Raw genomic sequence first — 111,627 nt, forward strand, 5'->3', positions numbered from 1 at the left:
GCACTCCCCCTGGCTCTTCGAGCAGGGGGGACCCCCACGCCGCGTTGTCGGAGCCACCCGGGTACGCCCGGTACGAGGGTGGTCCTCCGCCTTGCGACGCACCGCACCGGACGCCGCGAGCCCACGGCAGCCTTTCCGGTCACGGCACTAGCCGTAGACGGCGCCGGTGTACTTCTCGCCCGGGCCCTGGCCCGGCTCGTCCGGCACGAGGGACGCCTCGCGGAAGGCCAGCTGCAGTGACTTCAGGCCGTCGCGCAGCGGGGCCGCGTGGAAGGAGCTGATCTCGGTCGCGCTCGCGTCGAGCAGGCCGGCCAGTGCGTGCACCAGCTTGCGGGCCTCGTCGAGATCCTTGTGCTCGTCGCCCTCCTCGGTCAGCCCCAGCTTCACGGCGGCGGCGCTCATCAGGTTGACGGCGACCGTCACGATCACCTCGACCGCAGGGACCTCGGCGATGTCGCGGGCCATGGCGGTGAAGTCGGGCGTCTCAGGGGAGGTGTCACTCATGCCCCACACGATAGGCCCCGGCACGGGCCCGCCCGGTCGCGGGAGCCCCGCATACCGCGGTTAGCACCTGTCCCGCGGAGCTGCTAACCTTGAGTTACGACCGGTCGGACACGTGTGTGACCGACCCACAAGTGGAGGCTCCGATCTCCCACCTGACCGTCCTCCGGGACGGCGGGTCACCGGTCAGGCGGCCGCCATCGTTCCGTACGGACGATGGAGCCGCCCGAACAGCGCCCCGCGGGTCACTGCGGCGGTGCTCCGGCGTCTCGGAGTCCCGCCTGTGCACCGTCCGGGGCATTTTTTCTGCGCCGCGACGGTTGGTCCCAGTGTCATCCAGACATACGCGGCTGTCCCCCAGACAGTCGTGTGGTGCTACCGAGGAGGATCCATCAGCGCCGAGCCCCGCATCAACGACCGGATTCGCGTTCCCGAGGTGCGACTTGTCGGTCCCAGCGGCGAGCAGGTCGGGATTGTCCCGCTTGCCAAGGCCCTGGAGCTTGCGCAGGAGTACGACCTCGACCTGGTCGAGGTCGCGGCGAACGCCCGTCCGCCCGTGTGCAAGCTCATGGACTACGGGAAGTTCAAGTACGAGTCGGCCATGAAGGCCCGTGAGGCGCGCAAGAACCAGGCGCACACGGTCATCAAGGAGATGAAGCTCCGGCCGAAGATCGACCCGCACGACTACGACACCAAGAAGGGTCACGTCGTCCGGTTCCTCAAGCAGGGCGACAAGGTCAAGATCACGATCATGTTCCGTGGTCGCGAGCAGTCCCGGCCGGAGCTCGGCTACCGGCTGCTGCAGCGCCTCGCGGAGGACGTCCAGGACCTCGGTTTCGTCGAGTCGAATCCGAAGCAGGACGGCCGCAACATGATCATGGTTCTCGGTCCGCACAAGAAGAAGACCGAGGCGATGGCCGAGGCCCGTGAGGCCCAGGCGGCCCGCAAGGCGGATGCGAAGGCCAACCCCGGCCGCTCGCAGAACGCCGCCGATGTCCCGGTCGAGGAGTCGGCCGAGGCACCCGCCGAGGCCTGATCCCGGGGCGCGGGTCCAGGAGTCCCTGGACACGGGTCCAGGGATGCAATCGATAGAAGAGCGACGCTTCGTTGTGCCCGGTTTCGCGACCGGGCACCGAAGCGCCACCGACGAGGAGAGAACGGCGCCATGCCGAAGAACAAGTCGCACAGCGGTGCCAGCAAGCGCTTCAAGGTCACCGGCTCCGGCAAGGTGCTCCGTGAGCGCGCCGGCAAGCGCCACCTGCTCGAGCACAAGTCGTCCCGTCTGACGCGTCGCCTCACCGGCAACGCCGAGATGGCCCCGGGCGACGCCAAGAAGATCAAGAAGCTTCTCGGCCAGTGAGCCCGGGCGCGCCCCATGCGCGCGCCTGATCTCGAACCGGGACCCAGTCGTTCTCGGGCCGTGTGAGTCCAACCGCGGCCCCGCTACAAGGAGTTAAAAGTGGCACGCGTCAAGCGGGCAGTCAACGCCCACAAGAAGCGCCGGGCGATCCTCGAGCAGGCCTCCGGCTACCGCGGTCAGCGTTCGCGCCTGTACCGCAAGGCCAAGGAGCAGGTCACCCACTCGCTGGTCTACAACTACAACGACCGCAAGAAGCGCAAGGGCGACTTCCGGCAGCTGTGGATCCAGCGCATCAACGCCGCTGCCCGCGCCAACGGCATCACCTACAACCGCTTCATCCAGGGTCTGAAGGCCGCGAACATCGAGGTCGACCGCAAGATCCTGGCCGAGCTGGCCGTCAACGACGCCAACGCGTTCGCCGCGCTCGTCGAGGTCGCGCAGAAGGCTCTGCCGTCGGACGTCAACGCGCCCAAGGCCGCTGCCTGAGCATCGCGCAGCACCCGGACGTGAACCGGACCCGCAGGCTTCGGGCCTGCGGGTCCGCGTGTGTCCGGGCCCTGCCCGGCGGACCGGCCGCCGCGTACCGCCGCGGAACCGGCCCCCACGCGCCGCCGCCCCGGACGGCCCGCCCGGCCGCCGCCCCGCGTCCGGCGCGACGGCCCGTTCCGGCCCGGCCGGCCGATGCGCGTCCCGCGAGCCCGACCCGGCGGGCCGGGGGCAGGGCATGGCGGGCCGAACCCCGCCGGTGCGCGGCCGAACCGTCCGGCGCCGCGCCCGGCGGACCCCATGGCCGTACCGGCCGAGCCCGTGTCCGGCCGTCCACGGCGGTACCGGGCGAGCCCGCGCCCGGCGGCTCTCCGGGCTCGTCCCGGCGGCCGGGCCGATGAGCTGGTGGGAGGCTGGGCGGGGCCGCAACCGGCCACCTCGTGGCCGGGTGCGGCCGGGGCCACGCCCGGTCGGTCCTCGGCCGTACCGGACGAACCCGTACCGCCCGCCCCTCCCCGCCGTCCACTCCGACCCGAAGGTGCACCGCATGACCGCCGCCCCCGAACCGATCTCCCCGCGTTCGTCGCGCGTGTCCGCCGCGCGGCGGCTGGCGAAGCGGAACTTCCGGGGGAAGGAACGGCTGTTCCTGGCCGAGGGGCCGCAGGCCGTGCGGGAGGCGGCCGGGCACCGCGCCCACGGCGCCGCGACGCTCGCCGAGCTGTTCGCGACCGCGGAGGCCGCCGAGCGGTACGCCGACATCGTCGCCGCCGCCCGGGACGCGGGGGCCCGCGTCCACCTCGCCTCCGAGGAGGTGATCGCCGACATCTCCACCACCGTCACCCCGCAGGGCCTCGTCGGCGTCTGCCGCTTCCTGGACACCCCCTTCGAGGACGTCCTGCGCGCGCGGCCGCGCCTGGTCGCCGTCCTCGCGCACGTCCGCGACCCCGGCAACGCCGGCACGGTGCTGCGCTGCGCCGACGCCGCGGGCGCCGACGCCGTCGTCCTCACCGACGCCTCCGTCGACCTCTACAACCCCAAGGCCGTGCGCGCCTCCGTCGGCTCGCTGTTCCACCTGCCGGTCGCCGTCGGCGTCCCCGTGGAGCAGGCGGTCCGGGGGCTGCGGGACGCCGGGGTGCGGGTCCTGGCCGCCGACGGGGCGGGGGAGCAGGACCTCGACGACGAGCTGGACCGGGGCACCATGGGCACCCCCACCGCCTGGGTCTTCGGCAACGAGGCATGGGGTCTGCCGGAGGAGACGCGGGCCCTCGCGGACGCCGTCGTACGGGTCCCGATCCACGGAAAGGCGGAGAGCCTGAACCTCGCGACGGCCGCCGCCGTATGTCTCTACGCGTCGGCCCGCGCCCAGCGCGGCTCCGGAGGGTGCCGTTCCGTCACTTCCGGCTAGTAGGGTGACGGGCTCGGGGATCCTCCCGGGCGCCCGCCCGGCCCGAGCGGGGAGGCCCGTGCGCAGGGAGGCCCCCCGACGCCGGAGGAGAGGTGGGGTGCGGGGATGAGTGTCGGCACCAGCAGACCGCTGAAGACGCGGGACGCGCGGCGGCCGCCCGCGCCCCGGCACGGCGACCTCGCCGAGCTCGGCCTCTGCCCGGACGACCTGCCCGACGGCCTGGTGATCGCCGACGAGCACGGCCGCGTGGTCTGCTTCAACGCCGCGGCCGCCCGTATCACCGCCCTGCCCGCCGAGCGGGCGCTCGGCAGCGCGCTGGAGCACGCCCTGCCGCTGGAGGACCTGGAGGGCCGCCGCTGGTGGCAGCTGACCGACCCGTACCGCGGGCTGGCCATCCGGGTCGGCCAGCCCGAGCGCAACCTGCTGCTGCCCGGCGGCCGCGAGGTGCTGGTCTCGGCGCGCTACGTGCGCGACGAGCCCACCGGGCCGGTCCGCCGCGTGATCGTCTGCCTGCGTGACACCGAGGCGCGCCGCCGCACCGAGCGCAGCCACGCCGAGCTGATCGCCACGGTCGCCCACGAGCTGCGCTCCCCGCTGACCTCGGTGAAGGGCTTCACGGCCACGCTCCTCGCCAAGTGGGAGCGGTTCACCGACGACCAGAAGAAGCTGATGCTGGAGACCGTCGACGCCGACGCCAACCGCGTCACCCGGCTGATCGCCGAGCTCCTCGACATCTCCCGCATCGACTCCGGGCGCCTGGAGGTACGCCGCCAGCCCGTCGACATCGGGGCCGCGGTCGGCCGCCACATCCAGGCGTACGTCGCCTCCGGGCAGTCCGCCGACCGGTTCCTGCTGCGCATCGGGCACCCGCTGCCCGAGCTGTGGGCCGACCCCGACAAGATCGACCAGGTGCTCAGCAACCTGCTGGAAAATGCGGTGCGGCACGGCGAGGGAACCGTCACCATCGACATCGAGCCCTCGGCCTCCCCGCGCGAGCGGGAGGAGGCCGCCACGTCGGTCACGGTGAGCGACGAGGGACCCGGCATCCCGGAGGAGTCCATGAACCGCGTCTTCACCCGCTTCTGGCGGGGCAGCAAGCGCGGCGGCACCGGCCTCGGGCTCTACATCGTCAAGGGCATCGTCGAGGCCCACGGCGGCACCATCACGGTCGGGCGCGCCCCCGGCGGCGGCGCCCAGTTCCGATTTACGTTGCCCGTGGGCACCCCGGCCCATCTGCTGTAGCGCAGGCCGGTCCGCCCACGGGCGCCTCACGCCGCCGCGCCGGTCCCCGCGGACCGGTCGTCCGGGCGACGCCCGCACCCCCGTTAGACTCGGCCTTTGGCACCTTTGCGTCCTGAGCCGGACGACGCGCCCATGCGTCGCGACGGGGACCTCCAGCCAGCCAACCGGAAGCACGGGAAGAGATGTCGGCACCGAATAAGTCGTACGACCCTGTTGAGGTCGAGGCCTTGAAACCGGAAGAGATCGAGCGCATGCGGGACGAGGCGCTCGCCGCCTTCGCGGCCGCGGACTCTCTCGAAGCGCTCCAGGAGGCCAAGGTCGCCCACACCGGCGGCACCTCGCCGCTGGCCCTGGCCAACCGGGAGATCGGCGCGCTGCCCCCGCACGCCAAGGCCGACGCCGGCAAGCGCGTGGGCCAGGCCCGCGGCGCCGTGAACAAGGGCCTCGCCGCCCGCCAGGCCGAGCTGGAGGCCGAGCGCGACGCGCGCGTCCTGGTCGAGGAGGCCGTGGACGTCACGCTGCCCTACGACCGCGTCCCCGCCGGCGCCCGGCACCCGCTGACCACCATGATGGAGCGGGTCGCGGACGTCTTCGTCTCCATGGGCTACGAGATCGCCGAGGGCCCCGAGGCCGAGGCGGAGTGGTTCAACTTCGACGCCCTGAACTTCACCCCGGACCACCCGGCCCGGCAGATGCAGGACACCTTCTTCGTCCAGGGCCCGAAGGGCGCCCGGGGCGAGGAGTCCGGCGTCGTGCTGCGCACGCACACCTCCCCGGTGCAGGCCCGCGCCCTGCTCGACCGCGAGCCGCCCGTCTACGTGGTGTGCCCCGGCCGGGTGTACCGCACCGACGAGCTCGACGCCACGCACACCCCGGTCTTCCACCAGATCGAGCTGCTGGCCGTCGACGAGGGCCTGACCATGGCCGACCTGAAGGGCACGCTCGACCACATGGTCCGCGCGCTCTTCGGCGAGGACATGAAGACCCGGCTGCGCCCGAACTACTTCCCCTTCACCGAGCCGTCCGCCGAGATGGACATGCTCTGCTACGTCTGCAGGGGCGAGTCCGTCGGCGACCCCGACCGCCCCTGCCGCACGTGCTCCAGCGAGGGCTGGATCGAGCTCGGCGGCTGCGGCATGGTCAACCCGCGGGTGCTGACCGCCTGCGGCGTCGACCCCGAGAAGTACAGCGGATTCGCCTTCGGGTTCGGCATCGAGCGGATGCTGATGTTCCGCCACAACGTCGAAGACATGCGAGACATGGTCGAGGGTGACGTCCGGTTCACCCGGCCGTTCGGGATGGAGATCTGATGCGGGTCCCGCTTTCTTGGCTGCGGGAGTACGTCGACCTGCCGGCGACTCAGACCGGGCGCGACGTCCAGGCCAAGCTCATTTCGGCCGGTCTGGAGGTCGAGACCGTCGAACAGCTCGGCGCCGACCTCAAGGGCCCGCTGGTCGTCGGCCAGGTGCTGACCATCGAGGAGCTGGAGGGCTTCAAGAAGCCGATCCGCTTCTGCACCGTCGACGTCGGCACCGCCAACGGCACCGGTGAGCCCCAGGAGATCGTCTGCGGCGCCCGCAACTTCGCGGTCGGCGACAAGGTCGTCGTGGTCCTCCCGGGCGCCGTGCTGCCCGGCGGCTTCGCGATCTCCGCGCGCAAGACCTACGGCAAGGTCTCGCACGGCATGATCTGCTCCAGCGACGAGCTGGGCATGGGCGACGACGGCACCAAGGGCATCATCGTGCTGCCGCCGGAGTACGAGCCCGGCACCGACGCGATCGAGCTCCTCGAGCTCGTCGACGAGGTCCTCGACATCGCCGTCACCCCGGACCGGGGCTACTGCCTGTCGCTGCGCGGCGTGGCCCGCGAGACCGCCATCGCCTACGGCCTGCCGCTGCGCGACCCGGCGCTGCTGGACGTGCCGGCGCCGAACCCGTACGGCTACCCGGTGCAGGTCTCCGAGCCGCTGGCCTGCGACCGCTTCACGGCCCGCGTGGTCACCGGGCTGCGGCCCGAGGCGCGCTCCCCGATCTGGCTGCAGCGCCGCCTGCAGAAGGCCGGCATGCGCGCCGTCTCGCTCGCCGTCGACGTCACCAACTACGTGATGCTGGAGCTCGGCCAGCCCCTGCACGCGTACGACCGCTCCCGGCTCCAGGGCGCGATCGGAGTGCGCCGGGCCGGGCAGGGCGAGAAGCTCACCACCCTCGACGGGGTCGAGCGCGTGCTCGACGCCGAGGACCTGGTGATCACCGACGAGCGCGGGCCCATCGGCCTCGCGGGCGTCATGGGCGGTGCCGACACCGAGATCGCGGACCACGGTGAGGAGACCGCGACCACCGACGTGGTGATCGAGGCCGCGCACTTCGACGCGGTCTCCGTGGCCCGCACGGCCCGCCGCCACAAGCTGTCCTCCGAGGCGTCCCGCCGCTTCGAGCGCGGCGTCGACCCGCTGGCCGCCTCCGCCGCGGCCCAGCGCACCGTCGACCTGCTCGTGCTCCTCGCGGGCGGCACCGCCGACGCCGGCGTCACCGAGGTCATCGCGCCCTCCGCGCCGCGCACGATCACCGTCCCGGCGGACCACCCGGACAGGGTCGCGGGCGTCGCGTACGGCCGCGAGACCGTCGTGCGCCGGCTCCAGGAGATCGGCTGCGACGTCTACGGGCAGGACGAGCTGATCGTCACCGTCCCGTCCTGGCGGCCCGACCTGACCGACCCGAACGACCTGGCCGAGGAGGTCATCCGGCTGGAGGGCTACGAGAACCTGCCCTCCACGCTGCCCAAGCCGCCCGCCGGCCGCGGGCTGACCGCCCGCCAGCGGCTGCACCGCCGCGTCGGCCGCGCGCTGGCCGGCGCCGGGTACGTCGAGACGCCGACCTACCCGTTCCTGGGCGAGCAGGTCCTCGACCAGCTCGGCCTGGCCGCCGACGACCCGGCCCGCCGGGTCGTGAAGCTGGTCAACCCGCTCTCCGACGAGGAGCCGGGCCTCCGTACGACGCTGCTGCCGGGCCTGCTCGGCGCGCTGCGCCGCAACGACGGCCGGGGCAGCCACGACCTGGCGCTGTTCGAGACCGGGCTCGTCTTCCGGGCCCGGGGCGAGGCACGCGTCGCCGGCCGGCTGCCCGTGGACCGCCGGCCCACCGACGAGGAGCTCGCGTCGCTGACCGCGGCGCTGCCCGAGCAGCCCCGGCACGCCGCCGTCGTCCTGACGGGCGCCCGCGAGCAGGCCGGCTGGTGGGGCAAGGGCCACCCGGAGACCTGGGCCGACGCCGTCGAGGCGGCGCGCGTCGTCGCCCGCGAGGCGGGGACGCCGCTGACGGTGCGCAAGGGCCAGTACGGTCCGTGGCACCCCGGCCGGTGCGCCGAACTCGTCGTGACGGCCGGCGGCACCGAGCGCGTCGTCGGCCACGCGGGCGAGCTGCACCCCGGCGTGCTCAAGACGCTGGGCCTGCCCGCGCGCACCTCCGCCATGGAGCTCGACCTGGACGCGCTGGAGGAGGCGAGCGCCGGACTGCCCAGGGCGCCGCGCATCTCCACCTTCCCGGTCGCCACCCAGGACGTCGCGCTGGTCGTCGACGCGTCCGTCCCGCACGCCGGGGTGGAGGCCGCGCTGCGCGAGGGCGCGGGTGAACTGCTGGAGTCGATCCGGCTGTTCGACGTCTACGAGAACGCGGAGCAGCTCGGTGAGGGCCAAAAGTCGCTGGCGTACGCGCTGCGCTTCCGCGCCCCCGACCGCACGCTGACCGTCGAGGAGGCCACCGCGGCCCGCGACGCGGCCGTCGCCGTGGCGGCCGAGCGCACCGGGGCGGTGCTGCGCGGAGCCTGACGCGACCGGGGCCGCGTGCCCCGCGAGGTCCCGACCGAGGGGCGCATCCGGACCGCCGGGTGCGCCCCTCGTGGCCGTCCGGACGGCCACGAGGGGCGGTCCTCGAAAGGCCCTGCCCGGGCGGCCACGGCGCGGGGAGGGCTCGTACGGACGTACGGCGGCACGGTGATCGCCCGCTCACTCCTTCGGGTGGCACGTCGGGACGATCCCGCCCGGCCGGGGCACCCGGTCGAAAGAATCGGTCCCGGTCCTCGTGGGGCCGATCTGTGCTACCGGGCCTATTGGGGGGCCAACGGCATGAATCGCAGCAGAGTCGGGGTTCCCCGCAGGACAGGGCACACGCTCCGGAGGTCCGCACGGCCCGCGCCGAGAGGCGCCCTCCCCGCCGCGGCCCGCCGCGGAGCCCCGCGCGCCGCACCGCGCCGCACGGGCCGCACGGACGGCCCCCGCGCCGCGCTCGCCGGAGCCCTCGGCCGCGCGGGCCCGCGGGCCGTACGCCGTACGCCGGGCACGGGGATGCCCGCCGTCTGGGGCGCCGTCGCCGTCACCTACGAGCTGGCCTGCCCGCTCGCCCGGCAGGACGGCCTCGGCGCCCGCCTCGTCACCAGCGCCGTCCTCCTCGTGGTCGGCACGGGCCTGGTCCTGCACGTGAGGCGGGGGCTGCTGCGCGAGCTGCGGCAGGTCCGCCGGGTGGCGGGCGCCGCGCAGGACGTGCTCCTGCGGCCGCTGCCCCCGCGCCTCGACGGCCTGCGCGTCGCCGCGGCCCGGCTCGCCGCCGACCGCGGCGCCACCGTCGGCGGCGACCTGTACGAGGCGCTCGGCACCGAGCACGGCGTACGGGTCGTCATGGGCGACGTCCGCGGCCACGGCATCGCCGCCCTCGGCACCGTCGCCGCCGTGCTCGGCAGCTTCCGCGAGGCGGTGCACGACGAGGCCGCGCTCGACGGCGTCCTGCGCAGACTGGAGCGGGCGCACGCCCGGCACCTGCGGGAACGGGCCCGGGCCGAACACCCCGCGCACGGCGTGGAGCCCGAGCACCCGGTCGCCGAGGAGTTCGTCACCCTGCTGCTCCTTGAGATCGGCCACGACGGGCGGATGCGCGCGCTCAACTGCGGTCACCCGTGGCCGTACGTGCTGCGCGAGGACGCCACCGCGCCGGACGGCGGGCGGGGCCGGGTGGCGCCGCTCGCCGGCGACGGCCCGCTGCCGCCCCTCGGGCTCTTCCCGCTCCCGGCCGAGCTGCCCGTCCTCGGCTGCGGGCGGCTGCTGCCGGGCGAGACCCTCGTCCTGCACACCGACGGGGTCGAGGACGCCCGCGACGCCCGCGGCCGGTTCTTCCCGCTGCCCGCCGTGCTCGCCGAGGCCCTGGGCGCCGGGTGCGGGGGCCGGACCGGACCCGTCCTGCCGCACGCCGTCCTGAGCACCGTCCTCGCCCGCCTCCTGCGGCACGCCGGCGGCCCGCCCGGCGACGACGCGGCCGTCCTCGTCCTGCGCAACGACCGCAGACAGGCCCCCCGCCGGCAGGGCGCACCGGTCGGGCGCCGGGCGCATCGCGTCACGTGAACCCCGAGGCCGCGGAGCTCGCACGTGCCCTTCGGCGACGCGCCCGGCTCTCCTCCCGCGCGAAGGCCGGCCCGGCGCGCGCCGCCCGCCCCGCCGCGGATGTGTCGGGCAGGCGGCGGAACGGACGGCGCGGAGGAGGGCCGCCGCACTGTACGAGGGGGAGCCGGCGGCCCGGCCGGCCTCTTGCGAGGCAGTTCAGTCAACCGGCGGGGCCCCTCCCGCACCAGTGCGCGCACTGGACGGATCCGGGCGTTCCGTTCACACCCCGTGTGAACCGGGACGCACTAGTCTGGCCGTACCGAGCCATCGGAGGGGCCTTCCATGCAGCCCAACACTCTGCTCGACGCGATCCTGGACGAGGCCGGCATCTCGCACGCCGGTCTCGCCGCGCACGTCAACCAGGCGGGGCGGACACGCGGTCTCGCGCTGCGGTACGAACACACCGCGGTGGCCCGGTGGCTCAAGGGACAGCGCCCGCGCGGACAGGTGCCCGACCTGATCTGCGAGGTGCTCGCGGCCCGGCTGCACCGGCCGGTGACGCTCGACGACATCGGGCTCGGCGTGCCGGGGCGGCCGTCGCCCGCGCACGCCGGGTCGCTCTCCGGCTTCGTCGAGCGGGCCACCGCGCTGTGGCGCTCCGACGAGCAGCAGCGCGCGTACCTCCTCGGCGCACCGGCGGTCACCGGCACCCCCGCCGTGATGCCCGTGTGGGAGTGGGAGAACCCGCCCGAGGACGTGGACGTCTCGCGCGGCGGGCGGCAGCGGGTGAGCATGGCCGACATCGAGATGCTGCGGGCGGCCCGCGCGCACTACGAGCAGATGTACCGCAAGGCCGGCGGCGTCGCGGTCCGCACCCGCGTCGTCGGCTTCCTCAACGCCGAGGCGGCGCCCCTGCTGCGGGGCGGCTACACCGACGAGACCGGCCGCCAGCTGCACCGTGCCACGGGCGGGCTGGTGGCGATCGCCGGCATCTGCGCCTACGACTCCGACGCGCACGGCCTGGCCCAGCGCTACTTCCACCAGGCGCTGCGGCTGGCCAAGGCCAGCGGCGACCGGGCCCTGGGCGCGTACGTCATCGCGCTGCTGGTCAACCAGGCGCTGTTCATGCGGGAGTACCGCCAGGCCGTCGCCTTCGCGGAGGCGGCGCTGCGCACCGCCGGGCGGCACATCACGCCGGCGCTCGCCTCCGACCTGTACGCGATGCAGGCCAAGGCGTACGCGCACCTCGGCGACGGCAGCAGCGCGCTGGACTGCATCCGGCGGGCCGAGTCGGCCGCCGAGCGGATCCTGCGCGGGCACGAGCCGGACGAGACGGGCTACGTCCAGCCCGGCCTGGTGAACGTGCAGGTGGCCGAGGCGCTGCTGAGCCTCGGGGACCTGGCGGCGGCGCGCGAGCACGCCGAGGCCGCCGTGGACACCCCCGCCCACGACCGGGGCCGGGTGCACCGGCTCGCCGTGCTCAGCCAGATCGAGCTGCGCCAGGGCAACGCGGACCGGGCCGCGGTCGCCGCGGCGGAGATGGCGGAACGCGCGCGCGGCATGGAGTCGCAGCGGCTGCGCGACAGATTGCGCGCGGCGCGGGAGCACCTGGCGCGCAACGGCGGCGCGGGCACGGCCGAGGCGGCCGAACTCATCGACGGCGCGCTGCGGGTCCCTCTGTAGGGCCCGCGCGCACCGCCGCGGACCGGGCCCCGTGAGGGGCGGCCGGACCGCCCCTCACCGCTGCGGCAGGACCGTCGGACACCGCCGCCGGCCGGCACCGCACGGCCGCGACGGCGGACTCCGCGCCCACCGCCGTGCTGCGAGCGGCCCCTCGTGCGCCTGCTGTGAGCACGCCCTCCTGCTGCGATATTGCCATCTACTTAGCGGAAGGTGGCAGAACCGTGCAGTGGACGAAACAGAACGAACAAGTTGTGTACGCCAATCGCTGGTTCAGCGTCAATCTCGCCGATGTCGAGCTGCCGGACGGCCGGCACCTCGACCACTTCCTGATACGGCTGCGGCCCGTCGCCGTCGCCACGGTGGTCAACGAGGCCAACGAGGTGCTGCTGCTGTGGCGGCACCGCTTCATCACCGACAGCTGGGGCTGGGAGCTCGCCGCGGGCGTGGTCGAGGACGGCGAGGACGTCGCGGCCGCGGCCGCCCGCGAACTGGAGGAGGAGACCGGCTGGCGGCCGGGGCCCCTGCACCACCTGATGAGCGTCGAACCGTCCAACGGACTCACCGACGCCCGGCACCACATCTACTGGGCCGACGAAGGTGAGTACGTCGGGCACCCCGTGGACGACTTCGAGTCGGACCGCCGGGAGTGGGTCCCCCTCAAGCTCGTCCCCGACATGGTCGCCCGGGGCGAGGTCCCGGCCGCCAACATGGCGGCCGCCCTGCTCCTCCTGCACCATCTCAGGCTCGGGCAGGACACGTTGACCTGACGTGCCGCTCTCCCGCGCCCGGTGGGTGCCCGCTCAGCGGCCGAAGGCCTGCCAGACCGCCAGGGCCAGTGCCCCTACGGCGGTGAGCGCGGCCAGGGTGGGCAGGGGCCACCGGGTGTGTTCCAGCGCGACGATCCGGGCGCTCAGCTCCTCCAGATCCTTCATGGTCTGCTCGTCGCGCTGGGTGAGCAGGGCCAGGCCTCCCTCGATACGGGCGACACCCACTTCGAGGCTCCGGCGCAACTCGGCGAGTTCTCCGTGGACGATGGGCGGCTCGGGCTCGGCGGACACGAATCCGCTCCTTTCCGTGGTCGTGACAACGGTTGCGTGACACGGAAAGTCAACTCGCCTGGTGGACGCGTGGGGAGCGTGTGCGCGCGGCATATGCGAGTTGAGCGCGCACACGGTGTGTGAATGGCGTGGGCCCGGCACTCCGAGGGAGTGCCGGGCCCGTGTCGTCCTCACGCTCCGTAGCGGCCGCGGGAAGCGGAACGTGACCGGAGGGAGGCGTGCGCGCACCGGGAGCGGGGCGTGCGTTCGGCGGGACCGGGACGCACGGGGCTCAGGCGTACGTGTAGAAGCCCGAGCCCGTCTTCCGGCCGAGCCGGCCCGCGTCGACCATGCGCTGCAGCAGCGGGGGAGCGGCGTACAGCGGCTCCTTGTACTCCTCGTACATCGAGTGGGCGACCGAGGCGACGGTGTCGAGGCCGATCAGGTCGGACAGCTTCAGCGGGCCCATCGGGTGCGCGCAGCCCAGCTCCATGCCGTTGTCGATGTCCTCGCGGCTGGCGATGCCGGACTCGAACATCCGGATCGCCGAGAGGAGGTAGGGGATGAGCAGGGCGTTGACGACGAAGCCGGAGCGGTCCTGGGCACGGATCGCGTGCTTGCCCAGCACCTTCTCGACCAGCAGCTGGGCCCGGCTGATCGTGCCCTCCGAGGTGGTCAGGGCCGGGATCAGCTCGACCAGCCGCTGCACGGGGGCCGGGTTGAAGAAGTGGACGCCGATGACATGGTCGGGGCGCGAGGTGGCGACCGCGAGCTTCACGAGCGGGATCGAGGAGGTGTTGGAGGCCAGGATCGCGTCCGGACGGGTCACCACCTGATCGAGCACCTGGAAGATCTCGGTCTTGACCTGCTCGTTCTCGACGACGGCCTCGATGACCAGATCGCGGTCGGCGAACTCGCCCAGGTCCGTGGTGAAGCTCAGCCGCGCCTGCGTCGCGTCCAGCTCCTCCGCGGAGATCTTGCCGCGCTCCGCGGCCTTGGAGAGCGAGGTGAACAGCCGGGCGCGGCCGATCTCCAGGGCCTCGCCGGTGGTCTCGGCGACCTTCACCTCCAGGCCGGCGCGGGCGCACACCTCGGCGATGCCCGCCCCCATCTGGCCGCAGCCCACCACTCCGACGCGTGCGATGTCTCCGGGGATGTGCGTCGTCACTTCGTCCCTTTCGCTGGTCCACGAACGTGGCAGGTCCCGTCGTCGGTGCCTGCTCCGTTCGAGCACGTTACCCGCCGTCCTCCGTGGAGCGGCCCGCCGGGTCGGGCATGCTGGCCGGTACGACGGTCCGTGACGGGGCGGATCCGGTGAGTCGGGGGTGGACCATGGGGCGGCTCTCACGTCGGGCGTTCGCGCTGGCCGCGGTCTCGGGACTCGTCATGGCGCGGGACGCCGCCGCGGTGCCGTCCCCGGGCGGGCGGGCGCCCGCCGCGCCGCAGCTGCGCGGGATGTGGCTGGCGACCGTCGCCAACCGCGACTGGCCCTCGAAGCCGGGGCTGCCCGCGGCCGAGCAGCGCGCCGAACTCCTCGCCCACCTGGACACGGCCGTGCGCCGCCGGCTCAACGCGGTGATCCTCCAGGTGCGGCCCACCGCGGACGCCCTGTGGCCCTCGCCGTACGAGCCGTGGGCGCAGTGCCTGACCGGGGTCCAGGGGCAGGACCCCGGCTGGGACCCGCTGGGCACGGCGGTCAGCGAGGCCCACGCGCGCGGTCTCGAACTGCACGCCTGGTTCAACCCGTACCGGGTCGCCGCCCACGCCGACCCCGGGCGGCTCGTCCCGGAGCACCCCGTGCGCCTGCACCCCGACTGGGCGGTGGCCTACGGCGGGAAGCTCTACTACAACCCCGGGCTGCCCGAGGTCAGGGCCTTCGTCCAGGACGCGATGCTGGACGCGGTGACCCGGTACGAGGTGGACGCCGTGCACTGGGACGACTACTTCTACCCGTACCCGGTGGCGGGCCAGGAGTTCGGCGACGACGCGGCCTTCGCGGAGCACGGGGGCGGCTTCGAGGACCGGGCGGCCTGGCGGCGCAACAACATCGACCTGCTGGTGCGCGAGACGGCGGACCGCGTCAGGGCGGCCCGGGCCGGCGTGCGGTTCGGCATCAGCCCCTTCGGGGTGTGGCGCAACGCCGCGACCGATCCGCTCGGCTCGGACACCCGGGCGGGCGTCCAGACGTACGACGACCTGTACGCGGACACCCGGACGTGGGTGCGCGAGCACTGGATCGACTACATCTGCCCGCAGCTGTACTGGAACATCGGCTTCGAGGCGGCCGACTACGCGAAGCTGCTGCCCTGGTGGGCGGAGACGGCCCGGGGCAGCGGCACGCGGCTGTACGTGGGGGAGGCGCTCTACAAGGCAGGAGACCCGGCGCAGCCGGAAGCCTGGCAGGACCCGGCCGAACTCTCCCGCCACCTCGCGCTGGCGCAGCAGTACCCGCAGGTGGAAGGGCACGCCTTCTTCTCGGCGAAGGAGGTGGCCGAGGACCGGATCGGCGCGATGGCGCGTGTGGTCGCCGACCACTACGGGCAGGCGGCGCGACGGCCGCGCTGAGGCGGCGGCCGCCGCGCCGGGGCCGCGTGCTCCGCGTCCGCCGCCCCTTCACCGGCCGGCCGCCGCGCCGTGCCGTCACCGGCCGCCGTGCCGGGCCGGGTCAGCGGGCGGTGTGCCGGTGGCGGATCTCCGCGTCCGGGCCGGGCGACATGACGGCCTCGTGCCCGTCCTCGAAGCGGACGCGGAACGGAGGGGCACCGTCGGCGCCCAGCACTTCGACGACTTCCGCGACCCGGTCGTGCTGTCCGACGGTCCGGCCGTGCACCACCAGCTGGTCGCCCACCCTTGCGCGCATCGGGATGCCTCCTCGTCTCGTGCGAAGGGAGCGTTCCGTGGCCGCAAGTCTACGGCGGGCTGCGCCCGTCGGACCCGGTGCGTACCGGCCCGTCAGCCGCGCGCCCGCTGGGTGACGGCGATGCAGACGAGCACGGCCGCGGCGGTCAGCGGCGCGGCCGGGGTGAGGTGCTCGCCCAGCAGCAGCACCGACCACACCAGGGTCAGCAGGGGCTGGGCCAGCTGCAGCTGGCTGGCCTTCGGGATGCCGATGGCGGCCATGCCCCGGTACCAGACGACGAGCCCCAGGAACTGCGAGCCCACCGCGACCCACAGCAGGCCGGTCACGCTGTGCGCGCTCAGCGCGACCGGCTCGTACGACAGGGCCACGAGCGCGCCCGGCAGGGTGAGCGGCAGGCAGAGCACCAGCGCCCAGCCGATGACCTGCCAGCCGGGCATGACCCGGGCCAGCCGGCCGCCCTCGGTGTAACCGGCGGCGCAGACCAGCAGCGCGGCGAAGAGGTAGCCGTCCGCGCCGGACAGGGCGCCGCCGCTCTGCTGCACGGTGAAAGCGATCACCGCGGCCGCGCCGGCCAGGGCCGCGGCCCAGAAGGTCCGCGACGGGCGGGCGCCGACGCGGAGCGCGGAGAACAGGGCGGTGGTCAGCGGCAGGAGGCCCACGACGACGGCGGCGTGCGCGGTGGTCGAGGTCTCCAGGGCGAGCGTCGTGAACAGGGGGAAGCCGAGCACGACGCCCGCGGCGACGACCACGAGGCCCGCCCGGTGCCGCCGCTCCGGCAGTGGTACGCGCAGCATCAGCAGGCAGCCGCCCGCGACGACGGCCGCGAGCACGCTGCGCACGGCCACCAGCGACCAGGGGCCGAAGCCCTCCAGGCCCCAGGCGGTGGCGGGGAAGGTGAGCGAGAACGCGACGACGCCGAGGGCGGCCTGGAGGAGACCGCCCCGGTGGAGCGCGCGGTCCCTCCCGGGGGAAGCGGGGGCGGTACCGGATACGGCGGGTGCGGTGGAGCCGGAGCCGGAGCCGGAGCCGGAGACCTGTCCCTGTCCCGTCGGTCCGGCTTCGGACGCCGGACTCGGCACTGCTATCGAGGTCTCGGCGGTAGCGCTATCCTGTGCTGTCATGCAAGAGCGTAGCAGCGTGGCCGAACTGGTGGAAAGGCTGCGGGACGAGCTGAACCGCTACTCTCCCGGTGAGAAGCTGCCGTCGAGCCGGGCGCTCGTCGAGCGGTTCCGCGTGAGCCCCGTGACCGTGTCACGGGCGCTGGCGCAGCTCTCCGCCGAGGGCCTGGTGACCACCAGGCCGGGCGCCGGGGCGTTCCGGGCGCGGGCCCGCGCCACCGCCCCGGCCGCCGGGGACACCTCGTGGCAGGAGGTCGCCCTCAGCGCCGACGCCTCCGCCGAACTGGTGCCGCGCACGGTCGACGCCTCCGGCGTGGTGGTCTCGCTGGCCTCCCCGCCGCCCGGCGTCGTGGAGTTCAACGGCGGCTACCTGCACCCCTCGCTCCAGCCCGAGCGGGCCATGGCCGCCGCCCTGTCCCGCGCGGGCCGCCGGCCCGGGGCCTGGGCGCGCCCGCCGGTCGACGGGGTGCCGGAGCTGCGCGAGTGGTTCGCGCGCGGCATCGGCGGCCCCGTCACGGCCGCCGAGGTGCTCATCACCTCGGGCGGGCAGTCGGCCCTGACCACCGCGTTGCGCGCGCTCGCGCCGCCGGGAGCCCCGGTCCTCGTGGAGTCGCCCACGTACCCGGGCATGCTGGCCATCGCCCGCGCCGCGGGGCTGCGGCCCGTGCCGGTGCCGGTGGACCGCGACGGCGTACGGCCCGAGCTGCTCGCCGACGCGTTCGCGGCGACCGGCGCCCGCGTCCTCGTCTGCCAGCCGCTCTTCCAGAACCCGACCGGCGCCGTGCTCTCCGCCGCGCGCCGGGGCGAGGTGCTGCGCATCGCGCGCGACGCCGGCGCCTTCGTGATCGAGGACGACTTCGTGCGCCGTCTCGTGCACGAGGACGCGGGACCGCTGCCGCGCCCGCTGGCCGCCGACGACCCCGACGGCGTGGTCGTGCACGTCTGCTCGCTCACCAAGGCGACCTCGCCGAGCTTCCGGGTGAGCGCGCTCGCCGCCCGCGGGCCGGTCCTGGAGCGGCTGCGGGCCATCCAGATCGTCGACACCTTCTTCGTGCCGCGCCCGCTCCAGGAGGCGGCCCTCGAACTCGTCGGCTCGCCCGCCTGGCCCCGCCATCTGCGGTCGGTCGCGGCCGAGCTGCGGGCCCGCCGCGACACGATGACGGCGGCGCTCCGCCGCCACCTGCCCGAACTCGCCCTGCCGCACGTCCCGTCCGGCGGCTACCACCTGTGGCTGCGGCTGCCCGACGGCACGGACGAGGGGGCGCTGCTGGCCGCCGCCCTGCGCGCGGGCGTGGCCGTCGCCCCGGGCCGCCCGTACTTCAGCGCCGAGCCGCCGGCCCCCCACGTGCGGCTGAGCTTCGTGGGCGTCGCCGGTACGGCGGAGATCGAGGAGGGCGTACGGAGGCTGCGCACGGCGTGCGACGAGGTGCTGCGGCCGTACTGACCGGCGCCGCGTCGGCCGGGCCGACCGGGACCATGACGGCCGGGCCGGGGCCATGGCGGCCGGGCCGTTCGGTGCCGCGGCGGGCGCTCCGGCCGGTGCCGCGGTGGTCGGACCGGCCGGTGCCGTGGAGGTGAGGTCCGTCGGCGCCGTGGCGGTCCGGGCCGCCCGGTGTCGCGGCGGGCGGACCGCCCGGTGTCGCGGCGGCCTGGTCGACCGGTGCCGCAGTGGGCGCACCCGCCGACGCCGTGGTGACCGGCCCTGCCGGTGCCGTGGCGGATGTACCGTCGGTTACCCCTCTTGACCGGCCCGGCCGGGCGGTCGAACATCGCGGCATGCATGTTCGGGTCACGTTCATCGCCGCGGCTCGCTGCTCCTCGCTGCTCGCCGAGCGCTTCGACGACGACAGGCCCCTCGACCAGGCCGGCTGGGACGAGGTGCAGCTCGTGGCGCCCGCGCTGATCCCGTACGCGGCCGCCGAGCTGCGCTACTGCTCGCCGGCGCCGCGCAGCCGGGCCACCGGCGACGCCCTCGGCCTCGGCCCGCTGGTGCAGCTCGCGCTGCGCGACTGCGACATGGGCCGGTGGCGCGGGCTCACGCTCGGCGAGGCGATGGCCCGCGAGCCCGCGGCGGTCGACGCCTGGCTCGCCGATCCGCGCACCGCGCCGCACGGCGGTGAGTCGCTGCTGACCTTCGTCGGCCGGGTCGGCGAGTGGCTGGACACCCGCCCGGCCGACGACGGCGGCCGCATCGTCGCCGTGGCCGAGCCGTCGGTCGTGCGCGCCGCCCTCGTCTACGTGCTGCGGGCCCCGCTGGCGACGTACTGGAACATCGACGTGCGCCCGCTGTCGACGACCGCGGTCACGGGGTGGGCCGGGCGCTGGAACCTGCGCTTCGACGGGGCGTTCCCGCAGCCCCTGCGGCCTTAGGCCGGATCGCCCCGATCCTCGGCGACCCGCGCGTAGTCGGTGGTGAGCAGGAGGTCCTTGGCCGGGCCGCCCACCCGCCACACGGTCCGCCAGCGGTCCGCGTCGAGCGCGGTGAACTCGCCCCGGTAGAGGTCGGCCGCGCACGGGTGGTCCGCGACGTGCCGCCCGGTCGTCAGGTCCAGGTCGTGGAAGGGGCGCCCGTCGGCGAAGCGCACGTCGGCGCGGCCCGCCGTACCGCCCGGCAGGAACCGCAGCGTGCGCTCGGCCGGCCGCGGCACGCCCCGCCACACGAAGGTGCCGCTCTCGTGGTGCAGCAGCCCGCCGCCGTCCAGCGGGGTGAAGGCGGTGGTGCCGGTGAAGCGCCCCTCGTCGCCCGTGGCCAGGTCCCGCACCGTGCGCTCGACCCGCCACCTCCCGGCCAGGTACGCGAGGACGTCGGGCACGGGCCGCAACTCGGTGGCCATGGCGTCGCTCCTTCCCGTTCCCGCTGCTCGGCCGGTGCCGCTGCCGCGCGGACGCCGGGGACGTGAGCCTACCCGGCGCCCGTCCGGCACCGGCGATCGGGCGGAGGCGGCGTGTGGGGGGAGCGGAGGACGGCGGCCCACCCTCCGGCGGGCGGCGGGCCGTCGTCCTCCCCGCTCCCCGCGTCAGTCCAGCAGCTGGGCCAGGCGGCGCCAGCCCTCGCGCGGGAGGTCCTCCCGGGGGTCGTCGCCGACCAGCTGGAGGGCCAGGTGGTCGGCGCCCGCGTCGTGGAAGAGGTCGACGGCGGCGCGGACGCGGTTCTCGTCGCCCCAGGCGAACACCGCGTCGACGAGGCGTTCGCTGCCGCCCTCCAGGAGGTCGTCCTCGGTGAAGCCGAGCCGCAGGAAGTTCCGGGCGTAGTTCGGCAGCTCCAGGTAGGGGGCGAGGTAGGCGCGGGCCGTGGCGCGGGCGCGGTCCGGGTCGGTGTCCAGGACCACCTTCAGCTCCGGCGCCAGCAGCGGGCCGTCCCCCAGGATCTCGCGGGCCTGCGCCGTGTGCTCGGGGGTGACCAGGTACGGGTGCGAACCGGCGGCCCGGTCGCGGGAGAGCCGCAGCATCTTCGGGCCGAGCGCGGCCAGCACGCGCCGCCCGGCGGAGACGCCCGCGGCGTCCAGCGCGTCCAGGTAGGCGACCATGGCGGCGTAGGGGCGGCGGTACTGGTCCGCGAGCTTGGCGTGGCTCACCCCGAGCCCGAGCAGGAAGCGGCCGGGGTGCGCGGCCTCCACGGTGGCGAGGCGGCGGGCGGTGTCCTCGGCGTCGTGCTCCCAGATGCTCTGGATGCCGGTGGCCACGACGAGCCGCGTCGTCGCGTCGAGGAGCGGCGCCGCGTGCGCCGGGTTGCTGTTGCCGCCCAGCCAGACGGCCCCGAAGCCGAGCTCCTCCAGTTCGGCGGCGGCCTCCGCGATCTCGCCGTGCCGCGCCGGGTCCTCCGAGCGCAGGGCGATGCTCCAGACGCCGTGCCGTCCGACGGCCTCCTTCAGGGCGTTCGGTGCTCCGCGGTCCGCGGTCGTGGTGTCGTCCATCGCTTCCGGTCCCTCCGTCCTCGGTGCCGCCGCAGCGGCCGGCTACGGCAGGTGCAACGAGAACGGCCCGGGGATAAGTCCCGCCCGGTCGGGTGAACGGCGGCGCGTCGACCTTTTCCGGCCGGGCACCCCGGACGGAGATCGGGGACAGATTGCATAAACGTGCAAAGAAACGTATAGTCATGCCATCCAGGAGGAGGGTTCATGACGGTACGCGCGGCTGTGGCGGGAGCGAGCGGATACGCGGGCGGGGAACTGCTGCGCCTGCTCCTCGTCCACCCCGAGGTCGAGATCGGCGCCTTGACCGGCAACTCCAACGCGGGCCAGCGCCTCGGCGCGCTGCAGCCGCACCTGCTGCCGCTGGCCGACCGCGTGCTCCGGGAGACCACCGCCGAGGTCCTCGCAGGCCACGACGTCGTCTTCCTCGCGCTGCCGCACGGCCAGTCCGCCGCCGTCGCCGAGCAGCTCGGCCCGGACGTCCTCGTCGTCGACATGGGCGCCGACTTCCGGCTGAAGGACGCGGTCGACTGGGAGCGGTTCTACGGCTCGGCGCACGCCGGGACCTGGCCCTACGGCCTCCCCGAACTTCCGGGTGGCCGCGCCGCGCTGGAGGGGTCCAAGCGCATCGCGGTGCCCGGTTGCTACCCCACGGCCGTCTCGCTCGCGCTGTTCCCGGCGTACGCCGCGCAGCTCGCCGAGCCCGAGGCCGTGATCGTCGCCGCGTCCGGCACCTCGGGCGCGGGCAAGGCGCCCAAGCCGCACCTGCTGGGCAGCGAGGTCATGGGCTCCATGTCCCCGTACGGGGTCGGCGGCGTCCACCGGCACACGCCCGAGATGATCCAGAACCTCAGCGCGGCCGCCGGCGAGCGGGTCTCCGTGTCCTTCACGCCGACCCTCGCGCCGATGCCGCGCGGCATCCTCGCCACGTGCAGCGCCAGGGCGAGGCCCGGCGTCACCGCCGAGTCGGTGCGCGAGGCGTACGCCAAGGCCTTCGCCGACGAGCCGTTCGTGCACCTGCTGCCGGAGGGCCAGTGGCCCGCCACGGCGTCCGTGTACGGCTCCAACGCCGTCCACGTGCAGGTCGCGTACGACGCGGACGCGCGGCGGATCGTCGTGATCAGCGCCATCGACAACCTGGCCAAGGGCACCGCGGGCGGTGCCGTCCAGAGCATGAACATCGCCCTCGGACTCGACGAGACCACCGGGCTTTCCACGATCGGAGTCGCACCGTGAGCGTCACGGCAGCCAAGGGGTTCACGGCGGCGGGCATCGCCGCCGGGATCAAGGAGAACGGCAACCCGGACCTGGCCCTCGTGGTCAACACCGGGCCGCGCCGCGCCGCCGCGGGCGTCTTCACCTCCAACCGCGTCAAGGCCGCGCCGGTCCTGTGGTCCGAGCAGGTCCTGAACTCCGGCGAGCTGGCCGCCGTCGTCCTGAACTCCGGCGGCGCCAACGCCTGCACCGGACCCAAGGGCTTCCAGGACACCCACGCCACCGCCGAGAAGGCCGCCGAGGTCCTGGGCGTCGGCGCGGGCGAGGTCGCCGTGGCCTCCACCGGCCTGATCGGCGTGCTGCTGCCGATGGACAAGCTGCTGCCCGGCGTGGAGCGGGCCGCCGCCGCCCTGTCCGAGCACGGCGGCGAGAAGGCCGCCATCGCCATCAAGACCACCGACACCGTGCACAAGACCGCGGTCCGCGAGGGGTCCGGCTGGACCGTCGGCGGCATGGCGAAGGGCGCCGGCATGCTCGCGCCGGGCCTGGCGACCATGCTCGTCGTGCTCACCACCGACGCCGACGTGGACAGCGCCACGCTCGACAAGGCGCTGCGGGCCGCCACCCGCACCACCTTCGACCGCGTCGACTCCGACGGCTGCATGTCCACCAACGACACCGTGCTGCTGCTCGCCTCGGGCGCCTCCGGCACGGCCCCGGAGTACGACGAGTTCGCCGAGGCCGTCCGCGCGGTCTGCGACGACCTGGGACAGCAGCTGATCCGCGACGCCGAGGGCGCCAGCAAGGACATCAAGATCGAGGTGGTGGGCGCGGCGAGCGAGGACGACGCCGTCGAGGTGGGCCGCTCCATCGCCCGCAACAACCTCCTCAAGTGCGCCATCCACGGCGAGGACCCCAACTGGGGCCGGGTGCTGTCCGCGATCGGCACCACCTCCGCCGCCTTCGAGCCCGACCGGCTGAACGTCGCCATCAACGGCGTCTGGGTCTGCCGGAACGGCTCCGTCGGCGAGGACCGAGAGCTGGTCGACATGCGCTACCGCGAGGTCCACATCGTCGCCGACCTCTCCGCCGGGTCCGAGACCGCCACCGTCTGGACCAACGACCTCACCGCCGACTACGTCCACGAGAACAGCGCCTACTCCTCATGAGCAACGGAACGACGCGGAAGCACACCGCCCTGCCCAAGGCCCAGACCCTCATCGAGGCGCTGCCCTGGCTGACCCGGCACCACGGCAGGACGGTCGTCATCAAGTTCGGCGGCAACGCCATGGTGAACGAGGAGCTGAAGGCCGCCTTCGCCCAGGACGTCGTCTTCCTGCGGCACGCCGGCCTGAAGCCCGTCGTCGTGCACGGCGGCGGCCCGCAGATCAGCGCGGCCCTCGACCGGCACGGCATCGTCAGCGAGTTCAGGGCGGGCCTGCGCGTCACCACCGAGGACGCGATGGACGTCGTACGGATGGTGCTGGCCGGACAGGTCCAGCGCGAGCTGGTCGGGCTGCTCAACCAGCACGGCCCGCTCGCCGTCGGTCTCACCGGCGAGGACGCGCACACCATCACCGCCACCAGACACCGGCCGCTGATCGACGGCGAACGCGTCGACATCGGACGCGTCGGCGAGATCACGCAGATCGACACGGGCGCGATCGAGGCCCTGCTCGCGGACGGCCGCATCCCGGTCGTCTCCTCCATCGCCCGCAGTGAGGACGACGGACATGTCTACAACGTCAATGCTGATACGGCGGCTGCGGCACTCGCTGCGGCGCTGGGGGCCGAGACCCTCATGGTCCTCACCGACGTCGAGGGCCTCTACGAGGACTGGCCGAACAGCGACGAGGTGATCAGCCGCCTCACCGCCAGCGAGCTGGAGAGGCTGCTGCCCGATCTGGCCAGCGGCATGGTGCCGAAGATGGAGGGCTGCCTGCACGCCGTGCGCAACGGCGTCACCACCGCCCGCGTCATCGACGGGCGCGTGCAGCACTCCATCCTGCTGGAGATCTTCACCGACGAAGGCATCGGCACGATGGTCGTGCCGGACGGGCCCGGCGCGCAGGACGAGCCGGCCGAGCGGGACGACGACGAGGGGAAAGCGGCATGACCGCCCAGCAGGACGCGACGGCCAACCAGGAGCTCACCCGGCGGTGGCGGGGCGCGCTCATGGACAACTACGGCACCCCGCGGCTGCCCCTCGTCCGCGGCGCGGGCACCAGGCTGTGGGACGCCGACGGCAAGGAGTACCTGGACTTCGTCGGCGGCATCGCGGTCAACGCGCTCGGCCACGCCCACCCGGCGGTCGTCGAGGCCGTGAGCCGGCAGATCGCCTCCCTCGGGCACGTCTCCAACCTCTTCGTGGCCGAGCCGCCGGTCGCCCTCGCCGAGCGCCTGCTGGAGCTGTTCGGCCGCGACGGCCGGGTCTACTTCTGCAACTCCGGCGCCGAGGCCAACGAGGGCGCCTTCAAGATCGGCCGGCTGACCGGGCGGCCGCACATGGTCGCCACCGACGGCGGCTTCCACGGCCGGACCATGGGCGCCCTCGCGCTCACCGGCCAGCCCGGCAAACGCGAGCCGTTCCTGCCGCTGCCCGGCGACGTCACCCACGTCCCCTACGGCGACGCGCAGGCACTGGCCGCCGCGGTCACCGAGGAGACCGCGCTGGTGGTCATCGAGCCGATCCAGGGCGAGAACGGCGTCGTCGTGCCGCCCCCCGGCTACCTCAAGGCCGCCCGCGCGATCACGGCCGCCACCGGCGCGCTCCTCGTCCTGGACGAGGTCCAGACGGGCGTCGGCCGGACGGGCCACTGGTTCGAGTACCAGGCGCACGAGGGCGTCCTGCCCGACGTCGTCACCCTCGCCAAGGGGCTGGGCGGCGGACTGCCCCTGGGCGCGACCGTCGCCTTCGGCCGCGCGGCCGAGCTGCTCAAACCCGGCCACCACGGCACCACCTTCGGCGGCAACCCCGTCGCCTGCGCCGCCGGGCTCGCCGTCCTGGACACGATCGCCTCCGAGGGGTTGCTCGACAACGTCAAGCGGGCGAGCGAGCGGCTGCGCGGCGGAATCGAGTCCCTCGGGCACCGGCTCGTCGACCACGTCCGGGGTGCGGGACTGCTGCTGGGTATCGTGCTCACCGAGCCGCTCGCGCCGAAGGTGCAGCAGGCGGCTCAGGACGCCGGCCTCCTGGTGAACGCGCCCGCCCCCGATGTCGTACGGCTGATGCCGCCGCTGAACCTGCGCGACGACGAGGCGGACGCCTTCCTGGAGGCGCTCCCCGGCGTCCTCGACCAGGCCCTCGCGGCCGACGGGGACGGACGATCCGGAGAATGAGAAGACGATGAGCCAGGCGCAGGACCACGAGCACGCAGGGCCCGCCGTGCCGCAGACCCGCACCGCACGCCACCGCCGGATCGTGGACATCCTCAACCGGCAGCCGGTGCGCTCGCAGAGCCAGCTGGCCAAGCTCCTCGCCGACGACGGGCTGAGCGTCACCCAGGCGACGCTCTCCCGCGACCTCGACGAGCTCAACGCGGTCAAGATCCGCAACAACGACGGCGACCTCATCTACGCGGTGCCGAGCGAGGGCGGCTTCCGCACCCCGCGCGCGCCGCTGGGCGAGTCGGCGAAGGAGGAGCGGATGCGCCGCCTCTCCGCCGAGCTGCTGATCTCGGCGGAGGCGTCGGCCAACCTCGTGGTCCTGCGCACCCCGCCGGGCGCCGCGCAGTTCCTGGCCTCGGCCATCGACCAGGCCGAGCTGCACGACGTCCTCGGCACCATCGCCGGCGACGACACGCTGATGCTGATCAGCCGTGACCCGACCGGCGGCCAGGCGCTCGCGGACCACCTGCTGCGGCTGGCGCAGAACGACGCCCACTGAGCGGAACGACACCCACCGAGCGGAACGACCCCCGCTGAACCGCCGGCGGCCGGCCCCGGCCGGACGGCCGGAGGCTCAGCCGAGCAGGGCGGCGAGCCCGCCGGTGCACCGGACCTCGTCGCCCGCCGTGATGAGCAGCGCCTCGGTGTCCGGCAGCGACTCCAGCCAGTCGAGCGCCTGCCGAGAACCCATCGCGAAGGCCGCGGTGGCCCAGGCGTCCACCCAGGTCAGACGGGGGCCGATCACGGTGACCGCGAGCAGGTCGGTGACCGCGGAGCGGCCGGTGCGCGGGTCCACGATGTGCGCGCCGCGCTCGGCGGTGCCCGAGGTGGCCACGGCCAGCTCCCCGGCGCCCGCGGCCGACACCACGGCCGCCAGGTGGCCGGGGCGCAGCGGGTCCGACACCCCGACCCGCCACGGCCGGTGGCCGTCCGGCGCCCCGCGCAGCTGCACGTCGCCGCCGCCGTTCACGCTCACGCCGCCCGCTCCGGCGCCGCTCAGCAGCCGGGCCGCCCGCTCGACCGCCCAGCCCTTGACCAGCCCGGTCGGGTCCACGCTCCCCGCGTACGTGGAGCTGAACCAGCCCTCGCTCGTCCGCTCCGCCTCGGCGCACAGCTCCAGGACCTCGGCGACCTCCGGGTCGCAGGCGCCGACGGGCAGCTCGCCGCGGGCCAGCCGGGTGATCTGGCTGTCCTCGCGGTAGGTGCTGAACACCGCGTCCGTGCGGTGCAGTCCCGCCACGGCCTGCGCCAGGGCGGCCGCGACGGCGTCCGGTTCCCCGCCGCGCACGTCGAAGGAGAAGACGGTGCCCATGACCTCCTCCGCGTGCCGCACCCGGGCCGGGGAGACCTCCGCGGGGCCGGACACCTCAGCCACCGGCCCGGTCCAGCGCGGACTGCAGCGACTCCTCGTAGCCGCGGCTGGTGTAGGTCGCGCCGGAGACCACGTCGATGTCGGCGCTGTCCGCCTCCACCGCCTCCCGGTTGAGCTTCGGCACCGCGTCGGCGCTCACCTGGGAGCTGCGGCCGCCGCTCGGCGACTGCACGGCCGCCGCCGAGGTGATCCGCCCGTCGCGCAGGGTGATGCGGACCTGTACGGGCCCGTACTGCGTCTTGAACACGTCGCCGGTGAGGGTGCGGGACCCGGTGCCGCCGGAACTCCGGGCGCCGCCCGATCCTTGAGCGCCGCCCGGTTCCTGGGTGCCCTCTGCCTCTTGGGAGGCGCCCGCTCCCTGGGATGCGGCGGAGCCCCCGCCGCCCGCCCCGACCTTGTCCAGTGCGGACTGCAGCGACTCCTTGTAGCCGCGGCTGGTGTACGTCGCCCCGGACACCGCGTCGATCTCCGCGCTCTGGGCCGCGACCGCCTCCCGGTTGAGCTTCGGCACGGCGTCCGCGGTGATCCGGTCGCTGCGCCCGCCGGCGGGCGCCCGCACGGCCTCGGCCCCGGTGACCTTCCCGCCGCTGACGGTGAGGCGGACCTGCACCGGCCCGTACCGGGTCTTCACCGCGGTGCCCGTGACCGTGCCGCCGTCCTGCACGGCCCCGGCACCGCCCTGCGGCGCCTGCTGTCCCGACGCCGACCGCTGGGGGGCCGCGCCGCCCGCCGACGCGGCCGCCGGGTCCGACGCCGGCTTCAGCGACAGCAGCAGCACGATCCCGGACACCGTGGCGGCGCCGGCGAGCACGACGCGCCGGATGGGGTGGCTCTTCTTCATCGCTCCTGCTTCCCGTCTTCCGTGGCTCACATCTCGAACGACTCGTGGTGGATCCGGCGGGCGGGCACCCCCGCGCCGCGCAGCGCCTCGTACACCGACCGCGCGAAGCCGGGCGGCCCGCACAGGAAGACGTCGTGGCGGTCGATGTCCGGGAGCTTGGCGCGCAGGGTCCGGGCGGAGATGTCCGGGCGCTCGCCGCCGGGGCTGTTGACCGCGTACATCAGCCGGGCGCCCCGCTCGTCGGCGATCGCGGACAGCTCGTCCCACAGCGCCAGGTCCTGGGTGCTGTTGGCCCGGTAGAGGAGGGTGATGTCGCCGGACGCGCCGGGCAGCGTCTCGAACAGCGCCCGCATCGGGGTGATCCCGACGCCGCCCGCGATCAGCAGCACCTTGCCGCGGCTGCGCCGGGCCGCCGTCAGCGCCCCGTACGGGCCCTCCGCCCACACCCGGGTGCCGGGCTCCAGTTCGCGCAGCCGGGCGCTGTGGTCGCCGATCGCCTTCACGGTGATCCGCAGCAGGTCCGGGCGGGGCGCCGCCGACAGCGAGTACGGGTGCGAGCTGAACCGCATGCCCGGCGCCAGGAACCGCCAGCGGAAGAACTGCCCGGCCTCCGCGCCCATCCGGTGCAGCCGCTCCCCGCCGATCAGCACCGACACGATGCCGGGCGCCTCCTCGATCACCTGCTCCACCCGCATCCGGTGGCGCAGGTTGAGCCGGACCGGGGTGAGGATCCGGTACCAGAGCACCAGCGCGGTGACCGACCCGTACAGCGCGTACCAGGCGGTCTTCGCGGCGGGCCGGACGGCGAAGTCGTTGCCGGTGGTGATCTGGTGCCAGAACGTCAGGAACACCGCCGCGTACGTGAGCAGGTGCACGTGGTACCAGAGGTCGTACGACATCCGGCGCCGGACGCCGCCGGCCGAGAGCAGCCCGATGAGCACCAGCAGGCCGGTGCCGATCGCCGCCTTGCCCATGTCCGGCAGCTGGTTCACGGAGTCGACCGTCTGCCGCACGACGTCCCCGAGCCCCAGGCCGGCCTGGAGGGCGTAGCCCCACATCGTGAGGAAGACGTGCGCGAGGACCAGGCAGAGGGTGTAGCGGCCGCTCGTCGCGTGCCAGCGGGCGACCCGGTCGGAGCCGACCCGGCGCTCCAGCGCGGGCACCCGCGCCATCTGCAGCACCACGAGCGCCATCAGGTACCCGGCGAGCAGGCCGGTGATCCGGCCCGCGTTGAGGACCCTGCCCGCGTCGCCCTCGATGGAGGGGGTGTTGCTCCACCACAGCCAGACCACGCCCGCGGCGCCCGCCCAGACGGCGAGCAGCAGCGGGACGGCGGGATTGCGGCGCGGACGGATGCGGCGCATCGTCTGGCGCCGCGCGGCGCGGCCACCGGCGATCGTGCTCACGGTTCCTCCGGGGTACGGGCGGGGGGGGGAGTGGCTCCTCGGCCCACTGGTACGTCCCGGAGCGGCGGCGCGTTCAACGCCCCCCGGTGGAAGAGGGTCAGTAGCGGGTGAGCGCGGTCCTTCCGCGGGCCGTCCCGATCGCGATGTGCGGGGCGCGGCCGGGTTCCGCCCAGGCCAGGATCCGCCGCATCGCCTCCCTCGGCACGGAGACGCAGCCGGCCGTCGCGCCGTGCCCGTTCACGTGCAGGAAGATGCCCGCCCCGCGGCCGCGCACCGGCGCGCGGTAGTTGAAGCCGACGACGAGGGCGTGCGCGTACTGCGGCCGGTAGGCGATCAGGTGCTCGGACTCGGCGGCGCGGCAGTCGGCGGGGCGGGGCTCGGTCCAGCGGTTGTAGGAGCGCGAGGCGTTGTCCTGGCACCACCAGGAGTCCTCGCGCACCCGGCGGTACGGGACCTGCGTGCCCTCGGGCGCGGCCTCGGTGCCGAAGCCGAAGGGCAGGCGGTACAGGCCGGTGGGCGTGGTGTGCGTGCCCTGGCGGCGGGTGCGGCCCTCGGCCAGGCCGTTCGCGCCGAAGCGCGCGGGCGCGGAGCCGGCCCGTGTCCAGCGCCCGTGGCGGCGGTCCCACCAGGTGACGGTGCCGGTGGTGGAGGAGGTGCGGGCCGCCAGCGCGGTGATGAGCTGGGTGCCGCCGCCCGTGTGCGCCATGCGCTCCGGCAGCGGCCGCCGGCCCCCGTCCGCCGGGGCGGGCGGGCCGCCGGAGGCCAGGGCCAGCAGGGACAAGGACGCGAGGGCGGCGGCGAGGCGCATGGTCAGACGCTACGGGGCGGCAGCGGGAGCGGCAGCCCGGGAAGGCCGTCCAGGCTCACCGCCACGTGCTCCTTCTTCTCGAAGTACCGCCCGAGCGAGGCGTCGTCCTCCCGCGCGAACCGCTTGCCGTGCAGATCGCGGTCCGCCTCGTACGCCATGTACGGCACCGCGTAGCCGCAGGTGTCGCGGACGAGGTCGGCCGTGACCACGATGACGGCGCGCAGGCCGTGGGCGGCCGGGTCGATGTCGGGGAAGCGGGCCAGCAGCTCCTCGAAGCGGGGGTCGTCCCGGAAGACCGGCTCGCCCCGGCCGTGCACCCGCACGATGTTCGGCGGGCCCTGGAAGGCGCACCACATGAGGGTGATCCGGCCGTTCTCGCGCAGGTGGGCGATGGTCTCCGCGTTGCTGCCCGCGAAGTCGAGGTACGCCACGGTGCGCTCGTCGAGCACCGCGAACGAGCCCTTGAGGCCCTTGGGGGAGAGGTTGACCGTGCCGTCGCCGGACAGCGGCGCGGTCGCGGTGAAGAAGAGGGGCTGTTCCTCGATGAACGAACGCAGCCTGCCGTCTATGGACGCATACGTCTTTCCCATGTCCGACGATTATCGGCGGATTCCTTTCGCCCGTCTGAGGATTCGCGGATACGGGCGCGCGGCTCCGCGGCCGCCCCGGCCGGCGTCCGGGGCGACCGCGGAGGTCAGGGGAGGGCGAGGGGCGGCGCCGTCACTCGTCGAGCGAGCAGGGGGCGAGGGACTCCAGGCCCTGGGGGCGGTCCGCCGTGCGGCCGACGGCCGTGGCGATGCGGTTGATCGTCGCCACCCGCTTGTCCTCCAGGGGGCCGAGGACGGCGTTCTGGACGAAGTCGGGCCCGCCCTGGCCGGCGGTGTCGATCAGCCGCTGGTTCGCCTCGCCGATCTGGGTGTCGAGGAGGGCGAGGTCGCGGTCGACCTCGGCCCGCGCGGAGGCGGGGACCTCGGGGAGGCTCGATGCGACGGCGGGGCAGCTCACCGTGCCCGGCGACGCCTGCGTACGCGCGTCCGAGCCGTCCGACGACGACTCGCCGGCCAGCGCCGAACCGGCGACGACCGCGCCCGACAACGCCAGCGCGGCCGCGCCGCCGATCACCAATCGCCGCTTGTGGTACTTCGGTAGAGCCCTGGACATGCGGAAAGCCTCGCTCTGCTCGGGGGAAGAGGGTGGGGGAGGGGCGGTCCGGTGGCCGGCCGGACGGCGCGCTCCTCGGTCGGTGACTGCTGGGACGCATGCGTTCGGGGAGAGGTACGGGAAAGCGCGTTCCCCTGTTCAAGCGCCGGGCGAACGGATCGGGACGGGAGCGGACTTGCGCGCTGCCGGGGACCCGGGGGATCGGATTGACGATTCATGCAATGCACTGCATACTCATGCAGGACGGCGGGCGCAGTGCGAGGTGAGACCCGTGGCCGAGCGCGGCGCCGTCCTGGCGGCCGCCGGACCGGCGACGCAGTAGCGTGACACGACCGTCTCCGCCCGACCGTCCGCACACGACGGGAGGGAGCCCCGGCAAGACCCGGGGAGGCCGTACACCCACCACCCCGAGGAGCTTCAGCAGTGAGCAGCAACAGCGGTGACGTCCGGCTCTGGGGCGGCCGTTTCGCCGACGGGCCCGCCGAGGCCCTGGCGAAGCTGTCCGCGTCCGTCCACTTCGACTGGCGGCTCGCGCCCTACGACATCGCCGGATCGCGTGCCCACGCGCGCGTGCTGCACAAGGCGGGCCTGCTGACGGCCGACGAGCTGGAGCGCATGCTGGCGGGGCTCGACCGGCTCCAGGCCGACGTCGCCGACGGCTCCTTCACCGGCACCATCGCCGACGAGGACGTGCACACCGCCCTGGAGCGCGGCCTGCTGGAGCGGCTCGGCCCCGACCTCGGCGGCAAGCTGCGCGCGGGCCGCTCCCGCAACGACCAGGTGGCCACGCTCTTCCGGATGTACCTGCGCGACCACGCCCGGATCGTCGGCGGGCTGATCGCCGACCTCCAGGACGCGCTGATCGGCCTCGCCGAGGCCCACCCGGACGTGGCCATGCCGGGCCGCACCCACCTCCAGCACGCCCAGCCGGTGCTCTTCGCCCACCACGTCCTCGCCCACGTGCAGGCGCTGTCCCGGGACGCCGAGCGGCTGCGCCAGTGGGACGAGCGCACGGCCGTCTCCCCGTACGGCTCGGGCGCCCTGGCCGGCTCCTCGCTCGGCCTCGACCCGGAGGCCGTCGCCGCGGACCTCGGCTTCGAGCACGGCAGCGCGGCCAACTCCATCGACGGCACCGCCTCGCGGGACTTCGTGGCCGAGTTCGCCTTCATCACCGCGATGATCGGCGTGAACGTCTCCCGGATCGCCGAGGAGGTCATCATCTGGAACACGAAGGAGTTCTCCTTCGTCACCCTGCACGACGCCTTCTCCACCGGCTCGTCGATCATGCCGCAGAAGAAGAACCCGGACATCGCGGAGCTGGCGCGCGGCAAGTCCGGCCGCCTCATCGGCAACCTGACCGGCCTGATGGCGACCCTCAAGGCCCTCCCGCTCGCGTACAACCGCGACCTGCAGGAGGACAAGGAGCCGGTCTTCGACTCCATCGACCAGCTGGAGGTCCTGCTCCCGGCCTTCACCGGCATGATGGCGACCCTCACCGTCCACCGCGAGCGGATGGAGGAGCTGGCCCCGGCCGGCTTCTCGCTCGCCACCGACATCGCCGAGTGGCTGGTCAAGCAGGGCGTGCCGTTCCGCGTCGCGCACGAGGTCGCCGGCGAGTGCGTCAAGGTCTGCGAGGCCGAGGGCATCGAGCTGGACCAGCTCACCGACGAGCAGTTCGAGAAGATCTCCCCCCATCTGACGCCCGAGGTCCGCTCGGTGCTCAATGTGCGGGGCGCGCTGGCCTCGCGCGGCGGCCGCGGCGGCACGGCGCCGAGCGCGGTCGCCGTCCAGCTCGCCGAGGTCAAGGCGGACGTCGCGGCCCAGCACACCTGGGCGGACGCGAAGAAGTAGCCGGTCGCGTACGGGCGGGGCGTCGCGGGTCGGGTCGGGCGGCAGCCGCAAGGAGCCGACCGGACGGAGCCGCGACGCCCTTCGACCGCCTTTCGGCCGCGACGATCCCCGCCTGCCGGCTCGGACTCGGCCTGGCCTCCGTGGGGCGCCCCGGCCGCATCACGCTCGGCCGCGAGGCGGACCTGCCCGCCGACCGCAGCGCGGCGGCGCTGCGCGAGCGCGCCCACCAACTCCTCGACGCCGCCTGCGCCCAGGGCGTGCGCCACGTCGGCGCGGCCCGCTCCCACGGCCGCGCCGAGGAGTTCCCGGCGGACTGGCTGCGCGCCCGGCCGGACGCCCGCGACGTGGTCGTGGGCAGCAAGTGGGGCTACACGTACACGGCGGGCCGGCGCACCGAGGCCGAGGCGCACGACGCCGGGCTCACCGTCGTCGTCGAGGAGGGCGTGGCCAACGGCCGCCTCACCGGGACGCACGCGCCGGACCGGCTCCGCGCCGTCGCCGAGGGGACGGGCGCGGACCCGGACACCGTCGCGCTCGCCTTCGTGCTGCGCAGGCCGTGGGCCGGCGTGGTGCTCTCCGGCGCCGCCACCACCGGGCAGCCGGCGTCCCACCTGCGCGCGGCCGCCGTCGGCCTCGGCGCCGACGGGGCGGAGCGGCTCGCGCGGCTCGCGGATGACCCGCGGACGTACCGGGAGCGGCGCGGCCGGCTGCCCTGGCGCTCCGGGAGCGGCGCGGCCGGCTGCCCTGGCGCTGAGGACGGCGCGGGACGACGGAGCGGCCCGGGTGCCCCTCGGGGCGCCCGGGCCGCTCCTTTCGCGGGTGCGCGGCCGGCGGCGCACCGCCCGGCCGAAAGGCCCCTTACGCGGCCTTCGCCTTCGTGGCGTACATGTCGACGTACTCCTGGCCCGAGAGGCGCATGACCTCGGCCATCACCGAGTCGGTGACGGCGCGCAGGACGTAGCGGTCGCGGTCCATGCCGTCGTAGCGGGAGAACTCCATCGGCTCGCCGAAGCGGACCGTGACCTTGCCGGGGCGCGGCATGCCGGCGCCGCCGGGCTGCAGCTTGTCGGTGCCGATCATCGCGAACGGCACGACGGGGGCGCCGGTCATCAGGGTGAGGCGGGCGATGCCGGTGCGGCCGCGGTAGAGGCGGCCGTCGGGGGAGCGGGTGCCCTCCGGGTAGATGCCGAAGATCCTGCCCTCGTCGAGCACGCGGCGGCCGGTCATCAGCGCGGCGACCCCGCCCCGGCCGCCGTCGCGGTCCACCGGGATCATGCCGACGCCGGTGAAGAACCACGCCATGAGGCGGCCCTTGAGGCTCTTGCCGGTGACGTACTCGTCCTTGCCGATGAAGAACACCTGCCGGTCGCAGACCAGCGGGAGGATCATCGAGTCGATGAACGTCAGGTGGTTGCCGGCGAGGATGACCGGACCGCTGCCCGGGATGCGCTCCGCGCCCTCCACCTGTGGGCGGAACATCAGGCGCATGATCGGTCCGAGCACTGCCTTGATGAGCGCGAAGCGGGACAACGGGCCCTCCCATGTCAAGGGATCCGGTATGAGTCTGTGCAGGTGAGGACGATACTCGCGCCCTTGGGGGTAACGCACATCGGGTTCACGCAACGGATACCCGGCGTTGATGCGTGTTCACCTGCGGGTGCGCCCCGGCGGGCGCCCGACACACGGCGGCAACGATGTGACGGACATCGCGCCCCCGGGGGAGGCCGGGCGCCCCGGCCGCCGGCCCCGGTCCCGCGCACCCCACCGGACACACGGCGTCACCCGCGTGTTCCGTGCGAGGTCTCCCGCACGTCACGCACGCGCCCCTACGATCGTCCCGCTTTGACAGGTGCAAGGCAGTACCGGGCAGTACAGGAGGAGCGCGCATGGCGTCGGAGGAGTCGTACGGGCAGGAGCGGGGCACGGGACGGCGGGCGCTGCTCTCGGCCGCGGTGCTCGGCGCGGGCGGGGCGGCCCTCGGGCTGTCGTCCGGCACGGCCGCGGCGGCCGGCCGGTCCGGCAGGGGCAGCGGCGGCGGTGTCCGCGGCCTGCCGAAGCCGACGGTCATCGGCCACCGCGGGTCCAGCGGCTACCGTCCGGAGCACACCCTCGGCTCCTACCAGCTGGCGCTCGACACGGGCGCGCACATCGTCGAGGCCGGCGACCTGGTGCCCACCAAGGACGGCCACCTGGTCTGCCGCCACGAGCCGGAGATCGGCGGGACGACGGACGTCGCCGACCACCCCGAGTTCGCCGACCGGAAGACCACCAAGTCGCTCGACGGGGTCGCCACCACCGGCTGGTTCACCGAGGACTTCACGCTCGCCGAGCTGAAGACGCTGCGCGCCAAGGAGCGCATCCCGGGCACCCGCCCGCACAACACCCTCTACGACGGTCGCTGGGAGATCCCCACCTTCGAGGAGGTGCTGCGCTGGCAGGACGAGCAGACCCGCGAGCGCGGCGAGCAGGTCTGGATCTACCCGGAGCTGAAGCACCCCACCTACTTCCGCAAGCTGGGCCTGCCCACCGAGGAGCGGCTGGCCAAGCTGCTGCGCAAGCACGGCAAGGACGGGAAGAACTCGCCGGTCATCGTCCAGTCCTTCGAGCCGACCAGCATCCAGCGGATGAACAAGCTGGTCGACAACCCGCTGGCCGTGCTGCTGTCCTCCGCGAACAGCCGGCCCTGGGACTTCGTCGAGGCGGGCGACCCGCGCACCGTCGCCGACCTGGTCAAGCGCGAGGGCCTGCGCTGGATCGCCTCCTTCGCCGACGGCATCGGCCCGACCCTGGACCTGATCGTCCCGAGGGACTCCGCCGGAAGGCTGACCGAGCCCACCACGCTGGTCGCCGACGCCCACCGGGTGGGTCTGATCCTGCACCCGTACACGATGCGCAACGAGAACACCTTCCTGCCCGCGGACTTCCGCAAGGGCAGCGACCCGGCCGCCTACGGCGACGCCTTCGGCGCCTTCCGGGCCTACTTCGAGACCGGCATCGACGGCATCTTCACCGACAACCCCGACACCGGACTGCTCGCCCGCGAGGACTTCCTCGCCCGCTGAGCACGGCCGGCGGGCCCCGGGCCCGAGCGGACGACAGGCCGCCCCGGCACCCCGCGCCGGGGCGGCCCCGCCGTGCCGCGCACGCCCCGGTGCGCCGCGCGCTTCCGGTCACGGGACGCCCGATGCCGCGAGGGCCGGGCGGAGTTGCCCATGTCACAGGGGTGCTTGGGGTGGTAACGCGCCCGATGCCCGGGATGTCTGCGCCGTTTGCCCGCGATGGAGGTTGGTCCCGCGAGGCGTTGGGGAAGGGAGTGAGGGACAACCGGCGGAGCATGTGAGCGGGAGGCATGCACACATGGGCATGAGCGTGACCATCTCTGAGGCGACCGACCAGGACGCCGAGCAGATCCTCAAACTGCAGTACCTCTGCTACCAGGGCGAGGCCGAGCTGTACGGCGACTACGGCATCGAGCCCCTCACCCAGACGCTCGCGTCCCTCAAGGAGGAGCTGGCGGGCGGCACCGTCCTGGTCGCCCGGCTGGGGGAGGAGGTCGTGGCCTCGGTGCGCGGCCGCGTCGACGCCTCCGGCACGGCGCACATCGGCAAGCTCATCGTCCACCCCCGCATGCAGCGCCACGGCCTCGGCGGCCGGCTGCTCCTCGCCGTCGAGGCGAAGCTCGGCGCGGAGGGCGGCGCCCGCACCTTCGAGCTGTTCAGCGGCCACCGCAGCGAGCACAACCTGCGGCTGTACCGCAAGCACGGCTACGAGCAGGTCTCCAGCGAGCGCGTCGACGACCGGCTCACCCTGGTGACGCTGGCGAAGGCGGTCGAGGCGAGCGCGTTCGTGGCCAGCGCCTGAGGAGCGGCCGTACGGCCCCTCGTACGCGGTCGTACGGCCCGCCCCGGTGTCAGCCCCGCGCCGCCGTGCGCGCCCGGCGCAGCCAGAACAGCGCGGTCACCGGCAGCAGCACGGGGATGAAGAGGTAGCCCATGCCGTAGTCCGACCAGACCGTGGCGTCGGGGAAGGCGGACGGCTCCGCCAGCGTCCACGTCCCGACGACCAGCACGCCCGCGAGCTCGGCGGCGCAGCACACCAGCGCCGCCCTGCGGGCCGTCTCGCCGCCGCGCACCAGCGAGTACGTGATGAAGCCGTAGACGACGCCGGCGACCGCCGACAGGGAGTAGGCCAGCGGGGCCTTGTCGAACTCCGTCGCGATCTGCACGACGGAGCGCGACACGGCCCCGACGACCATCACGCCGTACAGCCAGACCAGCAGCATGCCGGGGCCGTGGATCAGCCGGCCGGGCCTGCGCCCCCCGTCGAGCTCCGGCCCGCCGCCGTCCGGCCGCCCCTGCGCGGACACCGTTCCGCTCTCCTCCGCGGCCACCGTCTCAGCCTCCCCAGATGTCGTAGAGCCGCACCTGCAGCACGGCGAGCACCACGCCGCCGGCCGCGACCGTGACCGAGCCCCAGCGGGTCCGCTCGGCCAGCGACATGAACGCCGTGACCGGGACGCAGGCGAAGGCGCCGACCAGATACGCCACGAAGATCGTCACGCCCTGCTCGGGACGCTCGCCGCGCGCCAGCTGCACGATGCCCACCACGAGCTGCACCAGCGCGAGCAGCGACACCACCGCCATGCCGATGAAGTGCCAGTCCTTGGTCGGCTGGTCCCGGTGGGCGGCCCAGCCGCACCAGGCGGCGAGCGCGAGCGCGGCGACGGCGGTCGCGACCGTCAGGACGTCAAGCATGCAAGCGACCTTATTACGGAGCGGGTGCTCTCCCGCGCCCGGCCCCGCGCCCCCGCCGCGCCGCCGGTGCCGCGCGGCCTCGTAGGGTCGGGACCATGATGATCACCGCCGACGCCCTGCTGTTCGACAACGACGGAACGCTCGTCTCGTCCCTGGAGTCCGTGCGCCGCTGCTGGACGGCGTGGGCGCACGAGTACGGGATCACCGCCGAGGAGTTCGCGCGGGTCGAGCTGCACGGCCGGACGGCCGCCGCGATCGTCGCCGACCTGGTGCCCGCCGAGCGCGTGCCGAAGGCCGTGGCGCGCATCGAGGAGCTGGAGGTCGAGGACGCCGGGCGCGCCGGGGGCGGCGTACGGCCGCTGCCCGGCACCGCCGAGCTGCTGCGCTCGCTGCCCGCCGACCGCTGGGCCGTCGTCACCTCGGCCACCCGCCGGCTGGCCGGGGCCCGGCTCGCCGTCGCGGGCGTGCGGCCCGGGACGCTGATAGCCGCCGACGACGTCACGCGCGGCAAGCCCGACCCCGAGCCCTTCCTCCTGGCCGCCCGCGCGCTGGGCGTGGACCCGGCCCGCTGCGTCGTCTTCGAGGACGCGCCCGCGGGCCTGCGGGCCGGCCGCGCCGCCGGCATGGCCACGGTGGCGTTGACCACAACCCACACCGCCGCCGAGCTGGCGGCCGACGTGGTCGTGCGGGACCTGTCCGCCGTGTCCGCACAGGTCACGCAGGACGGGGTGCGGATCACCGTCGAGGGGTGAGCCGTCCGTGCGGGTGTCCGGAATACGGACACCTATGAGGGCTTCCGGGGGTGCGTCTGCTTTACTTGCAGCCATGACCACGACGAGCAGCCGCATCCCTGCGACCGAGGCGACCATGACGCCCGGTGCTCGTTGTACGTGTCGAATGTGCGGCTTCTAGAGGGCCCCCGCACCACCCGAGCCTCGCGCCCCGAAGCGAGCCCGCCCGCGTCCGCCCGTACGGCGTCCGTACCGGACCGGGCACCCCACCGCCGCACCGGCGTGGGGGAATCCGCCGCACACGTTCTCCCCGGTTCCACCGCCACCGCGAGAACCGTGCCGCGTCCCGACCGCATGCACCCGTGCCGGGCGGACACCCACGCCCCGCACTCGACAGTGACGGAAACCCCAGTGATCACGACATCGGGCCTGACCAAGGTCTACCGTTCGCGCGGCCGTGAGATCACCGCCCTCGACGGCGTCGACCTGCACGTCCGCGAAGGCGAGGTGTACGGCGTCATCGGCCAGTCCGGCGCCGGCAAGTCCTCGCTCATCCGCTGCGTCAACCTGCTGGAGCGGCCCACCTCCGGCACCGTGACCGTCGACGGGCAGGACCTGACGGCCCTCGCCGGGCGCGGTCCGCGCGCCGGCCGGGAGCTGCGCGCCGCCCGCAGCCGCATCGGCATGGTCTTCCAGCACTTCAACCTGCTGTCCTCGCGCACCGTCCAGGACAACGTCGAGCTGCCCCTCGAAATCCTCGGCATGTCGGGGAAGGAACGTTCCCGCAAGGCGCTCGAACTGCTCGACCTCGTCGGCCTCTCCGACAAGGCGAAGGCCTACCCCGCCCAGCTCTCCGGCGGCCAGAAGCAGCGGGTCGGCATCGCCCGCGCGCTGGCCGGCGACCCCAAGGTGCTGCTGTCCGACGAGGCGACCAGCGCCCTCGACCCGCAGACCACCCGCTCGATCCTGCAGCTGCTGCGCGACCTCAACCGCCGGCTCGGCCTGACCGTGCTCCTCATCACGCACGAGATGGACGTCGTCAAGACCGTCTGCGACTCCGCCGCCCTGATGGAGCGCGGGCGGATCGCCGAGTCCGGCACCGTCGCCGAGCTGCTGGCCACGCCCGGCTCGCGGCTGGCGTCCGCGCTGTTCCCGGTGAGCGGCGAGGCCTCCGGCGAGGACCGCACCGTCGTCGACGTCACCTTCCACGGCGACGCCGCGACCCGGCCCGTCGTCTCGGAGCTGGCGCGCACGTACAACATCGACATCTCGATCCTCGGCGCCGCGATGGACACCGTCGGCGGCCGGCAGGTCGGCCGGATGCGCATCGAGCTGCCCGGCCGCTACGAGGACAACGTGGTGCCGATCGGCTTCCTGCGCGAGCAGGGCCTGCAGATCGACGTTCCGGGGCAGGAGCCCGCGCTGGTGAAGGAAGGTGCCGAGTGACCTGGTCGGAGATGCAGCCCCTGCTGTCGCAGGCGAGCTGGGACACGCTCTACATGGTGGGCTGGTCCACGCTGATCGCGATCGTCGGCGGCCTGCCGCTCGGCGTGCTGCTGGTCCTGACCGACCGCGGCGGACTGCTGCAGAACGTCGTGGCCAACAAGGTCATCGGACAGGTCGTGAACATCGCCCGCTCGATGCCGTTCATCATCCTGATGGTCGCGCTGATGGGCTTCACCCGCTCCGTCACGGGCACCACCATCGGCCGCGAGGCCGCCATCGTGCCGCTGGCCGTGGGCGCCATCCCGTTCTTCGCGCGCCTGGTCGAGACGGCCGTGCGCGAGGTGGACGGCGGGCTCGTCGAGGCCGTGCAGGCGATGGGCGGCAACACCTGGACGGTCGTCCGCAAGGTCCTCGTGCCCGAGTCCCTGCCGTCCCTGATCTCCAGCACCACCACGACGATCGTCGCCCTCATCGGCTACTCGGCGATGGCCGGCACGGTCGGCGCCGGCGGCCTCGGCGACATCGCCATCCGCTACGGCTACCAGCGCTTCGAGACCGAGCTGATGTGGGTGACGGTGGCCGTCCTGGCCGTGGTCATCTCCGTGATCCAGTTCGCCGGCGACTACGCCGCCCGTGCGCTGCACCGGCGCGGCGGCCGCTCCGGCGCCGCTCCGCGCCTCAGGCTGCTGAAGGACGGCAGGACGGGAGCCCCGGCCGCCGGGACGGCGGACGGCGCCTCCGGCACGGCCGCGGCCGAGGTGCGCAAGGCCGCCTGAGCCGCGGCCGCACCCCGCTCCGCCCGTCGTCCGACGGGCGGCCGCCGACGGCGGTGGACCCGCCGTCCGGCCGGTCCGTGCTGCCCGCGACCGCGCACCGGCCCCCACTCGTCCCCGCCCACCCGAGACGGGGTCGTACCACTCATGAGGAAAGGCACTTTTCGTGCGTAAGACCGCCAAGATCACCACCGCTGCCCTCGCCGCCGGCGCCCTCACCCTGGGGCTCACCGCCTGCGGCTCCGAGGAGGACTCCGGCTCCGGCTCCGGCGCGAGCGGCCCGCTCGTCGTCGCGGCCAGCCCCGTCCCGCACGCCGAGATCCTGAACTACGTCAAGGACAACCTGGCCAAGGACGCGGGCCTGGACCTGGAGGTCAAGGAGTTCACCGACTACGTCACGCCGAACACGGCGACCGAGGACGGGTCCGTGGACGCCAACTACTTCCAGAACCAGCCCTACCTCGACGACTTCAACAAGAAGAACGGCACCCACATCGTGCCGGTCGTCACGGTGCACCTGGAGCCGCTCGGCCTGTACTCCAGCAAGGTGGACAAGGCGGACGACCTCAAGAGCGGCGCCACCGTCGCCGTCCCGAACGACACCGTCAACGAGGGCCGCGCGCTCAAGCTGCTCGACGCCAACGGGATCATCACGCTCAAGGACGGCGCGGGCAACGACGCGACCCCGAACGACATCGCCGAGAACCCCAGGAAGCTGAAGTTCAAGGAGCTGGAGGCGGCGCAGACCCCGCGCTCCCTCGACGACGTCGACGCCGCGGTGATCAACGGCAACTACGCCATCGAGTCCGACCTCAAGCCCTCCGAGGACGCCCTGGTCCTGGAGTCGGCCAAGGACAACCCGTACGGCAACTTCCTCGCGGTCAAGGACGGCGGCGAGGACGACCCGCGGGTGAAGAAGCTCGCCGAGCTCCTCACCTCCGACGAGGTCAGGAAGTTCATCGAGGACAAGTACGCCGGCTCCGTCCTCCCGTCCTTCTGACCGGCGCGGAAGCACCCCGGAGGAAACGAACATGCGCAAGACCGTCCTGCCCGCGGCGGCCGGCCTCCTGGCCCTCGGCCTCGCCCTGACCGCCTGCGGCTCGGACACGGACTCCGCCGGCGGTGACGGCGCCGACGACACCCTCGTCGTCGGCGCCACCCCCGTCCCGGCCGGCGAGGTCCTGACGTACATCAAGGACGACCTGGCCGCGGACGCGGGCCTGAAGCTGGAGATCAAGGAGTTCACGGACTACGTCCTGCCGAACACCGCGCTCCAGGAGGGCTCGCTCGACGCGAACCTGTACCAGCACGAGCCCTACCTGAAGGACTTCAACGAGTCCAAGGGCACCGACCTGGTCGCGGTCGAGCCCGTCTACCTGCCGCCCCTGGGCGTCTACTCCAAGAAGGTCGAGGACATCGCGGAGCTCGCCGACGGAGCCACCGTCGCCGTGCCCAACGACACCACCAACGAGGGCCGCGCCCTCGACCTCCTGGCCGCCGAGGGCGTCATCACGCTCAAGGACGGCGCCGGCGCGGACGCGTCCCCCGAGGACGTCGCCGAGAACCCCAGGAACCTGAAGTTCAAGGAGCTGGAGCCGGCCCAGCTGCCGCGCTCGCTGGACGACGTCGACGCCGCCGTCATCAACAACAACTACGCCCTGGACGCGGACCTCAGCCCCGCACAGGACGCCATCGCGCTGGAGTCCGCGAAGGACAACCCGTACTCCAACGTCCTCGCGGTCAAGCGCGGCGACGAGGACGATCCGCGGGTAGGGAAGCTCGCGAAGCTCCTCGCCTCCGACGAGGTCAGGAAGTTCATCGAGGACAAGTACGAGGGCTCGGTCCTGCCGGCCGTCACCGGCTGACACGCCGCCGCCCGCCGCACCCCGGTGCCCGCCTCCGCACCACGGGGTCCCCTCCGCGCCCGCCGGGCGGCCGGGGAGACCCCGTGGTGCGGCCGGGGGCCTCCATGCTGCATGCTGGGCAGTTCAGCAGGCCCTGGTCCCCCGAAGGTTACGGAGCGGCGCATGACTACAGCCTCCCCGGGTTTCCCCGACGTCTCCCTCAGTACGGAGCGGTTGGTGCTGCGCCCGTTCGAGGAGGCGGACGTCCCCGCCCTGGCCGAGATGATGAACGACGAACTCGTCGTCACCTGGACCGCGGTGCCCCAGCCGTACACGGAGGAGGAGGCCCGCGCCTGGGTCGCCGACCACGCGCCCACGGAGCGCACGGCGGGCCGCGGCCTGGACTTCGCCGTCGCCGAGTTCCTCACCCAGCGCCTGGTCGGGGTGGTCCGGCTGGCGGGCACCGACTGGAGAGTGCGCTCCACGGAGCTGTCGTACATCGTCGCCCCCTGGGCCCGCGGCGAGGGGTACGCCTCCGAGGCCGCGCTCGCCACCGCCCGGTGGCTGTTCGACGACCAGAAGTTCGAGCGCATCGAGATCAGGACCGCGGCCGACAACACCGCCTCCCAGCAGGTCGCCCAGAAGATCGGCTGCATCAGCGAGGGCGTCCTGCGCAACGCCTGCATAGCGCGGGCCCGCACCGAGGACGGCGGCTGGACCGAGGTCCGCACCGACTTCATCGTGTGGAGCCTGCTGCCCGAGGACCTGGAGGGCGTCGGCGACCCCCTCGCCGGCGACGGCGGATACTCGTCGTTCCCCGACTGGAACTGAGCGCCCCGGCGCGCCGGGCCGACCCGCGCACGCGCCGCCGCGGCCCACCGGATACGCTCACGGGGCTCCGCCCGCCCGAACCACCTGCGAAGACCCCAGGAGACTGACAACGATGGCCGACCGGGTCACGGTGATCGGCTGGGACGGCTCGCCGCTGACCGCCGCGGCGCGCTCCGCACTCGGCGCCGCCACACTGGTCGCAGGAGCCGCCCACCACCTGGCGCTCCCGGAAGTACCGCCCGCCGCCGAACGCGTCCGCCTCGGCAGCGTCGCCCTCGCCGCCCGGCGCATCGCCGCCCACCGCGGCACCGCCGTCGTCCTCGCCGACGGGGACCCCGGCTTCTTCGGCGTCGTACGGACCCTGCGCGCGCCCGAGTTCGGTCTGGAGGTGGAGGTCGTCCCGGCCGTCTCCTCCGTCGCCGCCGCCTTCGCCCGCGCCGGGATGCCCTGGGACGACGCCCAGGTGGTCGTCGCCCACCCGCGCACCCTGCGCCGCGCGGTGAACGTGTGCCGGGCGCACGGCAAGGTCGCCGTCCTCACCTCGCCCGGCGCCGGGCCCGCCGAACTCGGCCTGCTCCTCGAAGGCGTGCACCGCACCTTCGTCATCTGCGAGGAGCTCGGCACCGAGCGCGAGCAGGTCAGCGTCGTCACCTCCGACAAGGCCGCCGACCACACCTGGCGCGACCCCAACGTCGTCATCGTCATCGGCGGCCCCGTCACCTCCTCAGAGGACGGCGGCTGGCTCGCCGGACGCGCCCCCGGCGCCGGACCGCGCGGCTGGGCCCTGCCCGCCGAGGCGTACGGCGGCGGCCTGGGCGAGGGCGAGACGGAGCTGCTGCGCGCCGCCCAACTGGCCCGCCTCGGACCGCGCGTGGGCGACCTCGTGTGGGACATCGGCTGCGGCAGCGGCGCGTTCGCCGTGGAGGCCGCGCGCTGCGGCGCCGCCGTCATCGCCGTCGACCGCGACCCCGAGGCATGCGCCCGCGCCACGGCCACCGCCCGGCGCTTCGGCGTCCAGCTCCAGGTCGTGTCCGGCACCGCCCCGCACGTCCTGGAGAACCTGCCCGAACCCGATGTCGTACGGGTCGGGGGCGGCTCCGCCGAGGTGGTCTCCGCCGTCGCCGACCGCCGGCCGCAGCGCATCGTCACGCACGCCGCGACCCGCGACGCGGCCGAACGCGTCGGCCGCGACCTGACCGAGCACGGCTACCGGGTCGAGTGCGCCCTGCTGCAGTCCGTCGAACTCGACACGCGGGCCTGGACGGAGACGGAGCGGAGCGTCGCGTTCCTGCTCAGCGGGGTGCTTCCCGACCGCGCCCCGTGATCCTGCGGCCCCGCCGCGCGCGGTAGGCTGGCCGATCGTTGTACTGCAAATGGGTGATCGACGGTGCGTCGGTCGATGTCCGGACAACGCGCTCGTTTTCGGGGCGCGGGCGGTACGGCACAACCGGAGGGCGCGCAACGTGGCGCAGTCCACAGCGGGCCGTGGCGGATCAGGCTGCCGCGGCGGCGGACCGGCCGCGACAATGCCACTTAATGGCTTTGTCGACCGGCCGTTCGTGCCGCGCGGCACGAACGCTCGTTGTCCTCCACGGGCGGCCCGCGTGCCGCTCCGGGCGAGCAGGGCGTAGGAGCACTAACCGATGGGCGAGGGGTACGCATGACCGACACCGGCCAGGTCCCGGGCGAGGGGCTGCCGGAGAGCGCAGGCACGGTGGAGCAGCCGGGCGTCCCCGCGCCGGATGCGTACGCCTACCTCTCCGAGCCCGCTCCCGAGGACGACGACCAGTTGCTGATGCCCAGCGCCCAGGGCGCCTGGGGCGAGCCGCAGCCGGCCCCGGCCGTCCACGAGCCGGGTCCGCACGAGACGGCCGGCCGGGACAGCGGCTCGGTCGACCTCGGCGAGGTCCGCCGGCACACGGCGAGCAGCATGCCCCAGCCGCCCGTGGGACGGCGCCCGCTGCACCTGGGCCCGCCGACGCCGGACGGCTCGGCCAGCCCGGTGCGCTCCCTCGCCGACCGCGGCCCGGCGCTCGCCCCGGCCGCACCGGCGCCCGGGCACCCGGACGCGCCGCGCGAGGAGGCCGCCCCGCAGGGCGCCGCTCCCTGGGGCGCCCAGCCCCAGGTCCAGGTCCAGGCGCAGCCCCAGACGCACACGCCCGCCCACGGCGTGCCGGCCGAGGTGCCGGCGGCCCAGGGCGGCGCGGCCCACGAGGCCGCGGCCGCGGAGCAGGCCGTCCCCGTCGCCGCGCAGGCGGTCGCCGAGGCGCAGGACGCCGGGGCGCAGCAGCCCGGTGCCGGCTTCCCGGCGGCCGAGGGCGCCGAGGGCGTTCTGGCGGGCCAGGCCCCGGTCGCGCAGGCGCCGGTGCCCGGGGTCCCGGCCGCCGAGGGGCCGGAAGCGGTCCAGGGGCCGGAGTTCGTCCCGGGTCCGCAGCCGCTGGAACCGCTGGAGACGGCGGGCGCGGCCGAGGCGGCCGGGGTTCCGGCGCCCGGCCCGGCGCCGGAGGGCGCTCAGCCGCCGCAGGATCCGCAGGACGCCGTTCAGCAGGAAGCCGCGGCTCAGCCGCAGGGGGCCGGGCCGGCCGGGGCCCCGGAGCAGGCCGCCGCTGCCGTGCCGCTCCAGGACCCCGCCCAGGCAGGCGGGGCCGGTGAGAGCGCGGAGCCGCCCGTGGATCCCGAACCGCTTCCGCAGGCCGTCGAGGTGACCGAGGCCGTCCAGGCGGCCGGGGAGGCCCAGGCGGCCGGGGCGGGGGAGACGGGCGAAGGCGTGCCCGCCGACCCGGACCCCGCGCAGCAGGCCGACGGTGCCGAGGCACCGGAGCCCGCGCCCGCCGCGGCCGGGCCGCAGCACGTGGACCCCGCCGCAGGACTCGTGGACGCGGCGGCGCACGAGGCGGGCGTACCGCAGCAGGACGCCGTCCCCGTCCCCGCCGAGGCCACGCAGGCCGTCGAGGCGCCGGACGCCGTCGCGGCACCGGACACCGAGCCGGCCGCGCGGTACGAGCAGCCGCAGGCCCAGCCCGGGTACGTCGAGGCCGGACCGGTGGACCCCGCGGCCGAGGCGGCTCCCGTCGCCGGTCCGGCGCCCGCCGTGCCGGTGGAGGCGCCGGAGACGGCCCAGGCGGACGTCGCCGCCGAGGCGGCCGCTATGACCGAGGCGGCCGCCGCCGAGCCCGCCGAGCCCGTCACTCCCGCCGTCCCCGCCGAGGCCGACGCGTTCGCGCAGGCCGACGTATCCGCGGAGACGGGTGCCCCTGCGGAGGCGGGTGCCCCTGCGGAGGCCGGTGCCCCCGCGGAAGCAGGTGTTCCCACGGAAGCAGGTGTCCTCGTCGACGCCGTCGCGTCCGCGGAGCCCGTGGCTCCCGCCGAGCCCGTGGCCCCCGCGGCTCCCGCCGGGACCGGCGCTCCGGTGGAGGCCGGTACGCCGCTCGCCCCCGCCGCGGACCAGCCCGCCGGGCAGTTCGTACCGGTCGAGGGCACGGTCCCGACCGCCCCGCACCTCGCGCCGGCCCCGGCGGCCGGGACCGTGCCCGAGGCGGCCGCGCCGGAGGCGGAGGCCGAGGCCGTCGCGGCACCGCAGCCGGTGGCCGTCGCGCCCGAACCGGCGCCCGTGCCCGCCGACGCCCCGGCCGTGCCCGCCCCGCGCGAGGGCGAGGCCGCCGAGCCCGCCCCCGCGGAGGCCGAGGTGCCCGCCGAGGCCCCGGAGCCGATGGCCGCGCAGCGCCCGGAGGACCTGGAGCAGCGCAGCGCCGAGCAGGAGGAGGCGGCGGAGGCCGAGGCCGAGGAGGCGCGGGCCCCCGCGGGTCCGGCGGCGCCCGGCTACGCGGACGCCGAGCGCGAGGCGGTCCTGCGCGTGATGCGCGAGCGCCGCGACATCCGCAACGGCTTCCGCAGCGACCCGATCCCGCACGACGTACTGCTCCGCGTCCTGGAGGCGGCGCACACCGCGCCCAGCGTCGGCCACTCCCAGCCCTGGGACTTCGTCGTCATCCGCTCGGCCGACACCCGCCGCGCGATGCACGAACTGGCGCAGCGCCAGCGCGACGCGTACGCCCGGTCGCTGCCCAAGGGCCGCGCCAAGCAGTTCAAGGAACTGAAGATCGAGGCCATCCTCGACACCCCGGTGAACATCGTCGTCACCGCCGACCCGACCCGCGGCGGCCGCCACACCCTGGGCCGCCACACCCAGCCGCAGATGGCGCCCTACTCCTCCGCGCTCGCCGTGGAGAACCTCTGGCTCGCGGCCCGCGCCGAGGGCCTCGGCGTCGGCTGGGTCAGCTTCTTCGACGAGCGGGAGATGGTCCGCGCGCTCGGCCTGCCCGAGCACCTGGAGGTCGTGGCGTACCTGTGCGTCGGGTACGTCGACGAGTTCCCGGACGAGCCCGAGCTGATGCAGGCGGGCTGGTCCAAGCGCCGCCCGCTGTCCTGGGTGGTCCACGAGGAGACGTACGGCCGGCGAGCGCTGCCCGGCGGCGAGCCGCACGACCTGCTCGCCGAGACCGTCACCGCCATCCGCCCGCTGGACGCCAAGGCGCTCGGCGAGGCCTGGGAACGGCAGAAGCGTATGACCAAGCCGTCGGGCGCGCTGGGCATGCTGGAGATCATCTCCGCCCAGCTCTCCGGGCTGTCCCGGCAGTGCCCGCCGCCGATCCCGGAGCCCGCGGCCGTCGCGATCTTCGCGGGCGACCACGGCGTGCACGCCCAGGGCGTCACGCCCTGGCCGCAGGAGGTCACGGCCCAGATGGTGGCCAACTTCCTGGGCGGCGGAGCGGTCTGCAACGCGTTCGCCAACCAGGTCGGCGCCGAGGTCTGCATCATCGACGTGGGCGTCGCCTCCGACCTGCCCGCCACCCCCGGTCTCCTGCCGCGCAAGGTCCGTCCGGGCACGGCCGACATGACCACCGGCCCCGCGCTCACCCGCGAGGAGGTCAAGGCGGCCATCGAGGTCGGCATCGAGACGGCCCGCGACCTGGTGGCGGCCGGCAACAAGGCCCTGCTCACGGGCGAGATGGGCATCGCCAACACGACGGCGTCGGCCGCGCTGATCTCCGTCTTCACGGGCGCCGACCCCGGCGAGGTGACGGGCCGCGGCACCGGCATCAACGACGAGACGCTGGCCCGCAAGACCGAGGTCGTGCGCCGCGCCCTCGAACTGCACCAGCCGGACCCGGCCGACCCGATCGGCGTCCTGGCCGCGGTCGGCGGCCTGGAGCACGCCGCGATGGTGGGCCTCCTGCTGGGCGGCGCGTCGCTGCGCACGCCGGTGATCCTGGACGGTGTCAGCGCCGGCGCCGCCGCCCTGGTGGCCCGCGCGATCGCCCCCGAGGTGCTGGCCGCCTGCATCGCGGGCCACCGCAGCGCGGAGCCGGGCCACGTGGCCGCGCTCAACAAGCTGGGCCTGCGCCCGCTGGTCGACCTCGACCTCCGCCTCGGCGAGGGCACGGGCGCGCTGCTGGCCCTGCCGATCGTGCAGAGCGCCGCCCGCGCCATGCACGAGGTGGCGACGTTCGACTCGGCGGGCGTGACCGAGAAGTAGCAGGGCGGTCCGACCGGTCGACCGGACCGACGGGTCGGACCGGGCCGACCGGTCGACCGGACCGGCACGGGCCGCGGGGCCTCGCCGCCCCGCACCCCGACGACCGGACGGGAGGGGGGAGCCGGGAGCGGAGGACGGCACAGGATCCCGGCTCCGGCAGGACACCGCCCGGTTCGGAGCGGGAACCCCTGGGGTAGGTGCCGGTCGGCGTCGAGGCCGGTGCCGACACCGGCGCGGGAGGCCGGAGCCGTTCCGGGACGGAGCCGTTCCGGTCCGGGGAGGGCCTCCCGTTCGGGGACGGAGCGGCTCCGGTCCGGGGTACGTCCTCCGTTCCGGGGGGCCCGCCCGTTCCGGGACGGGACCCCGCCCCGGCGGCCCACCGCCTCCGCCCTTTAGGATCCGCACGTCAGGACCGCTCCACCGCCGCAGCGGCCCGGTCTCGCACCACCCCGTACGAGGGAGCCGCACCTCCATGGCCGAACACCCCGCCTACCCCGTAGGCCTCCGCCTCACCGGTCGCCGCGTCGTCGTCCTGGGCGGCGGCCAGGTCGCCCAGCGCCGCCTGCCGGCCCTCATAGCGGCGGGCGCCGACGTCCTCCTCGTCTCGCCGCAGGCCACTCCGTCGGTCGAGGCCATGGCGGACGCGGGCGAGATCGCCTGGGAGCGGCGCCCGTACGCGGAGGGCGACCTCGCGCGGGCCTGGTACGCCCTGATCGCCACCAGCGATCCCGAGGCCAACGCCCGCGCCTCGGCCGAGGCGGAGGCCCACCGCGTGTGGTGCGTGCGCTCCGACGACGCCGACGCCGCCACCGCCTGGACCCCCGCGACCGGCCACAGCGAGGGCGTCACCGTCGCCGTGCTCACCACCGAGGCGGGCGAGCGCGACCCGCGCCGCACCGCCGCGATCCGCGACGCCGTGGTCGAGGGCCTGCGCGACGGCACCCTCGTCGCGCCGCACCACCGCACCCGCACCGCGGGCGTCGCGCTGGTCGGCGGCGGTCCGGGCGACCCCGACCTGATCACGGTCCGCGGCCGTCGGCTCCTCGCCGAGGCCGACGTGGTCATCGCCGACCGGCTCGGCCCGCGCGACCTGCTCGCCGAGCTCCCGCCGCACGTCGAGGTGATCGACGCGGCGAAGATCCCGTACGGCCGCTTCATGGCCCAGGAGGCCATCAACAACGCCCTGATCGAGCACGCCAAGCAGGGCAAGGCCGTGGTCCGCCTGAAGGGCGGCGACCCCTTCGTGTTCGGCCGCGGCATGGAGGAGGCGCAGGCCCTCGCCGAGGCCGGCATCGCCTGCACGGTCGTCCCCGGCATCTCCAGCTCGATCTCCGTGCCGGGCGCCGCGGGCATCCCGGTCACCCACCGCGGCGTGGCCCATGAGTTCACCGTGGTCAGCGGCCATGTCGCGCCCGACGACGCCCGCTCCCTGGTCGACTGGCCCGCGCTGGCCAAGCTGCGCGGCACCCTGGTCGTCCTGATGGGCGTCGACAAGATCGGCAGGATCGCGGAGACCCTCGTCGCGCACGGCAGGTCGCCCGACACCCCGGTCGCCCTGGTCCAGGAGGGCACCACCGCCGCCCAGCGCCGCGTGGACGCCACCCTCGCCACGGTCGCCGAGACCGTCGTGGCCCAGGACGTGAGGCCGCCGGCGGTCGTCGTGATCGGCGAGGTCGTCACCGTGGGCCCGGACGCCACCACCCCCGACCGGCCGTGACCGGCGCACCCAGTCAGAACGAGGCAGCAGAACCCGTGGCCGAACTCATCACCGTCGACGACCCCGGCGACCCGCGCCTGCACGACTACACGGACCTGACCGACGTGGAGCTGCGCCGTCGGCGCGAACCCGCGGAGGGCCTGTTCATCGCCGAGGGCGAGAAGGTCGTCCGGCGTGCCGTCGGCGCGGGCTACGAGATGCGCTCCATGCTGCTCACGCCCAAGTGGGCCGAGGTCATGCGCGACGTCGTCGAGGGCCTTCCGGTGCCGGTGTACGTGGTGGACCCCGCCCTCGCGGAGCGGGTCACCGGCTACCACGTGCACCGCGGCGCGCTCGCCTCCATGCGGCGCAAGCCGCTGCCCGCCGCCTCCGATCTGCTGGGCACGGCCCGCCGGGTCGCCGTGATGGAGGCGGTGAACGACCACACCAACATCGGCGCGATCTTCCGTTCGGCGGCGGCCCTCGGCATGGACGCGGTCCTGCTCTCGCCGGACTGCGCCGACCCGCTCTACCGCCGCAGTGTCAAGGTCTCCATGGGCGCGGTCTTCTCCGTCCCGTACGCGCGTCTCGACCCCTGGCCGAAGAGCCTGGAGACGGTGCGGGAGGCGGGCTTCTCGCTGCTCGCGCTCACGCCGCACGAGACGGCCCGGCCGCTGGACGAGGTCGCCCCGCACCGGATGGAGCGGGCGGCCCTGATGCTCGGTGCGGAGGGCGACGGCCTGTCGAAGCGGGCCCTGGCGGCGGCGGACGCGTGGGTGCGCATCCCCATGGCCCACGGCGTCGACTCCCTCAACGTGGGCGCGGCGGCCGCCGTCGCCTTCTACGCGGTGACGACGGGCCGCCCGGAGAGCTGAGACGCCGAGACGGCACGGGAAGCCGGCGGCGCCGGACCCGTGACGGCTTCGGACCGGTGAGTCGGCGGCTCCGGGCCCGTGACGGCCTCGGACCGGCGAATCGGCGGCACCGGACGGGGCGGCGGCCAGACGTGGCCCGCCTGGCCGCCGCGTACGCCTGACCAGCGCGTACGCCTGATCACCGATTGCGCCTGACCAGGGCGTACGCCGCGCTCCCCGGATGATCGGCGCCTGTGCCGATGGTCCCGCCCGACCTGCGCGTACGCCGTACGGCCGGGCTCACCGGACCCGGCCGGGCTCAGCCCCGTCCGCCGTCCCGGTCCGCCGGTCCGCCGTCGCCGGCCGCGGCCTGCACCCCGGCCCGGTCCTCGTCCCAGCCCTTGTTCCCGTTCCCGGGGATCGTGTGTCCGGTCTGCGCGCGCTCGTGCCGCTGCTCCCGTACGCCGCTGCCACCGCCGTCGCCGCCGAGTCCGCGTGCCGGGCCCTGGCAGCCCTGCGCGGCGGCGATGCCGAGCGCCACCAGCAGCGTCACCACGACGAACACGATCAGGCGCTGGCGCAGCAGCCGGGGATTGGCGGGCCGTCGCCCGGCACCGGTGCTTCGGGCGGCGCCGGTCTTCCGGGGCGCGGGGCGTCCCGCGCCGCTGCGCGGGGCCGGGCGGCCGCCGCTGCCGGGGCGCTTGACGCCGCGCTGCGGTGCCGGACGGGAACCCGAACCCGGCCGCGACGGCGTGCCGTTGCGCGGTGCCGGGGTGCCCTCGCGGGGCGGGGGAGTGGTGCCCGGGGCGCGCCGCCGTTCGCGCTGGTCGGTACGGCTGTCGCTCTGCGGCGCGCCGGGGGCCCGTCGCTGCACGCGCTGGCCGGTGCGGCTGTCGGGGGAGCGGCCGACGGAGCGGCCGGTGGGCCGGTCCGCCTCGCCGGCGCGGGGCGACGGCGGGCGGACGGCGCCCACGCCCTGCGCCTCGCGGGCCGCGATCTCCTTCAGGCGCAGCGACAGCTGCAGCGTGCTCGGCCGTTCCTCGGGGTCCTTGGCCAGACAGGCGCTGACGAGCGGCGCCAGGGCGTCCGGCACCCCGTCCAGGTGCGGCTCCTCGTGCACGACGCGGTAGAGCATCACCTCGGAACTGCCGTGCCCGAAGGGGGAGTCGGAGGTCGCGGCGTACGCGAGGGTGGCACCGAGGGCGAACACGTCGGTCGCCGGGGTGACGGCGGCGCCCCGCACCTGCTCGGGCGCCAGGAACCCGGGCGAGCCCACGGCCGTGCCGACGTGCGTGAGCGTGGAGGCCCCGGTCGCCCAGGCGATGCCGAAGTCGATGATGCGCGGTCCCTTGGGGGACAGCAGGATGTTCGACGGCTTGAGGTCCCGGTGCACGACGCCCGCCTCGTGCACGGCGACCAGGCCCTCGGAGAGGGCGGCCCCGACGGCGGCGACCTCCGCCGCGGACAGCGGTCCCTCCTCCGCGACCTTGTCGTGCAGGGAGGGGCCGGGGACGTACTGGGTGGCGAACCACGGCCGGTCGGCCTCCAGGTCGGCGGCGACGAGCCGGGCGGTGCAGCCGCCTCTGATCCGCCGCGCCGCGGACACCTCGCGCGCGAACCGGGAGCGGAACTCCTGGTCCTCGGCCAGGTCGGGCCGGATCACCTTCAGCGCGACCCGCTGGCCGCGGCGGTCGGAGCCCAGATAGACGACCCCCATGCCGCCCGCGCCGAGCCGCCGGTGCAGCCTGAACGAGCCGACGACACGCGGGTCCTCGCGCCTCAGGCGCATCATCGCCATGTCCATCCCCGCTGCCCGGTCCGTCTGACGAGCCACAGCTTACGTTTCCGCGCCCGGGTGCGCGCAGAGGCCGCGCCCTCACGATCCGATCGATTGTCGGTGCCGGGTGCGAAACTTGAGTGGTGGTCAGGCACCGCGGGGGACCGTACGGCCGTGAGCTGCGCGGATCCCCAACCGTCGCGCACCGAAGGGGGATTGGGTCCGTGAAGGGTGACCGGGTGGAGATAGTCGTGGACGCCGGCGACACGACACGTACGTACGAGGTGGTGGCGAGCCGGGCGGGCCGCCGGGTGGAGACCGCGGTCCGCAGGGGCGTCGTCGAAGTGAGCGAAGTCACCCGTAGTGGATCAGTGGTGCGGACGGCCCGTTTCATGGCCAACCGGGTGCTGGCGCTGGTGGAGCAGCCCGTTCCGCGGGAGGACGACTCGGAGCGCAGGGGACCCGGAGGGCGTCCCCTCGGGGAAGACCCCGAGACGTAGGACCCCGTCTCCACCCAGGGGAGTACGCGGCAGGTCACCGGTCATCCTCCGGGAGGCCCGCCGATCGGTACGAGGGCATGACGCCCCGCGCCCGCCGCGCGCATAGATTCGATGTCGAGCGGCGGGTGCGGCACTCGTCCCCCGAGGTGGACACCCGCCGCCGCAGGTACCGAGGCATACGGGAACACAGAACGGTCAGGAGAGGGACCATGGCGGACACGGCACCGCGGACGATGCTCCGCACCCAGGGGCGCAAGGCGTACGCAGCAGCGTTCGGCGCGCCCCGGCCCGGCCGGCGTCACCCGCTGGTGGCGACGGCGATGGTCCTTCCTCTGGCGGCCCTGCTCGTGGTCGTCTTCGGAGGCTGGGACGCAGTGGTCACACAGGCGTCGTCCGTGGGCGTGATGCTGGGGCGCTGAGCGGCGACCCCAGGCCCGGAAGAGCGGTCCGGGCGGGGACATCCGGCCAGGAAACCCCGTGGGGACGGGGGTGCGGCGGACGGCACAGATGCCCGCGCAGCTGGGGAGCTGCGCGGGCATTGTCCTGTCTGCGTACGCTCACGGGGAGCACGGGCGGCAGCAGCACCGGGCGACGGACGAACCGGGGAGACCGAGTGACCACAGAGGCCCCGTCCACGGCCACCCCGCCGGCGGCGGACATCCTCTCCGCCCTGACCGCCCGGGCACGCGCGGCGGCCCACCCCGGGACGGAGCCGACCGAGCGGTCCCGGCCGACGGCCCGGCCCGGAGGACCCCCGGCCGACCGGACGTGTCCTGCGGCTCGCTCCGGAGGATCTCCGGTCGATCGGACGCGTCCGGCGGCCCGCTCCGCCGACTCCCCGGCCGATCAGGCGCGTCCGGCGGCCCGCCCTTGGACGGAACCGGTCGCCCCGGAACCGGCCGCCCCGGGCTCGGTCGCCCTGGGACCGGCCGCCCCGGGGCCGGTTCACCCCGGGGCGGACGTCTGTCCCTGCGGGGACGACTCCCGCGTGCTCGCGGAGCGTCCCGACGGCACCGTCGTCCGGCACGCCGGGGCCGTCGCCAAGGCGCACGCCCACGGCACCGACCGCGCGGGGCTCGCGGCGCGCCTCGCCGTCGCCGCGCACCCGGCGCTGGCCGGCGTCCTCCTGCCCCCGCTGGACCCGGCCGCCGCCGACCTGCACGGCCGTCCGGTCACGCTCTGGCCGTACGGCACGCCCGTGGACCCGGAGGACCCGGGGGCCGCGCCCTGGGAGGAGGCCGCGGAGCTGCTGGCCCGGCTGCACCGGACCCCGCCGGACGCGCTGCCGCCCGGCCTGCCCCGGATGCGCGGCCCCGCCAAGGCGGCCCGCGCGGTCGCCCGCCTGCGCGCCGCCGGCCCCCACCCGGCGTCCGCGCCGGTCCTGCGGGCCTGGGCCGCCCTGCCCGCGTGGGCGAGGGACGAGGCCCCGGCGACGCACGCGGCCGCGCTCTGCCACGGCGACCTCCACCTCGGCCAGCTCGTACGCCACCCCGCCCCGGCCGGGCGCTGGCTGCTGATCGACGTCGACGACCTGGGCCTCGGGGACCCGGCCTGGGACCTGGCGCGCCCGGCCACCTGGTTCGCCTGCGGCCTGCTCCCGTCCGACGCGTGGCACCGCTTCCTCGGCGCGTACCGCGCGGCCGGGGGTCCCGCCGTCCCGGCGGGCGCCGGCGCCGACCCCTGGCCCGCGCTGGACGTCCCCGCCCGCGCCCTCGCCGTGCAGACGGCGTCTCTGGCCGTGGCCAAGGCGGTGGCGGCGGGCCGTCCCCTGGACGAGGTGGAGCAGGCCGTGGTCGACGCCTGTGCCCGGATGGGGGCCGCCCCACCGGAACCTCCCGGCGCAGTCGTTCGCTGAGAGTGCAACCAAAGCGTGGCGGGGCAGAGTCTGTCCTGGAGAGAGTTCCGACCGGCGAGGAGTTGAACCGAGCATGCAGTGTCCGAAGTGCCATGCGCCGATGCACACCTACAACCGCAACGGCGTCCAGATCGAGCAGTGCAGCGGGTGCCGCGGGATCTTCCTCGACTACGGCGAGCTGGAGGCGCTGTCCCGCCTGGAGGCGCAGTGGTCGCAGCCCGGCCCGCCCCCGCCGGCCCCCCAGGCATACCCGGCCGCTCCGCCCGGACCCGCGTGGGGCGCCCCGCACGGCGGCCACGGCGGTCACTACGGCGGCCACCACGGCCACCGCCAGAAGAGCTTCGGACGGATGCTGTTCTCGTCCTGATCGCACGGCCCGGTCCGCAGGACCCCGCATCCGGCGGGGCCCGCGGGACCGACCGCCCTCACCACGACGCGCGCAGGACGACGCGACGCGCGGGGAACGACGGATCCCCCGGCCGTACGAGACGGCCGGGGGATCCGGTCTGTGCGCGATACTGGGATTGAACCAGTGACCTCTTCCGTGTCAGGGAAGCGCTCTCCCGCTGAGCTAATCGCGCGGGCGGTACCTGCTGACGGTATCAGCGGTGCCGTGGTGCGAGTGACGCAGATGGTGCGTACTGCGTGCGCGATACTGGGATTGAACCAGTGACCTCTTCCGTGTCAGGGAAGCGCTCTCCCGCTGAGCTAATCGCGCGGGGATCCTCGTGGACCGTGTCCGTGTGGATCAGTGGACGATACTGGGATTGAACCAGTGACCTCTTCCGTGTCAGGGAAGCGCTCTCCCGCTGAGCTAATCGTCCTTGGAGGTGGAGACGGGATTTGAACCCGTGTAGACGGCTTTGCAGGCCGTTGCCTCGCCTCTCGGCCACTCCACCAGGAGTGCGGAGGATCGGGACCCTCCGGTTCCTTCGAGCGGACGACGAGGCTCGAACTCGCGACCTCAACCTTGGCAAGGTTGCGCTCTACCAACTGAGCTACGTCCGCCTGTCGGTTCGGTCCGCTTCCGCGTCCCGGCGACGTGTTGAACTCTAGCGGATTCCGGAGCCAGCACAAAAACGCGTTTGTGCAGCGTGCTGCGCTGCGCTCACGCCCGGCCACGGCGGGGCCGCCCCCGGGCCGCCCGCCATACACTCGCTGCCGTGCACGATCTGCCTGCTCTCGCCCGCTTCGGCGACCTCGTGGCCACCGACCTCGTCGACGTGACCGACGACCCGGAGGCCCTGGAGTCGACGGGTTTCTGGGCCGTCTGCGCGGGCTTCGAGGGGCGGCTGGTGTGCGCCCGGTTCGCGACGGTGCGCCGGCGGCCGGTCCCCCTCCCGGTGCCGGGACGCTGGCGGGGCCCCGCGCCCGGCGACTGGACGTCGTCGCTCGACCGCGCCGCGTACACCGCGGGCGTGCGCCGCATCCGCGAGCACATCGCCGCCGGCGAGGTCTACCAGGCGAACCTCTGCCGCGTCCTGTCCGCGCCCGTCGGCCCGGACGCCGACGTGGACGCGCTGACCGCGCTGCTGGCGCGCGGCAACCCCGCTCCGTACGCCGGGACGGTCCGGCTGCCCCGCCACGACGTCGAGATAGCCACGGCCTCGCCCGAGCTGTTCCTGCGCCGCACCGGCCGGACCGTGGAGTCGGGGCCGATCAAGGGCACCGGGCGCACCGAGGCGGACCTCCTCGACAAGGACCACGCCGAGAACGTGATGATCGTCGACCTGGTCCGCAACGACATCGGCCGGGTCTGCGCCACGGGGTCGGTCACGGTCCCCGACCTGTGCGTGGTGGAGAAGCACCCCGGCCTCGTCCACCTCGTCTCCACCGTCCGCGGCGAGCTGCGCGACGGCGCCGGCTGGCCCGAGCTGCTGGCCGCGGCCTTCCCGCCGGGCTCCGTCACCGGCGCCCCCAAGTCCAGCGCCCTGCGGATCATCGGCGCCCTGGAGACGGCGCCGCGCGGCCCGTACTGCGGCGGCATCGGCTGGGTCGACGCCGACCGGGGGACCGGCGAGCTGGCGGTGGGCATCCGCACCTTCTGGATCGACCGGACCGGCCGGACCGACGGCACCGACCCGACCGGCGGCCCGGACGGCCGGGCCCGCGGGAGCGCGGCCGTGCTGCGGTTCGGCACGGGCGCGGGCATCACCTGGGGCTCCGACCCGGAGCGCGAATGGCGCGAGACCGAGCTGAAGGCGTCCCGGCTGCTCGCTGTAGCGTCAGGGGCGTACACAGGGGCGTACGACGCGAGTGGTGCGGCGCGCGCGGCCGGTGCCCCCTCCGCGGACGCCGGCCCGGGCGGCGGACCGGGCGCGGACCGGGGCCCCGGCCGGACCAGGCCGTCGGGCGACGGACCCGGCGCGTTCTCACGAGGTGATGCGCAGTGAAACTCTGGCTCGACGGCGGGCTGCGGGACATCGAGTCCGCCCGCGTCTCCGTCCTCGACCACGGACTGACCGTGGGCGACGGCGTCTTCGAGACGGTCAAGGCGACCGACGGGCGGCCCTTCGCCCTGACCCGCCACCTCGACCGGCTGACCCGGTCGGCGCGCGGCCTCGGGCTGCCCGACCCGGACCTGGAGGAGGTGCGCCGGGCCTGCGCCGCCGTGCTGGAGGCCAATCCGATGCCGCTGGGCCGGCTGCGGATCACCTACACCGGCGGCCACGGACCGCTCGGCTCCGACCGCGGGGACGAGGGGCCGACGCTGGTCGTCGCCCTCGGCGCGTCCGCCCGGCGCCCCGACTCCACCGCCGTGATCACCGTCCCGTGGACCCGCAACGAGCGGGGCGCCCTCACGGGCCTGAAGACCACCTCGTACGCGGAGAACGTCCTGGCCCTCGCGCGCGCCCGCGACGCCGGGGCCTCCGAGGCGCTCTTCGCCAACACGGTGGGGCAGCTGTGCGAGGGGACGGGCTCCAACGTCTTCGTGGTCCTGGACGGGGAGATCCACACGCCGCCGGTGGCCTCCGGCTGCCTCGCGGGCATCACGCGCGAGCTCGCCGTCGAGTGGACCGGCGCCAAGGAGACCGATCTGCCGCTGGACGTCCTGGACCGCGCCGACGAGGTCTTCCTGACCTCGACGCTGCGCGACGTGCAGGCCGTGCACCGGGTGGACGGCCGCGAACTGCCGGGCACCCCCGGGCCCGTGACCGCCAAGGCCATGCGGATCTTCGAGGAGCGGGCGGGGGAGGACCTCGACCCCTGAGGACCCCGTGCCCGCAAGGGCCCGCGGGAGGCTCCGCGGGGACGGCGGGCGGCCGTTATTCGGATGACCCGCGGGCCCGGCACGGGTACAACACCCCTGATGACCACGACCCTGCGGCCGACCGAGCCGCTCCAGCGCGCAGCCGACGGGACGCTGTCACGGCACTACAACGTGTGCGTGAACAGCCGTCCCGTGGGCGCGATCCACCTCGCGACCCGTCCCGGGACCGGCCCCTCCGGCTCCGTCGCCGAGATCCGCGCCCTGTCCGTCGACGAGCCGGACCGCCGGCGGGGCCGCGCCACGGTCGCCGCCCTCGCCGCCGAGGAGGTGGCGCGCGGCTGGGGCTGCCGCCGTATCGAGGCGAGCGTGCCCGCGGCCGCCGAGGGGGCCCTCGGGCTCGCCACGGTCCTGGGCTACGTGCTGCGCAACAGGGGCATGGAGAAGAAGCTGGGCGCCGTGCCGCCCGCGCTGCCCGAGGGCAGCCGCCCGCGCCCCATGACGGAGGAGGAGTACTCCTCCTGGTACGCCGCCACCCGGGAGAGCTACGCCCGCAGCTGGATCGAACGGGGCGTGCCCGAGGCGGAGGCGTACGCCAAGGCGCAACGGGACCACGAAAGGCTGCTGCCCCAAGGGCCGGCCACCGAGGGCACGCGTCTCGCCGTCCTGGAGCACGGGGGAGAACCGGTCGGCCTCCTGTGGCTCGCCCCCCGCGACGGCGTCTCCTTCGTGTACAAGGTCGAGACGTACCCGCGCCACCGCGGCCGGGGGCACGGCCGCACCCTGATGCGGCTGGCCGAGCGCCTGGCGGCCGAGGAGGGGCTCGACCGCGTCGGCCTCAACGTCTTCGCGGGCAACACCGCGGCCGAGCGCCTCTACGAGTCCCTGGGCTACGAGACGGTCGTGCACCACCTGTACAAGCCCTTGTGAGCCGGTGCTCCGGAGTCCGGTGAACGGGCGGGCCCGCGAGCCCCGGACCCGCGGGCGGGAGCCCGGCATCCGCCCGCCGGGAGGGCCGGGCGCCGAGCGGACGGGGAGCCGGGCGGCCGGCGCGGTGCTATCGGTCCTGCTCGGCCAGCAGGCGGTCGACGATCTCCTCGATCCGCTCGCGGAGCCCTTCCTGGCTCTTGCCGCCGTCGAGCCGCTGCCCGCCGACGACGTACGTGGGGGTGCCCGTCACACCGATCGCCTTGCCCTCGGCCTGGTCGGCGTCGACGATCAGGATGTGCCGGCCGTCGATCAGGGCCGTGTCGAACTCCTCGGCGTCCAGGCCCAGGTCGCGGGCCACCTCCAGGAGGAGGGACTCGCCCTCGCGGTCAAGGCGCTCCACCCGGTCGAGCACGGCCTCGACGTACGGCCACGCCTGTCCCTGCTCGGCGGCCTCCTCGGCGGCCTGCGCGGCCGCGAACGCGTGCTTGTGCTTCTCCAGCGGGAAGTGCCGCAGCCGCAGCTCCAGCCGGTCGCCGTAGCGGGCGCGCAGCGCGCGCAGGTCGTCGAGGGCGCTGCGGCAGTCCGGGCACTGGAGTTCGCACCAGACGTCCAGGACGGGGACGGCGGAGCGCGCGGGGGAGGAGTCGTTCATGCGCACCAGTGTCCCAGCCGCCGTGACGGCCGCACGACGCGGTGCGGCGGCACGCCGGAAAGGCCCGCCGTCCGATGGCCGGTACCCGTCGTCGCGGCCCCCGCCGCCGCCCGGACCGCCGACTTTCGACCCCGCCCTCCCGCCTCCGCCGTCCCGTCTCCCCCTGTGGTCCCACTGCCCCCGGTCCAGGGCCGGACCTGCGGACGAGGGGCTACCCGGAGATGTCCCTGAGGTCCCGCCGGACCGTGGCACGCCGGGAGGGCGGCGGTGCACGATGGAGGGGACGGAAGCACGCGGCCCGACCCGGCCGGCCCCGCCCGACCCGTCCCGCCCAGAGCCTGGAGGACCGGATGATTGCCGAGACCGTCTGTGCCGCCGTGTCCGCGGCGGGCCTGGGCATCGCCGCGGTCGCCGCGTACCGCAGGCGCTTCCTCGCCGCGGCCCGCACGGCCGCCTACGCGCTCGTGCCGATCGGCCTGGTGCTGACTGGAGCGGTCGCCTGGGCCGCCGAGACGGCGTTCAGCCCGACGGCCTGGGTCGGCTTCGGCCTCCTCGGCGGCGCCTGGCTGCTGTTCGCGACCACGCGCGCGGTGGAGCGGCGCGGCGGCGGCACCCGCGCGGAGCGCAGGGCGGCGCGGGCCGCGCGGCGCGGCGCGGTGGCTCCCGGCGCGTCGGCACCCTCGCTGGGCGGCGCCGCCCGTCCGGCGGCGCGCCCGGCCGAGCGGCCGAAGGCGGCCGGGAGCGCCGGGTCCGCCGACCCCGCCGACGACTTCAGCGACATCGAGGCGATCCTGAAGAAGCACGGCATATGAGCGCCGGGCGCGGCGTACGGGGGAGCAACACGCGCAGCAGGCGGCACACGCGCCACACGGACGTGCGCAAGGGGCTTTCGCGCCGTCTGCACAGTCACCCCCGCCGTGTCACGGATTTCGGCTAACTCCCCCATAAAGCGGGCGTGTTGATCGCGCCGGGGTCGCCGACTGCGTCATCATCGCGGCGAGATGCTGGACACAACCCGAAGCGACACCGCCGCTCCGCCGAAGGAGCGGCGCGGTTGCCTCTTCGCGCTCTCCCAGCCACCGCTGATGATCTTCCTTGCGGTGATTGGCTGTCTGCTGCTCATGGCTTCGCTGCACGACCTGCTGCTGCTCTGAGCCGTACACGGAGTCCCTGGCGTTACCCGCCGGGGCCTCCGTCAGCCCGTGAACCCGCGACCCCGCGGATTCGTGAGCCCGCAGTCGGCAGGCCCACGGCACTAGCCCGCGGCCTCCTTGCGGCGCGCCCGGTACGCCGCCACGTGCAGCCGGTTGCCGCAGGTGCGGCTGTCGCAGTACCGGCGGGAGCGGTTCCGGGAGAGGTCCACGAAGGCGCGCCGGCAGTCGGGCGCCTCGCAGCGTCGCAGCCGTTCCTGCTCACCGGCCACCACGAAGAACGCCAGCGCCATCCCGCAGTCGGCCGCGAGGTGGTCGGACAGCGACGCCCCCGGCGCGAAGTAGTGCACGTGCCAGTCGTAGCCGTCGTGGTCGGTGAGCCGGGGCGTGGTGCCGGCGGCCGCGACCAGATCGTTGATGAGCCCGGCCGCGGTCCGGGCGTCGGGCGCCTCGAAGATCGCCGCGAAGCGTCCGCGTATCCGGCGCACGGCGGAGAGGTCGAACTCCGACAGCGTTCCGATCTCGCTGACCTTGTGGTTGCGTACGAAGTCGTCCAGCGCGGCGACGTCCGCGAGCCCGTCCGCCGCCGCGTCGTCCTCCGGCGCGGTGTTCACCAGGTCCACCACGGTGTCGAGGGCGCACCGGGTGTCGTGGGTGATCAGCACGTTCAGCTCCCTGGCCTGAGGGTCGGGCGGGCGCCCGCCGATGCTGGCCGATGCTAGCGGTTCCGCCCCCGGGAGCCGGTGCGTCCGCGGGAAGCGGCGGCCGCGGCGGCCGCGGACGCCCTGGCGGAGGGCGACGGGCACCCCGTGCGCGGACACGGAGCGTCAGCGGGAGCGCGGGAGGCCGGTGCCGGGACGGAAGCCCGTACGCGGGCCCGGGGCGGCCGAACCCTGCTCGCGGGCCGGGGAGAGCGTGTCCGCAGATCGGGGGCGATCCGTACCGTAACGCGCGCACACCGGTGTCGTCCCACGTGAGAGCGCGGGACGACACCGGTGTGCGCGCCGTATGCGGTATGCGTTTGTCCGGGCCCGAGCCGTCTCCCCGAGTCGACGGCGCCGGGCTGCTTGGGTGCGGAGCCTCGTCCTAGCTCTCGGCCAGGATGTGCGAGAGTTCCGTGTCGAGATCGAAATGACGGTGTTCCGTGCCGGGGGGCACGGCGGCGTCCGTTCGCTTCAGGAACGACTCCAGGGCCCGCGCGGGGGCCTCCAGCAGAGCCTCACCCTCCGGGGAACTCAGGGCGATGCAGACGACGCCCTGACCGTGGCTGCGGGACGGCCAGACTCGGACGTCGCCGGTGCCCGTGGGCCGGTGCAGGCCCTCGGCCAGGAGGTCGCGGGCGAACACCCACTCGACGGTCTCCTCGGCTCCGGTGTGGAAGGTGGCGTGCACGGCGTAGGGATCGGCCGTGTCATACCGCAGTCCTGCGGGAACAGGCAGTGAGGACTCGCTCGACACAACGAGGCGCAGGTGCAGCTCGCAGCTGACCGTGGTGTTCATAAGCGCCAGGGCCTTTCGCTCAGTGTGCGCTCGGGGATTCGCACGTCGGCGAAATCGACATGCCACCTACGGTGCCGTTGTAAACCCCTCTGAGTGTTTTGCGTCTCTTTAGGTAGCTCATACGGCCGAGTGTGCGTTCGTCTGCTGCGCCCATTTCAGTGACCGGTTTCGCTCCGGTAGGGTTTGGCCGTATGAATACGGGGAGTCACAAAACGGACGAGGCCGTCGTGGCCGCCGAAGGGACGAAGGCGGACCCGGCGCTGGGATCCCGTGCGCCGGAATTCGTCAAGGCGCGTCGCGCGCTTCATCTGAGCTGGCAGGTCGGCGTCTTCGTGGTGGGGCTCGCCGTGGTCGTGGCGGGCGTGATCATGCTGCCGCTGCCCGGCCCCGGCTGGCTGGTGATCTTCGCCGGCATGGCGATCTGGGCGACCGAGTTCGTCTGGGCGCAGGTGGTGCTGCGCTGGACCAAGCGCAAGGTCACCGAGGCGGCGCAGCGCGCCCTGGATCCCGAGGTGCGACGCCGCAACATCGTCCTCACCACCGTCGGCCTCGTGATCATCGCTGTGCTGTGCGCGGTCTACGTCTCGAAGTTCGGCTTCGAGATGCCGTGGAGGATCGAGGAGTAGCGGTGGCCCGTCTGCCGGGGGAGGGGATGGTCGGACGCACCCCCTGACATGGGGTAATGTTCTTCCTGCGCCCGGGCGATTAGCTCAGCGGGAGAGCGCTTCGTTCACACCGAAGAGGTCACTGGTTCGAACCCAGTATCGCCCACCGTCCCGATGGCGGTCGGTCCCCGTGAGGCACGGGGACCGACCGCCATCGGCGTTTCCGCGGCCGTCCGCCGGCGCGGTACGCACGTCCGCCGAGGCGGCTCCTCCCGTTCCGCCCGGCCCCGTCCTCCGCGCCGCTGTGCGCGGCCCTCCGCCGTTCCGGCCCTGGCCCCGCTCCCCGCGAACGCGAACCGTCCGACGGCGCGTGTGCGCGTGCACACCCCGGCATGAGCGTCCGGCATAGTCCGGCATGGGTCCGGAGTGGAGCACCGGCGCACCGCGGACCGCTGCGGAGCGGGACGCGCCGCCCCGCGCCCCGCTCGCCCCGGCGCGGTACGGAACGACTTGACCGAGGACCGGCGCCCTCACCGGTCGGCGAGGCCGAATCCCTGACGGGGCGTCAGGGCCGGCGTTTCGGCCGGCCATCGGGGCCGCCGCCTCCGGCCGGTCATGGGCGGCGGTATCCCGGCCGATCATGCATACCGGCATCCCGGCAGGCCGGGGACGCCGGCATCCCGGCCGGTCGTGGACAGGGGATGCCGACCCCCCGACCGGTCGCGGAGATCGGTGTTCCGTCCGTGGCGACCGGCCCCAACCGCGGAGAACCGCCCGAAGAAAGCAAGCCGGCCCCCACTCCTCATGACGGGCCTTCCCCTCGTAACGGTGTACGTGCCGCACATCCGCCACAGACGCACCACAGGTGCACCACAGGTGAGTCGCGGCCACGCGGGCCCCGCCTTCCTCGACCCCCTGTTCGACGGATCGACCATTCCCGCTCCACCTGCGAATCCGCCCCGGTTCAGAGCGCGTTCGGAAATTCGTGACCGTCGGTCCCGTCCGATTCACTGACGGGCCCGAACCGCCTTCGCGCCGTGCTTCAGCAAGCGCTTACTTGAAACGATTCACGCAAGCGGTCCGTGCAAGTGGTCGACGATGTCGCGGGGAGGTCCCGGCTGTGGGGGGCGACAGGGGTGTGGAGAGGCGGACGGTGCTCAAGACGGTCGGCGCCTCGCTGACCACGCTGGGGCTGGCCGCCGCGACGGGGTGCGGCGGCGGCAGCGGTACGGGGGCGGGACGGTCGCCAACCGCTGCGCCTGGTGGGGTTCGGAGGACCGGGCCAAGCGGATCAACCAGTCCGTCGAGCTCTTCGAGAAGAAGTATCCGAAGACCAAGGTGAAGACGGACTTCCAGGATTGCGTCGCCTTCTGGGAGAAGTTCCAGACGCAGGCGGCCGGTGGGAATTCGCCGGACGTTTTCCAGAACTCCGTCACTTTCCTGCGGAAGTACGACAAGAGAGGCTTTCTGCTCGATCTCAAGTCGCAAATAGACGTGGGCAATCCGAGCATGGACGGTTTTCGGAACGGTGTCGAGAAGGTGGGGCAGGTCGACGGAGAGCAGGTCGGCATTCCGGCCGGCGCCAACACCGTGTCCCTGGTGATCGACAAGAAGGTCCTCGACAAGGCGGGCGTCGAGCCGGAGCGGGGCTGGACCTGGGACGAGTTCTCCGACGCCCTGAAGAGGATCCACGACACCCGGAACGTGGCGGGCGACACCGGCTGCTTCGGCATCATGTACCTCTACGACCTGTATCCGCGTCAGAACGGGAAGGCGTTCTTCACGAAGGACGGACTCGGCTTCAGCCAGGCCGACCTGACGGAGTGGCGGACCGACGGCTGCAACCGCGTGAAGGCCGGCCTCGTCACCGACCCCAAGAAGGTCGAGCAGGTCAAGCCCAAGTCGGCGCTCGCCCCGGGCTTCGCGGCCGCCGAGTTCACCTGGGACAACTTCGCGGTGCGCTACGACTCGGAGGGCGACAGCACCTACGTCCTCGCACCCATCCCGATCGGCGGCGAGGGCACCGGCCTGCTGCGCGAGGCGGTCAAGGGCGTCACCGGGCTGCGCCGTGACCCGGGCGCCGCCGTGCAGGCCGCGCAGTTCGCGGGGGAGAGGCTGCCCGACCCCTCGACCTGGGACCAGCGGGTCACCACCCGGCTCCAGTACATCCCCGAGCGGGCGACTACACCCTCTCCCAGTTCTCCGCCGACGGCTTCACCCTGCGCAAGCGCACCGGGAAGGGGCACGGCTGGATCGGCGCCGGCGGCGGCCGCCGGGTTCGGCTACGTCGGCGGCCCGAGCGGCGGGTTCTCCTCCGGCCTGCGCGACTTCTGGGAGAAGTTCCCCGCCCAGCCGGACGTCCGCGACGCCCACACCGACGAGGCCGAGGTCACCCGCTGGCTCTGGTCGCCCGAGGCCCAGCCCATGGACCCGCGCTTCTACCACGACGGCATGGGCCAGGACACGTACGCGCGGCAGACCGAGGGCCTCGACATCACCTACGAGGACTACGAGCCCGGCTTCGGCACCCCCTACGGCATCGCCCGCACCAGCGAACTGCTCTTCTGGGCCAACGCCCCGACGCCCGCGCCGGAGAAGCCGGCCGAGCAGGTCGCGGCCGTCCGCGTGCCGCCGCAGCTCGCCGCCCCGCCCGCGCAGCTCATCGGGGCCGGGGTCTTCGGTCCCGGCCTGTACTCCGAGCCCGGCCGCTCCCCCCGGCCAAGGCGAGGATCGAGGACCACCTGGACTTCCTCTTCACCTACTACAAGGACCAGGTGGAGCAGCGCCGCTGGTACGGCTTCCGGGGCTACGGCGACGTCATGCACAGCTACGACACGGTCCGCCACCAGTGGCGCTACGACGTGGGCGGCTACGCCTGGGACAACTCCGAGCTCTCGCCCGACCTGTGGCTGTGGTTCGCCTGCCTGCGCTCGGGCCGCGCGGAGGTCTTCCGCTTCGCCGAGACGATGACCCGGCACACCGGCGAGGTCGACGTCCACCACCTCGGCGAGCGGGCGGGCCCCGGCACCCGGCACGGCGTGCAGCACTACGCCGACAGCGCCAAGCAGCAGCGCATCGCCAGCACCACCTACCGGCGCCACTACTACTTCCTCACCGGCGACGAGCGCGTCGGCGACCTCATGCACGCCAACGTCGACTGCGACGAGACCTTCCTCGTGCTCGACCCGATCCGCAAGATCCGCACCGAGCCCTGCACGCCCGACCGGCACGCGCTGTCCATCGGCTTCGGCACCGACTGGAGCGGCCTGGCCTCCGCCTGGCTGACCGGGTGGGAGCGCAAGGGGCCCAAGCGGGAGAAGGCCAGGGCGCGCGTGCTGTCCACCCTGGAGACGATCGCCGCGCAGCCCAACGGCTTCGTCCAGGGCAGCGGCCTGTACGACCTCGGCACCGGGAGGTTCGCGGTCGCCTCCGAGCCGGTGGTGTCCGTCTCCCACCTGTCGGCGGTCTTCGGCCTCAACGAGCTGTGCGCCGAGCTGATCGACCTCGTCGACATGCCCGCGTTCGAGGAGGCGTACCTGGACTACTGCCGCTACTTCAACGCCACCAAGGCGCAGCAGAAGGAGCGGTACGACCCGGACTTCGGCTCCCTGCTGCTGTTCCAGGGCCACTCGCGGCTCGACGCGTACGCGGCCGTCAGGACCGGCGACGAGGCGCTCGCCAGGCGGGCCTGGGAGAAGTTCTACGACCGCGACGGCTCCAAGGAGTCCCAGCCCTGGGTCACGGAGAAGCTGACGGGGCCGGTCACGCTCGTGCCGGGCGGCGAGGCGGGCTGGGTCTCCACCAACGACACCGCGCTCTACGGCTGGCCGCCATCGAGAACCTGGCGCTGCTGGGGGACAGGATGCCGTGGCCCGTGGCCCAAGGGCCGTGGTCCCCGGTCCGTGCGCCCCGCCGACCCTTTGGCCGGCGGGCATGGAGGACCGGGGACGTGCCGGGCGTATCGGGGGGCGTGGGCGCCGCCCTGAGGGGCACCCACGCCGCATGGACTGGACGCACTACCGCTTCCACAGTGAGTGGCCCCTCGCCGCACCGCCCGCCGCCGTCCACGCCGTCCTCGCCGACGTCGAGGCGTACCCGCGGTGGTGGCCCCAGGTGCGCGAGGTGACCCGGCTCGACGACCGCAGCGGGAGGCTGCGCGTCCGCTCGCTCCTCCCGTACGACCTGGAGTTCACCGCGCGGGAGGAGCGGCGCGACCCGGCCGCGGGGGTCCTGCAGATCACGATGGACGGCGACCTCGACGGCCGGGCCCGCTGGACGGTCGTCCCGGCCGCCCGCGGCACCCTGGTCCGCTACGACCAGGAGGTCGACGTCGCCAAGCCGCTGCTGCGCCGCCTCGCCGTGCCCGGACGGCCGCTGTTCCGCGCCAACCACGCCCTGATGATGCGCGCCGGACGGCGCGGACTGGCGGCCCGGCTGCGCGCGGTCCGCGCCGCGGTTTGAACCGAGGGCGCCGGGACCTGTATGGTTCAGTGCGTTCCCGGGCGATTAGCTCAGTGGGAGAGCGCTTCGTTCACACCGAAGAGGTCACTGGTTCGAACCCAGTATCGCCCACCCGGAGAAGGCCGGTCCGTTCCCGACGGACCGGCTTTTCGCGTGCCCGGACCCGGCCCGGCGGCACACCGGACCGTACGGAGGACGCCGTTCAGCCGGCCCGGCCGGAGGGGCCGTGCCCGGCCGGAGGGCCTAGGCGGCCGCCCGCAGTCCCGGGCGCAGGGGCCACGCCGGGTCCACCGTCTCCTCCGAGCCGCTGCGCGCGAACCACGCCTGCAGGCCGCGCGCCTGCCCCGCGTGCCACACGGCCTGCAGCGTGTGCAGCTCCGCCGGGGACAGCCGCCCGAGGCGGGAGGCGAAGCGGCGCCCCACCGCGCGGACGACCTCCAGCGCGGCCAGCGCGTCCGCCCCCGCGTCGTGCGCCCCGTCGAGCGTCACGTCGTAGTGCGCGCACAGGTCGGTGAGCGTGCGGCGGCCCTTGCGGTAGCGGTCCAGGTGCTTGTCCAGCACCCGCGGGTCGAGCACGCACAGCGGCGCGGTCTCGAACCAGCGGTCCAGGGCGGCGGCCCGGTGGCGGCGCAACTCCCGGTCGAGGAGCGTCAGGTCGAAGGGCGCGTTCATCACCACGACCGGCCGCCCTGCCGCGCTCTGCTCGGCCAGCTTGCGCACGACCTCCTCCATCACCGGCGACGGCCAGCGGCCGTCGTGCCGCAGCCGCTCCTCCGTCAGTCCGTGCACCGCCGTCGCCGCGGCGGGGACCGGGACCCCCGGGTTCACCAGCCAGCGGGTCACCAGCGGCCGGTCGCCCGGGGCGTGCTGGACGACGACGGCGGCCGACACGATCCGGTCGGTCTCCACGTCCACTCCCGTGGTCTCGGTGTCGAACGCCGCCAGGGGGCCCTCGTACCAGCACGTCATACGCACCCAACTCCTCGTTCGCCCACGGCAGTCGGCGTACCGCCCCCTGCCCGATTCGGTGATACCCGGGCTGTTTGCGCCGTACGCCGGAAGGAGACAACACAGATACGGGTCTTCGCAGTTCAGCGGCTCGTACGGGGATTCACCGGCTGGGAAAGGCTGTGGGACGATGGAGCTCGCGCAGCCCGAGCGGGGCGGGCTGCTGCCCGGACGGACATCACCGCAGCGCGGCACGCTCGCCACCACCGCCTGCATGGAGACACTGCAGGTGGGCTATCTGCACGCCGTCGCGGCCGCGGCCGGCTGCTCCCTGTCCCAGCCCTTCCCGGACAACGGCATCGACTGGCACGTCAGCCACAGCGCCCCCGGGCACACGGTCGACGACGAGGTCACCATCAAGGTGCAGCTCAAGTGCACCTACCAGATACCTCCTGATCCGCCGGGGCCCGCCTTCTCCTTCACGCTCGACAACGACCACCTGGCGAAGCTGGCCCGCACGCCGGTCACGGTGCACAAAATACTGGTCGTGATGCTCGTGCCCCGGTCGCAGGACGACTGGCTGCGCGCCGGCCACGACCGCCTCGACCTGCGCCACTGCTGCTACTGGACCAACCTCGCCGGACACCCGGTCACGGGCCGGCGCAGGACCACCGTGCGGATACCGACCTCGCGCATCTTCGACGACCGGGCGCTCTGCGAGATCATGACGCGGGTCGGGACGGGAGGCAGACCGTGATCCACCACCCGACGCAGGAACCGCCGCGCGGCGCCCGGCCCCACCCCGCCGACGAGCCGGGCCCCTGGGAGCAGCCGCCGTGCCCCGACCGGGTCGACCCGGCCGTGCTCGGCGCGCTGCTGCTCCGGCACGGCTGGCGGCGCCGGGGCGGAGCCGCCGGACGCTATGGCCGCTGGACCCCGCCGGGCCCGGGCGGAGGCGGCGTCAGCCTCCTCGTGCCGGAGAGCCGCGCCTTCCCCGACAGCGAGGACCTGCTCGCCGAGGCGCTCACGGCGCTCGCCCGCAGCGGTACGCCCTCCGCGCGCGAGGTGCTGGTCGGCCTCGCCGTGCCCAGCGACGAGATCCGCTGGTGGCGCGACGTGCCGTCCGGGCCCGCGGGCGCCGCGCCCTGGACGGTCGAGGAGGAGCTGCGCTCGGCCGCCCGCCGGATGCTGCTCGCCGCGGCCCTCGCCGCCCGCGCGCGGGCCGGCTACTACGGCGCCCGGCACCGCAGGGCCGCCGCCGCGTCCCTGGAGGAGGTGCTGGTCGGGCCCGCGCCCGGCGGGCGTCGGCTCACCGCGTTCGTGCCCGTCGACCCCGGCCGCCCGCTCGCGGTCCGGCTCCACCAGGCGCTGTACGCGGCCCGCGAGGCGACCGACTACCGGCGGGCCACCGGCAGCCCGGACGCCTTCGACGCGGCCGTCGGGGCGGGCGTCAGCCACGAGCTGACGGAGGCGATCGTCGCCCTGGTCCGCGGCACCGAGGGAGCCCGGATCGCGGTCGGATGGGCGCCCTCCGCGGGCGTCCCCGAGGGCTGCGCCGCCCCCGCCGAGCCCGTCGAGTTCTCCCCCGGCGACCTGCCCGCGCTGCGCGAGGCCGGCGCCCGCTACCTGCGCGGGGAGCCGCCCGTACCGGTCCACCTCACCGGGACGGTGGTGCGGCTGCGCCGGGCGGGCGCGCGCGGGCCGGGCGCCGTGCGGATGCGCGTCATCGCCGGGGCCGAGATCCCGCACGTACGGATGACGCTCGACGAGGAGGCGTACCGTACGGCCGTCCACGCGCACCTGTCCGGGCTGCCGGTGCGGGTGCGCGGGCGGCTGGAGAGCCGGGGCGGCTTCCGGCGGCTGACCGGGGCCTGCGAGGTGGTTCCCGTGCAGGTGGACGAGGCCGAGCGGGACCGGCTGACGAAGTCGCTGCAGGAGCATCCGGAGTACGGCGGGGAGCCGGACGACGGGGAGTGAGCGAGAACCGTTTCGCGGGGGCGGCCCCGGGCTCGGTACGATCGCCTGTACTGCGCGCGCAGCACGACCTGTGCGCGTCCCCCTTCCAGGCAGGAGAGACCGGTGTCAGACGTCCGTGTGATCATCCAACGCGATTCCGAGCGGGAAGAGCGCGTGGTGACGACGGGCACTACGGCCGCCGACCTCTTCCCCGGTGAGCGGAGCGTCGTCGCCGCCCGCGTGGGCGGCGAGCTGAGGGACCTCGCGTACGAGGTGAAGGACGGCGAGACCGTCGAGCCCGTGGAGATCTCCTCCGAGGACGGCCTGAACATCCTGCGCCACTCCACCGCGCACGTGATGGCGCAGGCCGTGCAGGAGCTGTTCCCCGAGGCCAAGCTGGGCATCGGCCCGCCGGTCAAGGACGGCTTCTACTACGACTTCGACGTGGAGAAGCCCTTCACCCCTGAGGACCTCAAGCGCATCGAGAAGAAGATGCAGGAGATCCAGAAGCGCGGCCAGCGCTTCTCCCGGCGCGTGGTGACCGACGAGGCCGCCCGCGAGGAGCTGGCCGACGAGCCGTACAAGCTGGAGCTGATCGGCCTCAAGGGCGGCGCGTCCTCCGACGACGGCGCGGACGTCGAGGTCGGCGGCGGCGAGCTGACGATCTACGACAACCTCGACGCCAAGACCGGCGAGCTGTGCTGGAAGGACCTCTGCCGCGGTCCGCACCTGCCCACCACCCGGAACATCCCGGCCTTCAAACTGATGCGCAACGCCGCCGCGTACTGGCGCGGCAGCGAGAAGAACCCGATGCTCCAGCGCATCTACGGCACCGCCTGGCCGTCGAAGGACGAGCTGAAGGCGCACCTGGAGTTCCTCGCCGAGGCCGAGAAGCGCGACCACCGCAAGCTGGGCAACGAACTGGACCTGTTCTCCATCCCGGACCAGATCGGCTCGGGCCTCGCCGTCTTCCACCCCAAGGGCGGCATCGTCCGCCGGGTCATGGAGGACTACTCGCGCCGCCGGCACGAGGAGGAGGGCTACGAGTTCGTCTACACCCCGCACGCCACCAAGGGGAAGCTCTTCGAGACCTCGGGCCACCTGGACTGGTACGCCGACGGCATGTACCCGCCCATGCAGCTCGACGAGGGCGTGGACTACTACCTCAAGCCCATGAACTGCCCGATGCACAACCTGATCTTCGACGCGCGCGGGCGCTCCTACCGTGAGCTGCCGCTGCGCCTGTTCGAGTTCGGGACCGTGTACCGGTACGAGAAGTCGGGCGTCGTGCACGGCCTGACCCGTGCCCGCGGCTTCACGCAGGACGACGCGCACATCTACTGCACCCGCGAGCAGATGGCGGACGAGCTCGACAAGACGCTCACCTTCGTCCTGAACCTGCTGCGCGACTACGGCCTGACCGACTTCTACCTGGAGCTGTCCACCAAGGACCCGGAGAAGTTCGTCGGCTCCGACGAGGTCTGGGAGGAGGCCACCGAGACGCTGCGGCAGGTGGCCGAGAAGCAGGGCCTGCCGCTGGTCCCGGACCCGGGCGGCGCCGCCTTCTACGGGCCGAAGATCTCCGTCCAGGCGCGCGACGCGATCGGTCGTACGTGGCAGATGTCGACGGTCCAGCTCGACTTCAACCTGCCGGAGCGCTTCGACCTGGAGTACACCGGCCCCGACGGGTCCAAGCAGCGCCCGGTGATGATCCACCGCGCCCTGTTCGGCTCCATCGAGCGGTTCTTCGCGGTGCTCCTGGAGCACTACGCCGGCGCCTTCCCGGCCTGGCTGGCGCCCGTGCAGGCGGTCGGCATCCCGATCGGCGACGCGCACGTGGAGTACCTGCAGGACTTCGCCGCGGCGGCGAAGCGCAAGGGTCTGCGGGTCGAGGTCGACTCGTCCTCGGACCGGATGCAGAAGAAGATCAGGAACGCCCAGAAGCAGAAGGTCCCCTTCATGATCATCGTCGGGGACGAGGACATGAACGCGGGCACGGTGTCCTTCCGCTACCGGGACGGGTCGCAGGAGAACGGCATCCCGCGGGACCAGGCCATCGCCAAGCTCGTCGACGTGGTGGAGCGCCGCGTGCAGGTGTGACGTGCTCCCCGCGTGAGCGGGGATGATCCGGACGCCATCGGCCGGACCTGGCAGATGCCGACGTGCTCCCCGCCGCTGCGGGGTTCAGGCCCCCGGGTGACCCCCGGGGGCCTTTCTCTGTCTTCCGGGACGAAGCCATATGCTGCACCCCATGACGAGTGAGCCGGAACAGCAGATCGGAGTGGGGACGCAGGACGCGTTCCAGCGCCTGTGGACGCCGCACCGGATGGCGTACATCCAGGGGGAGAACAAACCCACGGGTCCCGGGGCCGCCGACGGCTGTCCGTTCTGCTCGATCCCGGCCAAGTCCGACGAGGACGGGCTCGTCGTCCGGCGCGGGCGGCACGTGTACGCGGTGCTCAACCTGTACCCGTACAACGGCGGCCACCTCATGGTCGTGCCCTACCGGCACGTCGCCGACTACACCGACCTGACCTCCGAGGAGACCGTCGAGCTCGCCGAGCTGACCAAGCAGGCGATGACGGCGCTGCGCACGGCGTCCGGCGCGCACGGCTTCAACATCGGCATGAACCAGGGTTCGGTGGCGGGCGCGGGCATCGCCGCGCACCTGCACCAGCACATCGTGCCGCGGTGGGGCGGCGACACCAACTTCATGCCGGTCGTCGGCCACACCAGAGTCCTCCCGCAGCTCCTGGCCGACACCCGCAAGATGCTCGCGGACGCCTGGCCGGCGTCGGCGGAGTAGCGGAGCACGGAAGGGGGCGTGCCGGACGGTGTACGTCCGGCACGCCCCCGGCCCGTGTGTCCCCCGGCCCGTGCGGGCCGCAGGCGTCACGCGTCGTAGACGTCCGCCTTGCGCGGGGTCGGGTCCTGGACCGCGCTGCTGAGGAAGGCCGAGCGGGCGCCGAACTTCTCGGTGTCCACGCCGTTCTCCTTCAGGACCTTGATCGCGGCGGCGTGCACCACGCGCAGCACCGGCGTCGCGGTGCGCAGCGCGTCGTCGGCCATGAAGCGGTGCCGCCACGGCTGGTCCGCCCAGGCGTGCCGCAGCCCGAACGGCTCCGGCAGCACCAGCTTGCCGCCGAGCCAGTCCAGGATCGGCGGGTACCAGGTGAAGGGCGCGCGCACCGCGAGCCGGACCACCTCGTCGGAGTCGACCAGCGGCAGGTTCACCGACTTGGTCTCCCAGAACCGCACGGTCTTGGAGACCGTCTTGGTCTTGGCCGCCGGCTTGGTGGTGAACAGGGAGTGCACGGGGCCGAGGGCGTGGCCCGTGACCTCGATGCGCAGCGTCTCGTGCAGCACGGTCACGGTGATCATCATGGTGATGATCAGCTGGCCGTCCCAGAGCGTCCACTGGACGCCCAGGTAGTGCCGGTCACCGCTGCCGAACTGCTGCTTGTTGCAGATCTCCTGGATCGCGTGCGTCTTGACCTGGTACGCGTCCACGTCCGTACCGCTCGGCCGGGACACCGACTTGGCGTTCTCCCCGATGGGCGTGACGACCCAGTTGCGGATCGAGGGCTTGGGGAAGCCGCCGGTGTTGAGGGGGCCGCGCTCCAGCATCCGCAGCTGGTCCTGGATGGAGCGGATGACGTCCCAGCTGCGGAAGGGGTGGATCTCCTTGCCCGCCTCGGCGGGCACCAGGTCCTCGGCCAGCTGCCAGCTGCCCCAGCGCGTCCCCATGCCGAGGATGCCCTTGGGGCCCGCGTAGAAGGCGGAGTTGGACTGCTGCTCGGCCGACAGCCGGGCCAGGCCCTGCCGCAGCCGCTCGGCCGCGGACTCGCCGGGGCTGCCGGGCACGGCCTCCGGGACCTTGGCGCCGAGGCCGCCGCCCGAGAGCAGGGCGGTCCAGCGCTCGCGCAGGTCGCGTGCCGTGCGCTCGCAGATGCGCTTGGCCCAGAACCAGCCGACGACCGGCGCGACGACCGCCGCGCGCGCGTACCAGCCCCAGAAGCCGTCGAACGGCATCTTGAGCAGGAAGAGCACCGCCAGCGCGCCCACGGCCACCAGCAGCGTGGTGCCCAGGGCGGAGGCGCGCTTGTCCGTGGCCTTGGCGATCGTCCGGCGGATCTGGAAGACCAGCAGCCAGACGAGCAGGCCGGGCAGGAAGATCAGGCCGCAGAGCACGAAGACGGCCGTCAGCCAGCTGTCGCGCTCCTTGCGGATGTGGTTGGCCGCCAGGCAGTGCTCGACGACGACCTGCGGGTCCATGCCGAAGGACTGGATCAGCGGATTGCGGCCGCCGCCCAGCATCCGCACCTGCACGGCCCGCGAGAACGCCTCGCCCAGGTTCGGCGCGAAGATCGTGCCCCAGGCGCGGCCCGGGGTGACGGCCGACTGGTGCCACTCGTTGTTGGCCTTGAGGATCTCGTCGACGTCGTTGTCCCGGTACGCCGCCGAGGCCAGGGCGTACGTCGCCGCCGTCTGGCCCGCCGCCCCGGCAAGGGGGACCTGGGCCCCCGGGCTGAAATCGAATCCTTCGTCCGCCACTCCCGCCCCCATCGCCGCCGTGCTTCGCTTTGCGGCCTTCCCGACTTCCGTGCCCCGCACACCTGTTGATCAGGTCATCGTCCTGATCAGGTTCTCAGCGTAGCCGGGCGGCACCGGCGCGCACCGGCGGACGGCCGAAGCCGCCCGCCGGTGCGGAGGCGCATAGTCCGATGCTCGGCCGCCGCCCGCCTACGCGCCCTCCTCCACCTGCCGGCGGATCTTCTCGCCGAGCTGCGGCGGCATCGGCTCGTGCCGGGCGTAGCGCCTGCTGAAGCGGGCGGTGCCGTGCGACAGGGAGCGCAGGTCGACCGCGTACCGGCCGATCTCGATCTCGGGGACCTCGGCCCGTACGAGGGTGCGGCCGCCGCCCGCCTGCTCGGTGCCGACGACCCGGCCCCGCCGCCCGGACAGGTCGCTCATCACTGCGCCCACGTAGTCGTCGCCGACCAGGACGCTCACCTCGGCGACCGGCTCCAGGAGGTGGATGCGGGCGCCCGCGGCCGCCTCGCGCAGCGCGAGCGCGCCCGCCGTCTGGAAGGCGGCGTCGGAGGAGTCCACGGAGTGCGCCTTGCCGTCGAGCAGCGTGACCCGCACGTCGATCAGGGGGTACCCGGCGGCGACGCCCCGCGCGGCCTGCGCGCGCACGCCCTTCTCCACGGACGGGATGAACTGCCGGGGCACGGCGCCGCCGACGACCTTGTCGACGAACTCGATGCCCGAGCCGCCCGGCAGCGGCTCCACCTCGATCTCGCAGATCGCGTACTGGCCGTGCCCGCCGGACTGCTTGACGTGCCGGCCGCGCCCGGCGGCCCGGGCGGCGAACGTCTCGCGCAGGGACACCTTGTGCGGGACCACGTCCACCTGCACGCCGTACCGGCTGCGCAGCCGCTCCAGGGCGACGTCCGCGTGCGCCTCGCCCAGGCACCACAGCACCACCTGGTGGGTGTCCTGGTTCTGCTCCAGGCGCATCGTCGGGTCCTCGGCGACCAGCCGGGCCAGGCCCTGCGACAGCTTGTCCTCGTCGGCCTTGCTGTGCGCCCGGATGGCCAGCGGCAGCAGCGGGTCGGGCATCTCCCACGGCTCCATCAGCAGCGGGTCGTCCTTGGCGGAGAGGGTGTCGCCGGTCTCGGCGCGGTGGAGCTTCGCCACGCACGCCAGGTCGCCCGCGATGCAGTGGGTCAGCGTGCGCTGTGCCTTGCCGAACGGCGCGGACAGCGCGCCGACGCGCTCGTCGGCCCGGTGCAGCGCGCTCCTCCCGCCGCCGCGCTCCGCCGGGCCGTGCCCGGCCACGTGCACCGTCTCGTCGGGCCGCAGGGTGCCGGAGAAGACGCGCACCAGGGACACCCGGCCCACGTACGGGTCGGACGCCGTCTTCACCACCTCGGCCACCAGCGGCCCGTCCGGGTCGCAGGCCCGTACGGAGCGGGGGGTGCCGTCGGGCGCGGTGACCGCGGGCGCCTCGCGCTCCAGCGGGGTCGGGAAGCCGCCGGTGACCAGTTCCAGCAGCTCGACCGTGCCGAGCCCCTGGCGGGCGTTCTCGGGGGCGGGCGCGGCGGCCAGCACGGGGAAGAAGACCCCATGGGCCACCGCCCGCTCCAGGTCCTGCACCAGCGTCTTGACGTCGATGTCCTCGCCGCCGAGGTAGCGGTCCATGAGCGACTCGTCCTCGCTCTCGGCGATGATCCCCTCGATCAGCCGGTTGCGGGCCTCCTCGATCAGCGGCAGCCGGTCGGGACCGGGCACGGACTCCACGCGCTCCCCGGAGGAGTAGTCGAACAACCGCTGCGTGAGCAGTCCGACCAGGCCGGTCACGGGCGCGTGCCCGTCGGGACCCGGCGCCCCGTGCAGCGGCAGGTACAGCGGCAGCACGGCGTCGGGGTCGTCCCCGCCGAACGCCGCCGCGCAGACCCGCGTCATCTCCTCGAAGTCCGCCCGGGCGGCCTCCAGGTGCGTGACCACGATCGCGCGCGGCATGCCCACCGCCGCGCACTCCTCCCACACCATGCGGGTCGAGCCGTCCACCCCGTCCGCGGCCGAGACGACGAAGAGGGCCGCGTCCGCCGCCCGTAGACCGGCCCTCAACTCCCCGACGAAGTCGGCGTATCCGGGAGTGTCCAGGAGATTGACCTTGTATCCGTCCCATTCGACGGGCACCAGGGACAGCTGCACGGAGCGCTGCTGGCGGTGCTCGATCTCGTCGTAGTCGGAGACGGTGCCGCCGTCCTCCACGCGGCCCGCCCGGTTCACCGCCCCCGCGGTCAGCGCGAGGGCCTCCACCAGGGTCGTCTTGCCCGCTCCGCTGTGGCCGACCAGCACCACATTCCGTACGGACGCGGGGTGGTCGGCCGCCGCCGCCCTGCCGGCGGCTCCAGGATGTGCGTTCGCCTTGTCGCCCATGTCCTTGCCTCCCGTACACGGTGAGGTCGCTGGGGGCGCGGACACGCGGAAGCCCGGACCGGGCTGTCGCCCGGGTGTCCCGGCGGCGGCTTCGGCGGCGCCCGCGGTGCCATCGAGCTTTGCACTCGCGTCACGGTGCGTCCATACGGCGGACGCGTCCACGGCGCGACCCGGCGGACGCGCTCCCGTGCCGTGGTGCGCCGGGCGCGATCGCGCCGTGACCCCGGCGCCGCCGAAGGGTGACACGGGGGTCCGGGTGCCCGCCCGTCGCGCGCGGGCCCTCGTGGCTACCATGGGCCAGCCGGTGGCCAGCAGGGGCCACGCGGCGCACCGACCGTCGGGAAGGCCATGCTGAACAAGTACGCGCGTGCATTCTTCACGCGTGTCCTCACGCCGTTCGCCACGTTTCTCATCCGCCGGGGGGTCAGCCCCGACACGGTCACGCTCATCGGCACCGCCGGGGTCGTGGCGGGCGCGCTGGTCTTCTACCCCCGGGGCGAGTTCTTCTGGGGCACGGTCGTCATCACGCTCTTCGTGTTCTCGGACCTCGTCGACGGCAACATGGCCCGCCAGCTCGGCCGCTCCAGCCGCTGGGGCGCCTTCCTGGACTCCACGCTCGACCGGGTCGCCGACGGCGCCATCTTCGGCGGCTTCGCCCTGTGGTACGCGGGCGGCGGCGACGACAACGTCCTGTGCGCGGTGTCCATCTTCTGCCTCGCCAGCGGCCAGGTCGTGTCCTACACCAAGGCGCGCGGCGAGTCGATCGGTCTGCCCGTGGCGGTCAACGGCCTGGTGGAGCGCGCCGAGAGACTCGTGATCTCCCTGGTCGCGGCCGGCTTCGCGGGCCTGCACGAGTTCGGCGTCCCCGGCATCCAGTACCTGCTGCCCGTCGCCCTGTGGATCGTCGCGGTCGGCAGCCTGGTCACGCTGATCCAGCGCGTGGTGACGGTGCGCCGCGAGTCCGCCGAGGCGGAGGCCGAGGCCGCCGGGCACGGCAGCGGGGCCGCCTCGTGAGCGGTGTCCGCGACCGGCTCACCGACGGGCTGTACGGCCTGGGCTGGAGCACCGTCAGGAGGCTGCCCGAACCGGCCGCCGTGCGCCTGGGCCGCACCATCGCCGACGCCGCCTGGAAGCGGCGCGGCCAGGGCGTCCTGCGCATGGAGTCCAACTACGCGCGCGTGGTGCCCGGCGCGTCCCCCGAGCGGCTCGCCGAGCTGTCCCGGGCCGGCATGCGCTCGTACCTGCGCTACTGGATGGAGTCCTTCCGGCTGCCCTCCTGGAGCGAGGAGCGGATCAGGAACGGCCTCACCGTCAAGGGCCTGCACCACCTGACCGAAGGGCTCGCCGCCGGCAAGGGCGTCGTGGTCGCCCTGCCGCACCTGGCCAACTGGGACCTCGCGGGCGCCTGGCTCACCACCGAGCTGAAGATCCCCTTCACGACGGTCGCCGAGCGGCTGAAGCCCGAGACGCTCTACGACCGGTTCGTCGCCTACCGCGAGGGCCTCGGCATGGAGGTGCTGCCGCACAGCGGCGCCAGCGCGTTCGGCACGCTGGCCCGGCGGCTGCGCGACGGCGGCCTGGTCTGCCTGGTCGCCGACCGCGACCTGTCGTCCTCCGGCGTGGAGGTCGACTTCTTCGGCGAGCCGGCGCGGATGCCCGCGGGCCCCGCCATGCTCGCCCAGCACACCGGCGCCGTGCTGCTGCCGGTGACGCTCTGGTTCGACGACTCGCCGGTCATGCGGGGCCGGGTGCACCCGCCCGTCGACGTGCCGGAGTCAGGTACGCGCGCCGAGAAGACGTCTGTCATGACACAGGCGCTGGCCGACGCCTTCGCCTCGGGAATCGCCGACCATCCGGAGGACTGGCACATGCTCCAGCGGCTGTGGCTCGCCGACCTCGAACCCCGCCCCCGGCGCGGCGCAGGGGAGGGACCGTGAGGATCGGCATCGTCTGTCCGTACTCCTGGGACGTGCCGGGCGGCGTCCAGTTCCACATCCGCGACCTGGCGGACCACCTCATCCGCCTCGGCCACGAGGTGTCCGTGCTCGCCCCGGCGGACGACGACACCCCGCTGCCGCCGTACGTGGTCTCGGCCGGCCGCGCGGTGCCCGTGCCCTACAACGGGTCGGTGGCCCGGCTGAACTTCGGCTTCCTCAGCGCGGCCCGGGTGCGGCGCTGGCTGCACGACGGCACGTTCGACGTGATCCACATCCACGAGCCGGCCTCGCCCTCCCTCGGCCTGCTGGCCTGCTGGGCCGCGCAGGGCCCGATCGTCGCCACCTTCCACACCTCCAACCCGCGCTCGCGCGCGATGATCGCCGCGTACCCGATCCTGCAGCCCGCCCTGGAGAAGATCAGCGCGCGGATCGCGGTGAGCGAGTACGCGCGGCGCACCCTCGTCGAGCACCTCGGCGGCGACGCGGTGGTCATCCCGAACGGCGTCGACGTCGACTTCTTCGCCGCGGCCAAGCCCCGCCCCGAGTGGCGGTCGGAGGAGGCGCGCGGCGTCACCGCCGACCGCGCGGGCGGCACGATCGGCTTCATAGGCCGCATCGACGAACCCCGCAAGGGACTGCCGGTCCTGATGCGGGCGCTGCCGAAGATCCTGGCCGAGCGGCCGGGCACGCGGCTGCTGGTCGCCGGGCGCGGCGACGAGGAGGAGGCCGTGGAGGGCCTGCCCGAGCGGATGCGCGGGAGCGTGGAGTTCCTCGGCATGGTCAGCGACGAGGACAAGGCGCGCCTGCTGCGCAGCGTCGACCTGTACGTGGCGCCCAACACCGGCGGCGAGAGCTTCGGCATCATCCTGGTCGAGGCGATGTCGGCCGGAGCCCCGGTGCTCGCCTCCGACCTCGACGCCTTCGCCCAGGTCCTGGACCAGGGCGCGGCGGGCGAACTGTTCGCCAACGAGGACGCCGACGCGCTGGCCGCGGCGGCCGTACGCCTCCTGGGCGACCCGGCGCGCCGCGAGGAGCTGCGCGAGCGGGGCAGCGCGCACGTGCGCCGCTTCGACTGGTCCACGGTCGGCGCCGACATCCTCTCCGTCTACGAGACGGTGACGGACGGCACGGCGGCGGTGGCCGCCGACGAGCGCACGGGCCTCGGGCTGCGGGCGCGGTTCGGACTGGCGCGGGACTGAGCGGGGCGGCGTCGCGGCCTTCGCCCACCGGGTGCGGCGCGCGGCGCCGCCGCCCGGCCGAGCGCCGGGCGGGGCCTTCGCCCGGCCGGGACCCGGGGCGGGAGCGGGGGCCGGGACCGGAGGCAGGTCCCTGAGCAGGGGGCCGGGGCCGAGTCAGGTCACCGGGGCAGGGGCCGGTTCCGAAGCCGGGTCCGGAGCGGGGGCTGGGCCAGGCGTGCCAGGCGTGTGACCGCGCGCCCCGGCGAGCAGTCACACGCCCGCCCCGGCGCGGCTCCGGGCGCCGCGCGCGGCACCGGTAGCCTGTGCGCCCGTGACCTCCACCTTGATCTGGATCGTGGTCGCCCTCGTGGCGATCGGCCTCTACCTGAGCTGGACCGCGGGGCGCCTCGACCGGCTGCACGCCCGGATCGACGCGGCGCGCGCCGCCCTGGACGCGCAGCTCCTGCGCCGCGCCTCGGTCGCACAGGAGCTGGCCACCTCCGGAGTGCTCGACCCGGCCGCGTCGATCGTGCTCTACGAGGCGGCGCACGCGGCCCGGCAGGCCGAGGAGGAGCAGCGCGAGGTCGCCGAGAGCGAGCTGAGCCAGGCGCTGCGCGCCGTCTTCGCCGAGGCCCAGCAGGTCGAGGCGGTGCGCGAGGCGCCCGGCGGCGAGGACGCCGCGCGCGAACTGGCGCAGGCGGTGCGCCGCGTCCCGATGGCCCGCCGCTTCCACAACGACGCCGTACGGGCCGCCCGGGCCCTGCGCCGCCACCGCAAGGTGCGCTGGTTCCGCCTGGCCGGGCACGCGCCGTTCCCCATGGCCTTCGAGATGGACGACGAGCCGCCGGCGGCCCTGGTGGACCGCCCGACCGGAACGTAGGCCCGAAGGACGGCACGAAGACCCGGCACGCGGGACGGGCGCGGGCCCGGTACACGGTAGGGCCATGGCTCAGTGGGCAGGGCAGCCACGGACCCGGCACGCGGCCGGGCGTCGACCCGATACGCGGCACGGCCCCGGCACGCGGGACGGGCGCCGGCCCGGTTCGCGGGGCAGGCGCAGGCCCGGTGCGTGGACAAGGGCCGGCCCCGGTGGCCTGCGTCGCCTCCCGTTCCCCGGCACCCCCGCCGCCCGCATCCGTACATGTCGGGCCACCGCTTCCACCCGCCGTCACCGCAAAACGAGCCACCGGCTCCTCATTGGCCCTTGTTGTGGACTGGTCCTCGGGCGTTTCCTCGAAGGCGCAGAAACTCTTCTCTCCCCCGAGTGAGGTCCATCCCGTGTCCAGCACGCTCTCCAGCAACCAGGCCCCCGAGACCGGCACCGCGCGCGTCAAGCGCGGCATGGCCGAGCAGCTCAAGGGCGGCGTGATCATGGACGTCGTCACGCCGGAGCAGGCGAAGATCGCCGAGGACGCGGGCGCCGTCGCCGTCATGGCCCTGGAGCGGGTCCCCGCCGACATCCGCAAGGACGGCGGCGTGGCCCGGATGTCCGACCCGGACATGATCGAGGGCATCATCGAGGCCGTCTCGATCCCGGTCATGGCCAAGTCCCGCATCGGCCACTTCGTCGAGGCCCAGGTGCTGCAGTCGCTCGGCGTCGACTACATCGACGAGTCCGAGGTCCTCACCCCGGCCGACGAGGTCAACCACTCCGACAAGTGGGCCTTCACCACCCCCTTCGTCTGCGGCGCCACCAACCTCGGCGAGGCCCTGCGCCGCATCGCCGAGGGCGCGGCCATGATCCGCTCCAAGGGCGAGGCCGGCACCGGCAACGTCGTCGAGGCCGTGCGCCACCTGCGCCAGATCAAGAACGAGATCGCGCGGCTGCGCGGCTTCGACAACCACGAGCTGTACGCCGCCGCCAAGGAGCTGCGCGCCCCGTACGAGCTGGTCAAGGAGGTCGCCGAGCTGGGCAAGCTGCCGGTCGTCCTCTTCTCGGCCGGCGGTGTCGCGACCCCCGCCGACGCCGCGCTGATGCGTCAGCTGGGCGCCGAGGGCGTCTTCGTCGGCTCCGGCATCTTCAAGTCCGGCGACCCGGCCAAGCGCGCCGCCGCCATCGTGAAGGCCACCACCTTCTACGACGACCCCAAGGTCGTCGCGGACGCGTCCCGCAACCTCGGCGAGGCCATGGTCGGCATCGACTGCGACACCCTCCCCGAGACCGAGCGCTACGCCAACCGCGGCTGGTGAGCACCCCATGACGAACGAGAACCCCGTCATAGGCGTCCTGGCCCTCCAGGGCGACGTACGGGAGCACCTCGTCGCCCTGGCCGCGGCCGACGCCGTGGCCAGGGCGGTGCGGCGCCCCGAGGAACTCGCCGCGGTGGACGGCCTGGTCATCCCCGGCGGCGAGTCCACCACCATCTCCAAGCTGGCCGTCCTCTTCGGAGTGATGGAGCCCCTCCGCGCGCGCGTGCGGGACGGCATGCCGGTCTACGGGACCTGCGCGGGCATGATCATGCTCGCCGACAAGATCCTCGACCCGCGCTCGGGGCAGGAGACCGTCGGCGGCATCGACATGATCGTGCGCCGCAACGCCTTCGGCCGCCAGAACGAGTCCTTCGAGGCGGCGGTCGACGTGAAGGGCGTTCCGGGCGATCCTGTGGAGGGCGTCTTCATCCGCGCCCCCTGGGTGGAGTCGGTCGGCGCCGGGGCCGAGGTGCTCGCCGAGCACGACGGCCACATCGTCGCCGTACGCCAGGGCAACGCGCTCGCCACGTCGTTCCACCCGGAGCTGACGGGCGACCACCGCGTGCACGCGGTGTTCGTCGCCATGGCGCGCGCGAACCGGACACCCGAGTCCTTGTAGGATCTCCGGGGTTACCTCCAGGACTCGCACAGTACTGGGGGCGTCCGTACAGAGATGGGTTACGCGAAGGAGACAGGCAGATGTCCGGCCACTCTAAATGGGCTACGACGAAGCACAAGAAGGCCGTGATCGACGCCAAGCGCGGCAAGCTCTTCGCGAAGCTGATCAAGAACATCGAGGTCGCGGCCCGGATGGGCGGCGTCGACCTGGACGGCAACCCGACGCTCTACGACGCCGTTCAGAAGGCGAAGAAGCAGTCGGTCCCGAACAAGAACATCGACTCGGCGATCAAGCGCGGCGGCGGCCTGGAGGCCGGCGGCGCCGACTACGAGACGATCATGTACGAGGGCTACGGCCCGAACGGCGTCGCGGTGCTCATCGAGTGCCTCACCGACAACCGCAACCGCGCCGCCTCCGACGTCCGCGTCGCCATGACCCGCAACGGCGGCTCGATGGCCGACCCGGGTTCGGTGTCGTACCTGTTCAACCGCAAGGGCGTCGTGATCGTCCCCAAGGGCGAGCTGTCCGAGGACGACGTCCTGGGCGCCGTGCTCGACGCGGGCGCCGAGGAGGTCAACGACCTGGGCGAGACCTTCGAGGTGCTCAGCGAGGCCACCGACCTGGTCGCGGTCCGCACCGCCCTGCAGGACGCCGGCATCGACTACGACTCGGCCGAGGCCAACTTCGTCCCGACCATGCAGGTCGAGCTGGACGAGGAGGGCGCCAGGAAGATCTTCAAGCTGATCGACGCCCTGGAGGACAGCGACGACGTGCAGAACGTCTTCGCCAACTTCGACGTCTCCGACGAGGTCATGGAGAAGGTCGACGCCTGACGTCGCGGGCGCGCGCTTTCCGGAGGGCCGGCGGGACACGTCCCGCCGGCCCTCCGGCATTGTCGGTGGCAGCGGATAGCCTGCACGAAAGGGTGATCGAAGGAGGGTGCGCGTGCGCGTGCTGGGGGTGGACCCGGGACTGACCCGGTGCGGTGTCGGCGTCGTCGAGGGCGTGGCCGGACGGCCGCTGGCCATGCTCGGCGTCGGAGTCGTCCGCACGCCCGCGGACGCCGACCTCGGCCACCGCCTCGTCGCCGTCGAGCAGGGCATCGAGCGCTGGCTGGACGAGCACCGGCCCGAGTACGTCGCGGTGGAGCGCGTCTTCAGCCAGCACAACGTACGGACGGTGATGGGCACCGCCCAGGCCAGCGCCGTCGCCATCCTCTGCGCCTCCCGCCGCGGCATCCCCGTCGCGCTGCACACGCCCAGCGAGGTCAAGGCCGCCGTCACCGGCAGCGGCCGCGCCGACAAGGCCCAGGTGGGCGCCATGGTCACCCGTCTGCTCCGGCTCGACGCGCCGCCGAAGCCCGCCGACGCCGCGGACGCCCTGGCCCTCGCCATCTGCCACATCTGGCGCGCTCCCGCCCTGAACCGGCTGCAGCAGGCGCAGGCCGCCCACCGCACCGCCCGGAGCACCGCCCGTGCATCAGTCCGAAAGGTTCCCCGATGATCGCCTTCGTCAGCGGCCCGGTCGCCGCGCTCGCCCCCGACTCCGCGGTGGTCGAGGTCGGCGGCGTCGGCATCGCCGTCCAGTGCACCCCGGGCACCCTCTCCGGGCTGCGCACCGGCCAGCAGGCCCGGCTCGCCACCTCCCTCGTCGTGCGCGAGGACTCGCTCACCCTGTACGGCTTCGCCGACGACGACGAGCGCCAGGTCTTCGAGCTGCTGCAGACCGCGAGCGGCGTCGGCCCGCGCCTGGCCCAGGCGATGCTCTCCGTGCACAGCCCCGACGCACTGCGCCGCGCCGTCTCCACCGGCGACGAGAAAGCGCTCACGGCGGTCCCCGGCATCGGCAAGAAGGGCGCCCAGAAGCTGCTCCTCGAACTGAAGGACCGGCTCGGCGAGCCGCTGGGCACGGGCGGCCCGGCCGTCGGCACGGCCGTCACGGCCGGCTGGCGCGACCAGCTGCACGCCGCGCTCATCGGCCTCGGCTACGCCACCCGCGAGGCCGACGAGGCCGTCGCCGCCGTGGCCCCCCGGGCCGAGGCGTCCGGGGGGACGCCCCAGGTGGGCCAGTTGCTCAAGGCCGCCCTGCAGACGCTCAACCGCGCCCGGTAGCCGCCCGGCGCACCGCCGGCCGCCGGTACCGCGGCCCTTTCGCCCCCCGACCCCACCGACCCGACAGCGACCGCGAGGCACACGCAATGAACTGGGACGACACGACCGACGCGACCGCCGCCGAGCGGTTGGTGGGCTCGGTCGCCGACCGCGAGGACCAGGCCGTCGAGGCCGCGCTGCGCCCCAAGGACCTGGACGAGTTCATCGGCCAGGAGAAGGTCCGTGAGCAGCTCGACCTCGTCCTGCGCGCCGCCCGCGCGCGCGGTGCCACCGCCGACCACGTCCTGCTCTCCGGCGCCCCCGGCCTCGGCAAGACCACCCTCTCCATGATCATCGCGGCCGAGATGGAGGCCCCGATCCGCATCACCAGCGGCCCCGCCATCCAGCACGCCGGCGACCTGGCCGCGATCCTGTCCTCCCTCCAGGAGGGCGAGGTCCTCTTCCTCGACGAGATCCACCGCATGTCGCGGCCCGCCGAGGAGATGCTCTACATGGCCATGGAGGACTTCCGCGTCGACGTCATCGTCGGCAAGGGCCCCGGGGCCACCGCCATCCCGCTCGAACTGCCGCCGTTCACCCTGGTGGGCGCCACCACCCGGGCCGGTCTGCTGCCGCCGCCGCTGCGCGACCGCTTCGGCTTCACCGCGCACATGGAGTTCTACGAGCCGGCCGAGCTGCAGCGCGTCGTCCACCGTTCGGCGGCCCTGCTCGACGTGGAGATCGGCGCGGAGGGCGCCGCCGAGATCGCCGGCCGCTCCCGGGGCACTCCCCGCATCGCCAACCGCCTGCTGCGCCGCGTGCGCGACTACGCCCAGGTCAAGGCCGACGGCGTGATCACCAGGGAGATCGCCTCCGCGGCCCTCGCCGTGTACGAGGTGGACGCCCGCGGTCTCGACCGCCTGGACCGCGCCGTCCTGGAGGCCCTGCTGAAGCTGTTCGGCGGCGGACCCGTCGGCCTGTCGACGCTCGCGGTCGCCGTGGGGGAGGAGCGCGAGACGGTCGAGGAGGTCGCCGAGCCCTTCCTGGTGCGCGAGGGACTGCTCGCGCGCACCCCGCGCGGGCGCGTGGCCACGCCCGCCGCCTGGGCCCACCTCGGGCTGACCCCGCCCGGCTCCGCGGCGGGCGGCGGAAGCGGACAACAGGACCTGTTCGGGGCATGACGGCGCGCGCTCGCACGGGACCAGGAACTCCGATGGGATGCTGAGCGTTGTTCCTTGCGCGCGGACTCGCTTAGACTCCGCCGATGCCGCCCCTGCCGGTGGTGTACGCAAACCCCCATCCATCAGGCCGCTCCCAGCGCGGTCGCTTGAAGGAAGTTCCGACCCGTGAGTCTCGTGACCCTCCTCCCGTTCATCGTGCTCATCGGGGCCATGTTCCTGATGACCCGGTCGGCCAAGAAGAAGCAGCAGCAGGCTGCTCAGATGCGCGACGAGATGCAGCCCGGCTCCGGCGTGCGCACGATCGGCGGCATGTACGCCACGGTCAAGGAGGTCAACGAGGACACGGTCCTCCTCGACGCCGGCCCGGGCGTCGACCTGCTCTTCGCGAAGAACGCGATCGGCGCGGTCCTCTCGGACGACGAGTACAACCGCATCGTCCACGGCGTCGAGCACGACCTGAAGGCCGACGGCGCCCACGTCCCGGACGACGCCTCCTCCCTCACCGGGACCGACGAGCCCGCCGGCGCCTCCGAGGACAAGCCCCTCGACCTCACGAAGGACGCGGCCGACGAGCCCGCCGCGGACCTGACGAAGTCCGACGAGGCGGAGCCGAAGAAGACCGACGGCGGGTCCGAGGCCAAGTAGGCCCACCGGGAGCGCGGCGCGATCCGCTCGCGCCCCGCGCTTCCCGGGACGTGCGGTTCCCGCACGGAGTCCCGACACCATGGCATGGCCGTCCGCGCTCACCCGGCGCCGGGCGGCCCGAGAGGGAGTACGAGAAGGTGGCAGCACCGAAGAAGGGCCGGAGCGCGAGCGCCCAGGGCAAGCCGGGGCGCTCGCTGGCCCTCATCCTGATCGCCATCGTGGCGCTCACCGGGGGGATGTTCCTCTCCGGGCACACCACCCCGCGTCTCGGCATCGACCTGGCCGGCGGCACCAGCATCACGCTCAAGGCGAAGAGCGAGCCCGGCCAGGAATCGGCGATCAACAAGACCAACATGGACACCGCGGTCGAGATCATGGAGCGCCGTGTCAACGGCCTCGGTGTCTCCGAGGCGGAGGTCCAGACCCAGGGCGATCGCAACATCATCGTCAACATTCCCAAGGGCACCAACTCCAAGCAGGCCCGCGAGCAGGTCGGCACCACCGCCAAGCTCTACTTCCGCCCGGTCCTCGCGACCGAGGTCTCCGGCGCGGCCGCCTCGGCCAGCCCCGAGCCGAGCGCGTCGAGCAGCGCCTCGAAGGAGTCCGACGGCGAGGAGGCCACCGACAAGGACGAGGCGACCCCCTCCGACGAGTCCGCCTCCGGGACGCCGTCCGCGTCCGCCACCTCGCAGGGCCGCGCGGTCACCGACGCCCTCGCCGCGGACTCCACCCCGTCCGCGAGCGCCTCCGCCCCGGCCTCCGCGGGCGACGACGCCGCCACCGGGGCCGACAGCAAGCTCCAGGCCCAGTACGCCGCGCTCGACTGCACCAAGCCGTCGGTCCGCGCGACCGCCGATGACGGCGCCAAGCCCGGCGACTCGTCCCTGGCCTGCGGCCAGAACTCCCAGGGCCAGTGGCAGAAGTACCTGCTCGGCCCGGCCGCGGTCGACGGCACGGACGTCGACAAGGCCCAGGCGGTCTACGACACCCAGTCCGGCGCGGGCTGGAAGGTCACCATGGACTTCACGTCCGGCGGTGCCAAGAAGTTCGGCGACATCACGGGCGAGCTGGCGCAGAAGCAGTCCCCGCAGAACCAGTTCGCGATCGTCCTGGACGGCGACGTCGTCTCCGACCCGTACGTCCGGCAGGCACTGACCGGCGGCACCGCGGAGATCTCCGGCAGCTTCGACCAGACCGAGGCGCAGGAACTGTCCAACATGCTGTCCTACGGCGCGCTGCCGCTCTCCTTCGAGGAGCAGAGCGTCACCACCGTCACCGCCGCGCTCGGCGGCGAGCAGCTGCACGCCGGTCTGATCGCCGGCGCCATCGGCCTCGCCCTGGTCGTCATCTACCTGGTGGTCTACTACCGCGGCCTGTCGCTCATCGCCATCGCCTCCCTGCTGGTCTCGGCGGTCCTCACCTACGTGATCATGGCGCTGCTCGGCCCGGCCATCGGCTTCGCGCTGAACCTGCCGGCCGTCTGCGGCGCGATCGTCGCCATCGGCATCACCGCGGACTCGTTCATCGTGTTCTTCGAACGCATCCGGGACGAGGTCCGCGAGGGCCGCACGCTGCGCCCGGCCGTCGCCCGCGCCTGGCCCCGCGCCCGGCGCACCATCCTGGTGTCGGACTTCGTGTCCTTCCTGGCCGCGGCGGTGCTCTTCATCGTCACCGTCGGCAAGGTGCAGGGCTTCGCGTTCACGCTGGGCCTGACGACCCTGCTCGACGTGGTCGTCGTCTTCTTCTTCACCAAGCCGCTCATGACGATCCTCGCCCGCAGGAAGTTCTTCGCGAGCGGCCACAGCTGGTCGGGTCTCGACCCGAAGCGGCTCGGCGCCAAGCCGCCGCTGCGCCGTTCCCGCCGTGTGTCCGCCCCCGTCGACCCGAAGGAGGCGTGAGATGTCGAAGCTCGGCGATCTCGGCGCCCGTCTCTACCGTGGCGAGGTCGGATACGACTTCGTCGGCAAGCGCAAGATCTGGTACGGCCTGTCGATCCTCATCACCATCACCGCGATCGTCGGCCTGGCCGTACGCGGTCTGAACATGGGCATCGAGTTCCAGGGCGGTGCCGTCTTCACCACCCCGAAGACCAGCGTCTCCGTGGCGCAGGCCGAGGAGTACGCGGAGGAGGCCTCCGGCCACGACGCGATCGTGCAGGAGCTCGGCACGGGCGGCCTGCGCATCCAGATCTCCGGTGTGGACACGGCCAAGTCCGACGAGATCAAGGACGCCCTGTCCAAGGACCTGAAGGTCGACTCCGAGAAGATCAACGCCGATCTGGTCGGCCCCAGCTGGGGTGAGCAGATCGCCAACAAGGCATGGCAGGGCCTGGGCATCTTCATGGTGCTCGTGGTGATCTACCTGGCGATCGCCTTCGAGTGGCGCATGGCCGTCGCCGCCCTGGTGGCGCTGATCCACGACATCACCATCACCGTCGGCATCTACGCCCTGGTGGGCTTCGAGGTCACCCCCGGCACCGTGATCGGCCTGCTGACGATCCTCGGTTACTCGCTCTACGACACGGTCGTCGTCTTCGACTCCCTCAAGGAGCAGACGAAGGACCTCACCAAGCAGAGCCGCTGGACCTACAGCGACGTCGCCAACCGGTCGATCAACAGCACGCTGGTGCGCTCCATCAACACCACGGTGGTCGCGCTGCTGCCGGTCGCCGGCCTGCTGTTCATCGGCGGCGGCGTCCTCGGCGCCGGCATGCTGAACGACATCTCGCTGTCGCTCTTCGTGGGCCTCGCCGCCGGTGCCTACTCCTCGATCTTCATCGCCACGCCGCTCGTCGCCGACCTCAAGGAGCGCGAGCCCGCGATGAGGAACCTCAAGCGGCGGGTGCTCGCCAAGCGGGCCGCGGCCGCCTCCCAGGGCGAGTCCCCGGAGACGGCCTCCGCCGACGAACCGTACGACCAGGAGCCCGAGGACGCGACGCCCGCCGTGGTGGGGCCGCGCGACCAGCGCTCCCAGCCCGCGGCCCGCAACCGGGGCCGCGGCCGACCCTCCGGAAAGCGCCGATGACCGACCTCACCGACATCTCGACCCTGCTCCTCAGCCGTATCCGGGATGTCGCCGACTACCCGGAGCCGGGCGTGATGTTCAAGGACATCACCCCGCTCCTGGCCGACCCCGCCGCGTTCTCGGCCCTCACCGACGCGTTCGCCGGCATCTGCGCGCGCACCGGCGCCACGAAGGTCGTCGGCCTGGAGGCCCGCGGCTTCATCCTCGGCGCCCCCGTCGCGGTGCGCGCCGGGCTCGGCTTCGTCCCCGTGCGCAAGGCGGGCAAGCTCCCCGGGGCGACGCTCAGCCAGGCGTACGACCTGGAGTACGGCTCGGCCGAGATCGAGATCCACGCCGAGGACCTGACCGCGGACGACCGCGTGATGGTCGTCGACGACGTCCTCGCCACCGGCGGCACCGCCGAGGCCTCGCTCCGGCTGATCCGCCGGGCCGGTGCCGAGGTCGCCGGCGTCTCGGTCCTCATGGAACTCGGCTTCCTGGGCGGCCGTGACCGTCTCGCCCCGGCGCTCGACGGCGCCCCGCTGGAGGCGCTGCTCACCGTCTGAGCACCCGAGCACCACCCCGTACGACGTCCGTACGGCACCGCGGAGGCGGGCCCGGAGGAATCCGGTGCCCGCCTCCGGTGTTTCTCCCGTATCAAGGCGTCTCACCGGTCGAATGAGAGCCCGGGGCCGTGGATCGCTACCATGGGGTATCCGGAGCCTGACCGGGGGACCCGGATCGCGCACGAGGAGCCCTCTTGCCAGACGAGGCCCAGCCCTTCTCCCCCAGTGCCGAACGCCTGGGGACAGCCCCGCACGGCGCCGAGCGCCTGGGGGGATCTCCAGCCGCCGAGCCCGACACCGCGTCGGGCCGCACCGCCACGCCCGCCCGGGACGGCACGAACGCACCGGGCGGACGGACGCAGCCCGCGTCCGGTGCCACGGCGGCCGGGCAGGCGCGTCCCCGGCCGGCCTCCCCGGAGCGCGGCGCGGACCACCGGCCCGCGCGTCCCGCCCCTGGCCAGCCCGCCCGCTCCGGCGGCTCCTCCAACCGTGTCCGGGCCCGCCTCGCCCGCCTCGGCGTCCAGCGCTCCAACCCGTACAACCCGGTCCTGGAGCCGCTGCTGCGGATAGTGCGCGGCAACGACCCGAAGATCGAGACGGCCACGCTGCGGCAGATCGAGAGCGCCTACCAGGTCGCCGAGCGCTGGCACCGCGGCCAGAAGCGCAAGAGCGGCGACCCGTACATCACGCACCCGCTCGCGGTGACGACGATCCTCGCCGAGCTGGGCATGGACCCGGCGACGCTGATGGCGGGCCTGCTGCACGACACCGTCGAGGACACCGAGTACGGCCTGGACACCCTGCGCCAGGACTTCGGCGACCAGGTCGCCCTCCTCGTCGACGGCGTGACCAAGCTGGACAAGGTCAAGTTCGGCGAGGCCGCGCAGGCCGAGACCGTGCGCAAGATGGTCGTCGCGATGGCCAAGGACCCGCGCGTCCTGGTCATCAAGCTCGCCGACCGCCTGCACAACATGCGCACCATGCGCTACCTCAAGCGCGAGAAGCAGGAGAAGAAGGCGCGCGAGACCCTGGAGATCTACGCGCCGCTCGCCCACCGCCTGGGCATGAACACCATCAAGTGGGAGCTGGAGGACCTCGCCTTCGCGATCCTCTACCCCAAGATGTACGACGAGATCGTCCGGCTGGTCGCCGAGCGCGCCCCCAAGCGCGACGAGTACCTGGCCGTGGTGACCGACGAGGTCCAGTCCGACCTGCGTGCGGCCCGCATCAAGGCGACCGTCACCGGCCGCCCCAAGCACTACTACAGCGTCTACCAGAAGATGATCGTCAGAGGCCGCGACTTCGCGGAGATCTACGACCTGGTGGGCATCCGCGTCCTCGTCGACACGGTCCGCGACTGCTACGCCGCCCTCGGCACGGTGCACGCGCGGTGGAACCCGGTCCCCGGCCGGTTCAAGGACTACATCGCGATGCCCAAGTTCAACATGTACCAGTCGCTGCACACGACGGTGATCGGCCCCAACGGCAAGCCCGTCGAGCTGCAGATCCGCACCTTCGACATGCACCGCCGCGCCGAGTACGGCATCGCGGCGCACTGGAAGTACAAGCAGGAGGCCGTGGCCGGCGCCTCCAAGGTCCGCACCGACGCGCCCCGCAGCGCCGGCAAGGACAAGGACGCCGTCAACGACATGGCGTGGCTGCGCCAGCTGCTCGACTGGCAGAAGGAGACCGAGGACCCCAGCGAGTTCCTGGAGTCCCTGCGCTTCGACCTGTCGCGCAACGAGGTCTTCGTCTTCACGCCGAAGGGCGACGTCATAGCGCTTCCGGCGGGCGCCACACCGGTGGACTTCGCGTACGCGGTCCACACCGAGGTCGGCCACCGCACGATAGGGGCGCGGGTCAACGGCCGCCTGGTCCCGCTGGAGTCCACCCTGGACAACGGCGACCTGGTGGAGGTCTTCACCTCCAAGGCCACCGGCGCGGGCCCGTCCCGCGACTGGCTCGGCTTCGTGAAGTCGCCGCGCGCCCGCAACAAGATCCGCGCCTGGTTCTCCAAGGAGCGCCGCGACGAGGCGATCGAGCACGGCAAGGACGCCATCGTGCGGGCGATGCGCAAGCAGAACCTGCCGATCCAGCGCATCCTGACGGGCGACTCGCTGGTCACCCTCGCGCACGAGATGCGCTACCCGGACATCTCGTCCCTGTACGCGGCGATCGGCGAGGGCCACGTGGCCGCGCAGGGCGTCGTGCAGAAGCTGGTGCAGGCGCTCGGCGGCGAGGAAGCCGCCAGCGAGGAGATCGACGAGAGCGTGCCGCCGTCGCGCGGCCGCGGCCGCAAGCGGCGCTCCAGCTCCGACCCGGGCGTCGTGGTCAAGGGCGTCGAGGACGTGTGGGTGAAGCTCGCCCGCTGCTGCACCCCCGTGCCCGGTGACCCGATCATCGGCTTCGTCACCCGCGGCAGCGGGGTGTCGGTGCACCGCAGCGACTGCGTCAACGTCGAGTCGCTGTCCCGCGAGCCGGAGCGGATCCTCGACGTCGAGTGGGCGCCGACCCAGTCCTCGGTGTTCCTCGTCGCCATACAGGTCGAGGCCCTGGACCGCTCGCGCCTCCTCTCGGACGTCACGCGCGTCCTGTCGGACCAGCACGTGAACATCCTCTCCGCGGCCGTCCAGACCTCCCGCGACCGCGTGGCCACCTCCCGCTTCACCTTCGAGATGGGCGACCCCAAGCACCTGGGGCACGTCCTGAAGGCGGTCAGGGGAGTGGAGGGCGTGTACGACGTGTACCGCGTGACGTCGGCCCGCCAGACCCGCTAGCGGCCGGCCCCCGGGCCGGGCGGAAGGGGGCTCCGTACGTCGCGTACCGAGCCCCCTTCCGCCGTACGGAGCCCCCTTCCCACAGGGGCGGTGGTGTGAGGAAGGGGCTCCCGTACCGAGTACGGGAGCCCCTTCCTCACACCACGCGGTGGCCGCGGACGCTCAGCCGCCGAACTCCTGCAGGCCCTTCAGGGCCTGGTCCAGGAGCGCCTGGCGGCCCTCGAGCTCCCGCTCCAGCTTCTCGGCCCTGGCGTTGTTGCCCTGGGCGCGGGCCTGCTCGATCTGGCCCCTCAGCTTGTCCACGGCGGCCTGCAGCTGACCGGTCAGACCCGCGGCACGCGCGCGTGCCTCCGGGTTCGTCCGGCGCCACTCGGCCTCCTCGGCCTCCTGGATGGCCCGCTCCACGGCGTGCATCCGGCCCTCGACCTTGGGCCGGGCGTCGCGCGGCACGTGACCGATGGCCTCCCAGCGCTCGTTGATCGAGCGGAACGCCGCCCGCGAGGACTTCAGGTCCGTGACCGGCAGCAGCTTCTCGGCCTCCTGGGCGAGCTCCTCCTTGAGCTTGAGGTTCTCCGCCTGCTCGGCGTCCCGCTCCGCGAAGACCGCGCTGCGGGCGGCGAAGAAGACGTCCTGGGCGCCGCGGAAGCGGTTCCACAGGTCGTCCTCGTGCTCGCGCTGCGCGCGTCCCGCCGCCTTCCAGTCGGCCATCAGCTCGCGGTAGCGCGCCGCCGTGGGGCCCCAGTCGGTCGAGCCGGACAGCGCCTCGGCCTCCGCGACCAGCCGCTCCTTGGTGCGGCGGGCCTCCTCGCGCTGCGCGTCAAGCGACGCGAAGTGCGCCTTGCGGCGCTTGGAGAACGCCGAGCGCGCGTGCGAGAACCGGTGCCACAGCTCGTCGTCCGACTTGCGGTCGAGCCGCGGCAGGCCCTTCCAGGTGTCCACCAGGGCGCGCAGCCGCTCACCGGCGGCCCGCCACTGGTCGGACTGCGCCAGCTCCTCCGCCTCGGCGACCAGCGCCTCCTTGGCGTGCCGCGCCTCGTCGGACTGCTTGGCCCGCTGCGCCTTGCGCTCCTCGCGGCGCGCCTCCACGGTCTCCACCAGCTTGTCGAGCCGGGCCCGCAGCGCGTCCAGGTCACCCACGGCGTGGTGCGCGTCGACCTGCTCGCGCAGATGGCCGATGGCGGCCTGCGCGTCCTTCGCCGACAGGTCGGTGGTCCTCACCCGCCGCTCGAGGAGGCCGATCTCCACGACCAGGCCCTCGTACTTGCGCTCGAAGTAGGCCAGCGCCTCGTCGGGAGAGCCCGCCTGCCAGGAACCGACGACCTGCTCGCCCTCGGCCGTACGCACGTACACGGTGCCCGTCTCGTCGACGCGGCCCCACGGGTCGCTGCTCACAGCGCCTCCTCCACATGATGCCCGCGGGTCTGTGCGCTCCCGGGCATCGTCCACAATTTCGTCACGGCCAACATAGGCGACCGGCGGGGCGGCTGTCCGCATCCCGCGCGACCGAACTTTCCCAGTTGAGGGTCAGGACTTCGTCACGGTGGCCTTGTCGATCACCACGGTCGCGTTGGGGGTGCCGTCCCCCTGCCCCGTGCTCTCGCCGGCGTCCGCGATTTTCTTCAGGACCTTCATACCGGACTCGGAGACGGTCCCGAACGGGGTGTAGTCGGACGGCAGCGGGCTGTCCTGGTAGACGAGGAAGAACTGGCTGCCGCCGGAGTCGCGGCCCTCCTTCGTCTGGGCGTTGTACTGGTTGGCCATCGCCACCGTGCCGGCCGGGTAGACGTCGCCCTTCAGGCTCTTGGCGTCGAGGTTCTCGTCCGGGATGGTGTAGCCGGGTCCGCCCATGCCGGTGCCCTCGGGGTCGCCGCACTGCAGCACGTAGATGCCGGCGGTCGTCAGACGGTGGCACTTGGTGTGGTCGAGGTAGCCCTTGCCGAGCAGGAAGTTGAACGAGTTCACCGTGTGCGGGGCGTTCGCCGCGTCCAGCGCGATGTCTATGTCGCCGCAGGTCGTCTGCAGCTCCATGGTGTACTTCGCGGACTTGTCGATGGTCATCGCCGGCTCCTTCTTGTAGCTCAGCGACTTCACCTTCCCCTTCGCGGCCTTCTCGCAGGGGTCCGGCGCCTTGCTGGTGGCCGACGCGCTCGGGGATGCCTCGGCGGACGCGTTGGCGGACTTGTCGTCGTTCTTGAAGACCCCGGTCGCGTAGGACACCACGCTGCCCACGACGACCACGCCGAGGACCGACGCCACCACCGTGTTGCGGACGCGCGCTCTGCGCCGGGCGGTCGTACGCCGCTGCTGCTGCCGCAAGAACTTCTCCCGGGCGAGCTGACGCCGCCGCTGCTCCTGGCTGACCACCGGGTTCTCTCCTCGTGCGTTGAGTCTGTCAGGTGGGACGCGTGCGTCTGGTGAGCCGATCGCCTGCGTGTGCCCCGTACCGTATATGGGTTCGCTGTGGTTACGGCAGCGCCGGTAGGCTCTGGTCCACAGCCACTCACCCTCGTACGACAACCGAAGGACGATCGTGCTCATTGCCGGGTTCCCCGCCGGGGCCTGGGGGACGAACTGTTATCTCGTCGCCCCCGCCGCCGGTGAGGAGTGCGTGATCATCGACCCGGGCCACCAGGCCGCGCAGGGGGTCGAGGACGCACTCGCCAAGCATCGGCTCAAGCCCGTCGCCGTCGTCCTGACCCACGGCCACATCGACCACGTCGCCTCGGTCGTCCCGGTGTGCGGCGCGCACGGCGTCCCGGCCTGGATCCACCCCGCGGACCGCTACATGATGAGCGACCCGGAGAAGGCCCTCGGCCGGTCCATCGGGATGCCGCTCATGGGCGAGCTGACGGTGGGGGAGCCCGACGACGTCCAGGAGCTGGCCGACGGCTCCCGCCTGGAGCTGGCGGGCCTGGAGTTCTCCGTCGCGCACGCGCCGGGCCATACCAAGGGGTCGGTGACCTTCAGGATGCCGCAGAGCGCGGACGTGCCGTCCGTGTTCTTCTCCGGCGACCTGCTGTTCGCCGGCTCCGTCGGACGCACCGACCTGCCCGGCGGTGACGCGGACGAGCTGCTCGGATCGCTGGCGCGCGTGTGCCTGCCGCTCGACGACTCGACCGTGGTGCTGTCCGGCCACGGCCCCCAGACGACCATCGGCCAGGAGCGCGCCACCAACCCGTACCTGCGGCAGGTGGCCGCCGGCCAGGGAGCGCCCGGCGCTCCCCGACGAGGAATGTGACGAGAGACCTTTTCGTGAGTACCTTCCAGGCCCCCAAGGGCACGTACGACCTGCTGCCGCCCGACTCCGCGAAGTACCTCGCGGTGCGCGAGGCGATCGCCGCGCCGCTGCGCAACTCCGGCTACGGCTACATCGAGACGCCCGGCTTCGAGAACGTGGAGCTGTTCGCGCGCGGCGTCGGCGAGTCCACCGACATCGTCACCAAGGAGATGTACGCCTTCGAGACCAAGGGCGGCGACCGGCTCGCCCTGCGCCCCGAGGGCACGGCCTCCGTGCTGCGCGCCGCGCTGGAGGCCAACCTGCACAAGGCGGGCAACCTCCCGGTCAAGCTCTGGTACTCGGGCTCGTACTACCGCTACGAGCGCCCGCAGAAGGGGCGCTACCGCCACTTCTCGCAGGTCGGCGCCGAGGCGATCGGCGCCGAGGACCCGGCCCTGGACGCCGAGCTGATCATTCTGGCCGACCAGGCGTACCGCTCGCTGGGCCTGCGGAACTTCCGCATCCTGCTCAACTCCCTGGGCGACAAGGAGTGCCGCCCCGTCTACCGGGCCGCGCTCCAGGACTTCCTGCGCGGCCTCGACCTGGACGAGGAGACGCTGCGCCGCGCCGAGATCAACCCGCTGCGGGTCCTCGACGACAAGCGCGACAGCGTGCAGAAGCAGCTGGCCGGCGCGCCGCTGCTGCGCGACTACCTGTGCGACGCGTGCAAGGCGTACCACGAGGAGGTGCGCGGGCTGATCACGGCGGCGGGCGTCTCCTTCGAGGACGACCCCAAGCTGGTGCGCGGCCTGGACTACTACACGCGCACCACCTTCGAGTTCGTGCACGACGGGCTCGGCTCGCAGTCCGCGGTGGGCGGCGGCGGCCGCTACGACGGCCTGTCCGAGATGATCGGCGGCCCCTCGCTGCCGTCGGTCGGCTGGGCGCTCGGCGTGGACCGCACCGTGCTCGCCCTGGAGGCCGAGGGCGTCGAGCCGAAGCTCCCCTCCGCCACCAGCGTGTACGCGGTGCCGCTGGGCGAGGAGGCCCGCCGGGTGCTGTTCGGCGTGGTCACGGAGTTGCGCCGGGTCGGCGTCGCCGCGGACTTCGCGTACGGCGGCAAGGGCCTCAAGGGCGCCATGAAGAACGCCAACCGCAGCGGCGCCCGCTACGCGATCGTCGCGGGCGAGCGCGACCTGGCCGAGGGCGTCCTCCAGCTCAAGGACATGGAGTCCGGCGAGCAGACCTCCGTGGGCGTGACCGAGATCGTCGCGGAGCTGGAAGTGAAGCTGGGGCGGATCGGCTGAGGCCCCGGGACCGCCCGGCGGTCCCGCGGCACGGCGGTACGGACGGCACCGGCGCCCCGGAGGCACCGGTGCCGTCCGCCTTCGTGACGGCCTCCTCCGGATCGCACGGTGTCGGGCGGTAGCGGGAGAAATGCCGCACCGTCCGCCCGGCCGTCAACCCGGCGGGCGCGGATTCGTCCTGCCGGACGACTTCCGCGCGGGAGTGCCGTGTGCGCGGGGCCGCCGCCGGGTCCGCGCCGGGCGCCCGCACCTCGCCCGCGTCCCGCGCCCGGTGTCCTGGAGGATCTTCCCCCGCCGTGGCGCTCCTGCCGCGTCATCAGGCCCGATCAGGCCGAACGCCCCACCCCGCCGGATCTCGGCGGAACCGGTTCCGCCGACGGCGGTCGCGCCCCCGTAGCGCTTGCGCAGCCCCCGTACATCCACGGCGAGGTCGCTCATGTGTGCTGCCCTACGACTGGGCGTCCCGCCCGGACGAGCGTTCCGGGACCGTCGTGCGTACCTCCTTATGTCCATCGAACGGTGGACACGGGTCTGTGTGCGGCACAATGACCGTGCCCACCAGCCCCTTCGACACTACGGAAACGGCGTGATGAGCAAGACGACTGTCAGAAGCGGTGTCTCCGCCGACCAGGAACCCACCCCTGTTCCGCGTGTGCCGGGCGCGAGCCGGGCGCTCGCCCTGCTGCTGGTGATCACGGGCGCCGCCGGGCTGCTGGCCTCCTGGGTCATCACGCTCGACAAGTTCAAGCTCCTGGAGGACCCGGACTTCGTCCCGGGCTGCAGCCTGAACCCGGTCGTGTCCTGCGGCAACATCATGAAGAGCGACCAGGCCGCCGCCTTCGGGTTCCCCAACCCGATGATGGGCCTCGTCGCCTACGGCATCGTGATCTGCGTCGGCATGAGCCTGCTCGGCCGCGCCACGTTCCCGCGCTGGTACTGGCTCACCTTCAACGCGGGCACGCTGTTCGGCGTCGGCTTCGTGACCTGGCTGCAGTTCCAGTCGCTGTACCGCATCAACTCGCTGTGCCTGTGGTGCTGCCTGGCCTGGGTCGCCACGATCGTCATGTTCTGGTACGTGACCTCCTTCAACGTCCGCGCCGGGCACCTGCCCGCGCCGAACGGCCTGAAGAGCTTCTTCGGCGAGTTCACCTGGGTGCTGCCGGTGCTGCACATCGGCGTCATCGGCATGCTGATCCTGACCCGCTGGTGGGACTTCTGGACCGGCTGAGCCGTTCCCCCGACAACGCCTGAGCCGCGGACCTCCGGATCCGCGGCTCAGGCGTTGTCGGAGGCGTGACATAGGGTTTCCCCCGTGGAGCCCGACCTGTTCACCGCCGCGGCCGAAGACCGCCAGGAGAAGGAGCCGTCCAGCAGCCCGCTGGCGGTCAGGATGCGCCCGCGCACGCTCGACGAGGTCGTCGGCCAGCAGCACCTGCTGAAGCCCGGCTCGCCGCTGCGCCGGCTCGTCGGCGAGGCCGGGGGCGGCCCGGCCGGGCCGTCCTCGGTCATCCTGTGGGGCCCGCCCGGCACCGGCAAGACGACCCTGGCGTACGTGGTCTCCAAGGCCACCAACAAGCGGTTCGTCGAGCTGTCGGCGATCACCGCGGGCGTCAAGGAGGTGCGCGCGGTCATCGACGGCGCGCGGCGCGCCACCGGCGGCTACGGCAAGGAGACCGTCCTCTTCCTGGACGAGATCCACCGCTTCAGCAAGGCCCAGCAGGACTCCCTGCTGCCCGCGGTGGAGAACCGCTGGGTGACGCTGATCGCCGCGACCACGGAGAACCCGTACTTCTCGGTGATCTCCCCGCTGCTCTCCCGCTCCCTGCTGCTCACCCTGGAGCCGCTCACCGACGACGACCTGCGCGGTCTGGTCCGGCGCGCGCTCACCGACGAGCGCGGCCTGGCCGGCGCGGTCACGCTGCCCGAGGACGCCGAGGGGCACCTGCTGCGCATCGCGGGCGGCGACGCGCGCCGGGCGCTGACCGCCCTGGAGGCGGGCGCGGGCGCGGCCCTCGCCAAGGGCGAGCAGGAGATCACCCTGGAGACGCTGGAGGACTCGGTCGACCGCGCCGCGGTGAAGTACGACCGGGACGGCGACCAGCACTACGACGTGGCCAGCGCTCTGATCAAGTCGATCCGCGGCTCGGACGTCGACGCGGCGCTGCACTACCTGGCGCGGATGATCGAGGCGGGGGAGGACCCCCGGTTCATCGCCCGGCGGCTGATGATCTCCGCCAGCGAGGACATCGGCCTCGCCGACCCCCACGCGCTGCCCACGGCCGTCGCCGCCGCCCAGGCCGTGGCCATGATCGGTTTCCCCGAGGCGGCGCTCACCCTCAGCCACGCCACGATCGCCCTGGCCCTGGCCCCGAAGTCGAACGCGGCGACGACGGCGATCGGCGCAGCCCTGGAGGACGTGCGCAAGGGCCACGCGGGCCCCGTCCCGCCGCACCTGCGCGACGGCCACTACAAGGGCGCGGCCAAGCTCGGCCACGCGCAGGGGTACGTGTACCCGCACGACCTCCCCGAGGGCATCGCCGCCCAGCAGTACGCCCCGGACGGACTCGCCGACCGCGAGTACTACACCCCGACCCGGCACGGCGCGGAGGCGCGCTACGCGGACGCGGTCGAGTGGACCAGGAAGCACCTCGGCCGGGGGCGGTCCTGAGGACCCTGTAGACTCTCCCGGAGTGCTGCGTCCCGTGTCCGGCTCCGGTCGGCGCCTCAGGCGGGACATCCAGCCGGATCCTTCGATCCAGGAGCGTCGCGCACCGTCGTAGGTGTCGCGGGCAGCCCACCACCACCCGGAGTTCCGGGACCGGTCGGTGGGCCGTTCGTGTGCTGCACGTATGTGCCCAGACCAGGGGAGCGGCTGCCCGGCAGGTCCTTCAGCGGACCCGGCGGGAATCCCCGGCTGCGGATGCGACCTCCCGTAACCCTGAGGCAGCCGATACGGAAAAGGAAAAGAAGTGGCGAACCAGTCCCGCCCCAAGGTCAAGAAGTCGCGTGCCCTCGGCATCGCGCTGACCCCGAAGGCCGTCAAGTACTTCGAGGCCCGCCCCTACCCGCCGGGCGAGCACGGCCGCGGCCGCAAGCAGAACTCGGACTACAAGGTCCGTCTGCTGGAGAAGCAGCGCCTGCGCGCGCAGTACGACGTGTCCGAGCGCCAGCTCGTCCGCGCCTACGAGCGTGCCTCCAAGGTCCAGGGCAAGACCGGTGAGGCCCTGATCATCGAGCTCGAGCGCCGTCTCGACGCGCTGGTCCTGCGTTCGGGCATCGCCCGCACGATCTACCAGGCCCGCCAGATGGTCGTCCACGGCCACATCGAGGTCAACGGCCAGAAGGTCGACAAGCCGTCCTTCCGCGTCAAGCCGGACGACGTCGTCATGGTCCGCGAGCGCAGCCGCCAGAAGCCGCTGTTCGAGGTCGCCCGCGAGGGTGGCTTCGCCGCCGACGGCGAGACCCCGCGCTACCTCCAGGTGAACCTCAAGGCCCTGGCGTTCCGCCTGGACCGCGAGCCGAACCGCAAGGAGATCCCGGTGATCTGCGACGAGCAGCTCGTCGTCGAGTACTACGCCCGCTGATCACTCGGCGGACACGAGGTCCACTCGCGCGTCAGCCCGTCGTCTCCCCGCTCCCCGGAGCGGGCGAGGCGGCGGGCTGCCGCGTGTCCGCGGCGCGGCGCGCGAGCCGCACCGCCTCCCGCACCGCGGGCAGCAGGGCCGCGGTGCGCGAGCGGCCCAGCGCCCTGGCCACCACCGCGTCCCGCTCCAGCAGCCGCCCCGCCCGGAGACGCTCCTCGTAGCGGGCGTCGCCCAGGTCCTCGCGCGCCATGGTCTCGCACAGCCGGTGCGGCGCGTCGAAGAGGGCCGAGCCGAACAGCGGCGGCCCCACCGACGCCCACATCCGGTCCGCCGCCCCCTGCAGCAGCGCCGCCTCGGCCGGATCGCCCTCCGCCGCCGTGACCAGCGCCAGCAGCTCCACCGCGAGCACCGTGCCGAGCAGGTCGCGGAAGGCGTGCCCGACCGCCAGGCCGTCGGCCAGCAGCTCCCGGGCCCGGCCGACCTCCCCCTCCGTCCAGGCCGCGTACGCCAGGACGTACTGCGCGTACGTGAGGCACCAGCGCTCCCCGTGGTCCCCGCAGACGCGGCGCACCTCCTCGCACAGCTCCACCGCGCCGGACAGGTCGCCCCGGAAGGCCAGCGCCATCGCCAGCTCGACCTGGCCCATCAGCACCTGGGTGTTCAGTTCGCCGAGCTCCCGGTAGCGGTCGAGGGCCGAGCGCAGCAGCGTCTCGGCGCGCGGTACGTCGTCCGTGACCAGCGCCAGGCAGCCGGTGCGGTGCTCGGCGTAGGCGAGGGCGGTCGCGTCGTCCGCGCGCTCCGCCTCCTGGCGGCAGCGCAGCAGCGCCGTCAGCGCGGACACCGTGTCGCCCTGCAGGACGGCCACGTGGCCCAGCACCCACAGTGCCTTCAGCCGGGCGGGCTCGTACGGTTCCTGCGGCTCGGGCGGCCCGGACGGCCCGCCGTCCGGGTCCAGGCTCCGGGCCAGCCAGTGCCGCCCCTCGGCCAGCCGCCCGCAGCCGACCCAGTAGAACCACAGGGAGCCCGCGAGCCGCCGGCCCGCGGGCGCCTCGTCCGGCTCGGTCAGGCAGTACTCCAGGGCGTGGCGCAGGTTCGGCAGCTCCGTCTCGACCAGCGCGGCCACCTCGTCCTGGCGCGGCGAGAACCAGTCCAGCTCGCACCAGGTCGCGAGCCCCAGGTACCAGTCCCGGTGGCGGCGCCGCAGCCGCGCGGTGCCGCCGTGCGCCGCCAGCCAGTCCGCGCCGTAGGCCCGCACCGTGTCGAGCATCCGGTAGCGCATGCCCGCGGGGGTCTCCTCGCGCGTGACCACCGACTGGTCCAGCAGGGAGGTCAGGGCGTCGAGCACCTCCTCGGCGGGCAGTCCGTCGCCGCCGCACACGTACTCGGCCGCGTCCAGCTCGAAGCGGCCGGCGAACACCGACAGGCGCGCCCACAGCAGCCGCTCCCGGGGCGCGCACAGCTCGTGGCTCCAGCCGATCGCCGTGCGCAGCGTCCGGTGGCGCGGCAGCGCGTCGCGGCCCCCGCCGGTCAGCAGCCCGAAGCGGTCGTCGAGGCGGGCGAGGAGCAGGGCGGGCGACAGGGTGCGCAGCCGGCCCGCGGCCAGTTCGAGGGCGAGCGGGATGCCGTCGAGCCGCCGGCACAGCTCCAGGACGTCGGCGCGGTGGCCGTCGTGCGCCGCGAAGCCCGGCACCGCCGCGGCCGCCCGCGCCGCGAACAGCTCGGCCGCCTCGGGCTCGGGCAGCGGCGCCAGCGGGACCACCCGCTCGCCCGCCAGGCCCAGCGGTCTGCGGCCCGCGGCCAGCACGCGCAGCCCGGGCGCGTGCCGCAGCAGCTCGCCCAGCAGCGCGGCGCACGCGTCCACCACCTGCTCGAAGCCGTCGACCACGAGCAGCAGCCGGCGTCCGGCGAGGTGGTCGAGCAGCACCCGCCGCGGCGGCCGGGCGGTCCGGTCGGCCGGCTCCAGCGCCCCGGCCAGCGCGTACGCCACGAGGTCGGGGTCGCGCACCGGGGACAGCCCCACGTGCCACACCCCGTCGCGGGGCCGGGTCCGGGCCGCCGCCCGCGCCGCGAGCCGCGACTTGCCCACCCCGCCGACGCCGGTCACCGTCACCAGACGGGCCGCGCCGAGCAGTCCGGCCAGCTCCGCGAGCTCGGCCGTCCGGCCCACGAACGCGTCGAGTTCCAGGGGTAAATTGCCGCGCGCGCCCGCGCCGGGGGGCTGAGTACCTCGCATGGGACACGGAGCGTACTGATCCGTATCCGCTCCGTACAATCGGTTCGCGCGGCTTGGACGGGGGCACCGGTAATGCGGTACGGAGCGGCGGCCCCGGCGCGATAGGCTCGGGAGACGACTTTTTCGATGTTGCGGCACGTCTCGCACGTGTCCAGGGAGCGGGTGCGCAGTGTCCGGTGGAGAGGTGGCCGGGATTCTGGTGGCCGTCTTCTGGGCGATCCTGGTCTCCTTCCTCGCCGTCGCACTGGCGAGGCTGGCCCAGACGCTCAGGGCGACCACCAAGCTCGTCGCGGACGTGACCGAGCAGGCGGTCCCGCTGCTGGCCGACGCCTCCGCGGCGGTGCGCTCCGCGCAGACCCAGATCGACCGGGTCGACGCCATCGCCTCGGACGTCCAGGAGGTCACGTCGAACGCGTCGGCGCTGTCCACCACCGTGGCGTCCACCTTCGGCGGACCGCTGGTCAAGGTCGCGGCGTTCGGCTACGGCGTCCGCAGGGCGCTCGGCGGCCGCCGCGAGGGCGGTTCCGCGGGGCAGGCCGACCGTACCGTCATCGTGGGCCGCACCGTCTCGTCGTCACGGCGGGGCAAACGGAAGTAAGAAGGACTGACGCAGCGATGTTCCGCCGTACGTTCTGGTTCACCGCCGGCGCCGCCGCCGGCGTGTGGGCCACCACCAAGGTCAACCGCAAGATCAAGCAGCTGACCCCCGAGAGTCTCGCCGCCCAGGCCGCGAACAAGGCGGTCGAGGCGGGCCACCGGCTCAAGGACTTCGCGCTCGACGTCCGCGACAACATGGTGCAGCGCGAGGCGGAGCTCGGCGAGGCGCTCGGCATCAACGACCGTCCGGCCGGGGAACTGCCCGCGCGGCGGGTCGCCGCCATCGAGAACCGCACACGACCGAAGTACGTCGAGGGCTCGACGCACTCGAACAACCGGAATGAGGACCACTGATGGAGTCGGCTGAGATCCGCCGCCGCTGGCTGAGCTTCTTCGAGGAGCGCGGGCACACCGTCGTGCCTTCGGCGTCGCTCATCGCGGACGACCCGACTCTGCTGCTGGTCCCCGCGGGCATGGTGCCCTTCAAGCCGTACTTCCTCGGCGAGGTCAAGCCGCCCTTCTCGCGCGCCACCAGCGTGCAGAAGTGCGTGCGCACGCCCGACATCGAGGAGGTCGGCAAGACCACGCGCCACGGCACGTTCTTCCAGATGTGCGGCAACTTCTCCTTCGGCGACTACTTCAAGGAAGGCGCCATCACCTACGCCTGGGAGCTGCTCACCACGCCCCGGGACAAGGGCGGCTACGGGCTCGACCCCGAGCGTCTGTGGATCACCGTCTACCTCGACGACGACGAGGCCGAGGCCATCTGGCGCGACAAGATCGGCGTCCCGGTCGAGCGCATCCAGCGCCTGGGCAAGAAGGACAACTTCTGGTCCATGGGCGTGCCCGGCCCCTGCGGTCCGTGCTCGGAGATCAACTACGACCGCGGCCCGGAGTTCGGCGTCGAGGGCGGCCCGGCCGTCAACGACGAGCGCTACGTGGAGATCTGGAACCTGGTCTTCATGCAGTACGAGCGCGGCCAGGGCATCGGCAAGGAGGACTTCGAGATCCTCGGCGACCTGCCGAGCAAGAACATCGACACGGGCCTCGGTCTGGAGCGTCTCGCCATGATTCTGCAGGACGTGCAGAACATGTACGAGATCGACACCTCGATGGCCGTCATCAGGAAGGCCACCGAGCTGACCGGCGTCGAGTACGGCGCCGCCCACGACTCCGACGTCTCCCTGCGCGTGGTCACCGACCACATGCGCACGTCCGTCATGCTCATCGGCGACGGCGTCACGCCCGGCAACGAGGGCCGCGGCTACGTGCTGCGCCGCATCATGCGCCGCGCCATCCGCAACATGCGCCTGCTCGGCGCCACCGGGCCGGTCGTCAAGGACCTCATCGACACCGTCGTCGAGACGATGGGGCAGCAGTACCCGGAGCTGATCACCGACCGCGAGCGCATCGAGAAGGTCGCCCTCGCCGAGGAGGCCGCCTTCCTCAAGACGCTGAAGGCCGGCACCAACATCCTGGACACCGCCGTCACGGAGACCAAGGCCGCCGGCGGCACCGTCCTCGCCGGCGACAAGGCCTTCCTGCTCCACGACACCTGGGGCTTCCCGATCGACCTCACCCTGGAGATGGCCGCCGAGCAGGGCCTGTCCGTGGACGAGGAGGGCTTCCGCCGCCTGATGAGGGAGCAGCGGGAGCGCGCCAAGGCCGACGCCCTGGCCAAGAAGACCGGCCACGCCGACCTCGGCGCCTACCGCGAGATCGCCGACGCCGCCGGCGCCACCGACTTCATCGGCTACACCGACACCGAGGGCGAGTCCACGGTCGTGGGCATCCTGGTCGACGGCGTCTCCTCGCCGGCCGCCTCCGAGGGCGACGAGGTCGAGATCGTCCTCGACCGCACCCCGTTCTACGCCGAGGGCGGCGGCCAGATCGGCGACACCGGCCGCATCAAGACCGACACGGGCGCCGTGATCGAGGTCCGAGACACCCAGAAGCCGGTCCCGGGCGTCTACGTCCACAAGGGCGTCGTCCAGGTCGGCGAGGTCACCGTGGGCGCCACGGCCGAGGCCGTCATCGACGTGCGCCGCCGCCGGGCCATCGCCCGCGCCCACTCGGCCACGCACCTCACCCACCAGGCGCTGCGCGACGCCCTCGGCCCGACGGCCGCCCAGGCCGGCTCCGAGAACCAGCCCGGCCGCTTCCGCTTCGACTTCGGCTCCCCGTCCGCCGTGCCCACGGCCGTGATGACGGACGTCGAGCAGAAGATCAACGAGGTGCTCTCCTACGAACTCGACGTCCACGCAGAGATCATGGGCATCGAGGAGGCGAAGAAGCAGGGCGCCATCGCCGAGTTCGGCGAGAAGTACGGCGAGCGGGTCCGCGTCGTCACCATCGGCGACTTCTCCAAGGAGCTGTGCGGCGGCACGCACGTGCACAACACCGCCCAGCTCGGTCTGGTGAAGCTGCTGGGCGAGTCCTCCATCGGCTCCGGCGTGCGCCGCATCGAGGCCCTCGTCGGCGTCGACGCCTACAACTTCCTCGCCCGCGAGCACACGGTCGTCGCCCAGCTCCAGGAGCTGGTCAAGGGCCGCCCGGAGGAGCTGCCGGAGAAGATCTCCACCATGCTCGGCAAGCTGAAGGACGCCGAGAAGGAGATCGAGAAGTTCCGCGCGGAGAAGGTGCTCCAGGCCGCCGCCGGGCTCGCCGAGTCCGCCAAGGACGTCCGCGGCGTCGCCCTGGTCACCGGACAGGTGCCGGACGGCACCGCCGCAGACGACCTGCGCAAGCTGGTCCTCGACGTGCGCGGCCGCATCCAGGGCGGCCGGGCCGCCGTCGTCGCCCTGTTCGCCGTGAACAACGGCAAGCCGCTGACGGTCATCGCCACCAACGAGGCCGCCCGCGAGCGCGGCCTCAAGGCCGGTGAGCTGGTCCGCACGGCCGCCAAGACCCTCGGCGGCGGCGGTGGCGGCAAGCCGGACGTCGCCCAGGGCGGCGGCCAGAACCCGGACGCCGTCGGCGAGGCCGTGGCCGCCGTCGAGCGCCAGGTCGCCGAGACGGCGAAGTAGGGGCCGAGGCCATGCGCAGAGGACGTCGGCTCGCGATCGACGTCGGGGACGCCCGGATCGGGGTCGCCTCGTGCGACCCCGACGGGATCCTCGCCACACCGGTCGAGACGGTCCCGGGGCGCGACGCCCCGGCCGCGCGCCGCCGGCTGCGGCAATTGGTACAGGAGTACGAGCCGATCGAGGTGGTGGTCGGGCTCCCGCGCTCCCTCAAGGGGGGCGAGGGCCCGGCCGCGGCCAAGGTCCGCGCCTTCGTCCAGGAGCTGGCCACGGAGATCGCCCCGGTCCCCGTGCGGCTCGTGGACGAGAGGATGACCACAGTGACGGCCGGTCAGGGGCTGCGCGCCGCGGGCGTGAAGTCCAAAAAGGGCCGGTCCGTCATCGACCAGGCGGCCGCTGTGATCATCCTTCAGCAGGCCCTGGAGTCCGAACGGGTGTCAGGCAGTGCCCCCGGCGAAGCCGTCGAAGTGGTCATCTGATCGCAGTACGGTAACGTTCCGCGCGATGCGGCGGCGTTCGAACAGCCACCGCACAGCAGAGAGGCGGACGGACCGCGCCGGGAGCGTGAGGGGGCCGTCCGACCTCGCGGCCCTAGGGGATCGATGACTGAGTATGGCCGGGGCACCAGCTCCGAACCGTGGCATCCCGAGGACCCGTTGTACGGGGACGGCGGATGGGGAGGACAGCAGGCCCCCGGGGGCCAGTCCCCCTACGACGGCCATCCGCAGCACTACGCGCACCAGTCCCAGCACGGTGAGCAGACGCAGTACGCCGACTGGGGCGGCGCCGGCGGACAGGACGGGTACGCCCCCGGTCATCAGGGCGTCCACGGCCACGAATACCAGCAGGGCGGGTACGACCTCACGCAGCAGCAGTACGGCGGCGCCGGCCCCCAGCAGTACACCGACCAGGGTGGGCAGCAGCACATCGGCCACCAGGGCGGCTGGGACACCGGTCAGCAGCACGTCCCCCACCCCGCCGACCCGGTCGACCCGTACGCGGGGCAGGACGCGGCCTACACCGAGCGGCCCGACCTCTACGGCACCCCGGACGCCTATCCGCCGCCGGAGCCGCCCGCCCGCCGCCAGGCCGAGTCCGAGCCGCGCACCGACTGGGACCCCGGGCCCGACCAGGGCGAGCACGCGTTCTTCGCGGGCGACGACGAGGACGACGGCCCCGAGGACGGGCCCGGACGCCGCGGCGACCGCAGGAGCCGCGGCGGCAAGGGCAGGAACGGCGGCAAGGGTAAGAAGAGCCGCAACGGCGTCGCCTGCATGGTCGTGGCCCTGGTGCTCGTCGGCGGTGTCGGCGGTGTCGGCTATGTCGGCTACAAGTTCTACCAGAACCGTTTCGGCGCGGCCCCGGACTACGCGGGCGAGGGCTCGGGCTCGGTGACGGTCACCATCCCCAAGGGCGCGGGCGGCTACGCGATCGGCAACGCCCTGAAGGACGCCGGGGTGGTCAAGAGCGTCGACGCCTTCGTCGCCGCCCAGGCGCAGAACCCCGACGGCAACACCCTCCAGGCGGGCGTCTACACGCTGCGCAGGCAGATGTCGGCGGAGAGCGCCGTGGCCCTGATGCTCAGCCCCAAGAGCCGCAACAACCTGGTCGTCGCCGAGGGCAAGCGCAACGCCGACATCTACAAGATGATCGACAAGCGGCTCGGCGTGAAGGCCGGCACCACCGAGGACGTGGCCAAGGAGGACTGGAAGAGCCTCGGCCTGCCCGAGTGGGCGGACAGCGACAGCGACATCAAGGACCCGCTGGAAGGATTCCTCTACCCCTCCAGCTATCCCGTCTCCAAGGGCATGAAGCCGCAGGACGTGCTCAAGGAGATGATCAACCAGGCCAAGGCCGAGTACGCCTCGCTCGGCCTGGAGGAACAGGCCCAGGAGCTGGGTCTGGAGGACCCGCTGCAGGTCCTGACGGTGGCGAGCCTCGTGCAGGCCGAGGGCAAGTCCAAGGACGACTTCGAGAAGGTCGCCCGGGTCGTCTACAACCGGCTCAAGCCCGACAACACCGAGACCTACGGCCTGCTCGACTTCGACTCCACGGTCAACTACCTGCGCGGCGAGTCCAAGCTCGCCACGGGTTCCGTGGACGACCTGCGCAAGCTCGACGACCCGTACAACACCTACAAGATCAAGGGCCTGCCGCCCGGGCCCATCGGCAACCCCGGCGAGGTCGCGATCAAGGCGGCCCTCAACCCGGCCGACGGCAATTGGTACTACTTCGTCTCGGTCAGCGAGGACGAGACGCTCTTCGCGGAGACCAACGAGGAGCAGAACCGCAACCGCGAGAAGTACCTGGAAGAGCTGAAGAAGAACGGATCATGAACGGTAGCGACAGCCACCGCCGGGCCGCCGTGCTCGGCTCCCCGATCGCGCACTCCCTCTCGCCGGCGCTGCACCGCGCCGCCTACGGGGAGCTGGGGCTCGGCGACTGGTCCTACGACCGGTTCGACGTCGACGAGGCCGGGCTGGCCGGCTTCGTCGAGGGGCTCGGTCCCGAGTGGGCGGGGCTGTCGCTCACCATGCCGCTCAAACGCGCCGTCATCCCGCTGCTCGACGAGGTCGGCGAGACCGCGGCCTCGATCGAGACGGTCAACACCCTGGTGTTCACCGACGACGGGCGGCGCGTCGGCGACAACACCGACGTGCCCGGCATGGTCGCGGCCCTGCGCGAGCACGGCATCGAGCAGGTGGGGTCGGCGGCCGTGCTCGGCGCCGGGGCCACCGCCTCGTCCGCGCTGGCCGCGCTGGCGCGCGTGTGCACCGGCGAGGTCGTCGTGTATGTACGCAGCGCGGCGCGCGCCGCCGAGATGCGCCGGTGGGGCGAGCGGCTCGGCGTCGCGGTGCGCACGGTCGACTGGGCGGACGCCGCCGAGGCGCTGCGCGCGCCCCTGGTGATCGCCACCACCCCGGCCGGTGCCACGGACGACCTCTCCCGCGCCGTCCCCGAGCGGCCCGCCGTGCTCTTCGACGTCCTGTACGAGCCGTGGCCCACCGCGCTCGCGGCCCGCTGGTCGGCGTACGGCGGTGCCGTGGTCAGCGGCCTGGACCTGCTGGTCCACCAGGCGGTGCTCCAGGTCGAGCGGATGACCGGACGCGGCCCCGCCCCCGTGGACGCCATGCGGAAGGCGGGCGAGGCCGCGCTCGCGGCGCGGACCGCCTGAGCCGCCGGACGTCCGCCGCACGGCCCGTCCCCGGCACGGCCCGGTCCCGTCCCCGGCACGGCCCGGTCCCGCCTCCGGCGGCCGGGTCCCGTCCCGCCTGATGGACCTGCGCCCGGCCCACCGGCCCGGACGTGGGAGGATCGACCCAGGCGGGCCAGGGCCGCGCACCCGGCCGCGCCGCCGCCGTACGCGAGGACGCGTGTACACCGAGGCATACGCAGTACCGGGCGCGAGCATGAGGAGCACCGTTGAGCAGGTTGCGCTGGCTGACCGCGGGGGAGTCCCACGGCCCCGCACTCGTCGCGACGCTGGAGGGTCTGCCCGCCGGCGTGCCGAT

Annotated in this window: 99 protein-coding genes, 7 tRNA genes and 3 pseudogenes; 78 read left to right on the forward strand and 31 right to left on the reverse strand. The window is 73.6% G+C overall.

Annotated elements, in window-relative coordinates; genetic code table 11:
- Nucleotides 1–147 precede the first annotated feature (147 nt).
- On the reverse strand, nt 148–504 hold the full coding sequence (locus tag IE271_RS24885) for a DUF1844 domain-containing protein (protein ID WP_190192661.1): 357 nt from the start codon (nt 502–504) through the stop codon (nt 148–150).
- A gap of 364 nt (nt 505–868) precedes the next feature.
- Here IE271_RS24885 and infC point away from each other — a divergent pair, with 364 nt between their 5' ends.
- The 10 genes from infC (at nt 869) to IE271_RS24935 (ending at nt 12,809) form a co-directional block, all read left to right on the forward strand.
- Nucleotides 869–1,537 (forward strand): translation initiation factor IF-3, encoded by a 669-nt coding sequence (gene infC / locus IE271_RS24890; protein ID WP_190192662.1) that lies wholly within the window; start codon nt 869–871, stop codon nt 1,535–1,537.
- Nucleotides 1,538–1,666: 129 nt separating this feature from the next.
- Nucleotides 1,667–1,861: a 50S ribosomal protein L35 gene (rpmI, locus tag IE271_RS24895; protein ID WP_190192663.1), complete on the forward strand. Its 195-nt coding sequence runs from the start codon at nt 1,667–1,669 to the stop codon at nt 1,859–1,861.
- A 99-nt stretch (nt 1,862–1,960) separates the two neighbouring features.
- On the forward strand, nt 1,961–2,347 hold the full coding sequence (gene rplT, locus IE271_RS24900; RefSeq protein ID WP_071267962.1) for a 50S ribosomal protein L20: 387 nt from the start codon (nt 1,961–1,963) through the stop codon (nt 2,345–2,347).
- 547 nt (nt 2,348–2,894) lie between these two features.
- Nucleotides 2,895–3,752, forward strand: coding sequence for a TrmH family RNA methyltransferase (locus IE271_RS24905; RefSeq protein ID WP_190192664.1), 858 nt, complete (start codon nt 2,895–2,897; stop codon nt 3,750–3,752).
- A gap of 105 nt (nt 3,753–3,857) precedes the next feature.
- Nucleotides 3,858–4,994: a sensor histidine kinase gene (locus IE271_RS24910; RefSeq protein WP_190192665.1), complete on the forward strand. Its 1,137-nt coding sequence runs from the start codon at nt 3,858–3,860 to the stop codon at nt 4,992–4,994.
- Nucleotides 4,995–5,176: 182 nt separating this feature from the next.
- On the forward strand, nt 5,177–6,304 hold the full coding sequence (gene pheS / locus IE271_RS24915; protein ID WP_190192666.1) for a phenylalanine--tRNA ligase subunit alpha: 1,128 nt from the start codon (nt 5,177–5,179) through the stop codon (nt 6,302–6,304).
- Nucleotides 6,304–8,817, forward strand: a complete 2,514-nt coding sequence (gene pheT / locus IE271_RS24920; protein WP_190192667.1) for a phenylalanine--tRNA ligase subunit beta — start codon at nt 6,304–6,306, stop codon at nt 8,815–8,817. Before pheS ends, pheT begins: the two co-directional genes overlap by 1 nt.
- 516 nt (nt 8,818–9,333) lie before the next feature.
- The gene (locus tag IE271_RS24925; protein WP_190192668.1) at nt 9,334–10,380 is read left to right on the forward strand and encodes a PP2C family protein-serine/threonine phosphatase; all 1,047 of its coding nucleotides are present in this window, start codon (nt 9,334–9,336) and stop codon (nt 10,378–10,380) included.
- A 321-nt stretch (nt 10,381–10,701) separates the two neighbouring features.
- A complete protein-coding gene (locus IE271_RS24930; protein WP_190192669.1) occupies nt 10,702–12,042 on the forward strand; it encodes an NsdA family TPR-like regulatory protein in 1,341 nt (446 codons plus the stop codon).
- Nucleotides 12,043–12,263: 221 nt separating this feature from the next.
- On the forward strand, nt 12,264–12,809 hold the full coding sequence (locus IE271_RS24935) for an NUDIX domain-containing protein (protein ID WP_190192670.1): 546 nt from the start codon (nt 12,264–12,266) through the stop codon (nt 12,807–12,809).
- A gap of 33 nt (nt 12,810–12,842) precedes the next feature.
- Here the strand turns inward: IE271_RS24935 and IE271_RS24940 are convergent, their stop codons facing one another.
- Together IE271_RS24940 and IE271_RS24945 are read right to left on the reverse strand one after the other, a co-directional pair.
- A complete protein-coding gene (locus IE271_RS24940) occupies nt 12,843–13,100 on the reverse strand; it encodes a hypothetical protein (protein WP_190192671.1) in 258 nt (85 codons plus the stop codon).
- A 271-nt stretch (nt 13,101–13,371) separates the two neighbouring features.
- Nucleotides 13,372–14,247, reverse strand: a complete 876-nt coding sequence (locus IE271_RS24945) for a 3-hydroxybutyryl-CoA dehydrogenase (protein WP_308435212.1) — start codon at nt 14,245–14,247, stop codon at nt 13,372–13,374.
- A 218-nt stretch (nt 14,248–14,465) separates the two neighbouring features.
- Here IE271_RS24945 and IE271_RS24950 point away from each other — a divergent pair, with 218 nt between their 5' ends.
- On the forward strand, nt 14,466–15,644 hold the full coding sequence (locus tag IE271_RS24950; protein ID WP_444546145.1) for a glycoside hydrolase family 10-like protein: 1,179 nt from the start codon (nt 14,466–14,468) through the stop codon (nt 15,642–15,644).
- Between the two features lie 100 nt (nt 15,645–15,744).
- Here the strand turns inward: IE271_RS24950 and IE271_RS24955 are convergent, their stop codons facing one another.
- On the reverse strand, nt 15,745–15,939 hold the full coding sequence (locus IE271_RS24955; protein ID WP_190192673.1) for a DUF1918 domain-containing protein: 195 nt from the start codon (nt 15,937–15,939) through the stop codon (nt 15,745–15,747).
- Nucleotides 15,940–16,031: 92 nt separating this feature from the next.
- Nucleotides 16,032–17,060, reverse strand: a complete 1,029-nt coding sequence (locus IE271_RS24960) for a DMT family transporter (protein WP_190192674.1) — start codon at nt 17,058–17,060, stop codon at nt 16,032–16,034.
- On the opposite strand from IE271_RS24960, the gene IE271_RS24965 reads away from it, so the two are divergent.
- Together IE271_RS24965 and IE271_RS24970 are read left to right on the forward strand one after the other, a co-directional pair.
- The gene (locus tag IE271_RS24965; RefSeq protein WP_190192675.1) at nt 17,059–18,501 is read left to right on the forward strand and encodes an aminotransferase-like domain-containing protein; all 1,443 of its coding nucleotides are present in this window, start codon (nt 17,059–17,061) and stop codon (nt 18,499–18,501) included. The genes IE271_RS24960 and IE271_RS24965 overlap by 2 nt on opposite strands.
- 332 nt (nt 18,502–18,833) lie before the next feature.
- On the forward strand, nt 18,834–19,427 hold the full coding sequence (locus IE271_RS24970; RefSeq protein ID WP_190192676.1) for a histidine phosphatase family protein: 594 nt from the start codon (nt 18,834–18,836) through the stop codon (nt 19,425–19,427).
- On the opposite strand, the gene IE271_RS24975 is transcribed toward IE271_RS24970, so the two are convergent.
- Together IE271_RS24975 and IE271_RS24980 are read right to left on the reverse strand one after the other, a co-directional pair.
- On the reverse strand, nt 19,424–19,891 hold the full coding sequence (locus tag IE271_RS24975) for a DUF6314 family protein (RefSeq protein WP_190192677.1): 468 nt from the start codon (nt 19,889–19,891) through the stop codon (nt 19,424–19,426). The genes IE271_RS24970 and IE271_RS24975 overlap by 4 nt on opposite strands.
- Nucleotides 19,892–20,074: 183 nt before the next feature.
- A complete protein-coding gene (locus IE271_RS24980) occupies nt 20,075–20,971 on the reverse strand; it encodes an LLM class F420-dependent oxidoreductase (RefSeq protein WP_190192678.1) in 897 nt (298 codons plus the stop codon).
- 204 nt (nt 20,972–21,175) lie between these two features.
- Here IE271_RS24980 and argC point away from each other — a divergent pair, with 204 nt between their 5' ends.
- Genes argC through IE271_RS25005 form a run of 5 tightly spaced genes read left to right on the forward strand, consistent with a single transcriptional unit; the run spans nt 21,176 to nt 26,069 of the window.
- Entirely contained in the window at nt 21,176–22,204 is a 1,029-nt protein-coding gene (argC, locus tag IE271_RS24985) for an N-acetyl-gamma-glutamyl-phosphate reductase (RefSeq protein ID WP_190192679.1), read from the forward strand.
- A complete protein-coding gene (gene argJ, locus IE271_RS24990) occupies nt 22,201–23,352 on the forward strand; it encodes a bifunctional glutamate N-acetyltransferase/amino-acid acetyltransferase ArgJ (protein WP_190192680.1) in 1,152 nt (383 codons plus the stop codon). The genes argC and argJ overlap by 4 nt, the downstream gene beginning before the upstream one ends.
- Nucleotides 23,349–24,299, forward strand: coding sequence for an acetylglutamate kinase (argB, locus tag IE271_RS24995; protein WP_190192681.1), 951 nt, complete (start codon nt 23,349–23,351; stop codon nt 24,297–24,299). Before argJ ends, argB begins: the two co-directional genes overlap by 4 nt.
- Nucleotides 24,296–25,522 (forward strand): acetylornithine transaminase, encoded by a 1,227-nt coding sequence (locus IE271_RS25000; protein ID WP_190192682.1) that lies wholly within the window; start codon nt 24,296–24,298, stop codon nt 25,520–25,522. The genes argB and IE271_RS25000 overlap by 4 nt, the downstream gene beginning before the upstream one ends.
- 7 nt (nt 25,523–25,529) lie before the next feature.
- The gene (locus IE271_RS25005) at nt 25,530–26,069 is read left to right on the forward strand and encodes an arginine repressor (protein ID WP_190192683.1); all 540 of its coding nucleotides are present in this window, start codon (nt 25,530–25,532) and stop codon (nt 26,067–26,069) included.
- 75 nt (nt 26,070–26,144) lie between these two features.
- Here the strand turns inward: IE271_RS25005 and IE271_RS25010 are convergent, their stop codons facing one another.
- From IE271_RS25010 to IE271_RS25035, 6 genes are all read right to left on the reverse strand, one after another.
- The gene (locus tag IE271_RS25010; protein WP_190192748.1) at nt 26,145–26,882 is read right to left on the reverse strand and encodes an FAD:protein FMN transferase; all 738 of its coding nucleotides are present in this window, start codon (nt 26,880–26,882) and stop codon (nt 26,145–26,147) included.
- A 55-nt stretch (nt 26,883–26,937) separates the two neighbouring features.
- Nucleotides 26,938–27,783 (reverse strand): FMN-binding protein, encoded by an 846-nt coding sequence (locus tag IE271_RS25015; protein WP_190192684.1) that lies wholly within the window; start codon nt 27,781–27,783, stop codon nt 26,938–26,940.
- A 26-nt stretch (nt 27,784–27,809) separates the two neighbouring features.
- A complete protein-coding gene (locus tag IE271_RS25020; RefSeq protein WP_190192749.1) occupies nt 27,810–29,147 on the reverse strand; it encodes a ferredoxin reductase family protein in 1,338 nt (445 codons plus the stop codon).
- A gap of 139 nt (nt 29,148–29,286) precedes the next feature.
- Nucleotides 29,287–29,997 (reverse strand): L,D-transpeptidase family protein, encoded by a 711-nt coding sequence (locus tag IE271_RS25025; RefSeq protein ID WP_190192685.1) that lies wholly within the window; start codon nt 29,995–29,997, stop codon nt 29,287–29,289.
- Nucleotides 29,998–29,999: 2 nt separating this feature from the next.
- Nucleotides 30,000–30,587 carry a pyridoxamine 5'-phosphate oxidase family protein gene (locus IE271_RS25030; protein WP_190192686.1) on the reverse strand — a complete coding sequence of 196 codons (588 nt, stop codon included), beginning with the start codon at nt 30,585–30,587 and terminating at the stop codon, nt 30,000–30,002.
- 130 nt (nt 30,588–30,717) lie between these two features.
- Nucleotides 30,718–31,158, reverse strand: coding sequence for a hypothetical protein (locus IE271_RS25035; protein ID WP_190192687.1), 441 nt, complete (start codon nt 31,156–31,158; stop codon nt 30,718–30,720).
- Between the two features lie 423 nt (nt 31,159–31,581).
- On the opposite strand from IE271_RS25035, the gene argH reads away from it, so the two are divergent.
- Together argH and IE271_RS25045 are read left to right on the forward strand one after the other, a co-directional pair.
- Nucleotides 31,582–33,009, forward strand: coding sequence for an argininosuccinate lyase (argH, locus tag IE271_RS25040; protein ID WP_190192688.1), 1,428 nt, complete (start codon nt 31,582–31,584; stop codon nt 33,007–33,009).
- Between the two features lie 104 nt (nt 33,010–33,113).
- A pseudogene (locus IE271_RS25045) lies at nt 33,114–33,728 on the forward strand (aldo-keto reductase family protein); the annotation flags it as partial.
- A gap of 139 nt (nt 33,729–33,867) precedes the next feature.
- On the opposite strand, the gene IE271_RS25050 reads toward IE271_RS25045, so the two are convergent.
- Complete coding sequence (locus IE271_RS25050) at nt 33,868–34,539, reverse strand: lysophospholipid acyltransferase family protein (RefSeq protein ID WP_190192750.1); 672 nt, start codon at nt 34,537–34,539, stop codon at nt 33,868–33,870.
- A gap of 356 nt (nt 34,540–34,895) precedes the next feature.
- On the opposite strand from IE271_RS25050, the gene IE271_RS25055 reads away from it, so the two are divergent.
- A complete protein-coding gene (locus IE271_RS25055) occupies nt 34,896–36,071 on the forward strand; it encodes a glycerophosphodiester phosphodiesterase (protein WP_190192689.1) in 1,176 nt (391 codons plus the stop codon).
- Nucleotides 36,072–36,366: 295 nt separating this feature from the next.
- Nucleotides 36,367–36,870 (forward strand): GNAT family N-acetyltransferase, encoded by a 504-nt coding sequence (locus IE271_RS25060; RefSeq protein WP_190192690.1) that lies wholly within the window; start codon nt 36,367–36,369, stop codon nt 36,868–36,870.
- Between the two features lie 49 nt (nt 36,871–36,919).
- Here IE271_RS25060 and IE271_RS25065 read toward each other — a convergent pair whose 3' ends face one another.
- Both IE271_RS25065 and IE271_RS25070 read right to left on the reverse strand, forming a co-directional pair.
- Nucleotides 36,920–37,291 carry a hypothetical protein gene (locus IE271_RS25065; RefSeq protein WP_190192751.1) on the reverse strand — a complete coding sequence of 124 codons (372 nt, stop codon included), beginning with the start codon at nt 37,289–37,291 and terminating at the stop codon, nt 36,920–36,922.
- A 112-nt stretch (nt 37,292–37,403) separates the two neighbouring features.
- The gene (locus tag IE271_RS25070) at nt 37,404–37,763 is read right to left on the reverse strand and encodes a hypothetical protein (protein ID WP_190192691.1); all 360 of its coding nucleotides are present in this window, start codon (nt 37,761–37,763) and stop codon (nt 37,404–37,406) included.
- Nucleotides 37,764–37,858: 95 nt separating this feature from the next.
- Between IE271_RS25070 and IE271_RS25075 the strand changes: the two genes are divergently transcribed.
- From IE271_RS25075 to IE271_RS25120, 10 genes are all read left to right on the forward strand, one after another.
- Entirely contained in the window at nt 37,859–38,515 is a 657-nt protein-coding gene (locus IE271_RS25075) for an HAD-IA family hydrolase (protein WP_190192692.1), read from the forward strand.
- Nucleotides 38,516–38,905: 390 nt separating this feature from the next.
- Entirely contained in the window at nt 38,906–39,940 is a 1,035-nt protein-coding gene (locus tag IE271_RS25080; protein ID WP_190192693.1) for a methionine ABC transporter ATP-binding protein, read from the forward strand.
- Nucleotides 39,937–40,716, forward strand: a complete 780-nt coding sequence (locus IE271_RS25085) for a methionine ABC transporter permease (RefSeq protein ID WP_190192694.1) — start codon at nt 39,937–39,939, stop codon at nt 40,714–40,716. The genes IE271_RS25080 and IE271_RS25085 overlap by 4 nt, the downstream gene beginning before the upstream one ends.
- Before the next feature lie 163 nt (nt 40,717–40,879).
- Nucleotides 40,880–41,713 carry a MetQ/NlpA family ABC transporter substrate-binding protein gene (locus tag IE271_RS25090; RefSeq protein WP_190192695.1) on the forward strand — a complete coding sequence of 278 codons (834 nt, stop codon included), beginning with the start codon at nt 40,880–40,882 and terminating at the stop codon, nt 41,711–41,713.
- A gap of 31 nt (nt 41,714–41,744) precedes the next feature.
- Nucleotides 41,745–42,578 (forward strand): MetQ/NlpA family ABC transporter substrate-binding protein, encoded by an 834-nt coding sequence (locus IE271_RS25095; protein ID WP_190192696.1) that lies wholly within the window; start codon nt 41,745–41,747, stop codon nt 42,576–42,578.
- A gap of 162 nt (nt 42,579–42,740) precedes the next feature.
- Nucleotides 42,741–43,388: a GNAT family N-acetyltransferase gene (locus tag IE271_RS25100; RefSeq protein ID WP_190192697.1), complete on the forward strand. Its 648-nt coding sequence runs from the start codon at nt 42,741–42,743 to the stop codon at nt 43,386–43,388.
- A gap of 112 nt (nt 43,389–43,500) precedes the next feature.
- Nucleotides 43,501–44,712: a precorrin-6y C5,15-methyltransferase (decarboxylating) subunit CbiE gene (gene cbiE / locus IE271_RS25105; protein WP_190192698.1), complete on the forward strand. Its 1,212-nt coding sequence runs from the start codon at nt 43,501–43,503 to the stop codon at nt 44,710–44,712.
- Between the two features lie 336 nt (nt 44,713–45,048).
- Entirely contained in the window at nt 45,049–48,924 is a 3,876-nt protein-coding gene (gene cobT, locus IE271_RS25110) for a nicotinate-nucleotide--dimethylbenzimidazole phosphoribosyltransferase (protein WP_190192699.1), read from the forward strand.
- Nucleotides 48,925–49,396: 472 nt separating this feature from the next.
- Complete coding sequence (cobA, locus tag IE271_RS25115; RefSeq protein ID WP_190192700.1) at nt 49,397–50,641, forward strand: uroporphyrinogen-III C-methyltransferase; 1,245 nt, start codon at nt 49,397–49,399, stop codon at nt 50,639–50,641.
- Between the two features lie 35 nt (nt 50,642–50,676).
- Entirely contained in the window at nt 50,677–51,495 is an 819-nt protein-coding gene (locus tag IE271_RS25120) for a TrmH family RNA methyltransferase (protein ID WP_190192701.1), read from the forward strand.
- Nucleotides 51,496–51,793: 298 nt separating this feature from the next.
- Here IE271_RS25120 and IE271_RS25125 read toward each other — a convergent pair whose 3' ends face one another.
- The gene (locus tag IE271_RS25125; RefSeq protein ID WP_190192752.1) at nt 51,794–53,278 is read right to left on the reverse strand and encodes a serine/threonine-protein kinase; all 1,485 of its coding nucleotides are present in this window, start codon (nt 53,276–53,278) and stop codon (nt 51,794–51,796) included.
- A gap of 197 nt (nt 53,279–53,475) precedes the next feature.
- Between IE271_RS25125 and IE271_RS25130 the strand changes: the two genes are divergently transcribed.
- The 4 genes from IE271_RS25130 to IE271_RS25145 all read left to right on the forward strand — a co-directional run bounded on the left by IE271_RS25130 (nt 53,476) and on the right by IE271_RS25145 (nt 55,973).
- On the forward strand, nt 53,476–53,751 hold the full coding sequence (locus tag IE271_RS25130; RefSeq protein ID WP_190192702.1) for a DUF8836 family protein: 276 nt from the start codon (nt 53,476–53,478) through the stop codon (nt 53,749–53,751).
- A 209-nt stretch (nt 53,752–53,960) separates the two neighbouring features.
- The gene (locus IE271_RS25135; protein ID WP_190192703.1) at nt 53,961–54,170 is read left to right on the forward strand and encodes a hypothetical protein; all 210 of its coding nucleotides are present in this window, start codon (nt 53,961–53,963) and stop codon (nt 54,168–54,170) included.
- Nucleotides 54,171–54,670: 500 nt separating this feature from the next.
- Nucleotides 54,671–55,606, forward strand: a complete 936-nt coding sequence (locus IE271_RS25140; RefSeq protein ID WP_190192753.1) for a phosphotransferase family protein — start codon at nt 54,671–54,673, stop codon at nt 55,604–55,606.
- A gap of 73 nt (nt 55,607–55,679) precedes the next feature.
- Complete coding sequence (locus IE271_RS25145) at nt 55,680–55,973, forward strand: TFIIB-type zinc ribbon-containing protein (RefSeq protein WP_190192704.1); 294 nt, start codon at nt 55,680–55,682, stop codon at nt 55,971–55,973.
- A gap of 142 nt (nt 55,974–56,115) precedes the next feature.
- Here IE271_RS25145 and IE271_RS25150 read toward each other — a convergent pair.
- The 5 genes from IE271_RS25150 to IE271_RS25170 form a co-directional block, all read right to left on the reverse strand.
- A tRNA-Val gene (locus IE271_RS25150) sits at nt 56,116–56,187 on the reverse strand.
- 65 nt (nt 56,188–56,252) lie between these two features.
- A tRNA-Val gene (locus IE271_RS25155) sits at nt 56,253–56,324 on the reverse strand.
- Nucleotides 56,325–56,358: 34 nt separating this feature from the next.
- Nucleotides 56,359–56,430: transfer RNA gene (locus IE271_RS25160), tRNA-Val, on the reverse strand.
- Nucleotide 56,431: 1 nt separating this feature from the next.
- Nucleotides 56,432–56,505 (reverse strand) — tRNA-Cys (locus IE271_RS25165).
- A gap of 36 nt (nt 56,506–56,541) precedes the next feature.
- Nucleotides 56,542–56,614 (reverse strand) — tRNA-Gly (locus IE271_RS25170).
- A gap of 155 nt (nt 56,615–56,769) precedes the next feature.
- Here IE271_RS25170 and IE271_RS25175 point away from each other — a divergent pair.
- From IE271_RS25175 to IE271_RS25185, 3 genes are all read left to right on the forward strand, one after another.
- Nucleotides 56,770–57,999 (forward strand): chorismate-binding protein, encoded by a 1,230-nt coding sequence (locus tag IE271_RS25175; protein WP_229919555.1) that lies wholly within the window; start codon nt 56,770–56,772, stop codon nt 57,997–57,999.
- Entirely contained in the window at nt 57,996–58,817 is an 822-nt protein-coding gene (locus IE271_RS25180; protein WP_190192705.1) for an aminotransferase class IV, read from the forward strand. The genes IE271_RS25175 and IE271_RS25180 overlap by 4 nt, the downstream gene beginning before the upstream one ends.
- Before the next feature lie 99 nt (nt 58,818–58,916).
- A complete protein-coding gene (locus tag IE271_RS25185) occupies nt 58,917–59,744 on the forward strand; it encodes a GNAT family N-acetyltransferase (protein ID WP_190192706.1) in 828 nt (275 codons plus the stop codon).
- A 127-nt stretch (nt 59,745–59,871) separates the two neighbouring features.
- Here the strand turns inward: IE271_RS25185 and IE271_RS25190 are convergent, their stop codons facing one another.
- Nucleotides 59,872–60,396 (reverse strand): DsbA family protein, encoded by a 525-nt coding sequence (locus IE271_RS25190; RefSeq protein ID WP_190192707.1) that lies wholly within the window; start codon nt 60,394–60,396, stop codon nt 59,872–59,874.
- Between the two features lie 350 nt (nt 60,397–60,746).
- On the opposite strand from IE271_RS25190, the gene IE271_RS25195 reads away from it, so the two are divergent.
- Both IE271_RS25195 and IE271_RS25200 read left to right on the forward strand, forming a co-directional pair.
- Nucleotides 60,747–61,208, forward strand: coding sequence for a hypothetical protein (locus IE271_RS25195; RefSeq protein ID WP_190192708.1), 462 nt, complete (start codon nt 60,747–60,749; stop codon nt 61,206–61,208).
- 189 nt (nt 61,209–61,397) lie between these two features.
- A complete protein-coding gene (locus IE271_RS25200; protein WP_190192709.1) occupies nt 61,398–61,550 on the forward strand; it encodes a hypothetical protein in 153 nt (50 codons plus the stop codon).
- 101 nt (nt 61,551–61,651) lie between these two features.
- Here IE271_RS25200 and IE271_RS25205 read toward each other — a convergent pair whose 3' ends face one another.
- Both IE271_RS25205 and IE271_RS25210 read right to left on the reverse strand, forming a co-directional pair.
- Entirely contained in the window at nt 61,652–62,212 is a 561-nt protein-coding gene (locus IE271_RS25205) for a CGNR zinc finger domain-containing protein (protein WP_190192710.1), read from the reverse strand.
- Nucleotides 62,213–62,633: 421 nt separating this feature from the next.
- Nucleotides 62,634–63,047, reverse strand: coding sequence for an SsgA family sporulation/cell division regulator (locus IE271_RS25210; RefSeq protein ID WP_003959770.1), 414 nt, complete (start codon nt 63,045–63,047; stop codon nt 62,634–62,636).
- Nucleotides 63,048–63,238: 191 nt separating this feature from the next.
- Between IE271_RS25210 and IE271_RS25215 the strand changes: the two genes are divergently transcribed.
- From IE271_RS25215 to IE271_RS25240, 6 genes and pseudogenes are all read left to right on the forward strand, one after another.
- Nucleotides 63,239–63,673, forward strand: coding sequence for a TIGR02611 family protein (locus IE271_RS25215; RefSeq protein WP_190192711.1), 435 nt, complete (start codon nt 63,239–63,241; stop codon nt 63,671–63,673).
- 73 nt (nt 63,674–63,746) lie between these two features.
- Nucleotides 63,747–63,818: transfer RNA gene (locus tag IE271_RS25220), tRNA-Val, on the forward strand.
- 954 nt (nt 63,819–64,772) lie between these two features.
- Nucleotides 64,773–65,680, forward strand: a pseudogene (locus IE271_RS25225) (ABC transporter substrate-binding protein); the annotation flags it as partial.
- Nucleotides 65,654–67,520: pseudogene (locus IE271_RS25230) on the forward strand (exo-rhamnogalacturonan lyase family protein); the annotation flags it as partial. The pseudogenes IE271_RS25225 and IE271_RS25230, both read left to right, overlap by 27 nt.
- 134 nt (nt 67,521–67,654) lie before the next feature.
- Entirely contained in the window at nt 67,655–68,113 is a 459-nt protein-coding gene (locus IE271_RS25235; protein ID WP_190192712.1) for an SRPBCC family protein, read from the forward strand.
- Nucleotides 68,114–68,152: 39 nt separating this feature from the next.
- Nucleotides 68,153–68,224: transfer RNA gene (locus IE271_RS25240), tRNA-Val, on the forward strand.
- Between the two features lie 132 nt (nt 68,225–68,356).
- On the opposite strand, the gene IE271_RS25245 is transcribed toward IE271_RS25240, so the two are convergent.
- Nucleotides 68,357–69,082 (reverse strand): 3'-5' exonuclease, encoded by a 726-nt coding sequence (locus tag IE271_RS25245; RefSeq protein ID WP_190192713.1) that lies wholly within the window; start codon nt 69,080–69,082, stop codon nt 68,357–68,359.
- A gap of 169 nt (nt 69,083–69,251) precedes the next feature.
- On the opposite strand from IE271_RS25245, the gene IE271_RS25250 reads away from it, so the two are divergent.
- From IE271_RS25250 to IE271_RS25265, 4 genes are all read left to right on the forward strand, one after another.
- Nucleotides 69,252–69,818 carry a DUF4365 domain-containing protein gene (locus IE271_RS25250; RefSeq protein ID WP_190192714.1) on the forward strand — a complete coding sequence of 189 codons (567 nt, stop codon included), beginning with the start codon at nt 69,252–69,254 and terminating at the stop codon, nt 69,816–69,818.
- The gene (locus tag IE271_RS25255) at nt 69,815–71,038 is read left to right on the forward strand and encodes a hypothetical protein (protein WP_190192715.1); all 1,224 of its coding nucleotides are present in this window, start codon (nt 69,815–69,817) and stop codon (nt 71,036–71,038) included. The genes IE271_RS25250 and IE271_RS25255 overlap by 4 nt, the downstream gene beginning before the upstream one ends.
- 102 nt (nt 71,039–71,140) lie before the next feature.
- A complete protein-coding gene (thrS, locus tag IE271_RS25260; RefSeq protein ID WP_190192716.1) occupies nt 71,141–73,117 on the forward strand; it encodes a threonine--tRNA ligase in 1,977 nt (658 codons plus the stop codon).
- Between the two features lie 139 nt (nt 73,118–73,256).
- Nucleotides 73,257–73,823: an HIT family protein gene (locus IE271_RS25265; protein ID WP_190192717.1), complete on the forward strand. Its 567-nt coding sequence runs from the start codon at nt 73,257–73,259 to the stop codon at nt 73,821–73,823.
- Nucleotides 73,824–73,909: 86 nt separating this feature from the next.
- Here the strand turns inward: IE271_RS25265 and IE271_RS25270 are convergent, their stop codons facing one another.
- A complete protein-coding gene (locus IE271_RS25270) occupies nt 73,910–75,583 on the reverse strand; it encodes an AbeC-like domain-containing protein (RefSeq protein ID WP_190192718.1) in 1,674 nt (557 codons plus the stop codon).
- 177 nt (nt 75,584–75,760) lie between these two features.
- Nucleotides 75,761–77,968, reverse strand: a complete 2,208-nt coding sequence (locus IE271_RS25275) for an elongation factor G-like protein EF-G2 (RefSeq protein WP_190192719.1) — start codon at nt 77,966–77,968, stop codon at nt 75,761–75,763.
- Between the two features lie 348 nt (nt 77,969–78,316).
- Between IE271_RS25275 and pgsA the strand changes: the two genes are divergently transcribed.
- The 15 genes from pgsA (at nt 78,317) to IE271_RS25350 (ending at nt 94,154) form a co-directional block, all read left to right on the forward strand.
- Nucleotides 78,317–78,982: a phosphatidylinositol phosphate synthase gene (gene pgsA, locus IE271_RS25280; RefSeq protein ID WP_190192720.1), complete on the forward strand. Its 666-nt coding sequence runs from the start codon at nt 78,317–78,319 to the stop codon at nt 78,980–78,982.
- A complete protein-coding gene (locus tag IE271_RS25285; RefSeq protein ID WP_190192721.1) occupies nt 78,979–79,905 on the forward strand; it encodes a phosphatidylinositol mannoside acyltransferase in 927 nt (308 codons plus the stop codon). The genes pgsA and IE271_RS25285 overlap by 4 nt, the downstream gene beginning before the upstream one ends.
- On the forward strand, nt 79,902–81,104 hold the full coding sequence (locus IE271_RS25290; protein ID WP_190192722.1) for a glycosyltransferase family 4 protein: 1,203 nt from the start codon (nt 79,902–79,904) through the stop codon (nt 81,102–81,104). The genes IE271_RS25285 and IE271_RS25290 overlap by 4 nt, the downstream gene beginning before the upstream one ends.
- A 310-nt stretch (nt 81,105–81,414) precedes the next feature.
- Nucleotides 81,415–81,963 (forward strand): LemA family protein, encoded by a 549-nt coding sequence (locus IE271_RS25295; RefSeq protein ID WP_190192723.1) that lies wholly within the window; start codon nt 81,415–81,417, stop codon nt 81,961–81,963.
- Nucleotides 81,964–82,361: 398 nt separating this feature from the next.
- Nucleotides 82,362–83,273 (forward strand): pyridoxal 5'-phosphate synthase lyase subunit PdxS, encoded by a 912-nt coding sequence (gene pdxS / locus IE271_RS25300; RefSeq protein WP_190192724.1) that lies wholly within the window; start codon nt 82,362–82,364, stop codon nt 83,271–83,273.
- Between the two features lie 7 nt (nt 83,274–83,280).
- Nucleotides 83,281–83,892: a pyridoxal 5'-phosphate synthase glutaminase subunit PdxT gene (pdxT, locus tag IE271_RS25305; RefSeq protein ID WP_190192725.1), complete on the forward strand. Its 612-nt coding sequence runs from the start codon at nt 83,281–83,283 to the stop codon at nt 83,890–83,892.
- A gap of 80 nt (nt 83,893–83,972) precedes the next feature.
- The gene (locus tag IE271_RS25310; protein WP_190192726.1) at nt 83,973–84,725 is read left to right on the forward strand and encodes a YebC/PmpR family DNA-binding transcriptional regulator; all 753 of its coding nucleotides are present in this window, start codon (nt 83,973–83,975) and stop codon (nt 84,723–84,725) included.
- A 112-nt stretch (nt 84,726–84,837) separates the two neighbouring features.
- A complete protein-coding gene (ruvC, locus tag IE271_RS25315) occupies nt 84,838–85,395 on the forward strand; it encodes a crossover junction endodeoxyribonuclease RuvC (protein WP_190192727.1) in 558 nt (185 codons plus the stop codon).
- Nucleotides 85,392–86,003, forward strand: a complete 612-nt coding sequence (gene ruvA, locus IE271_RS25320; RefSeq protein ID WP_190192728.1) for a Holliday junction branch migration protein RuvA — start codon at nt 85,392–85,394, stop codon at nt 86,001–86,003. The genes ruvC and ruvA overlap by 4 nt, the downstream gene beginning before the upstream one ends.
- 86 nt (nt 86,004–86,089) lie before the next feature.
- Entirely contained in the window at nt 86,090–87,163 is a 1,074-nt protein-coding gene (ruvB, locus tag IE271_RS25325; protein ID WP_190192729.1) for a Holliday junction branch migration DNA helicase RuvB, read from the forward strand.
- Nucleotides 87,164–87,328: 165 nt separating this feature from the next.
- Nucleotides 87,329–87,808: a preprotein translocase subunit YajC gene (gene yajC, locus IE271_RS25330; RefSeq protein WP_190192730.1), complete on the forward strand. Its 480-nt coding sequence runs from the start codon at nt 87,329–87,331 to the stop codon at nt 87,806–87,808.
- 137 nt (nt 87,809–87,945) lie between these two features.
- Nucleotides 87,946–89,706 (forward strand): protein translocase subunit SecD, encoded by a 1,761-nt coding sequence (gene secD, locus IE271_RS25335; protein ID WP_190192731.1) that lies wholly within the window; start codon nt 87,946–87,948, stop codon nt 89,704–89,706.
- 1 nt (nt 89,707) lies between these two features.
- The gene (secF, locus tag IE271_RS25340) at nt 89,708–90,832 is read left to right on the forward strand and encodes a protein translocase subunit SecF (protein WP_190192732.1); all 1,125 of its coding nucleotides are present in this window, start codon (nt 89,708–89,710) and stop codon (nt 90,830–90,832) included.
- A complete protein-coding gene (locus IE271_RS25345) occupies nt 90,829–91,377 on the forward strand; it encodes an adenine phosphoribosyltransferase (RefSeq protein WP_190192733.1) in 549 nt (182 codons plus the stop codon). Before secF ends, IE271_RS25345 begins: the two co-directional genes overlap by 4 nt.
- Before the next feature lie 194 nt (nt 91,378–91,571).
- Nucleotides 91,572–94,154 carry a RelA/SpoT family protein gene (locus tag IE271_RS25350; protein ID WP_229919556.1) on the forward strand — a complete coding sequence of 861 codons (2,583 nt, stop codon included), beginning with the start codon at nt 91,572–91,574 and terminating at the stop codon, nt 94,152–94,154.
- Between the two features lie 162 nt (nt 94,155–94,316).
- Here the strand turns inward: IE271_RS25350 and IE271_RS25355 are convergent, their stop codons facing one another.
- Together IE271_RS25355 and IE271_RS25360 are read right to left on the reverse strand one after the other, a co-directional pair.
- Entirely contained in the window at nt 94,317–95,546 is a 1,230-nt protein-coding gene (locus IE271_RS25355) for a DUF349 domain-containing protein (protein WP_190192734.1), read from the reverse strand.
- Between the two features lie 132 nt (nt 95,547–95,678).
- Nucleotides 95,679–96,518 carry a peptidylprolyl isomerase gene (locus tag IE271_RS25360; protein WP_190192735.1) on the reverse strand — a complete coding sequence of 280 codons (840 nt, stop codon included), beginning with the start codon at nt 96,516–96,518 and terminating at the stop codon, nt 95,679–95,681.
- 166 nt (nt 96,519–96,684) lie between these two features.
- On the opposite strand from IE271_RS25360, the gene IE271_RS25365 reads away from it, so the two are divergent.
- The 5 genes from IE271_RS25365 (at nt 96,685) to rpsD (ending at nt 102,262) form a co-directional block, all read left to right on the forward strand.
- Nucleotides 96,685–97,392, forward strand: a complete 708-nt coding sequence (locus IE271_RS25365) for an MBL fold metallo-hydrolase (RefSeq protein ID WP_190192736.1) — start codon at nt 96,685–96,687, stop codon at nt 97,390–97,392.
- Between the two features lie 14 nt (nt 97,393–97,406).
- Nucleotides 97,407–98,678 carry a histidine--tRNA ligase gene (gene hisS, locus IE271_RS25370; protein WP_190192737.1) on the forward strand — a complete coding sequence of 424 codons (1,272 nt, stop codon included), beginning with the start codon at nt 97,407–97,409 and terminating at the stop codon, nt 98,676–98,678.
- A gap of 589 nt (nt 98,679–99,267) precedes the next feature.
- A complete protein-coding gene (locus IE271_RS25375) occupies nt 99,268–99,906 on the forward strand; it encodes a vitamin K epoxide reductase family protein (protein ID WP_190192738.1) in 639 nt (212 codons plus the stop codon).
- An 84-nt stretch (nt 99,907–99,990) separates the two neighbouring features.
- Nucleotides 99,991–101,346 (forward strand): replication-associated recombination protein A, encoded by a 1,356-nt coding sequence (locus IE271_RS25380; RefSeq protein WP_190192739.1) that lies wholly within the window; start codon nt 99,991–99,993, stop codon nt 101,344–101,346.
- Between the two features lie 301 nt (nt 101,347–101,647).
- The gene (rpsD, locus tag IE271_RS25385) at nt 101,648–102,262 is read left to right on the forward strand and encodes a 30S ribosomal protein S4 (protein ID WP_030577314.1); all 615 of its coding nucleotides are present in this window, start codon (nt 101,648–101,650) and stop codon (nt 102,260–102,262) included.
- 31 nt (nt 102,263–102,293) lie between these two features.
- Here rpsD and IE271_RS25390 read toward each other — a convergent pair whose 3' ends face one another.
- Nucleotides 102,294–104,495, reverse strand: coding sequence for an ATP-binding protein (locus IE271_RS25390; protein WP_190192740.1), 2,202 nt, complete (start codon nt 104,493–104,495; stop codon nt 102,294–102,296).
- Between the two features lie 169 nt (nt 104,496–104,664).
- Here IE271_RS25390 and IE271_RS25395 point away from each other — a divergent pair, with 169 nt between their 5' ends.
- The 7 genes from IE271_RS25395 to IE271_RS44010 form a co-directional block, all read left to right on the forward strand.
- The gene (locus tag IE271_RS25395) at nt 104,665–105,093 is read left to right on the forward strand and encodes a DUF948 domain-containing protein (protein ID WP_190192741.1); all 429 of its coding nucleotides are present in this window, start codon (nt 104,665–104,667) and stop codon (nt 105,091–105,093) included.
- Nucleotides 105,094–105,110: 17 nt separating this feature from the next.
- The gene (locus tag IE271_RS25400) at nt 105,111–105,446 is read left to right on the forward strand and encodes a DUF6167 family protein (protein WP_190192742.1); all 336 of its coding nucleotides are present in this window, start codon (nt 105,111–105,113) and stop codon (nt 105,444–105,446) included.
- Entirely contained in the window at nt 105,446–108,118 is a 2,673-nt protein-coding gene (alaS, locus tag IE271_RS25405; RefSeq protein ID WP_190192743.1) for an alanine--tRNA ligase, read from the forward strand. The genes IE271_RS25400 and alaS overlap by 1 nt, the downstream gene beginning before the upstream one ends.
- An 11-nt stretch (nt 108,119–108,129) precedes the next feature.
- The gene (ruvX, locus tag IE271_RS25410) at nt 108,130–108,594 is read left to right on the forward strand and encodes a Holliday junction resolvase RuvX (RefSeq protein ID WP_190192744.1); all 465 of its coding nucleotides are present in this window, start codon (nt 108,130–108,132) and stop codon (nt 108,592–108,594) included.
- A gap of 123 nt (nt 108,595–108,717) precedes the next feature.
- Nucleotides 108,718–110,451 carry an endolytic transglycosylase MltG gene (gene mltG, locus IE271_RS25415; protein WP_190192745.1) on the forward strand — a complete coding sequence of 578 codons (1,734 nt, stop codon included), beginning with the start codon at nt 108,718–108,720 and terminating at the stop codon, nt 110,449–110,451.
- Complete coding sequence (locus IE271_RS25420; protein WP_190192746.1) at nt 110,448–111,290, forward strand: shikimate dehydrogenase; 843 nt, start codon at nt 110,448–110,450, stop codon at nt 111,288–111,290. Before mltG ends, IE271_RS25420 begins: the two co-directional genes overlap by 4 nt.
- Before the next feature lie 248 nt (nt 111,291–111,538).
- The coding region (locus tag IE271_RS44010) for a chorismate synthase (protein WP_158693198.1) at nt 111,539–111,627 on the forward strand (89 nt) is incomplete at its 3' end.

The sequence above is a fragment of the Streptomyces minutiscleroticus genome, assembly GCF_014650875.1.
GTDB lineage: Bacteria > Actinomycetota > Actinomycetes > Streptomycetales > Streptomycetaceae > Streptomyces > Streptomyces minutiscleroticus.

Coding starts and splice junctions, on each gene's coding strand:
- IE271_RS24885 (WP_190192661.1), bottom strand. CDS start 504: ATGAGTGACACCTCCCCTGAGACGCCCGACTTCACCGCCATGGCCCGC.
- rpmI (WP_190192663.1), top strand. CDS start 1,667: ATGCCGAAGAACAAGTCGCACAGCGGTGCCAGCAAGCGCTTCAAGGTC.
- IE271_RS24905 (WP_190192664.1), top strand. CDS start 2,895: ATGACCGCCGCCCCCGAACCGATCTCCCCGCGTTCGTCGCGCGTGTCC.
- IE271_RS24910 (WP_190192665.1), top strand. CDS start 3,858: ATGAGTGTCGGCACCAGCAGACCGCTGAAGACGCGGGACGCGCGGCGG.
- pheS (WP_190192666.1), top strand. CDS start 5,177: ATGTCGGCACCGAATAAGTCGTACGACCCTGTTGAGGTCGAGGCCTTG.
- pheT (WP_190192667.1), top strand. CDS start 6,304: ATGCGGGTCCCGCTTTCTTGGCTGCGGGAGTACGTCGACCTGCCGGCG.
- IE271_RS24925 (WP_190192668.1), top strand. CDS start 9,334: ATGCCCGCCGTCTGGGGCGCCGTCGCCGTCACCTACGAGCTGGCCTGC.
- IE271_RS24930 (WP_190192669.1), top strand. CDS start 10,702: ATGCAGCCCAACACTCTGCTCGACGCGATCCTGGACGAGGCCGGCATC.
- IE271_RS24950 (WP_444546145.1), top strand. CDS start 14,466: ATGGCGCGGGACGCCGCCGCGGTGCCGTCCCCGGGCGGGCGGGCGCCC.
- IE271_RS24955 (WP_190192673.1), bottom strand. CDS start 15,939: ATGCGCGCAAGGGTGGGCGACCAGCTGGTGGTGCACGGCCGGACCGTC.
- IE271_RS24965 (WP_190192675.1), top strand. CDS start 17,059: ATGCAAGAGCGTAGCAGCGTGGCCGAACTGGTGGAAAGGCTGCGGGAC.
- IE271_RS24960 (WP_190192674.1), bottom strand. CDS start 17,060: ATGACAGCACAGGATAGCGCTACCGCCGAGACCTCGATAGCAGTGCCG.
- IE271_RS24970 (WP_190192676.1), top strand. CDS start 18,834: ATGCATGTTCGGGTCACGTTCATCGCCGCGGCTCGCTGCTCCTCGCTG.
- IE271_RS24975 (WP_190192677.1), bottom strand. CDS start 19,891: ATGGCCACCGAGTTGCGGCCCGTGCCCGACGTCCTCGCGTACCTGGCC.
- IE271_RS24980 (WP_190192678.1), bottom strand. CDS start 20,971: ATGGACGACACCACGACCGCGGACCGCGGAGCACCGAACGCCCTGAAG.
- argC (WP_190192679.1), top strand. CDS start 21,176: ATGACGGTACGCGCGGCTGTGGCGGGAGCGAGCGGATACGCGGGCGGG.
- argB (WP_190192681.1), top strand. CDS start 23,349: ATGAGCAACGGAACGACGCGGAAGCACACCGCCCTGCCCAAGGCCCAG.
- IE271_RS25000 (WP_190192682.1), top strand. CDS start 24,296: ATGACCGCCCAGCAGGACGCGACGGCCAACCAGGAGCTCACCCGGCGG.
- IE271_RS25005 (WP_190192683.1), top strand. CDS start 25,530: ATGAGCCAGGCGCAGGACCACGAGCACGCAGGGCCCGCCGTGCCGCAG.
- IE271_RS25010 (WP_190192748.1), bottom strand. CDS start 26,882: ATGGGCACCGTCTTCTCCTTCGACGTGCGCGGCGGGGAACCGGACGCC.
- IE271_RS25015 (WP_190192684.1), bottom strand. CDS start 27,783: ATGAAGAAGAGCCACCCCATCCGGCGCGTCGTGCTCGCCGGCGCCGCC.
- IE271_RS25020 (WP_190192749.1), bottom strand. CDS start 29,147: ATGCGCCGCATCCGTCCGCGCCGCAATCCCGCCGTCCCGCTGCTGCTC.
- IE271_RS25025 (WP_190192685.1), bottom strand. CDS start 29,997: ATGCGCCTCGCCGCCGCCCTCGCGTCCTTGTCCCTGCTGGCCCTGGCC.
- IE271_RS25030 (WP_190192686.1), bottom strand. CDS start 30,587: ATGGGAAAGACGTATGCGTCCATAGACGGCAGGCTGCGTTCGTTCATC.
- IE271_RS25035 (WP_190192687.1), bottom strand. CDS start 31,158: ATGTCCAGGGCTCTACCGAAGTACCACAAGCGGCGATTGGTGATCGGC.
- IE271_RS25055 (WP_190192689.1), top strand. CDS start 34,896: ATGGCGTCGGAGGAGTCGTACGGGCAGGAGCGGGGCACGGGACGGCGG.
- IE271_RS25060 (WP_190192690.1), top strand. CDS start 36,367: ATGGGCATGAGCGTGACCATCTCTGAGGCGACCGACCAGGACGCCGAG.
- IE271_RS25065 (WP_190192751.1), bottom strand. CDS start 37,291: ATGCTGCTGGTCTGGCTGTACGGCGTGATGGTCGTCGGGGCCGTGTCG.
- IE271_RS25070 (WP_190192691.1), bottom strand. CDS start 37,763: ATGCTTGACGTCCTGACGGTCGCGACCGCCGTCGCCGCGCTCGCGCTC.
- IE271_RS25075 (WP_190192692.1), top strand. CDS start 37,859: ATGATGATCACCGCCGACGCCCTGCTGTTCGACAACGACGGAACGCTC.
- IE271_RS25095 (WP_190192696.1), top strand. CDS start 41,745: ATGCGCAAGACCGTCCTGCCCGCGGCGGCCGGCCTCCTGGCCCTCGGC.
- IE271_RS25100 (WP_190192697.1), top strand. CDS start 42,741: ATGACTACAGCCTCCCCGGGTTTCCCCGACGTCTCCCTCAGTACGGAG.
- cbiE (WP_190192698.1), top strand. CDS start 43,501: ATGGCCGACCGGGTCACGGTGATCGGCTGGGACGGCTCGCCGCTGACC.
- cobT (WP_190192699.1), top strand. CDS start 45,049: ATGACCGACACCGGCCAGGTCCCGGGCGAGGGGCTGCCGGAGAGCGCA.
- cobA (WP_190192700.1), top strand. CDS start 49,397: ATGGCCGAACACCCCGCCTACCCCGTAGGCCTCCGCCTCACCGGTCGC.
- IE271_RS25125 (WP_190192752.1), bottom strand. CDS start 53,278: ATGGACATGGCGATGATGCGCCTGAGGCGCGAGGACCCGCGTGTCGTC.
- IE271_RS25135 (WP_190192703.1), top strand. CDS start 53,961: ATGGCGGACACGGCACCGCGGACGATGCTCCGCACCCAGGGGCGCAAG.
- IE271_RS25145 (WP_190192704.1), top strand. CDS start 55,680: ATGCAGTGTCCGAAGTGCCATGCGCCGATGCACACCTACAACCGCAAC.
- IE271_RS25185 (WP_190192706.1), top strand. CDS start 58,917: ATGACCACGACCCTGCGGCCGACCGAGCCGCTCCAGCGCGCAGCCGAC.
- IE271_RS25190 (WP_190192707.1), bottom strand. CDS start 60,396: ATGAACGACTCCTCCCCCGCGCGCTCCGCCGTCCCCGTCCTGGACGTC.
- IE271_RS25195 (WP_190192708.1), top strand. CDS start 60,747: ATGATTGCCGAGACCGTCTGTGCCGCCGTGTCCGCGGCGGGCCTGGGC.
- IE271_RS25200 (WP_190192709.1), top strand. CDS start 61,398: ATGCTGGACACAACCCGAAGCGACACCGCCGCTCCGCCGAAGGAGCGG.
- IE271_RS25210 (WP_003959770.1), bottom strand. CDS start 63,047: ATGAACACCACGGTCAGCTGCGAGCTGCACCTGCGCCTCGTTGTGTCG.
- IE271_RS25215 (WP_190192711.1), top strand. CDS start 63,239: ATGAATACGGGGAGTCACAAAACGGACGAGGCCGTCGTGGCCGCCGAA.
- IE271_RS25235 (WP_190192712.1), top strand. CDS start 67,655: ATGGACTGGACGCACTACCGCTTCCACAGTGAGTGGCCCCTCGCCGCA.
- IE271_RS25245 (WP_190192713.1), bottom strand. CDS start 69,082: ATGACGTGCTGGTACGAGGGCCCCCTGGCGGCGTTCGACACCGAGACC.
- IE271_RS25250 (WP_190192714.1), top strand. CDS start 69,252: ATGGAGCTCGCGCAGCCCGAGCGGGGCGGGCTGCTGCCCGGACGGACA.
- IE271_RS25265 (WP_190192717.1), top strand. CDS start 73,257: ATGCTGCACCCCATGACGAGTGAGCCGGAACAGCAGATCGGAGTGGGG.
- IE271_RS25270 (WP_190192718.1), bottom strand. CDS start 75,583: ATGGGGGCGGGAGTGGCGGACGAAGGATTCGATTTCAGCCCGGGGGCC.
- IE271_RS25275 (WP_190192719.1), bottom strand. CDS start 77,968: ATGGGCGACAAGGCGAACGCACATCCTGGAGCCGCCGGCAGGGCGGCG.
- pgsA (WP_190192720.1), top strand. CDS start 78,317: ATGCTGAACAAGTACGCGCGTGCATTCTTCACGCGTGTCCTCACGCCG.
- pdxT (WP_190192725.1), top strand. CDS start 83,281: ATGACGAACGAGAACCCCGTCATAGGCGTCCTGGCCCTCCAGGGCGAC.
- IE271_RS25310 (WP_190192726.1), top strand. CDS start 83,973: ATGTCCGGCCACTCTAAATGGGCTACGACGAAGCACAAGAAGGCCGTG.
- ruvA (WP_190192728.1), top strand. CDS start 85,392: ATGATCGCCTTCGTCAGCGGCCCGGTCGCCGCGCTCGCCCCCGACTCC.
- ruvB (WP_190192729.1), top strand. CDS start 86,090: ATGAACTGGGACGACACGACCGACGCGACCGCCGCCGAGCGGTTGGTG.
- secF (WP_190192732.1), top strand. CDS start 89,708: ATGTCGAAGCTCGGCGATCTCGGCGCCCGTCTCTACCGTGGCGAGGTC.
- IE271_RS25345 (WP_190192733.1), top strand. CDS start 90,829: ATGACCGACCTCACCGACATCTCGACCCTGCTCCTCAGCCGTATCCGG.
- IE271_RS25375 (WP_190192738.1), top strand. CDS start 99,268: ATGAGCAAGACGACTGTCAGAAGCGGTGTCTCCGCCGACCAGGAACCC.
- IE271_RS25390 (WP_190192740.1), bottom strand. CDS start 104,495: ATGCGAGGTACTCAGCCCCCCGGCGCGGGCGCGCGCGGCAATTTACCC.
- IE271_RS25400 (WP_190192742.1), top strand. CDS start 105,111: ATGTTCCGCCGTACGTTCTGGTTCACCGCCGGCGCCGCCGCCGGCGTG.
- alaS (WP_190192743.1), top strand. CDS start 105,446: ATGGAGTCGGCTGAGATCCGCCGCCGCTGGCTGAGCTTCTTCGAGGAG.
- ruvX (WP_190192744.1), top strand. CDS start 108,130: ATGCGCAGAGGACGTCGGCTCGCGATCGACGTCGGGGACGCCCGGATC.
- mltG (WP_190192745.1), top strand. CDS start 108,718: ATGACTGAGTATGGCCGGGGCACCAGCTCCGAACCGTGGCATCCCGAG.
- IE271_RS25420 (WP_190192746.1), top strand. CDS start 110,448: ATGAACGGTAGCGACAGCCACCGCCGGGCCGCCGTGCTCGGCTCCCCG.